This window comes from Limnohabitans sp., assembly GCF_023910625.1.
Classification (GTDB): domain Bacteria; phylum Pseudomonadota; class Gammaproteobacteria; order Burkholderiales; family Burkholderiaceae_C; genus Limnohabitans_A.
This window is the reverse complement of the sequence record NZ_JAAVVW010000003.1, coordinates 900488-1011059: the sequence shown is the minus strand read 5'-3', so window position 1 is coordinate 1011059 and position 110572 is coordinate 900488. Positions and strand designations below refer to the sequence as shown.

Below are 110572 nucleotides of genomic sequence, written 5' to 3'. Positions count from 1 at the left end.
GCACCAGAGCCTGGTGTCAGGCGCGCGCCGCAGGGCCTGAACGGAAGGAAGCGGCCAGCGCCACGGCCTCTTTCACATCGATGCAGATGCCATCGGCGCCCAGGCTGCGGGCATCGTGCTGCTGAACCGTGAAGATGGGACCCCCCAGCAAGACACCCGGTTCGGGGTTGCCCGATGAGGCTTTGAGCGCGCGGATCAGACCGGGCAGGGTTTTGAGCTGTGCTTCGGTGGCGCAAGAGATGCCGATCACGTCAAACCACTCGTTGTTGACCGCGTGCATCAGTTCTTTTTCGCTGAGCGATATCTCGATCACGACGTCCCAGCCCGCTTTGCGGAAAAAATCGGAGACGATGGTCATGCCCAGAAAGTGTTGCGAGCCCGGAGCCGAAGCCAGCATGATGCGCTGCACATCGCCCCCCAGTTGCGGGCCGTTTTGGTATTCAAAGCCCAGGCGGTGCGTGATTTCGTGCATACGCACCAAGCCGCAGGTGACTTCGGTGAAGTCGCACAGGTCTTGTTCCCACATCACCCCCAGTTGTCGGGCGGCCGGGGCAATCAGTTCCAGAAAAAGGCGGTCGGTGGTCACGCCCTGGTGCAGCAGTTCGTCGATGAATTGCGTGGTTTCGCTGTTGGTGCTTGATTTGCTCAAGGCCACAAAGGTGGCAAGCTGTTTGGGTGATATGCCGGGGCCTTCAGTGGGTGCGTTGGCCTCGGGCACAGCCACCCGATGCGCCTGGACCAGGCGCGGGATGATCTGGGTCTCAATCACCTCGGTCAGCGACCGCTTGCATTCGTCCTGATGGCCTGAGGTGTCGGCAGATCCCGAAGACATGGCCTGCGGGTTCATGCCTTGCCCAAAAGCGGACATGAGCGTCAGCCAAGCGCTTGTAAATGCCCTGAGTGGGTGAAGGGCAAGGTCCAGGGAGTGGAGGTACATCAAGAAGCTCCAGAGTAGTTTTTGACCATAACGCTTTCAAAGCCCCTGTGCAAGACACCATGCCCTGCCTTTTCTAGGGGTTATCACCTGTAGTGACCGTGCTGGCCGGGTGACCGCAGTCGCGGTCTCAAATGCTGCTGGGGCGCGTGAGCGATTGGTTCCGGTCGGCGGTGACCAAGTCAATTTGGCGAATTTGCCCTTGCCGACGGATGCTCAATGTCAGGTTGCTGCCCGCTGGCCCCAGTGCCCGCAGGCGCTGGTAAAAGTCGGGCAGGTTGTCCAGGGCCTGGCCTTGCAGGGCCAGCAGGGTGTCGCCCACCAAGATGCCGCTTTGTGCTGCCGGGCTGTTGGGTGAGACCCGCAACACGCTCAACCCGCCACCGGGCAAAGCTTGGCTGCTGATGCCCAGCCACGACGGTGCAGGCCCCAGACGTTTGCCCTGGCGCAACAAGTCCGGCAGGGTGTCCTTGATCAAATTGACCGGGACATAGAGGTTGCCCGCCAGGGGCAACTGGTCGCCAAACACGTCTTGCACCAGCAAAGAGCCAATGCCCACCAGTTGTCCACGCTGGTCAAACAGTCCGGCACCGCTCCAGTTGTTCACGGCGGGCAAGGTCATCAGCGGCGCTTCTAGCCAATACTCCCACACTGCCGCAAAAGGCCGACGAGACACCAACTCCAGGGCGGTGAGTTCGGACTCCCTTTGACCCAGCGTCCAGAGTTTGCCGGGGGTGGGCAGGGCGTCCGAGTCGCCCAGGGGCACGGCCTCCAGACGCAAGGGCACCAAAGCCCGGATCAGCCCCAAGCCGCTGGCGGTATCCACAGCCCTGACCTGTCCGGGGATGGTTCGGCCCTGGTGGTCGATCAAGTCCACGGTGGTGGCTTCCAGCAGCAGGTAGCCGATGGTCAGCACGGTGTTCGGGGCAATGACCACACCTGAACCGAGCCTTTGTTGGCCCAGAGTGCGTGCAGTGCTGGCCTGCTCGTCGCTGCGGGTCTGGACGCTCACGACCGATTGCATGATGCGCTGTACGGTGGGCGTCGGCAGGGCCTGATCGGGCTGCGCCCAAGCCAGGGGCCAAGTCAGCAATCCAGCGCACAGCGCAATCCAGAAGGTGTGTTTCATTGGCGTAAGACCCAGAGGCTGTCAGTCAGCGGTTTGATCTATTTTGAAGTAATTTTTGGATGTGCGCCTGGGGCGAAGGTCAATCTCTTCAAATGCCGCAAACACAGGTTGTTCACTTCTCACCCGGGCCTTGAAATTCGCGCCACAGCAAATACAGGCCGCTGGCCACCACCACCACGGCGCCCAGCACCACGGCCAGGTCGGGCACCTGGTCAAACACCAGCCAACCCATCAGGGTCATGTAAATGATTTGCTGGTACAAAAACGGCCCCAACACCGCCGCCGAAGCATAGCGGTGCGCACAAGCCACAAAGTAGTGGCCAATGCCGCCGCACAAACCGGCCAGCGCCATTACGAACCACTCCAGCAGTGTGGCGGGGTTTTGCCATTGCCACAGCGCCACAGGCGTCAACACCAAGGTGGCCACCACCGCCGAGGTCAGTTGCGTGGTGGCTGGGTGTTCGCTGCTGGCCAGGTAGCGCGTCATCATGTTGAAGAGCGCATAAAATGGCATTGAGCTCCGACAACAAAATGGCCGGGTGAAAGCCTTGGCTGCCGGGGCGGATGATGACCAGCACCCCTGCAAAACCTATCGCAATCGCCAGCCATCGTTTGGCGTCCAGCCGCTCGCCCAGCCACCAGGCCGACAACAGGGCGATCAAAATTGGCACGGAAAACTGAATGGCCCCGGTCTCGGCCAGCTGCAAATACTGCAAGGCCCAGAAGTTCAAGCCGGTCATGGCCGCCAGCATCAAGCCCCGTAGCAGCTGCAAGCGCGGGTGCCGCCAGCGCAGCAAATCGCCCTTGACCGAGGGCGCAAACACCGCGATGGAAAACAGCGAATGCGTCAGAAAACGCATCCAGACCACCTGCATCACGGGCAGGCTCACGACCAGACACTTGGCCGATGCGTCGAGCGTGGCAAACATCAAGGTGGTCACCGTCACCAGCGCAATGCCGATGCGCCGGTTCCGTGCGCTGTCACTGAACAGCTGGCTCATCGGTTTGGGTTGAACGTTTGGCAGGGATTGGGGCCACAAACAAAATCCCCTGACCCCTGTCCTCGGCATTGACCCGCTCAAGCGTGCCAGTCAGCCCGATGCCATTGCCCCCGCCGGTCATCCATGCGATGTGGCCTTTGAGGGGTGTTGTCATGGATAGGTCTTGGTCTCAAAGTTGAAGAGCTTGAGCAGCGGGCTTTACTTGGGCAGATCGCGTGCACCGCTTTCAGGGCGGTACATCTTGAACAGTTGCTCTGGTCCGATGCTGAAGTAATCGGCCGGGCCACCGCCGCGCAAAATGTGGCCCGCACGGGCCGTGTCATACACCCCGCCAGGCAGCAGACGCTGGTCGATATGGATGCCGACCACCTGGCCAAAGACCATCCAGGTTTGGACCATCTGACCTTCCAGATCCTGCAGTTGCAGAATTTGTGTGCAGCGGCATTCAAAGCTCACCGGGCTTTGCGCCACACGTGGCACGCCGACGATGCGTGAAGGCTCGGGCGTTAAGCCCGCCAGGTCAAACTCGCTCACCTCGGGCGGCACCGCCTCGCAGGTCTGGTTCATCACCTCGGCCAGATCTCGGGTGACCAAATTCCAGACAAACTCGCCCGTGGCTTCGATGTTGTTCAAAGAGTCCTTGCGCCCAATGCTGGAAAAACCAATCACCGGCGGGACGTAATTGAACGCATTGAAAAAACTGTAGGGCGCCAAGTTCAAAACACCGCTGGTGCTGCGGCTGGACACCCAGCCAATCGGGCGCGGACCGACAATCGAATTGAATGGGTCGTGCTTGAGACCGTGGCCCCGATGGGGTTCATAAAAATGCATCATGCTTTGACTTTAAGCGGCGGTGGGCGGCTTGGGCAGTCATGCACCGGACAGCCTTGGCAGTCTATGATGGCTTTCAATTGAGGAACCCCATGACACGACCCCTTCTCGCCGATTCGGCCATCCACCCGGCCATCCGCCAACGCATTGCCGAACACCATCAGCCTGTGATCGAACAGGTGCAAAGCGCCATTGCCCAGCACACTGTGGTGGTGGTAGGCTTGTCGGGCAACCCTTTTGTGGGCAAAGCCCGAAAAGCGTTGGCCGCAGCGGGCGTGGCGCACGAGTACATCGAGTTCGGCAGTTACTTTTCACAATGGCGTTTGCGCAATGCGCTGAAGATGTGGACCGGCTGGCCCACGTTCCCCATGGTCTTTGTGCGCGGCACTTTGGTCGGTGGGGCCGATGACCTGCGCCGCCTGATCGACAGCGGCGAACTCAACACCTTGCTCAAAGCCTGAGTGCCATGGCCGCCCAGGCAAAACCCGAGTTGTGGCGCACCGAGGGAGGCGATGCGGTGGCCGTATTGAATATTCCAGGCGCACTCCAACGCGCACGCAGCTTTGACATTGATGTGAGTTTGCTGGTGCGCGTGCCCGAAGACAACGCCGAGGCTTGGCACGAACTGACGCTGGAGATCGACGGCAAACGGCAGTGGCACAGGCGCATTGCCAGCAACTGCCCGGGGCAAACCGACGGGCTCGATTACCACTGCCGCGTGGTGCTCGAAGCCGGTCCGGCCCTGCGCATCCGCGTTGTGGCAGGCACCCGTGGTGCGGTGGTGCAGCGCCTGCTGATCGAGGCGCGCGAAGATCAATAGATTCAGCCGATCACCGCCAGCTCGCGCAGTGGGCGGTTTTGCACCAGGCGCTCAAAACCCAACTCTTTTACATCGATGATTTTGGCTTGGCCCAGCAGCATCCACTCGGCCAGCGCCAAACCAGCACCCGCTGCATGCTGCATGCCGTGGCCCGAAAAGCCGTTGATGAAATACAGGTTGCCAAGCTCAGGGTGCGGGCCAATCACGGCGTTGTGATCGAAGGTGTTCATCTCGTAATAACCCGCCCAAGCCCGCTCCACCCGCAGTGCCGCCAGCGCCGGAATGCGGTGCGCGAGTGACGCCCATTGCTCGTCGTTCCATTCCGACCAGTTTGGCTCCAGCGGCAGGTCGGCCTCGGTGTGCAATGGTTCTGCGCCAGTGATCAAAAAACGGCCCTCGGGCCGCAGCCACCAACCTGTGGGGTCGATCAGCAAAGGGCATTGCGGCAGCGGCTCGGGACACGACAGCACAAACACCGTGCGCCGCGCCGCCTCCACAGGCAAGTGCACCCCGGCCATGGCCGCCACGGCACCGGCCCAAGGCCCTGCTGCATTCACCAGCTGCCCACAGGGCAAGCTGCCGCCACTGGCCAGCCGCACTGCGGTGATTTGCGTGGCCGTGTGGTCCAGGCCCACCACCCGGTCGTGCAGGCGCTGCACGCCTTGCGCCATGGCTTTTTTCAAAAACGCTTGGTGCAGGGCAGGGCCGTCAAACCAACCCTCGCCGCTCAAGCCCAAGCTGCCCAGTGCCACATCGTCCACATTCAGCCAGGGGTAGCGCTGGCGCAGGGCCTCGGGGCCAAACAAAGCCACATCGGCACCGGCTTGCTTTTGGATCTGGTGCGCGGTTTGCAGCGCGGCCGTTTGTTCGTGCTGAGCCAAGTAAAGGTAACCGGGCTCTTGCAAACCCAGCACCACCGGGTGATCGGGCAGGCCCAAGTGCTGTTCGGCCTCGCGCAAAAACGCGATGCCGAATTGGCTCAGTCGGATGTTGACGGGGCAGGTGAATTGCTGGCGGATCGAGCTGGCCGACAGCGAGGACGAAGCTTTTTCGTAACGCGTGTCTGACTCGACCAGCGTGACTTTGAGGCCCGGCTGCAAGCGGGTCAACCAATAGGCCGTGGCTGCGCCCATCACGCCGCTGCCCACGATCACCACATCGGCGTGGCTCATGGCCTAAAGCCTTCGGCCAAAGCCGCGCGGTACACCAAGCGTGCGGCCACGGTGTCTTCGACTGCTTGGCCCAGTGATTTGAAAACGATGGTGGTGCCCGCAGGCGGCGGCGCCACGCGGCCGCACAAAATCTCACCGATTTCCGCAGCCACGGTCGCACCTGACAGCATCACATCGCCCGATTCTTTCTCTGCGGCTTCGCGTTGGTCGGCCACCACCCAGTTATTCATGGCCGCATCGTCCAACTCGCGCCAGGTGGGGCGGGGCGCGCCCACAGCGGCCACAAAGGCCCCAGGCTTGAGCCAAGCGCCTTGCAGCACCGGCTCGCTGGCATTGGTCACGGTGCACACGATGTCAGCCCCGCGCACCGCGGCTTCGGCGCTGGCGCAAGCCACGCCACCGATGTCTTGTGCGCACTGCTGCGCGTTGGCCGCATTCGGGCTCCACACCCGAATCTCGGACACCTCACGCACCGCGCGCAGCATTTGCGCGTGGCTGCGGGCCAGCACGCCGCTGCCCAGCATGGCCACCACCTGCGGGGTGCGCGGCACCAAGGCATCTGCCGCCACGGCAGACGCCGCTGCGGTGCGCATGGCGGTGACGGTGTTGCCCTCCATGACCGCCAGGGTTTGGCCAGTGGCCGGGTCCATCAGCACGATGGTGCTGAGCAAGGTGGGCAAACCTTTTTGGGCGTTGCCAGGCACCAGGGTGATGAGTTTGGTGCTGAGCGCATCGCCCAGCTGCGCGGGTTTTAAAAACAGCAGGCCATCGTTTGAGGCATCGCCCATGGGCATGACCATGCGCAGTGGCTGAACCACCTGGCCCAGCGTGAGCGCCACCAAGGCTTCACGCACGCCTTGCAGCAGTTCGGGTACGCTCAGCAACTGCTGCACGCGGGCTTCGTCAAAGTAATGAACCATTCTGGCCTCCCCACCGTTTGCCAAATTCAAAATCCCGATTCAATCACGATCTGGCGCGCCCAGCCCCTCCCCGGTCGAGAGCACATGCCGTGCAAGGCCTCTTGCTTGATCGTAGACAATCCAGCCCTGTGAGTCTGATGTGTCCAGGACCGATGGGAGTTGTTTGTGAAATTCAAAATGTCAGAGAAGTCCTTGTTCGCGGTGTTGCTGCGTTCGCCGTGGTGGATCAGTTTTGTACTGGTGGCCGTGATCGCCTTGGTGGCAGGGGCCTTGTTACCCAAAGAATATGCGGGTGTCGGCATGTTGGGGGGCTTTCCGTTTTTTGTCATTGGCTGCATGGCTTTGTGGCGACAGCGCCATTTGCCCAGCCCTGCCAAGGTCGAAAAAGCCTTGCAAGCCTTCTCCAGCATGGGCTGGCGTGATTTTGCGGCCGTGCTGGAAGGCACCTTTAGCCGTCAGGGATACACCGTGACCCCTTTGCAGGGCGCGGCTGACCTGCAGTTGGAAAAAAAGGGTGTACTCACGGTGGTCAGCGCCAAGCGCTGGAAAGCCGCCGCCATGGGCGTTGAGCCCCTGCGCGATTTGGTCGCTCAGCGCGACGCCCTTGAGGCCAGCCATTGCGTGTGCATCAGCTTGGGGCAAGTCAGTGCCAAAGCCGCTGAATTTGCTGCGCAAAATCGCATCACATTGATCGCCGGTGTCGATCTGGTGGTCCTGGCGGCCGATTGTCTGGCGGCACAGAGTTGAGGGAGGGTTCTCTTGCCGTTCGTTTGTCGGCCAGAGAGCTCGTGGCTTAAAACCTCAACTGTTCGATTGGGCTGAAGACAAAAAAGGGTTCCGTTTTCACGCAACCCTTCTTGATTTGGATTTTGGCTCCTCAACCTGGGCTCGAACCAGGGACCTACGGATTAACAGTCCGGCGCTCTACCGACTGAGCTATTGAGGAACAGCTCGTAATTATAGAGTGATTTTGGGGCTGTTTTGCGAGCGTGCCGAAGGTTTTTTTAAAGTTTGCCTTCGATCAGTTGTTGTAAGGTGCGAACAGCTTGTTCTGGTTGGCTCGATCCTGTGATGGCCCGTACCACGGCAATAGAGCCCACACCGCTTTGCATGACCGCAGGGATGCGCGCCTCGTCGATGCCGCCAATGGCCACCAGCGGGTGGTGACGCATCAGCGCGGCGTAGGCTTTCAAGCGCGACAGGCCTTGTGGTGCGGTGGCCATGCGTTTGAGGGTGGTCGGAAAGATCGCACCCAAGGCCAGATAGCTGGGGTTGGCGGCATCGGCGCGGCACATTTCGGCATAGCCGTGCGTACTCAGTCCCAGGCGCAGACCCGCCAGGCGAAGCGATTTCAGGGGCGCATCTTCGAGGTCTTCTTGGCCCAGATGCACGCCATAGGCCCCCTCTTCGATGGCGATTTGCCAGTGGTCATTGATGAACAGCAGGGTGTTTGTGTCCTGCACGGCTTGAATGGCGCTGCGCACTTCTTGTCGAACGGCGTTCTGGTCCTCGGATTTGAAGCGCAACTGAAGGGTCTTGACCCCGGTTTGGGCCATGCGAGCGATCCATTGCGCATCAGGCAGTACCGCATAAAGGCCGAGGGCGCGTGGGCAGGCGGTAAACGCCTGTTCTCTGGGGCCGGTCGGGATGCCAAAGTCTTGCGGATCGGTGGGCCAGTCGGTCGTTGAAAAATGCCCGGTACGCTGACTTTGTTGGTGCCAAGCCCGGGCCACACACAGGGCATCGTGTTCTAAAAAGCCCAGCCAGCGGCAGGCTTGCAACACCCCGGCATGTTCCGCGTCCCAGCCGGCTTGCTGGTCTTGGGATGCGAAGTTTTCGGTCCGGGGTTCTCCAGCCAGCATGCCCGCATGAAGCCGAACCAGGGTCTGTGCAATGTCGGTGCTGGTGTTCATGTCTGATGCCAGAAAGGGGTGCCCAGCACCGGTGTGCTGGGTTGGGCGTTATCTTGTGCTTGCATGGTGCCTGCCAGGAAAGCGTTTCGGCCTGCTGATACGGCGTTGGCAAAAGCCTGCGCCATGCGCGCCGGGTTTTGGGCCAGCGCCACGGCGGTGTTGAGCAGCACGCCGTCATAGCCCCATTCCATGACTTGGCAGGCGTGCGAGGGCAGCCCCAGACCAGCGTCCACAATCATCGGCACGTCCAGGCGCTCTCTGAGGGTGCGCAGGGCATGGGGGTTGATCGGGCCTTTGCCGGTGCCTATGGGGGCCGCCCAAGGCATGACGGCCTGGCAACCGACGTCGACCAGACGTTGGCACAAGACCAGGTCGTCGGTGGTGTAGGGCAAAACCTTGAAGCCTGAACGAATGAGCGCGGCTGCGGCCTCGGGCAGGTTCAGAGTGTCGGGCTGCAGGGTGTAGTCGTCGCCGATCAGCTCAAGCTTGATCCAGTTGGTTGCAAAGACTTCGCGGGCCATTTCGGCGGTGGTGATGGCTTCTTGCACGCTGTGGCAGCCGGCCGTGTTGGGCAAGACCGGCACATTGACCTGGCGCAGCAGATTCCAGAAACTTTGCGAGGCTTCGTTGCCGCCGCCGGTTTGTCGCCGAAGTGATGCCGTGAGCATCGCGGGGGCTGACTGCTCGATGGCTTCGATCAACACACTGGGCGATGGGTAACGTGAGGTGCCCAGCATCAAGCGGCTGGCAAAGCTTTCTCCATAAAGCAACAAGGGGTCGTTGACCGGGGTGGGGGTGTTCATGCGTTTCAGCCCCCCGTGATGGGGGCAATCAATTCAATCTGGTCGTCATTTTGCAGCAGGTGCAAGGGGTATCGGGGGCGAGGGACAAACTGCAGGTTGACTGCAGCCGCAAAGGGGGGACGAATGTCGACCCGCGCAATCGCATCGGCCAGGGTGGCCCCTTGGGGAAACCGGTGTGGCATCTGGTTGATGAGCACCTGGATGATGTGTTCAGGCATGTTGAAACTTCAATTTGAACCGAGTGGCCAGTTGGGTGCTTCGGTGTTGTACCCATTCGAGTACCACATCGAGCATGGCTGGAGATATCAGAAAACCATGTCGGTACAAGCCGTTGATTTGCAATGTGCGTTCATTCAAACAGCGAATGGCGGGCAGATTGTCAACCAATGTGGGGCGCGCCTGGGTGCTGGCCTCCAGAATGCGGGCCTCGGCAAAGCCGCTGTGCACGGTGTACGCCGCACTGAGCAACTCGAGGGTGGAGCGCACGCTGACGGCTGAGAGGTCTTCGGTTTCTATCTCCGTGGCACCCACCACAAAAACATGGTTTTCTTTGGGGGCGATGTAGATCGGGTAACGGGGATGGATCAGTCGGGTGGGCCGCTGCAGGGGGACCTCGGGTGCGTAAAGCCGCAGCACCTCGCCCCTGACACCCCGCAGCTGGGCCCAGTGGTCGCGTGCCCCAAGGCCTCTGCAATCAAAGACCCAGTTGGGCTGCCCGGGCTGGCCTGCTTGAAAATTTCGGGGCGAGCAGGGGCTATTCCAACGCACATCCACGCCCATTTGGCTCATGCCCTTGAGCAAGGAGGCTAGCAGTTCGCGGTTGTCCAGTTGGCCTTCTCCGGGCAAATAAAGGCCCTGGTTGAAGCGTTTTTCCATCCCGGGCTCATGCGATTGAAGGCCCTGCGCTCCGAGCCGTTGCAAGGCGGGCAATTCGGGGCATTGTTGTTGAGTGCGCAGCAACAGGTTTTCAAAGCGTTTCGCCTCAGCTGCATCTTGTCGGTGCCACACCACCAGGGTGCCGTTTTGCTGGAAAAAAACAGGGTCTGGTAGCTTGGCGATCAGCTCGGGCCAACGCTTCAAGGCGTGGTGGCCCATGTGCACGACGGGCAGTTCGGTGATGGCCGATTCGGCCAAAGGTGCCAGCATGGCAGCAGCCACCCGCGCGGCCGAGCCTTGGCCATCGGGGCCCATGGCTTCGTGGACGAGTACCCGGTGGCCCAGTTGGGCAAGGGCGTGGGCCAATAGTCGACCCATCAGTCCCGCGCCCAAAACCACACTGGAAATCGAAGGCTTCATGGCAATAGGCTGAGCTGGGTTCGGGGATAATTTCGGTCATGAACACCCATGACCGTTATGCTCGCTTGCTCACCATTGCTGGATCGGACAGCGGGGGTGGGGCAGGCATTCAGGCCGATTTGAAAACCTTCGCCGCTTTGGGCTGTTATGGCATGAGCGCGATCACTGCGCTCACTGCCCAAAACACCGTGGGCGTTCAGGGGATTCATGCGGTACCGGCTTCTTTTTTGAAGGCTCAAATCGAGTCGGTGATGGACGACATCGGGGTCGATGCCCTGAAGATCGGGATGCTGCATGAGCCGGGCATCGTCGAGGTGGTGGCTTGGGCCATTGACCGCTACCAGATCCGCCATGTGGTGCTCGACCCGGTCATGGTCGCCACGAGCGGTGATCGCTTGATTGCGCAGGAGACGGTGCAGGTGCTGGTGCGGGAGTTGTTTCCCCGCGTGACGGTGGTCACACCCAACCTCGATGAGGCCGAGCTGCTTTTGGGGCATGGCATTGCCGACGCCCAGGCCCTGGACCCAGCCGCGCAGGGACTTTTGGCCATGGGTGCCAGGGCTGTCTTGCTCAAAGGTGGCCATCTGCAGGGTCCGCAGGTGGTTGACCTTTTGGTGCAAGCCGGTGGGCCGACACGCCGCTTGGCTTCGGCAAGGATTGCCAGCCGCAATGTGCATGGCACCGGTTGCACGCTGTCTTCTGCCATCGCGGCACACCTGGCTTTGGGGCATCCCCTGGAGGAGGCGGTGGTGCTGGCCCGCTCTTATATTTTGTGCGCCATTGCACAGGGGGCACCGGTGCAGACCGGTCAGGGGCATGGGCCGCTCAATCATGGTTTTTCTCCCCAAGCTATGCACCGAATGGCCGCAACAGTTAGGGCAGGGGGCTGAGAAGCCTGTTCACCGTGATGGGGTCTGTCAGCAGTCAAGGCAGTCGTCCGGCGAAGTGGCTTCAAACCAGGCCCAGCCGCTGGTGCAGCAGCGTGGAGGTTGTCGTGTACTGCAGCAGGGTCTTTTCTTCCGGGCGCAGCAGGGCCACGGCTCCAAAAGCGGCCAGCGTGGCTTCGTGGAAGCCGCACAAAATCAGCTTCTTTTTGCCCGGATAGGTGTTGATGTCACCCACGGCAAAAATGCCGGGCTCTGAGGTGCCAAAGTTTTCGGTGTTGACGACCAGCTGCTTGCGTTCCATGGTCAGGCCCCATTGCGCCACGGGCCCCAACTTGGGCGAGAGGCCCAGACAGGTTTGCAGCACGTCCAGGCTCAGCCATTCGGTTTCGCCTCGCGGGTTGAGCAGTTCCAGCGCTTGCAAGCGGCCAGCTTCTGTGCGCAGGCCGGTGGGCTGACCGGCCACAAAGCGCATACGGCCTTCGGTGCAGGCTTGGCGCATTTGCGCGATCAAGTCTGGATCGGCGGTGAACTGATCACGGCGGTGCAGCAGCGTCACGCTGGCAGCGGCTTGCGGCCCTTGACATGCATCCAGGCAGGTTTGTAAGGCGGTGTCACCGTCGCCCGCCACCACCAGGTGTTGGTCTGTCCAGCGCTCGGGCGTGGGGTGCTGCACAAAAACTTGTGTGCCCTCAAAAGCCGCCAGGCCGTCCAGCGCCAGGCGGCGCGCCACAAAAGCGCCCACACCTGCTGCGATGAACAGGGTGGGGGTGCGAAAGGTCTGGCCAGCGCTGGTGATCACCTGCAGGCGCTGGTCGGGCAGGCGCTCGACGTCGTCGACTTGCTGGCCCAGGTGCAGGGTGGGTTGGAAGGGGGCGATTTGTTGCTGCAAGCGCTCGATCAGTTCGAGTCCGGTGCAATAGGGGATGCCCGGGATGTCGTAGATGGGCTTGGCGCCATACAACTCGGCGCATTGGCCGCCCACATGGGGCAGTGCGTCAAGCACGTGGCAGTGCACACCTTGCAGGCCCAACTGGAACACCTGAAACAGGCCCACGGGGCCTGCGCCAATGACCAGCGCGTCGGTGTCGATGGGGGTGGTCATGAGGGGTGGCTAGCGAGAAAAAAGGCCGAAACATGCGGCCATTCGCAAGGATCAGCGGATCAACTCGGCCAGCTTGCCGGTCTTGTCTTTCCAGTCATCGGCGTGGGGCATGGGGATTTTGCGCTTGGTGATGCTCCTCCATCCGGGCAACAAAGCCAGCTCGGCGTTGAGCTTCGTCATGTGCTGCTGGTCGGCGGGCAGGTCTTCCTCGGCATAGATGGCATTCACGGGGCATTCTGGGATGCACACGGCGCAGTCAATGCACTCATCGGGGTCGATGGTCAGGAAGTTGGGGCCTTCGCGAAAGCAATCCACAGGGCAAACGTCCACACAGTCGGTGTATTTGCATTGAATACAGGATTCGGAAACAACGTGGGTCATGATGGACTTGGAGTGAAAGAGTTTTGCGCAGCCAAACTACGCAGAGCCAACATTTTAAGGGGGATTCAGGGTCGAACGGGCCCAAGGCTGTCGGTGTCTATGAGGTCAACAGGGCTTTGGGCACCCGACCGGGGTGCCTTCAGTTCACCAGCACCGCACCCGAGGTCTTGTGGCTGGCGGTGTCCACCAGCACCAGCGCACCCAAAATGCGCGACTGCGCAAAGGGCAGGGTGGCCAGAGGCTCTTGCAGGACCAGGGTGACATGGCCGATGGCGTTGGGGGGCAGCTCGGTGGCCTCTTCCTCGGCCAGGGTGTTCACGTTCAGACGGTGCACCACGCGCAGCACTTTCACTTTGACCCAGCGGTGGCCGTGCAGCGCCCAATACAGGCGGCCCGCGACCAGAGGCTCATCGTCCATCCAGGCGATGGTGGTGCTCAGCTGGCGCTGGCCTTCGGGGCTGCCGTGTTCTGACAGCAGCCAGTCACCACGAGACACGTCCACTTCGCGGTCGAGCACGAGGCCTGCGCTGTGGCCAGCGGCTTTGTTTTGCGGCTGGCGGGTGGCCGACAGCACTTGGGACACCACGGCGGTCTGGCCGCTGGGGAAGACCGCGATGGTCTGGCCCGGCTCGATGCTGCCCGTGGCCACGCGGCCCCAGAACACGCGGCGACCCTGGGTGGTCACGCCGGAGTCGTGGTGCGCCGCCGCCGGGCCGCCCCAAGGCGCAGCAGCGGCCCCCTCGGGGGGCAGCGCAGTACGCGAAGCGACAAGCGTGGGAACACTTGGTTTTTCGACCCACTGCACCGGGAAGCTGAAGGCCACATCGGTCTCAGCCGGGATGACCGGCAGGTCTTCGAGGATGCTGAGCAGGCTGGGGCCGGTGTAGCCGCACCAGTCGGGCTGGTCGTTGTTGTCGGTGGTCACCACGTTCCAGCCCTTGAGCGCAGACACGGGCACCATGGCCGCGATGTTGATGCCCGCTTCTTGGGCGAATTGGTTCAGAGCCCCTGCGATGTTTTGAAAAGCCATGGCCGGGTTGGCCACAGCGTCGAGCTTGTTGATGGCGAACACGACAGACGGCACGCGCAGCAGCTTGACCAGCAGCGAGTGGCGGCGGGTTTGCGGCAGCAGCTGCAAATTGGGGTTGGCCCAGTCGAGTTTGATGGCGTCGACCAGCACCACAGCGGCGTCGGCGCTGGATGCGGCAGTGACCATGTTGCGGGTGTACTGTTCGTGGCCGGGCGTGTCGCCGATGATGAACTTGCGTGCTTCGGTGTTGAAGTAGCGGTAGGCCACGTCGATGGTGATGCCTTGCTCACGCTCGGCACTCAAGCCGTCGGTCAGCAAAGCCAAGTCGGTCTCGCCTGAGCGCTGCACCCCGGCCAGTTGGTCTTGCAGCACGGCCTTGGTGTCCACCAGCAAGCGGCCAATCAGCGTGCTCTTGCCATCGTCGACCGAGCCGCAGGTGATGAATTTCAGTGCGTTCATTAGAAGTACCCGTCTTTCTTGCGTTTTTCCATCGAAGCCTCGGACGTCTTGTCGTCCATGCGGGTCGCGCCGCGCTCGCTCACATCGGCCGCCAGCGTCTCGATCACGATCTGCTCAGGTGTAGCCGCGGTGCTTGCAACCGGGCAGGTGCAGGTGATGTCGCCCACGGTGCGAAAACGCACATCGCGCACCACCACTTCTTCGCCGTCTTTGGGCGGTGTCAGCTCGGTCACCGGCACCAGCAGGCCCCGGCGGTCCACCACTTCGCGTTTGTGCGTGTAATAGATCGACGGCAGCGCAATGCGTTCGCGGGCGATGTATTGCCACACGTCCAGCTCGGTCCAGTTGCTGATCGGGAACACGCGAAAGTGTTCGCCCGGTTGCAGCTTGTGGTTGAACAGGGTCCACAGTTCGGGGCGCTGTGCCTTGGGCTGCCACTGGCCAAAGCTGTCGCGGTGCGAAAAGATGCGCTCTTTGGCGCGGGCCTTTTCTTCGTCGCGGCGAGCGCCGCCAATCAGGGCGTCAAAGCCGAACTCTTCGATGGCTTCGAGCAAGGTTACCGACTGGTGGACGTTGCGGCTTTCTCCCGGGTGAGCCAGGCGCACGGTGCCGCGTTTCATGGAGTCTTCCACGCTGCGCACGATCAGCTCGGCACCCAGCTCCTCGGCGCGCGCGTCGCGCAAGTCGGTCACTTCCTGGAAGTTGTGGCCGGTGTCGATCATGAGCAGGGGATACGGAATGCGACCGCTACCGGAGGGGCTTGTTTTGCCTCCGAAGGCTTTTTCGGCGCACTGGAGCATGACCAGCGAATCCTTGCCACCCGAAAACAAAAGAGTGGGGCGCTCGAAAGCGGCGGCAACTTCACGCAGGATGAAGATGGTTTCTTCTTCCAGCGCATCGAGGTGTGCGTTGCTCAGGGTGTGCAACTCGGTTTGTGTCATGGCGGTCATACTTGTTTTCAGGTTCGATGTGGGAGCGACGTCCACGTCGCGATGGTGATCTCGGTGCTGTTGGGTGGCCTTCGTGACGGGGGAGTCGCTCCTACAGATTGGCGGGTTTCGATGCTTGCGTTTTGACATGCAGGCCGCATTCCTTGGCCGCCTCGTCTTCCCACCACCATCGCCCGGCGCGGAACGCTTCGCCCAGGCTGATAGCGCGGGTGCAAGGGGCGCAGCCGATGCTCGGGAAGAACTGGTCGTGCAGCGGGTTGTAGTCCACCTGGTGGGTGGCGATGTAGTGCCACACGTCGCCCCAGGTCCACCGGGCCAGCGGGTTGAACTTGTGCAAATCCTTGGTGGCGACTTCGCTCTCGTCCAGCAAAGGCACTTCGGCGCGGGCGGTCGACTGCTCTTGTCGCAGACCCGTGATCCAGGCGCGTTGGCCTTTTAAGGCACGGGCCAGCGGCTCCATCTTGCGGATGGCGCAACAGGCCTTGCGCAAGTCCATGTTCTGGTACATCGCGTCTTGGCCTTTGTCGCGCACGAACTGGATCACCGATGCCTGAACCGGTCGGAGCACGTGGATGGGCGCATGCGAATGCGCCTGGGTGCGCTCCAGCAGGGCCAGGGTTTCGGTGTGCAGCGCGCCGGTCTCCAGCACGAATACCGAGATGTCCAGCTGCAGGGTGTTGATCAGGTGCGTGATCACCACGTCTTCGGCGCCCAGGCTAGAGGCTTGGGTCACGGGCACAAATTCGGTGGCAGCGCGTTGCAGCAAAGCCTGGGTTTCTGCCAGCGTGGCGGCAAAGTCAGGGCTGGCCTTGGCGTGCAGCTCTGTGGCTTTGGCTGGGGCATTGCGGGATGAAAAAAAGCTGGAGTTCATCAGGTGTTGAGGGCAAAGGGTGGTAGCGTTCCGACCGCAGAGCCTTGGTAGAACCCTGCAAAGCGCTCGAATTGGCGTTGCGCCGCCGAAGCGTCCATGCCTTCGCGCAGCACGGCCACGTCAAAGCCGGTGCGCTGCATTTGCACCAACTGGTCGATCAGCACGTCGCCGGTGGCGCGCAACTCGCCCGCAAAGCCCAGGCGGCGGCGCAGCAAGAAGGCCTGGCTGTAAGCTCGGCCATCGGTGAATTTGGGGAACTGCAGGTCGATGCGGGTCACGCCGCTCAGGTCGAGTGTGCGCGGGTCGGCGTCGTTGGCCAGTGTGATGGCCGCAGTCGAATCAACGGTCTGGTGTTCTTGGGCAGAAATGATGTTCATGGTCGTTTTCTTTTGATCGCACCCTGTAGGCGATTTCTCGTGTTGGTGGTTTGCAGGCCATCGCCCACGCGGTGGGCTCCTACAAGGGGCTTGAGGCTGTGGTTTCCTCGGCGGACTGGCGTGCCGCATTGGCCGCCGCCTTGAACGGGTCTTGGCCGACACGGCGCAAGGTTTCGATGAAGTATTCGTGGCGGCCCAGCACCGGCTGGCGCAGTGCTTTGTAGGTGTCCAGCATCGCTTCGATCACGTCGGGCACTTCAAACGAAGAGAACGAAGGGCCGACTACTTTGCCGGGAGTGGTGGGGCCTGACAGGTCTTTGCCGTCCGAGCCGCCCAGCGTGACCTGGTACCACTCCTTGCCGTCCTTGTCGACGCCCAAGATGCCGATGTGGCCCGAGTGGTGGTGGCCGCAGGAGTTGATGCAGCCGCTGATGTGAAAGTCGATGGGGCCCAGGTCGTTCAGCTCGTCCAGGTCCTGGTAGCGCTCGGTGATGGCGGCCGCCAAGGGCAGCGAACGGGCATTGGCCAGCGCGCAATAGTCGCCGCCGGGGCAGGCGATCATGTCGGTCAGCAGGCCAATGTTCGGTTGGGCCAAGCCCAAGGCCTTGGCTTCGAGCCACAGGGCGTGCAGTTGGTCCAGGCGCACCCAGGGCAGCACCAGGTTTTGGGTGTGCGTCACGCGGGCTTCGCCTGAGGAATATTGGGCGACCAGTGCGGCAGCAGCATCGAGCTGGTCGTCCGTGGCGTCTCCGGGGGCCTGGCCCACGCGCTTGAACGACAGGCTCACAGCGCGCAGCGCGGGGTTTTGGTGCGGTTTGACGTTTTGCGCGATCCAGCGGGCAAAGGCGGGCGTTTTGGCCGCTTCGATGCTGACATCGGCTTCGGCCTTGGCGGCCCACGACGCATCGTTTGGCAGGTGCAAAGCAGGCGCGGCAAAGCAGGCGGCCACGCGGTCGAACTCGGCTTGCGGGATGGTGTGCAGGCCGCCGTCCTTGATCAAAATGTCTTGGTATTCGGCCTCGACTTCGTCAAAGTAACGCTGGCCTTCGGCTTTCACCAAAATTTTGATGCGCGCCTTGTACAGGTTGTCGCGCCGGCCCCAGCGGTTGTAGACGCGGATCACGGCTTCGAGGTAATTCATGATCTGGTTCCAGGGCAAGAACTCGCGGATCTGCGTGCCCACCACCGGGGTGCGGCCCATGCCGCCACCCACCAGCACTTTGAAGCCCACTTCGCCCGATGCGTTCTTGACCATTTGCAGGCCCACGTCGTGCCAGCCAATGGCGGCGCGGTCTTCGGCTGCGCCGGTGATCGCGATCTTGAACTTGCGGGGCAAAAAGGCGAATTCGGGGTGCAGCGTGCTCCACTGGCGAATCAGCTCGGCGTAGGGCCGGGGATCGGCCACTTCGTCCACCGCCACACCGGCCAGCGCGTCGCTGGTGGTGTTGCGGATGCAGTTGCCGCTGGTCTGGATGCCGTGCAGGTTCACGGTGGCCAAGAGGTCCATCACGTCAGCCGATTGGGACAGGGGAATCCAGTTGAACTGCACGTTTTGGCGGGTGGTGAAGTGACCGTAGTTGGTGGTCAGCTTTGGGGCTGGGCCTGCAATTTTGTCTTGCGTGGCCTGGGCCTCGGCCAACAAGGCGGCGTCGGGCGTGTCGTACTCGCGGGCGATTTGGGCCAGCACTTTGAGCTGGGGTGCCGAGATTTCGCCGTAAGGCACGGCCACGCGCAGCATGGGGGCGTAACGCTGCACGTACCAGCCGTTTTGCAGGCGCAGGGGTTTGAACTGATCGCTGGTCAATTGGCCTGCTTCAAAGCGCTCGAGTTGGTCGCGGTGCTGTGCGGCGCGGGCGCGCACGAACTGTTTGTCAAATTCGGTGTATTGGTACATGGGAATAACTCAGATCAAAACCAGTTTGGTGCCAGCCCAGGCCAGCAGGACGGAAAGCAAGGAGCGGATCACGCGATCCGGCGTGTGTTGGGTCAGGCGCGAGCCCAGCCAGATGCCGGGCAACGAGCCCGCCAGCAACTTGGCCAGCAAGGCCCAATCGACCGAACCCATGGAGGCGTGGCCCAAGCCCGCCAGCAGCGTGAGTGGCACGGCATAAGCGATGTCGGCCGCCACGATGCGCGGCAGGGGCAGCATCGGGTACAGCAAGAGCAGCACGGTGACGCCAATGGCGCCCGCGCCCACCGAGGTGAGGGTGACCAAGATGCCGATCAGCGCGCCAAACAGCACCGGCAGGCTCCAGTGGCGAGGGGTGCTGGCGCGGGCTTCGTCGGCGGCGACCAGGTGGCGGGGCAGCTGTTGGCCGCGAATGGCCTTGTAGAGCATGGCGGCGGCCGTCAGCAGCAAGGCCACACCCAAAGTGGTGGTCATCAGCGACTGCACCTCGGGGGAGGCCGGTCCCACCCAGTGCAAAAAGCCCAGGGTCACCAAGCAGGCCGGAATGCTGCCCGCACTGAGCAAGCCCACCACACGCCAGGGCACGATGCGCTGTCGGGCAAAGCTGACGGTGCCGCCTAACTTGGTGAAAGCCGCAAACAGCAAGTCGGTGCCTACGGCCATGTAGGGCTTCACGCCAAAGAAAAAGATCAAGAGCGGCGTCATCAAAGAGCCGCCACCCCCCGTCAAGCCCACGATGGTGCCCACGAAAAAACCTGCAAAGACATAAGCCAAATCAACCATGGGGGCGACTGTAGGGTGCCTTTATGCTTTAACAAACGATTTTTTAGTTGGGCATATATTATTTTGGTTTATAAGAGTGGTGTTGGATTTTGGCTCAGTGTTCCCTGCGTTGGAAGCTTCGAAAGGGGTTGAATCCGGTGAGCAATGCCGAGGCGATCAAGATGAGCAGCACGCCTGGCAGCAGGCCGGGTGTGAGGGGTTCGTCCAAAAACAAGGCCCCCCAGGACACACCGAAAAGGGGAATCAAAAAAGCCGAAGAGGTGGAGGCGCTGGCCGGGATCTCGCGCATCAGGCGCATGCTGATCCAGTAGGTAAAACCCGAGGTGACCGCACCCAGCACCAGCAAAGCCAGCAGCGCGGGCAGGCCCACCGCTTGGCTGGGGGCGGTGGCCGCGGCAGCGGGCACCAGCACCAGTGCGCTGGTCAGGTGCACCACTGCCGAGGCAGGCAGCGCGTGGTGTTCCAAGGTGGCACGCTTCATGAAGATGGCCCCAAAGCCATAACAGCCAGCGGCCACCACGCAGGCCAAGGCGGCCAGCAGCACCTTGAGGTCCGGGTTCACGGGCCCCAAGCCCAGCAACAAGGTCACACCCAGAAAGCCGAGCACACAACCGACCATTTTGCTGGGCGTGAAGCGTTCTTGGGCCAACATCACCCCAGCCAAGACGCCGAACATGGGGGCGGTGGCGTTGAGCACGGCCGAATACCCGGCCGGCAAGACCAGCCCGGCCCAGTTGAACAAAACAAAGGGCACCACCAGCGTCAAGATGCCCAGCCCGGTGAGAGAGCGCCAGTGTTCGCGGGCTGGCCAGGCTTGGCGCGTCCAACGCATGATGGCGCTGAGCACCAGTGCCGCCAGGGCGCAGCGCAGGCAAGCCATGGCCACAGGGCCAAAGGCCGGGGCGGCCACGCGGATGAGCGGAAACGAGCCGCCCCAAACGGCCGACAAAAGAACAAGTTGGTTGAATTGACGTCCGTTCATGGCCAGACCATTATCAGCCGGGGCTGTGTTGGGCTTGGGCTTGCTTGAGGGGGCGCCAAGCTTGTTGCATGTCTTTTAGGCAGCGAAATGATGGTCGGCGGTTCCAGTCACTTTTTTTGATCCATTGATCCTGGGACCCGATGATGAAACGCCTGATGCCACTGGTTTGCTGAGCGCTGCCGCCAGCACTGTTTTCGCCCAGATCCCGATCAAAATCGGTGAGATCAACAGTTATTCAGCCATGCCGCAGTTCACCCAGCTCTACAAGCAAGGCTGGCAGCTGGCCGTCGAAGAGACCAACGCCAAAGGGGGCTTGCTGGGCCGCTAGGTCGAGGTATGTCCGGCGTTGCGGGCGAACGCAGAGGCTTCCCGGCTATAATTGCCCTGCTTTGCGATTTGTAAAGCGCACGCCAGCCGCTGTTCCGGCAGTTGGCGCAAGTCATTGACACGCTGTCTTTCTCAGGAATCCAGCGAAATAACAAGGGAACTTCATGATTGCATTCTCCATCAAGGCCGAGGTCGTTAAGGCCAATGCCCGTGCTGCCAACGACACTGGGTCCCCAGAAGTCCAGGTGGCTTTGCTCACAGCCCGTATCAACGAGCTGACACCCCACTTCAAAACACACGCCAAAGACCATCACGGTCGCCGTGGTTTGCTGCGCATGGTCAGCCGTCGCCGCAAATTGCTCGACTACCTCAAGTCCCGTGATGCTGACCGTTACGTTGCACTGATCGCCAAACTTGGCCTGCGCAAGTAATCGTCACACCAGATGAAAAGCGCCTGAGTTAGTTCACTAGCTCAGGCGCTTTATTCTTTTTTTCTTCGGAATTTGCCACAAAGAACCCGCGCTGTGTCATTCCACAAGGCTTTGAACCCAAGGTTTTGTGGAATGGCATCGAGTTCAGAGCGTCATCTTCCGGGCCCACAGTGCAGCCTCATGCGCTTTTGTTTTCAGGAGTTCTGAACATGTCTATTTTCAATAAAGTCACCAAAACATTCCAGTGGGGCCAGCACACGGTCAAGATGGAAACTGGCGAAGTCGCCCGCCAAGCCGGCGGCGCTGTGCTGCTCGACATGGAAGGCACCGTCGTGCTCGCCACCGTCGTGGGTTCCAAGATCGCCAAAGCCGGTCAAGATTTCTTCCCGCTCACCGTCGATTACATCGAGAAGACTTACGCTGCAGGCAAGATCCCCGGCAGCTTCTTCAAGCGTGAAGCCAAGCCCAGCGAGCACGAGACCCTGACGAGCCGTCTGATTGACCGCCCGATCCGTCCTCTGTTCCCCGAAGGTTTCTACAACGACGTGCATGTGGTCATCCACACCGTGTCTTTGAACCCTGAAGTCGACGCTGACATCGCCGCGATGATCGCCGTGTCTGCTGCTTTGTCCATCTCGGGCATCCCATTCAACGGCCCCATCGGTGCAGCCCGCGTGGGTTACATCAACGGCGAATACGTGCTGAACCCCGGCCAGACCCAGCGCAAAGACAGCGTGATGGACCTGGTGGTGGCCGGTACCGAAGCCGCAGTGCTGATGGTTGAATCCGAAGCCCTGCAGTTGTCCGAAGAAATCATGTTGGGTGGTGTGGTGTACGGCCACGAGCAATCGGCCATTGCCATCAACGCAATCCACGAGCTGGTGCGCGAAGCCGGCAAGCCCGTATGGGACTGGCAAGCGCCTGCCCGCGACACGGCTTTCGAAACCAAACTGGCTTCATTGGCAGAAGAAAAACTGCGCGCTGCATACCAAATCCGCAACAAGCAAGCCCGTACACACGCTTGCCGCGAAGCCTACGCTTCGGTCAAAGTGGCTTTGGCCGAAGAGGGCGTGGCCTTTGACGGCGTCAAGCTGGACGGCCTGATGTTCGAAATCGAAGCGCGCATTGTGCGCAGCCAGATTTTGGCCGGTGAGCCCCGCATCGACGGCCGCGACACACGCACTGTGCGCCCCATCGAAATCCGCAACAGCGTGCTGCCCCGTACACACGGCTCGGCCCTGTTCACACGTGGCGAAACCCAGGCTTTGGTCATCACCACCTTGGGCACCGAGCGCGATGCACAGCGCATCGACGCATTGGCAGGCGAGTTCGAAGACCGCTTCATGTTTCACTACAACATGCCTCCCTTTGCCACTGGCGAAGTGGGCCGCATGGGCAGCACCAAGCGCCGCGAAATCGGTCACGGCCGTTTGGCCAAGCGTGCTTTGGCCGCTGTGTTGCCGACCAAAGAAGAGTTCCCCTACACCGTGCGTGTGGTGTCCGAGATCACCGAATCGAACGGTTCGTCGTCCATGGCTTCGGTCTGCGGCGGTTGCTTGTCGATGATGGACGCCGGTGTGCCCATGAAAGCCCACGTGGCCGGTATCGCCATGGGCTTGATCAAGGAAGACAACCGCTTTGCGGTGTTGACCGACATCTTGGGTGACGAAGACCACCTGGGCGACATGGACTTCAAAGTGGCCGGTACCACCCACGGCATCACCGCGCTGCAGATGGACATCAAGATCCAAGGCATCACCAAAGAGATCATGCAAGTCGCTTTGGCCCAAGCCAAAGAAGCCCGCATGCACATTCTGGGCAAGATGCAAGAGGCGATGAGCACGGCCAACACAGAAGTGTCGGATTTCGCGCCCAAGCTCTTCACCATGAAGATCAACCCCGAAAAAATCCGTGACGTGATCGGCAAGGGGGGCGCGACCATCCGTGCCCTGACCGAAGAAACCGGCTGCCAAATCAACATCTCCGAAGACGGCACGATCACCATCGCGGCCACCGACGGCGAAAAGGCCGACATCGCCAAGAAACGCATCGAGCAGATCACCGCCGAAGTTGAAATCGGCAAGGTCTACGAAGGCCCTGTGACCAAGATCCTGGATTTCGGCGCCCTGATCAATTTACTGCCTGGCAAAGACGGTCTGCTGCACATCAGCCAGATCGCCCACGAGCGTGTTGAGAAGGTCACCGACTACCTGAGCGAAGGCCAGATCGTCAAGGTCAAGGTCATGGAAACGGACGAAAAAGGCCGCATCAAGTTGTCGATGAAGGCTTTATTGGATCGTCCGGCTCAAGGCTGATGAGGGGTTTTGCGTTGAGCGTTGAGGGTTAGGCGAGAAGCTTCCAACCCGCAAGGCTCAACCTGCCAATCACGCCAAACGCTGCACGGACAAACCATGAACGTTATCGAAATTCAAAGCTTCGGCGCCCCTGAAGTGCTGGTGCCCGGCACCCGTCCTGAGCCTGTGGCCGGGGCAGGGGAGTTGCTCATTCGCGTTTCGGCCAGCGGCATCAATCGCCCCGATGTGCTGCAACGCACCGGCAACTACCCTGTGCCACCGGGTGCCTCTGACATTCCTGGTCTGGAGGTGGCGGGCGTGGTGGTGTCGGGTGATGCGGCGGCCATGGCCGAAGCCGGTTTTGCAGTGGGCGACCGTGTCTGCGCTTTGGTAGCGGGTGGTGGTTATGCGCAACTGTGCGTGGCCCCAGTGGTGCAGTGTTTGCCAGTTCCCAAGGGCCTGACGGATACCGAAGCTGCTTCGCTGCCCGAGACATGCTTTACCGTGTGGAGCAATGTGTTTGACCGCGGGCGTTTGCAAGCGGGTGAGACCCTGTTGATTCAGGGCGGCACCAGCGGTATCGGCGTTACAGCCATCCAGATGGCCAAGGCGGCTGGCGCTCAAGTGATCGCCACGGCAGGTTCTGATGCCAAATGCCAGGCTTGCCTGGACTTGGGCGCTGACCATGCCATCAACTATAAAACCACAGATTTTGTGGCTGAGGTCAAGCGCATCACGGGTGGCGTGGGTGTGAATGTCATCTTGGACATGGTGGCGGGCGACTATGTGGCGCGTGAAGTCGAGGCCTTGGCCGAAGACGGTCGCTTGGTCATCATCGCTGTGCAAGGCGGCGTCAAGAGCGATTTCAATGCCGGCATGGTGCTGCGCCGTCGCTTGACGATCACCGGCTCGACACTGCGTCCGCGCCCCGTAGAATTCAAGGCAGCGATTGCGCAGTCTTTGCGCCAGACGGTATGGCCCTGGATCGAGTCGGGCCGCATCAAGCCGGTCATCCACAGCGTTTTTGCTGCGGTGGAGGCGGGTGGTGGTTTGCCTTCAGGCGCGGCGCAGGCCCATGCCCTGATGGAGACGAATCAGCATGTGGGCAAATTGGTGGTGACTTGGTCATGACGATGTCAGCGAAGTTGATGGTCGGTAACTGGAAGATGCATGGCAGCTTGTCGGCCAATGCTGCTTTGGTGGCCGATGTGTTGGCCGTGATGGGACAGGTCCAATGCCGCTCGGCCTTGTGCGTGCCTTCGGTTTACTTGGGGCAGATGCAATCCTTGTTATCGTGCTCACCCATTGCCTTGGGTGCCCAAGACGTATCGTCCCATGCCTCGGGCGCTTACACAGGCGAGGTGTCTGCCGATATGCTGCGTGATTTTGCGGTGCGTTACTGCATCGTGGGGCATTCCGAGCGCCGTCAGTACCATTCCGAAACGGATATTGTGGTGGCCATCAAGGCCCAACGCGCTTTGGCTGTGGGCATCACGCCCATTGTGTGTGTGGGCGAGAGCCTGGCGGAGCGCGAAGCGGGTCAGACGGAGTTGGTCGTCAAGCGCCAGTTGGCGGCGGTAATTCAGGCCAATGGTCACTGCATCAGCGAGATCGTGGTGGCCTATGAGCCGGTTTGGGCCATTGGCACCGGCCTTACCGCTTCACCGCAGCAGGCTCAGCAGGTGCATGCAGTGTTGCGCGCCCAACTGCGAGCAGCCACGGCCCACGCCGATCGAGTGGCCATTTTGTATGGCGGTAGCATGAATGCCGCCAATGCCCAAGACCTGTTGGCCCAGCCGGATGTGGATGGAGGCTTGATTGGGGGAGCTTCCCTCAAGGCGGTTGACTTTTTATCCATGTTGAAAGCCGCTTCTCGTTGAGCTTTCAGCATCTGTTTTTGATTCTTCGGAGAAATGTGATGAGCGTGATGTTGACTTTGATTTTGGTGGTTCAGATGCTGTCGGCGTTGGCCATGATTGGCTTGATCCTGATACAGCACGGCAAGGGAGCTGACATGGGAGCTGCGTTCGGCAGCGGCGGTTCGGGCAGCTTGTTTGGTGCAACGGGCGGAGCCAATTTCATGTCCCGCACCACGGCAGTTCTGGCTGTGGTGTTTTTTGTGTGCACTTTGTCCTTGGCTTATTTCGGTAACCTCGCGCCCGCTTCATCAGGCAGTGTGCTGGAGGGCGTTTCGGTCAATACGCCTGCGTCCGCCCCGGTCGATGCGAGTCCAGCCACCCAGATTCCCGGCAACACGACAGCGCCGACTGCCGACCGAAGTGTTCCGCCGGCCATTCCCGCCAAATGATTCGAATGGGTCAGCTTGCATTGAGCTTTGTTACTGTGGGCAAATTTCCGGCTTTTAGCAGTTAAAACGGCAGGTTTTCAGAGTAAAATCAGAGCCTGTCCAGCAAGCTACATCCGCTCAAGGCGTACCTCTTGCAAGCTGGTCTAGTGCAACCAGCCGTCGTGGTGAAATTGGTAGACACGCTATCTTGAGGGGGTAGTGGCGAAAGCTGTGCGAGTTCGAGTCTCGCCGACGGCACCAGACAAACAGAACTTCCCGGGCTCAAGGCCTGGGTGTTTCATTCGGTCATTAACCGGCAGTCTCGAAATGAACCTCGAACAGTACCTTCCGATTCTCTTGTTCATTTTGGTCGGCGTTGCTGTCGGCATCATCCCCCAGGTTTTGGGCTACATCCTTGGGCCTAACCGACCTGACGCAGAAAAAAACTCCCCCTACGAATGCGGTTTCGAGGCTTTTGAAGACGCCCGCATGAAGTTCGATGTGCGCTACTATTTGGTAGCCATCTTGTTCATCTTGTTTGATCTGGAAATCGCCTTCCTGTTTCCTTGGGCCGTGGCACTCAAGGAGGTGGGCCTGTCCGGCTTTGTGGCCGTGATCATTTTTCTGGCCATTCTGGTCGTGGGCTTTGTCTACGAGTGGAAAAAAGGTGCCCTGGACTGGGAATGACCGTTTTGACGCACAACAGCAAACAGCCTGTTTGAGGAACCCAAATGATTGAAGGCGTGATGAAAGAAGGCTTCATCACCACGAGTTACGACTCGGTGGTGAACTGGGCCAAAACCGGCTCGCTCTGGCCCATGACCTTTGGTCTGGCCTGCTGCGCGGTCGAGATGATGCATTCGGCCACTGCCCGTTATGACTTGGGGCGATTCGGTGCCGAAGTGTTTCGAGCCAGCCCCCGTCAGGCCGACTTGATGATCGTGGCGGGCACCTTGTGCAACAAAATGGCCCCGGCGCTGCGCAAGGTCTATGACCAGATGTCTGAACCCCGCTGGGTGATCTCCATGGGTTCTTGCGCCAATGGCGGTGGTTATTACCACTACAGCTATTCGGTGGTGCGCGGTTGCGACCGCATCGTGCCGGTGGATGTGTATGTGCCGGGTTGCCCGCCCACGGCCGAAGCGCTGATCTACGGCATCATCCAGCTGCAGCAAAAAATCCGCCGCACGCACACCATTGCGCGCGCTTGAGGGGAATGACGATGACCGATTTCGCCATTCGCCCCGAAGACTTGCAAGACAACTTGGCTGTTGCCTTGGGTGATCGGGTGCAGAAAATCACCCTGGCCCTAGGTGAGGTGACTGTGCATGTGAGCGCGGCCCATTACCTGGGTGTGATGCAAACCCTGCGTGATGCGCCTGGCTGCCAATTTGAACAGCTTGTAGATTTGGCAGGACTTGATTACTCGGCTTACCGCGAAGTGGGCACCGATGGCCCGCGTTTTGGTGTCACGGTGCATTTGTTGTCCGTGAGCCTGAACCAGCGCGTGCGCGTCAAAGTGCTCTGCCCCGATGACGATCTGCCTTTGGTGGATTCGGTCAACGACATCTGGAACTCGGCCAACTGGTACGAGCGCGAAGCGTTCGACCTCTACGGCATCGTGTTCGAAGGCCACAACGACCTGCGCCGCATCTTGACCGACTACGGTTTCATCGGTCACCCCTTCCGCAAAGACTTCCCGCTGTCGGGTCACGTCGAAATGCGTTACGACGCCGAGCGCAAGCGCGTGATTTACGAGCCCGTGAGCATTGAGCCACGCGAAATCACGCCGCGCATTATCCGCGAAGACAACTACGGAGGCCTGAACTGACATGGCCGAAATCAAGAACTACACGCTGAACTTCGGTCCCCAGCACCCGGCCGCACACGGTGTGTTGCGCTTGGTGCTCGAGTTGGATGGCGAGGTCGTGCAACGTGCCGATCCGCACATTGGCTTGCTGCACCGCGCTACCGAAAAGTTGGCGGAGAGCAAAACCTACATCCAGTCGCTGCCCTACATGGACCGCTTGGATTACGTGTCGATGATGTGCAACGAGCATGCGTATTGCTTGGCCATCGAAAAGATGCTGGGCCTGCAAGTGCCCATGCGCGCCCAGTACATCCGCGTGATGTTCTCCGAAATTACCCGCATCTTGAACCACCTCATGTGGCTCGGTTCGCACGGCAACGATTGCGGCAGCTCCACCATCCTGATCTACACCTTCCGTGAGCGCGAAGACCTGTTCGACATTTACGAGGCCGTCTCGGGTGCCCGCATGCACGCAGCCTACTTCCGCCCCGGTGGCGTGTACCGCGACCTGCCAGACAGCATGCCGCAGTACAAGGTCAGCAAGGTCAAGAACGCCAAGGCCATCGAGCAGCTCAACAAGAACCGCAATGGCTCCTTGCTGGACTTCATCGACGACTTTACTCAGCGCTTTCCGAAGTGCGTGGATGAGTACGAAACCCTGTTGACCGACAACCGCATCTGGAAGCAGCGCACCGTGGGTGTGGGCGTGGTGACTCCAGAGCGTGCCCTCAATTTGGGCATGACCGGCCCCATGCTGCGCGGCTCCGGCTTCGCTTGGGACTTGCGCAAAAAGCAACCTTACGACGCTTATGACCAAGTCGAATTTGACGTGCCCGTGGGCAAGACCGGTGACAGCTATGACCGTTACCTGGTGCGTGTGCAGGAGATGCGCGAATCCAACCGCATCATCCAGCAGTGCGTGAAGTGGTTACGTGCCCACCCTGGCCCGGTCATCACCGACAACCACAAGATCGCGCCGCCTGCGCGTGAAGGCATGAAGACCAACATGGAAGACTTGATTCACCATTTCAAGCTCTTCACTGAAGGTTTCCATGTGCCCGAAGGCGAGGCCTACGCTGCTGTCGAGCACCCCAAAGGTGAGTTCGGCATCTACATGGTGAGCGATGGGGCCAACAAGCCTTATCGCCTCAAAATTCGTGCCCCGGGCTTTGCCCATTTGGCCACTCTCGATGAAATGGCCCGTGGCCACATGCTGGCCGATGCGGTCGCCATCATCGGGACCATGGACATCGTTTTTGGAGAGATTGACCGATGATCTCTGATTCCACCAGAGCACGCTTTGCGCGTGAAGTTGCCAAGTTCCCTGCAGACCAAAAGCAGTCGGCCGTCATGGCTTGCTTGGCTATCGTGCAGCAAGAACAAGGCTGGGTGAGCCCCGACAGTGAGCAAGTCGTGGCCGAGGTGTTGGCCATGCCTGTTATGGCGGTACACGAAGTCACCACCTTCTACAACATGTACAACCAAAAGCCGGTCGGCAAGTTCAAGCTGAACGTCTGCACCAATCTGCCTTGCCAGTTGCGCGGTGGCCAAGCGGCCCTGGAACACTTGGAGCGCAAGCTGGGCGTGCATTCGGGCCAGACCACTGCCGACGGCTTGTTCACTTTGCAGCCCAGCGAGTGCCAAGGCGCTTGCGCCGATGCGCCCGTGTTGTTGGTCAATGACCGCCACATGTGCAGCTTCATGAGCCATGAAAAATTGGACCAACTCGTCGACAGCCTGAAGAAAGCCGAGGCCGCCTGATGAACGTCGAACAAATTCTGAGCCAATTCCAAGCCACCGGCGTGGAAAGCTGCTTCCATGACCGCCACATCAACCCGCAAATTTATGCCGGTTTGAATGGCAAGAACTGGGGCATCCAAGACTACGAAGCACGCGGCGGCTATGAGGCCTTGCGTAAAATTTTGGGCAAAGACGGTGCCGAACCCCATGCCGAGACCGGCGTTGCGGGCATGACCCAAGACCAGGTGATCGCCACCGTGAAAGAGTCCGGCCTGCGCGGTCGCGGCGGTGCGGGTTTCCCCACGGGTCTGAAGTGGAGCTTCATGCCCCGCCAGTTCCCTGGGCAAAAGTATTTGGTGTGCAACTCGGACGAAGGCGAGCCGGGGACATGCAAAGACCGTGACATCATGGAGTACAACCCCCACACGGTGATTGAAGGCATGATCATCGCCGCTTATGCCATGGGCATCAGCGTGGGTTACAACTACATTCACGGCGAAATTTTCCACACCTACGAGCGCTTTGAGGCGGCCCTCGAAGAGGCCCGTGCTGCAGGCTATTTGGGTGACAACATCATGGGCAGCACGTTCAGCTTTCAGCTGCACGCCTCGCACGGGTTTGGCGCTTACATCTGCGGCGAAGAAACCGCTTTGCTTGAATCACTCGAAGGTAAAAAAGGCCAGCCTCGCTTCAAGCCACCGTTTCCCGCCAGCTTTGGCCTGTACGGCAAGCCCACCACCATCAACAACACCGAAACCTTCGCAGCGGTGCCCTGGATCATCCGCAATGGGGGTCTGGCGTATCTGGAATGTGGCAAACCCAACAACGGCGGCACCAAGATCTTTTCGGTCAGCGGTGACGTGGAGCGCCCCGGCAATTACGAAGTGCCCATGGGCACGCCCTTTGCCAAGCTGCTCGAACTGGCCGGTGGCATGCGCGGTGGTCGCCAACTCAAGGCGGTGATCCCTGGCGGATCGTCCTCGCCGGTCGTTCCTGCCGAGTTGATGATGAAGCTGACCATGGACTACGACAGCATCGCCAAAGAGGGCGGTTCGATGTTGGGTTCGGGCGCAGTGATCGTCATGGACGAAACGCGTTGCATGGTCAAGGCGCTGGCGCGTTTGTCTTACTTTTACTCGCACGAGTCTTGCGGTCAATGCACCCCTTGCCGTGAAGGCACAGGTTGGCTCTGGCGCATGGTGGACCGCATTGAACACGGCCAAGGCCGTGCCAGCGACATCGACATGCTCGACAGTGTGGCCGGCAACATCATGGGCCGCACGATTTGCGCTTTGGGCGATGCAGCGGCCATGCCGGTGCGCGGCATGCTCAAGCATTTCCGTCACGAATTTGTACACCTCATCGAGCACAAGACCTCCATGGTCGATGCCGATGCAACAGCGGTGAAGACCCATGGTTGAAATAGAACTCGACGGTCAGAAAGTGGAAGTTGCCGAAGGCAGCATGGTGATGCATGCCGCTGAAAAAGCCGGCACCTACATTCCGCATTTCTGTTATCACAAAAAATTGAGCATTGCGGCCAACTGCCGCATGTGCCTGGTTGAGGTCGAAAAAGCCCCCAAGCCCATGCCCGCATGCGCCACGCCCGTGACGCAAGGCATGATCGTGCGCACCAAGAGCGACAAGGCCATCGCGGCGCAAAAGTCGGTCATGGAGTTTTTGCTGATCAACCACCCGCTGGATTGCCCCATTTGCGACCAAGGCGGTGAGTGCCAGTTGCAAGATTTGGCTGTGGGTTACGGTGGCAGCAGCTCGCGCTACGAAGAAGAAAAGCGTGTGGTGTTTCATAAGGAAGTCGGCCCTCTGATCTCGATGGAAGAGATGAGCCGCTGCATCCACTGCACACGCTGCGTGCGTTTCGGCCAGGAAGTGGCCGGTGCCATGGAGTTGGGCATGTCACACCGGGGCGAACACGCCGAAATCGAAACCTTCCTGGGCCAGACGATTGACTCCGAGTTGTCGGGCAACATGATCGACATCTGCCCCGTGGGCGCTTTGACCAGCAAGCCGTTCCGCTACCACGCCCGCACTTGGGAGTTGTCGCGTCGCAAGTCGGTGGCTGCGCACGATTCGTCCGGTGCCAACCTGATCGTGCAGGTCAAGAACAACCAGGTCATGCGCGTCGTACCGCTGGAAAACGAAGATGTCAACGAGTGCTGGATCGCTGACCGCGAGCGTTTCTCTTACGAAGCCCTGAATGGCACTGACCGCCTGACCCATCCCATGCTCAAGCAGGGCGGCGAGTGGAAAACTGTGGACTGGCAAACCGCCCTCGAATACGTGGCCAATGGTTTGCGCAACATCCAGCGCGACCACGGTGCCAACGGCATCGGCGCATTGGTCAGCCCGCACAGCACCGTGGAAGAGTTGTATTTGGCCGGTGCTTTGATGCGCGGCCTGGGCTCTGACAACATTGATTTCCGTTTGCGCAACGCCGAATTTGCTACAGCCGAAGGTGTGCGCACTTTGGGCACATCCATTGCATCGTTGTCTACCTTGCAGCGTGTTCTGGTCGTGGGCTCCAACCTGCGCAAAGACCATCCACTGTTTGCCCTGCGTGTACGGCACGCCGTGCGCCATGGCGCTCAGCTGCACGTGATCACCGACCCCGCGGCATTCAGCCATGCCGACGCCTGGGCCATGTCTGTGGCCAACGCGGTAGTGACCGATGCGTTTACCTGGGCGCAAACCCTGGCCGATGTGGCGACCGCCATTGCAGCCGAGAAGGGCGTCACAGCCCCTTGTGCGGGCACGGCCTCTGTACAAGCCCAAGCCATCGCCAAGTCTCTGCTGGGCGGCGAGCGTAAGGCGGTGTTGCTGGGCAATGCCGCAGCACACCATGCCAACGCTTCGACCTTGCTGGCCCTGGCCAACTGGATTGCCGAGCAAACGGGCGCCAGCGTGGGTTATCTGACCGAAGCGGCCAACACCGTGGGCGCGCAATGGGTAGGCGCACAGCCCCAAACCGGCGGCAAGCATGCGGGCCAGATGCTGGCCGGCGGCCTGAAAGCCGCGATCTTGCTGAACACCGAGCCAGAGTTTGACAGCGCCGCAGGTGGCGCTGCTGCCCCAGCACTGGCGCAGGTCGAAATGGTGGTCACGCTCAGCCCGTTCAAGGCCAACATGGCATTCAGCGATGTGCTGCTGCCGATTGCCCCGTTCACCGAAACATCGGGCTCTTTTGTCAACGCCGAAGGCCGCCTGCAAAGCTTCCACGCCGTGGTCAAGCCTTTGGCCGATACCCGTCCGGCCTGGAAAGTGCTGCGCGTGCTGGCCAACTTGCTCGACATCCCGGGCGTGTCCTTCGAGACCTCTCAAGATGTGTTGTCCCGCGCCACAGCGCAGCCGCTGGCAGCATCTAACGTCACACGGGCCGCCATCAATCTGACGGGGACCACCACGCCCGCTCCGGCGGTCGCTTCCATTTACCAGTTGGACGGTACCGTGCGCCGCGCGCCTTCTTTGCAATTGACCGCAGACGCCCGTCTGGAGGTGACCCATGATTGACGCGCTGTACAACGGCGGCCTGAATTTGGTGGCTGCCAGCTGGTGGGCCACGATGGTTTGGCCTGTTTTGTGGATCTTGCTCAAGATCGTCGCCATCCTCGCGCCGCTGATGGGCGCTGTAGCTTACCTGACACTGTGGGAACGCAAACTCTTGGGCTTCATGCAAGTGCGTCATGGCCCCAACCGCGTGGGGCCGTTTGGTTTGTTGCAACCGATTGCCGACGCGCTCAAACTCCTGACCAAGGAGTTGATCAACCCCACAGCGGCCAGCCCCGGCTTGTTCCGCCTGGGCCCGATCATGGCCATCATGCCGGCCTTGGCCGCCTGGGTGGCGATTCCCTTTGGCCCCGAGCAGGCACTGACCAACATCAATGCGGGTTTGTTGCTGGTGATGGCGATCACGTCGATTGAGGTGTATGGCGTGATCATCGCGGGCTGGGCCTCCAACTCCAAATATGCCTTTTTGGGTGCGCTGCGTGCATCGGCGCAAATGGTGAGCTACGAGATCGCCATGGGCTTTTGCTTCCTGGTGGTCTTGATGGTCTCGGGCAGCATGAACTTGACAGAGATCGTTCTGGCGCAAGGCAAGGGCGCTGCCGCCGACATGGGCCTGAGCATCTTCTCTTGGAACTGGTTGCCGCTGTTGCCCATCTTCATCGTCTACTTGATCTCGGGCGTGGCCGAAACCAACCGTCACCCGTTTGACGTGGTCGAAGGCGAGGCCGAGATTGTCGCCGGTCACATGGTCGAGTATTCGGGCATGGGCTTTGCGATCTTCTTCTTGGCCGAATACGCCAGCATGTGGCTGGTGTCCATCCTGGCCGTGATCATGTTCCTGGGCGGCTGGTTGTCGCCCATCGACCACGCCTTGTTCAACATGATCCCGGGCTGGATCTGGCTGGGCCTCAAGACTTTCTTGGTGGTGTCCATGTTCATCTGGATTCGTGCCACATTCCCGCGCTTCCGTTATGACCAGATCATGCGTCTGGGCTGGAAGATCTTCATCCCTGTCACTTTGGTGTGGCTGCTGGTCGTTGGCGTGTGGTTGCACTCGCCATGGAACATCTGGCACTGATTGGTGAATGACCATGACCACAATGACTGCTTCCTCTTTCTCGATCAAGGACTTTCTCAAGAGTTTCATGCTCGTGGAGTTGCTCAAGGGCATGGCCCTGACTGGACGCTACGCTTTTGCCCGCAAGGTGACGGTGCAGTTTCCTGAAGAAAAAACGCCGCTCTCGCCGCGTTTTCGCGGCCTGCATGCCCTGCGCCGTTATGACAACGGTGAAGAGCGCTGCATTGCCTGCAAGCTTTGCGAGGCGGTTTGCCCTGCGATGGCCATCACCATCGAAGCCGGCCAGCGCGAAGACGGTTCGCGCCGCACCACACGCTACGACATCGACCTCACCAAGTGCATCTTCTGCGGCTTTTGTGAAGAAAGCTGCCCGGTGGACTCGATCGTCGAGACCCACATTTTTGAATACCACGGCGAAAAACGCGGTGACCTGTACTTCACCAAGGACATGTTGCTGGCCGTGGGCGACCGTTACGAAAAAGAGATCGCTGCTGCCCGTGCCGCCGATGCGCCTTACCGTTGAACGTCGCCCAGTCCTGAACACTTAAAAAGACAGACCTATGGACGTCAAGACCGGTTTCTTCTACCTCTTCTCGGTGGTGCTGCTGTTTGCAGCCTTCCGGGTGGTGACCGCACGCAACCCCGTGCATGCGGTGCTCTACCTCATGCTGGCTTTCTCGCAAGCTTCTGCTGTGTGGTTCCTGCTCAATGCCGAATTCCTGGCCATCTTGCTGGTGCTGGTGTACCTGGGTGCGGTGATGGTGCTCTTCTTGTTCGTGGTGATGATGCTGGACATCGGCATCGACACTGTGCGCAAAGGCTTCTGGAAGAACTTTCCTTTGGCGGCCACTTTGGGGGCCGTCGTCGCTCTGGAAATGGCCGCTGTGTTGTTGTCCGGTTTTCGCTTGTCCGAAGCACCGGTCATGGGCAACGGTGCCGTGCCGGTGGACAACGCCAAAGCATTGGGCATCTTGCTTTACACCGAATACCTGATGCCGATCCAGATCGCGGCGGCCATTTTGCTGGTGGCCATGATCGCGGCCATTGCCCTGACCCTGCGTGAGCGCAAGGACAGCAAGGCGATTGACCCGTCCATCCAAGTCAAGGTGCGTGCTTCCGACCGCATGCAAGTGGTCAAAATGGACCCGACCCAAGCAGCGCCTGCCCCCGTTGCTCAAACTGATGCAGCACCTGTGGAGGTGAAAAAATGATGACCCTGACCCTTGGACACTACTTGTCGCTCGGTGCCATGCTGTTCGCATTGGCCGTGATCGGTATCTTTCTGAACCGCAAGAACCTGATCGTTTTGCTCATGGCCATCGAGCTGATGCTGCTGGCCGTGAACATGAACTTTGTGGCGTTCTCACACTACCTGGGTGACATGCACGGCCAAGTGTTCGTCTTCTTCATCCTCACGGTGGCCGCGGCCGAATCGGCCATTGGCCTGGCCATTCTGGTGCTGCTGTTCCGCAACCAGCACAACATCAACGTGGACGAACTCAATTCGCTCAAGGGTTAACAAGAATATGAGTCAGACCCTCAACGCCAGCACATTGCTGGCCATCCCCTTGGCCCCGCTGATGGGCTCTTTGTTGGCCGGTATTTGGGGCACCCAATTCGGTGGCAACTGGATTGGTCGTCGACTGTCGCACAGCTTCACCATTTTGGGCGTGCTCTTGGCGTTCATCCTGTCGGCCATCACGCTCAACAGCGTCTTGGCTGGGGCCAGTTTCAACGAAAGCATCTACACCTGGATGGTGGTGGGTGGCCTGAAGATGGAAATCGGTTTCATGGTCGATGGCCTCACGGCCATGATGATGTGCGTCGTCACCTTCGTGTCCCTGATGGTGCACATCTACACCATTGGTTACATGGACGAAGACGAAGGCTACAACCGCTTTTTTGCCTACATCTCGCTGTTCACTTTCTCCATGCTGATGCTCGTCATGAGCAACAACTTGCTGCAGTTGTTCTTTGGCTGGGAAGCGGTGGGCCTGGTGTCTTATTTGCTGATCGGCTTTTGGTACAACAAACCGACCGCCATCTTCGCCAACATGAAGGCATTTTTGGTCAACAGGGTGGGTGACTTCGGCTTCATCATCGGCATTGGCCTGATCGCCGCTTACACCGGAACGCTCAACTACACCGAGCTGTTTGCCAAGGCGCAAGAACTCGCTGCCATCGATTTCCCTTGGTACATCTTCGGCATGGACGCCATGCTGATCACCGTGATCTGCATTTGCCTCTTTATCGGTGCCATGGGCAAGTCGGCCCAGTTCCCGCTGCACGTGTGGCTACCCGATTCGATGGAAGGCCCCACGCCCATCTCCGCCCTGATCCACGCCGCCACGATGGTGACGGCTGGCATCTTCATGGTGGCGCGCATGTCACCGCTGTTCGAGCTGTCCGATTCGGCTTTGAACTTCATGATGGTGATCGGCTCGATCACGGCCTTGTTCATGGGCTTTTTGGGCATCATCCAAAACGACATCAAGCGCGTGGTGGCCTTATTCCACCTTGTCGCAGCTCGGTTACATGACGGTGGCACTGGGTGCATCGGCTTACTCGGTGGCCGTGTTCCACCTGATGACGCACGCGTTCTTCAAAGCGCTGCTGTTCTTAGGCGCTGGCTCGGTCATCATGGGCATGCACCACAACCAGGACATCCGCTACATGGGCGGTCTGCGCAAGTACATGCCCATCACCTGGATCACCTCTTTGCTGGGTTCGCTGGCCTTGATCGGTACGCCTTTGTTCTCGGGTTTTTACTCCAAGGACAGCATCATCGAAGCCGTGCACCTGAGTAACTTGCCTGCCGCTGGCTTTGCCAATTTCGCGGTGCTGGCGGGCGTGTTTGTCACGGCCTTCTATTCGTTCCGCATGTACTTCTTGGTCTTCCACGGCCCGGAGCGCTACGACCAGAACCCGGATGCGCACCATGGCCATGATGACCACCATGGTCATGATGACCATGGCCACGACAAACCCCACGAGTCGCCTTGGGTGGTGACGGTTCCTTTGGTCTTGCTGGCGATTCCTTCAGTCGTGATTGGCTACATGACGATCGGTCCCATGCTGTATGGCGACTTCTTCAAAGACGTGATCTTCATCGATGCCGTCAAGCACCCTGCCATGCAGCAATTGGGTGAGTTGTTCCACGGCCCGGTGGCCATGGCGATTCATGGCCTGAGCATGGCGCCGTTCTGGCTGGCTTTGGCCGGTGTAGTGACTGCTTGGTACATGTACCTGATCAACCCCAAAGTGCCAGCCTTCTTGGCCCGCGCACTGCGTCCGTTGATTGTGGTGCTCGAGAACAAGTACTTCATGGACTGGATCAACGAAAACATCTTGGCCAAAGGCGCACGCGGCTTGGGTCAGGGTTTGTGGAAGGTGGGCGACCGCGCCATCATCGACGGCTTCTTTGTCAACGGATCTTGGAAACTTGTGGGACTGATCTCTGGCGTGGTCCGCTGGTTCCAGTCGGGTTTTCTGTATCACTACGCCCTGGTCATGATTTTGGGCGTGTTCGTGCTGATGACGTATTTCGTCTGGCTCGCTTAACGGTTTTGAGGACAAAATAAAAATGGGATTGTTAAGCCTTGCCATCTGGATGCCGATTGCGTTCGGTGTCGTCTTGCTGGCCTTCGGTCGCGACAGCCAAGCGGGTGCTGTGCGCTGGCTGGCGCTGGTCGGCGCGATCGCCAGTTTGCTGGTCACACTGCCTTTGATTTCGGGCTTTCAACTCGGCACATCCGAGATGCAGTTTGTCGAAAAAGCCTCGTGGATTGAGCGCTTCAATGTGCACTACCACTTGGGTGTGGATGGCATCTCGCTGTGGCTGATTCCACTGACGGCCTTCATCAACGTGGTGGTGGTTATTGCAGGCTGGGAAGTCATCACCCGCAAAGTCAACCAGTACATGGCCGCCTTCCTGATCCTCTCGGGCTTGATGATTGGCGTGTTCAGTGCGCTGGATGGCATCTTGTTCTACGTCTTCTTTGAAGCCACCTTGATCCCGATGTACCTGATCATCGGCATCTGGGGTGGCCCGAACAAGATTTACGCGGCCTTCAAGTTCTTCTTGTACACCTTGCTCGGCTCCTTGCTGATGCTGATCGCCTTGATCTATCTGTACATCACCTCCGGCGGCAGCTTCGATATCCTGACTTGGCACAAACTGCCCTTGGCGGGCGGCGTGCAGACCTTGCTGTTCTTTGCTTTCTTTGCGGCCTTTGCCGTCAAGGTGCCCATGTGGCCGGTGCACACCTGGCTGCCCGATGTACACGTTGAAGCGCCCACCGGCGGGTCTGCCGTGCTGGCGGCCATCATGCTCAAGCTGGGCGCATATGGTTTCTTGCGCTTTTCCATGCCGATCGCACCCGATGCCGCCCGCGAGTGGGGCCTGTTGATCATTGTTTTGTCGCTGGTGGCTGTGGTCTATGTGGGCCTGGTGGCCATGGTGCAACAAGACATGAAAAAGCTGGTGGCTTATTCGTCGGTGGCGCACATGGGTTTTGTCACTTTGGGCTTTTTCATCTTCAACCCGCTGGGCGTGTCTGGCGGCATTGTGCAGATGATCGCGCACGGCTTTGTGTCGGCCGCCATGTTCTTGTGCATCGGAGTCTTGTACGACCGGGTGCACTCGCGTGAGATTGCCAGCTACGGCGGCGTGGTCAACACCATGCCCAAATTTGCCGCCTTTGCCTTGCTGTTTGCCATGGCCAATGCCGGTTTGCCTGGCACCGCTGGCTTTGTGGGCGAGTGGATGGTCATTTTGGGTGCCGTCAAATCCAACTTCTGGATCGGCTTGCTGGCCGCCTCGGCCCTGATCTTTGGCGCGGCTTACACCTTGTGGATGTTCAAGCGCGTGTACCTGGGCCCTGTGACCAATGACGATGTCAAAGGTCTGGCCGACATCAACGCCCGTGAATTCCTGATGCTGAGCCTGCTGGCCGTGGCCGTGCTCTACATGGGCATTTACCCCAAACCGTTCACCGATGTGATGGATGCTTCGGTGATGGACTTGCTCAAGCACGTGGCCGTGTCCAAGCTGCCGTGAGCGGCCAGGACCTGAACGTTTCGCCTGAATAGAACAATTGAGAGAACACAGATGATGGACAACTCCAGCTGGATGACGATGTATCCGGAGATCGTGTTGCTGGTCATGGCCTGCGTGGTGACGCTGGCCGACCTCTACGTGAAAAGCCCCAAGCGCACGGCCACCTATGTGCTGACGCTGGCGTCTCTGGGCGGCGTGGCCTTGTTGCACGCCATCTACGCCGATGCCGGGCAGACGCTTTACGGCTTTGGCCGCATGGTGGTCAGCGACCCGATGGGCCACTGGCTCAAGTGCTTTGCCACCATCGCGGTGATGGTGACTTTGGTGTACTCGCGCCCCTATGCCGCTGACCGCGACATGCTGCGCGGCGGGGAGATTTTCAGCCTCAGCCTGTTTGCCTTGCTGGGCATGAGCATGATGATCTCGGGCCAGAACTTCATCGTGATCTATTTGGGCTTGGAGCTGCTGACCCTGTCGAGCTATGCGCTCGTGGCCCTGCGCCGCGACCACGCGCAAGCGAGTGAAGCGGCCATGAAGTACTTTGTGCTGGGGGCCATGGCTTCGGGCTTCTTGCTGTACGGCATGTCCATGATGTATGGCGCCACCGGCAGCCTGGATCTGTCTGCGGTGCTCAAAGCCATTGCTTCGGGTCAGGTGAACCACCAGGTGCTGGTGTTTGGCCTGGTCTTCATTGTGGCGGGTCTGGCGTTCAAGATCGGCGCCGTGCCTTTCCACATGTGGATTCCCGACGTGTATCAAGGTGCCCCAACTGCGGCGACCTTGATGATCGGTGGCGCGCCCAAGCTGGCCGCGTTTGCCATTTTGGTGCGCTTGCTGGTGGAAGGCATGCTGCCGCTGGCGTTTGACTGGCAGCAAATGCTGTCGCTGCTGGCCATTGGCTCCTTGCTCATTGGTAACTTGGCGGCCATCGCCCAGACCAACCTCAAACGCATGCTGGCCTATTCGACCATCTCGCAAATGGGTTTTGTGCTGCTGGGATTTGTGGCGGGCGTGATCAATGGCGAGACCACCTTGGCGGCCAACGCCTACAGCTCGGCCATGTTCTACATGGTCTCTTATGTGTTGACCACCTTGGCCGCGTTCGGCGTGATCATGTTGCTGGCCCGCCAAGGCTTTGAGAGCGAAGAGATCACCGACCTGGCAGGCCTGAACCAGCGCAGCCCCTTGTACGCGGGTGTCATGGCGATTGGCTTGTTCTCGATGGCGGGCATTCCGCCGATGGTGGGCTTTTATGCCAAGCTGTCGGTGCTGCAGTCGCTGGTGGCCTCCGGTCAGGCTTTCTACATGGGCTTGGCCATCTTCGCGGTCATCATGTCGCTGATCGGTGCTTTCTATTACCTGCGCGTGGTCAAGGTCATGTACTTTGACGAACCCGTCACCGCCACCACCGTCTCGGCCACCCTCGACGTGCGCCTGGTCTTGTCCACCAATGGCCTGCTGGTCTTGTTGTTGGGCATTTTCCCCGGTGCACTCATGGCTTTGTGCGCCGATTCGATTGTGCGTATGCTCACGGTCTGATGCTTTGAACACTGCACCATGAGCACGTCCACCCAAATTGGTTTGTTGATCCTGCTGGCAATGCTTGCCGCCAACGTGCCGTTTTTCAACCAGCGCATCCTGCTGATGGGCCCTCAGCGTCTGTCCAAGCCTTTGCTCTGGCGCTTGATGGAGCTGGTGGTTTTGTACTTTGTGGTGGGTGGTGTGGGCCTGGCCCTGGAAAACCATGCCGGGCAAATCGCGCCGCAGGGCTGGGAGTTTTATGCGGTGACCGGCACCATGTTCACCACGCTGGCGTTTCCGGGTTTTGTTTACCGCTACCTGTTGCACCGCAAACACTGAGCGCGGCACTGCCCTCACACTGGTTTGAATGTCTGACGACCACCTGATCGAGCACCGGGTCCTCCAAGAAGAGCTCTTGCGCGGGCGTTTCCTGCACGCTTTTCGCGACACTGTGCGCTTGCCCAATCAGAACCTGTCAACCCGCGAATACGTGGTGCACCCCGGCGCCGTCATGGTGATTCCCATGCTCGACACGCCCGACGGTCTGCGCTTGGTGATGGAGCGGCAATTTCGTTACCCTGTGGGGCAGGTCATGACCGAGTTTCCGGCTGGCAAGCTCGACCCCGGCGAAGACCCCTGGTTGTGCGCCCAACGTGAGCTGCAAGAAGAAACCGGCTACACCGCGCACCAGTGGGCACGTGCCGGGGTGTTGCACCCGGTCATCGCCTATTCAACCGAGGTGATCGAGATCTGGTTTGCCAAAGAGCTGAGCTTGGGAGAGCGCCGACTGGACACAGACGAATTCTTGGATGTGTTCACTGCCAGCCCCGCCGAGCTGATGGCCGCTTGCCAGCAAGGCCGCTTGACCGATGCCAAGACTTTGACGGGCTTGCTGTGGTTGCAAAACGTGCAATCGGGCCAGTGGCCCTTGCATTGGCAAACCGTCGCCTGAATCGACGCCATGAAAGTCCTCGACCTGCAATGCCGCTTGGGTCACAGCTTTGAAGGCTGGTTTGGCTCTCAAGACGACTACGACGCTCAGCGCGAACGGGGCCTGGTGACCTGCCCCGTGTGCAACGACAGCGAGATCACCAAAATGCTGTCGGCACCGCGCTTGAATCTGGGCCACGGCCCAGCCCCCAAAGTGGCGCTGGGCCAGGGCGCTGAGCCTGCGGGCGCGGGCAGCGCTGCGGGTGGCTCGCAATCCTCCGCTGCCGACGCCCCACCTGCTGCACCAGCCCTGCCTGACATGCTGCCCGATGCCTTGCAGCAGATGCAGTCGGCCATGATGAACATGGTGCGCCACGTCATGGCCAACACCGAAGATGTGGGAACGCAATTTGCCGAAGAAGCCCGCAAGATCCATTACGGCGAGCGCGATGTGCGTAACATCCGCGGCCAAGCCACGCGCGAAGAAACCGAGGCCCTGATTGACGAAGGCATCGAGGTCATGGCCTTGCCCTTGCCAGAAAACCTCAAGGGGCCGCTGCAATAAAGGCCGCTGCATCATTGGGCTGAGCGCCGAGCGCTGGACTGATGCCCCATCTGGGTTCGCGCCATGTATTGGCTCATTGATGATGCATAAAAGGCTATGTGACTCATTTATGAATCAAATAAAATTTGACTTTGTGCGGCGCACTTGAAACAATGCGCTTTTAGACCGCTCTAAAACGGTTCTTCACGACACCCGCCATGGCCAAGCCCATCACCCGCCCTTGTTCGCAGTACAGCCTGGATGCCCTGTCGCTGTTGGGGCAACTTGTGCGCGAAGCGCGCCTGAGCAGGGACCTCACCACCACCGATTTAGCGGCGCGCGCAGGTATCTCCCGCAGCTTGCTGCAACGCATTGAGCGTGGTGACCCGGGCTGCTCCATCGGTGCCGTGTTTGAAGTGGCCACGATCTGTGGCGTGCCTTTGTTCGAGTCGGACGCCCGTTTGCTGACCCAGCAATTGGGCAGGCAACAGGAAAAAATGGCCTTGATGCCCAAGGCCATCCGGTCTGGCAAGCAGGTGGTGAACGATGACTTCTGAGCCCACCTTCTCCACCGAGGCCTATGTCTGGGTCTGGTTGCCCGAGGCCAGCGAGCCCGTGGTGGCCGGTGTCTTGACGCGGCAAGGGGCGCGCTTTGTTTTCAATTACGGCCGCAGTTACTTGGACCGCCCAGATGCCATGGCACTGTATGCACCCGAGTTGCCTTTGCGTGCCGGACCCTTGCCCTTGCTGCCGGGCTTGACCATGCCCAGTTACATCCGTGATGCCTCACCCGATGCCTGGGGCCGCCGTGTGTTGACCAACCAGCAGTTGGGCGTCAAAGGGCCAGGGTCAGACGGATTCGAGTTGAACGAGTTGACGTATTTGCTCGCATCTGGCTCGGACAGGGTGGGGGCCATGGATTTTCAGGTCTCGCCGCTGCGCTATGTGGCGCGGCAAGCCCAAGAGGCTTCTTTGGCAGCCTTGCAAACTGCGGCAGAAAAAGTCGACCGAGGCCTGCCACTGGCTCCCGGTTTGGACCAAGCCTTGCTGCACGGCACATCCCTAGGTGGCGCTCGGCCAAAGGTGTTGATGGCTGATGGGGAGCGCAAATTCATCGCCAAATTTTCGGCCAGCAATGACCTCTACAGCGTGGTCAAGGCCGAGTTCATCGCCATGCGATTGGCCCACAAGGTGGGCTTGAACGTGGCCCCGGTACAGCTGCGCCAAGCGCTGGGGAAAGACGTGCTTTTGATCGAGCGCTTTGACCGAACTCGGCACCAGGGGCAATGGCGGCGTCGTGCCATGGTGTCTGCGCTCACGCTGTTTGAGCTGGATGAAATGATGGCTGCTTATGCCAGCTACGAAAAACTGGCCGAGATCATTCGCCACCGATTCACCCATGCCAAAGCCACTTTGCGCGAACTGTTTTCGCGCATCGTCTTCAATGTTTTGTGTGGCAACACCGACGACCACGCTCGCAACCACGCGGCCTTTTGGGATGGTCGCCAACTAACGCTAACGCCCGCCTATGACATCTGCCCCCAATCGCGCTCGGGCCAGCAAGCCTCACAAGCCATGTTGATCCAAGGTGCTGACCGCGCCAGCCAAGTGGCCAGCTGCATCGCAGCCGCGCCAGTTTTTTTGCTGGGGCGCGAAGACGCCATTGCCATCGTCAACCAACAGGTGACGGTGATCGAGCGCGAATGGGAAGCCACTTGCGATGAGGCGGGCTTGAGCGAAGTGGATCGCCAGCTGTTCTGGCGTCGCCAATTCCTCAACCCGTTTGCCTTTCAACAGGCGCCCGGCGGAGTGCGTGTTCCATGAAGCACGCCCTTCACATCGACGACGCCGAGGTCGAGCTGAGCGCCATCCGGGCGCAAGGCCCGGGTGGGCAAAACGTCAACAAGGTCTCCAGCGCCATCCAGCTGCGATTTGACGTGGCGGGCTCGTCCTTGCCGGACGACGTCAAACAGCGCTGGTTGCAGTCGGGTGACAGCCGTCTGACTTTGGAGGGCGTGTTCATCCTCAAGGCCCAGCGACACCGCACACAAGAGGCCAACCGGGTGGATGCCTGGGCACGGCTGTATGAAACGCTGGACCTGTACGCCAAGCCCCCCAAAGACCGCAAGGCGACGAAACCCACATATGGCTCGGTGCAAAGACGGCTGGAAGGCAAATCGATTCAGTCCAAAATCAAAAGCGGTCGGCGTAAAGACGCCCATGATTAAGACGGGGCTGTCTCAACGCGCCGCAGCACTTGCGCCAGTGCATCCGGTGCATCGGCCTGCACCACCCGCCGCTGCGGCATGCTGCGCAGCCAGGTGATCTGGCGCTTGGCCAGTTGGCGGGTGGCGAAGATGCTGCGCGCCAGAATCTCGGCTTCTGTCCAGCCCGCGTCCAGCCCTTCCCAGGCCTGGCGATAACCCACGCAGCGCATCGAGGGCAGGTCAGCGTGCAGGTCGCCGCGTGCCTTGAGTTGCCGCACTTCGTCCATGAAGCCGGCAGCCATCATGTGTTCAAAGCGCAAAGCGATGCGCTGGTGCAGCCAAGCGCGGTCCAGCGGCTCCAGGCTGATGACGGGGATGTGCCAGTCGGGGACGTTGGCCTTGGTGCTTTGGTGGAACGAGGTGAGGCTTTGGCCTGTGGCAGTCCAGACTTCCAAGGCGCGGCCAATGCGTTGGCTGTCGCCTGGCGCCAGGCGCGCGGCCGTCTGCGGGTCCACCTGGGCCAGTTGCGCGTGCAGGGCGGGCCAGCCCAACTGCTCGGCTTGTTGGTGAATTTGGGCGCGCACCTGTGGGTCTGCTGCAGGGATGTCGTTCAGGCCTTCCAGCAATGCCTTCAAATACAGCATGGTGCCGCCCACCAAGAGCGGGGTTTTGCCGCGTGCACGGATGTCGCGGATCAGTCGGGTGGCGTCTTTTGCGAACTCGGCCGCGCTGTAGCTGTGCAGCGGGTCCAGTGTGTCGATCAGGTGGTGTGGCACGGCGGCCAGTTCTTCGCGGCTGGGTTTGGCGGTGCCGATGTCCATGCCCCGGTAAACCAGGGCCGAGTCGACGCTGATGATTTCTGCGCCGCCTTGGGGCTGCAGGGCTTGGGTCAAGGCCAGTGCCACTGCGGTTTTACCGCTGGCGGTGGGGCCGACCAGGGCGATGGCATCTACCGGGCGTTGCTTGGAGGTGCTCAAGCCGGAGCCTCTCATTTCGGGGCCTTGTCGGGGGTGGCCATGGACAAGGGACGACCGTGGCGTTGCACCAAGGTCCAGGCGACAACACTGATGAACACGCTCCACAGCAGCAGGCCGTGTGCCAGTGCCATGACCGGATCGTCCATTTGTGTACCCAGCCAGCCCCCCATCAAGAAAGCGCCCAACATCATCAAGAAACCGTTCAGCGCCGAGGCCGTGCCCGCCCGTTGCGGAAACGGTGCAACAGCTCCGCTTTGCCCACAGGGCTGGTGCACGCCGTGGCCCAGCATGAACAGGTAAGTGGGGCCCAGCACGCAGGACGCGCCGTACCAGGCTTGGCCCTGACCGGCATGGGCCAGCGCTGCCATACTGACCCCACCTGCCAGGGTGAGGATGGCAGCAATGCCCACTGTGCGTTGCACGCTGGTGCGGCGCAACATCCAGCGGCACCAGAAGGTACCCGCAATATAGGCTAGGGACATGCTGAGCATGAATAAACCATAGGCCGTGGTGCTGTAGGCCATGCTGCGTGTGAATACAAAGGCCGAAGAAGCCAAAAAGGTGAACAGGCCAAGGTAAGAGCCCGAAGACAGTGCGCACCAGGCTCGGAACGTGGGGTGACGCAGGATGTCACGGTTGGCCAGCCACAGGTGGCGCAACTGCAGGGCGTGGGGGTTGGGTCGCACCAGGGTTTCTTCAAAGCGCCACAACAGCAGGACGAAGGTGAGGGCCCCGAACATGGCCAAACCAAGCAAGGACACACGCCAGCCTAGCCAGTCGGTCAGTACGCCGCCAATGGGCGCGCAGGTGCAGGCGATGAGGCCCAGTCCGGTGAGTGCTTTCGACATGATGTGCAGCCCTTGCGCCGGGGGGTACAAGTCGCGCACCACGGCGCGAGCAGCCATGACGCCTGCGCCCATGGCCACGCCTTGCAAGGCGCGTCCTGCAATCAGCCAGGCCATGTTGGGGGCCAGCGCACAGGCCATCGAAGCCAGCACGTAAGCGGCCATGCCCCACAGCAAGATGGGCCTTCGGCCGAATCGGTCAGACAGCGGCCCCCAAACCAGTTGCGACAGGCCAAACGCCAGCAGCAAGGCTGAGAGCGTCAATTGGGCCTGGCCCATGCTCGCCCCAAAGCTTTCGGTGATGGCGGGCAGCGCGGGCAGATACAGGTCGGTGGTGACAGGTTGCAGGCCCAGCAGCAGAGCCAGCAACAGCACGATGAGTTGGGGGTGCATCAGCGTCCCCGCAGGAACAGGGCGTCCAGATCGCGCATCGGCATCTGCCGCCAAGTGGGACGACCGTGGTTGCATTGGTCAGAGCGTTCGGTGTCTTCCATCTGGCGCAGCAAGCCGTTCATTTCATCGAGCGTCAGGCGGCGGTTGGCACGCACCGCGCCGTGGCAGGCCATGGTGGCCAAAATTTCATTTTGGGCGCGTTGCACCACGGTGCTGGCGTCGTGCTGGGCCAACTCGGCCAACACGCTGCGCGCCAGTTCCACCGCGTCGCCTTGCGCCAAGCTGGTGGGCACGGCGCGCACGGCCAGGGTTTTGGCCGACAGGGGTGAGATTTCCAGCCCCAACTGGTCCAGTACCTCGGCGCAGGCTTCGGCGGTGGCCACTTCGTTGGGGGTGGCAGCAAAGGTGGCGGGGATCAAGAGAGGCTGGCTGGTGATGCGCGAGGCTTCCGTGGTGTTGAGTTGGTTTTTGAGGCGTTCGTACACGATGCGCTCGTGCGCCGCGTGCATGTCCACCACCACCAGGCCTTGCTTGTTTTCGGCCAGGATGTAGACGCCTTGCAGTTGCGCGATGGCGCGGCCCAGCGGCCAGTCGCCATCGGGCAGGGGGGCGGGGGCGGCCAAGGGGCTTGTGGGGCGGGGCATTGCACCCGCCGGGCCGGGCGCTGTTTCTTTGGGGGCCTCCTGAAGCCAATTGGGCGCGTTGCGTTCTTGAACGCTCAGGTCTTCGTTGCGCCTTTGATCGCTCGGGTCCTCGCTGCGCTCAGGTGGGTTCCACAGCGCCTTCAGGTCGGACATGGCTTGTTCGCCATCCACACGGGGGCGCACAAAATCCGCCGGTTTGTAGCCGGGGCCCGAAAAAGTCGAAGGGCCAGGGCGCTCGAAAGCCATGCCGCCTTGCTGCCAGGCGGCCGATTCGGGCAGGGCTTTGGCGGCGGGGGCCTTCAGGTCGAAGTCGCTGGCAGGTAGGGCAGGCGCATCGCTCAGGTTATGCGAGCGCGGTGCGGCCAGCGCGTTTTCAAGCGCATGCCGCACGGCCTGGTGCACCGCGCGGCTGTCGCGAAAGCGCACCTCAATCTTGGTCGGGTGCACGTTCACGTCCACCAGGGTGGGGTCGATTTGCATGAACAGCGCGTAAGCCGGTTGTTTGTGGCCGTGCAGCACGTCTTCGTAGGCGCTGCGGGCACCGTGCATGACCACTTTGTCGCGCACAAAACGGCCGTTCACATAAGCAAACTGGTGGTCGGGGCGTGAGCGCGCGGCGTCGGGCAAACCGGCGCGGCCCATCACTTTGAGCGGCCCGGCGTGGTATTCAATGGGGATGGACTGGGCCACAAACTCTTCGCCCAGCACATCGGCCAGGCGCTGCGCCAGGCCTGCCGCGCCAGGGTGCACCCGCCACTGCTCCACCAGCTTGCCCTCGTGCCAGATGGCAAAGCCCACATCTGGGCGGGCCAGGGCGTGGCGGCGCACCGCTTCAATGCAATGCGCCAGCTCGGTGCTGTCGCTTTTCAAAAATTTGCGGCGCGCCGGGGTCGAAAAAAACAACTCCTTCACCTCCACCGTGGTGCCCACAGCGCGAGCGGCTGGGCGGATCTCGCCCGTGCGGCCGTCCAGTGCAAAGGCGGTGGGCTGGCCGTCCATGCGCGAGAGCAGCGTGAACTCGGACACCGAATTGATGGCAGCCAGGGCTTCGCCCCGAAAGCCCAGGGTCATGACCGATTCGAGGTCGTCCAGGTTACCGATCTTGCTGGTGGCGTGGCGTTTCAGGGCGGTGGCCAGCTCGTCCGGGGCGATGCCACCACCGTCGTCCTCGACCGAAATCAGCCGCGTTCCGCCACTCATCAGGCGCAGCGTGATGCTTTGTGCGCCCGCGTCCATGGCGTTGTCCACCAACTCGCGCACCACCGAGGCAGGGCGCTCCACCACCTCGCCAGCGGCGATCTGGCTGATCAGTTCATCGGGGAGTTCGCGGATGGGGCGGCGCGCGGGGGTCGGGGTCTGTTGGTGGGTCACGCACAGATTTTAGGGTGTCTGGTGACTGGGTGAGTCCGGTGATAATCGGCGCATGGACATCTTGCAGCAACTAATCGATTTCATTCTCCATGTAGACCGCTATCTGGAGGCCTTTGTCGCCCAACACGGGGCTTGGGTTTACGCCCTGTTGTTCCTCATCATTTTTGTCGAAACGGGTGTGGTCATCATGCCTTTTTTGCCTGGCGACTCCTTGCTCTTCATCGTGGGAGCCATGTGTGGTGCAGGCTTGATGAGTTTGCCTTTGGTCATGGGTTTGTTGTTGGCTGCAGCGATATTGGGTGACCAGATGAATTACACGATAGGGCGCTACTTTGGCCCCCGGGTTTTCCAATGGGAGGAGTCGCGGTTTTTCAGTCGCCGGGGTTTTGACCAAGCCCACGCGTTTTACGAGAAATATGGCGGCATCACCATCATCCTGGCGCGCTTCATGCCGTTTGTGCGCACCTTTGTGCCCTTTGTGGCGGGCGTGGCCGAGATGACGCGCAGCAAATTCACCTACTTCAATGTGGTGGGGGCGGTGATCTGGGTGGTGGGCCTGCTGTCGGTGGGTTACCTGTTTGGCAATCTGCCCATCGTGCAAGAGCACCTGAGCAAGATCATTTGGGCGCTGATCATTGTGCCGGGCCTGATCGCCGTATTCGGGGCCTGGAAGGCGCGTCAGGCGTCTTGATCTGCCCGTCTGGGGCTAGATGCCCCGGTGCCGAGCCAGTGGCGGATTGCGCGCAAAGTACTGCTGGATGCCCCGCATCAAGGCTTCGGTCAGTTGCTTTTGGTAGGCCTCGCTGCGCAGCTTTTCTTCTTCTTCGGGGTTGCTGATGAAGGCGGTCTCAACCAGCACGCTGGGCATGTCTGGGGCTTTGAGAACGGCAAAACCCGCTTGTTCCACCCGAGGCTTGTGCAGCCGGCCCACGCTGCCGATTTCGCGCAGCAAACTCCCCCCCAATTGCAAGCTGTCCTTGATTTGCGCAGCTGTGCTCATGTCCAGCAAAGCTCGCTGAAGTTGGTTGTCCTGACCATTGAGGTTCATGCCGCCGATCAAATCGGCCTTGTTTTCCTTTTGGGCCATCCAGCGGGCGGCGGCACTACTGGCTGCGCCCTGGCTAAGGGCATAGACGCTGGCACCACGCGCTTGGGGGGTGAAAAAGGCGTCGGCATGGATGCTGACAAACAGGTCGGCCTGGACACGCCGGGCTTTTTGTACCCGTAGATGCAAGGGGACAAAAAAATCGGCTTCCCGTGTCAGGTAAGCGCGCATGGGGTTGCCGTTGACGCTGCTGGCATTGATGCGGTCGCGCAGCATTTTGGCGATGTTGAGCACCACATCTTTTTCACGCGTGCCGCCAGGTCCAATGGCACCCGGATCTTCTCCGCCGTGGCCGGGGTCCAATGCGACCACGATCAGGCGATCGGTCCGCTCTGGCGGCAAAGACCTGTGGGCTCGCCCAGGGGAGTCGATGAACGTGTCGGGCGCAGGCAGCATGTCCTGTCGTCGCGTGGAAGCTGCGGGCGGCGGGGGCACAGACTTTTGCGCTCCAGCAGCGGATTGGTTGTGTCGGGCCATCAGTTCGCCCAAAGGGTCGTTGACCTGAGCTGATGGGCCCCCAAGCCCCGGAGCTGGCTGAGACGCTGTTGACGCCATGCGTTGCTGGATCAACTGTTCCAGCGGGTCAATGGCCTGTAGCGGGTAGAGGTCGAGCACCAGCCGGTGCGCGTAAGCGGCAACTGGTTGCAGGCTGAAAACCTGGGGCGTGATTGGCTGCTTGAGGTCGATCACGATGCGCACCACGTTGGCGTTGTATTGGCCCACCCGAATGCCTGCGATGTTGGGGTCGGAAGCTTGCACTTTGCCGACCAGCTCACGCATGGCCGCGTTCAATTGCATGCCTTCAATGTCCACTGCCAAGCGGGGAGGGGTGGCGACAAAGGTTTGTGTGGTTTTGAGCGGGGTGTCTGATTCCAGCGTGACCCGGCTGTAATCGGGGGCAGGCCAAATGCGCACGGCCAACATGGTGGCCCCCCGGGCCAGTTGTGTTGCCCTCAGATTCAGCGCCAAAAACCCCGCCTTGAGCAGACGGCGGCGGTCAGTTTTCATCTTGGGCACTCCCGATCCAGGCTTGTAACCAACTCAGTCCTTGCGGTGTTCCGGCGCAGATGTGCACGTGGCGGCTGTGTTCGTCCATGGCCGCAAGTGTGATGTACCAATCGGCGCAAGGCAATTGCCCGGCTACCTTGTCGGGCCATTCCATAAGCTTGAGTCCGGGGCCTGCAAAGATGTCGCGAAAACCGGCATCTTCCCACTCTTGCGGGTCGTTGAACCGGTAAAAGTCGAAATGCCAAATGGGCCAGGCGGCCTCGCCCGAGCCCACTTGGTGGGGCTCGACCACGGCATAGGTCGGGCTTTTGATGCGCCCTTGCACCCCGGCCGCACGCAACAGGTGGCGCACCAGGGTGGTCTTGCCTGTACCCAGATTGCCCCGCAATTCAATGCGGGCATCGCGCCCGCCCGTCCACTTCTGAAGCTGGCTGGCCAGTGACTGGGCAAAAGCCTGGGTGGCGGATTCGTCCGGCCACAGCCCTTCCCATGCCAGCGTCGTGTTGGGGCTTCCTACAATCGGCGGGTGACTGCTCAACGTACTCAAATCGACCTTCATGAACTGTGGTCCCAGATCCAAGTCTGGGCGCGTGAGCTTGGATTGTCCCAAATTGGCGTGAGCGGCATCGATTTGTCCTCGGCAGAGCCTGGATTATTGGCTTGGCTGGAAGCCGGTTTTCACGGCAGCATGGATTACATGGTCAAGCACGGTCTCAAACGGGCCCGACCCGCCGAGTTGGTGCCGGGCACGGTGCGTGTCATCACCGTCCGCATGGATTACTTGCCCGAGAACACCCCCTCCGACTGGCTGCGCCGGGAGTTCGCTCGCAGCCTGCACGCCGGGGAGGCCGTGGTGTCGGTCTATGCCCGTGGCCGTGATTACCACAAGGTCTTGCGCAGTCGGCTTCAAAAGCTGCAGGACCGCATCGCGGAGGCGACGGGTCCCTTCGGGCACCGCGTGTTCACCGATTCGGCACCGCTCCTTGAGGCCGAGTTGGCAAGTCGCAGCGGCCTTGGTTGGCGCGGCAAACACACCCTGGTTCTCTCACGCGAGGCCGGGTCGATGTTTTTTCTGGGTGAGTTGTTTATCGACTTTGCCCTGCCTGAGACACCTGCCACATCGGCGCATTGCGGCCAGTGCACCGCCTGCATGGACCTGTGCCCCACGCAGGCCATCGTGGGGCCTTACAAATTGGATGCACGGCGTTGCATTTCTTACCTCACGATCGAACACGCCGGCCCGATCGACGAGGCGCTGCGCCCCCAGATTGGCAACCGGATTTACGGCTGCGACGACTGCCAACTGGCGTGCCCCTGGAACAAATTTGCCCAGCCCAGCACCGTGCCCGACTGGCAAACCCGCGAGGGTTTGGCGGGCTGGGGCATCGCAACACTGCTGGGATGGGATGAGGTTGAGTTTTTGCGCCGTACTGCGGGCAGTGCCATTCGGCGCATCGGTCACGCCCGGTGGTTGCGAAACCTGGCGCTGGGGGCGGGCAATGCCCTAGCTTCGGGCCGCATCAGTGCGGCTGACCGTTTGGCCTTGCGGCAGGCCCTGCAGGCACATGCGACGCACCCTGATCCGGTGGTGCAAGAGCAAGTGGCTTGGTCTTTGGCAAGAGCATGAGGCCAAAAGCCTCAGGGAGCCGAGAGAGCAGGCGTTTTTAACCGCGCAGCACGCCCAATGCAAAAGGCAGGCTCAGCATGCCGCACAGCGTGGAGAGGGTGACCAAACCCGCGACATAGGGCCCGTTGTAGCCCATGCGCGCAGCCAACACATAACAGGTGGACGCCGTGGGCAGCGCCGAAAAAGCCAGCAAGATGGTGGACTGGACGGCATCAAGCTTGAACAGCATGCACATGCCCAGCGCCAGCAAGGGCGTGATCAGGTGTTTGATCAACAGCACCGAGCTGCCCAACAACTTGCCTTGTCGCAAAGAATCCAGCTGCATGCCGGCACCGGCGGCCATCAAGCCCAGCGCCAAAGACGCCGAGCCAATGCGGCTGACGCTGGGCTCTATCCAAGTGGGCAACCGAAAGCCCAGCAAATTGGCCACCAAGCCAGAGGCCGTGGCGATGATCAGCGGGTTGCGCACCAGCTCACGCACAAAGCCGGTGTTGGCCTGGCGCGCCATGGGCCAGACGGCCCCGATGTTGAACAAGGGCACGCAAAAACCAATCAGCACGGCAATCAGCAACAAGCCCTGGGGGCCTGCCAAGCGCTCGGCCAGCGCTATGCCAATGAAGGAGTTGAATCGGAAGGCCACTTGGGCGCTGGCGGCGTGGTCGCGCCGGTCCAAACGGGGGCCAATGAAGGGCCAATAGGGCAGGGTGTAAGACAACAAAATGCTGCATGCCGCCAAGCTCAAGCCCGCGCCGATCAGGCTGGAGGCGGCCACCACATCGAGGGGACTTTTCACAATCGAGTGAAACAGCAGGACCGGAAACAAGAAAAAATAAACCAAGCTGTCGACTTGTTGCCACACCGAACGGTTCAGGGCCGTGAAGCGGCAAATCAAATAGCCGCACAAGATCAAGGAAAAATCAGGAAAGAGAAGTTCTGCAAAGTTCACTCGGCTAGGATAACAAATCCTGCACCGGGCCAGCACTAGGCCCTGACACCCGGGTTCAGAGGTTGTTTTTTGCTGGTATTGTGGGTTTCCCTCACTTCGGCATACTCTGTTTGTCCCTATGATGGACCCCTTTTTCAGGAGTTTTTTGCATGAAGCGTCTTTCTTTTGTATCCGTGGCCGGCTTAGCCGCGACCGTCTTGGCCAGCGGCAGTGTTTGGGCTCAGGCCTATCCCAACAAAACCATCCGCTTGCAAGTGCCGTTTGCACCCGGCGGCACGACCGACATCGTGGCCCGCGTGATTGCCGAGCCTTTAGGCAAAGTTTTGGGTCAAAGCGTCATCGTTGAAAACAAAGCCGGTGGCGGTGGTGTGGTGGGTGCGACTGAAACCGCCCGCGCTGCACCCGATGGCTACAACTTGGGCATGGCCACGGTGTCGACCACGGCCGCCAACCCTGCGATCAACCCCAAGATTCCGTACAACGTCCTGACCGACTTCACCCCCATCATCAACATTGCGGCCACGCCCAACGTGATTGCGGTGCACCCCAGTTTTCCGGCCAAGGATTACGCAGGCTTTTTGGCCGAAGTCCGTAAAAACCCCGGCAAGTACTCTTACGCCTCGTCGGGCACAGGCGGCATTGGTCACCTGCAAACCGAGTTGTGGAAGAGCCTGACCGGCGCGTTCATCACCCACATCCCCTACCGCGGCGCGGGCCCAGCCCTGAACGACACCGTGGCAGGCCAAGTGCCGATCATTTTTGACAACCTGCCTTCGGCTTTGCCGTTCATCCAATCCGGCCGTTTGGTGCCCATCGTGGTCGCTGCGCCCCAGCGCCTGACACAGTTGCCCAACGTGCCCACCTTCAAAGAAGTGGGTTTGGAGCCGGTCAACCGCATGGCTTACTACGGCATCTTGGGTCCCAAGAATTTGCCCAAGGAAGTGGTCGACAAAATCAGCGCTGGCGTGAAGAGGGCCTTGCAAGATCCAGGTGTGACCAAGCGCATCAACGACACCGGCTCTTTGGTGGTGGCCAACACGCCTGAAGAGTTCACGGCCCAGATCAAGGCCGAGTTCGAGGTCTACAAAAAGGTGGTTGACCAGCAAAAACTCAAGCTCGACTGATCACAGTCCATGCTTGAGACCAGCCAGAAGGCGATCGACAGCTTTGCCGAGGCTCTCTGGTTGGAGGACGGACTGGCCGCCAACACCTTGGCGGCTTACCGCCAAGATCTTTTCCTCTATGCCAACTGGCTTGATTCAACGCACAAGTTGGCACTCGAGGATACCCAAGAACACCACCTGCAGGCTTACTTTGCCGAGCGCCATGGCCAGACCAAGGCCACTTCGGCCAACCGCAGGCTCACTGTGTTCAAGCGTTTCTTCCGTTGGGCATTGCGTGAGCGCCTGTTGGCGGTAGACCCCACCTTGCGCATGTTGGCGGCCAAGCAAGCGCTGCGTGTGCCAAAGACGCTGGGCGAGGCCCAAGTGGATGCTTTGTTGTGTGCGCCGGATGTGGGCACCCATCGGGGTTTGCGAGACCGCGCCATGCTGGAACTGATGTACGCCAGCGGCTTGCGGGTGAGCGAGTTGGTCGGCCTCAAAACGCTGCATGTGTCCTTGAATGAAGGCGTGCTGCGCATCATGGGCAAAGGCAGCAAGGAGCGCTTGGTCCCTTTTGGCGAAGAAGCCCGAGAATGGCTGCAGCGTTACATGGCGCAGGCCAGGCCCGCCATGCTGGACCAGCGGCAAACCGAAGACCTGTTCATCACCACCAGCGGCCCCAAGCCCGGCACAGGCATGTCGCGCGTCATGTTTTGGAATTTGGTCAAGCGCTACGCGATCGAGGCGGGCATCACCGCGCCGCTGTCACCGCACACCTTGCGCCACGCCTTTGCCACGCACTTGCTGAACCACGGGGCTGATTTGCGGGCAGTGCAAATGCTGTTGGGGCACGCCGATATCTCGACCACCACCATCTACACCCACGTGGCGCGTGAGCGGCTCAAGACGCTTCATGCCCAGCATCACCCCAGGGGATGATCACGCCAGTGGCGTCACCGTGACCGCTACCTCCAGCGTGTGCGCGCCGCCCCCTTGCAATACCCCGCGCAGCGGCGATACGTCGGCAAAGTCGCGACCTACGGCCAGTTGCGCATAGTCCTGGCCCGGGCTGGCCAGGCCTGTGCGGTTGTTGGTGGGGTCCAGGTCGAGCCAGCCCTGGCAGGGGTGGCCGGCCAATTCGGGCAGGTAGACCGAGGCCCAGGCGTGGGATGCGTCGCTGCCCAGCAGTCGGGCTTGGCCCGGAGGCGGTTCGGTCAGCAGGTAGCCGCTGACGTAGCGCGCCGCCAGGCCCATAGAACGCAAACAAGCCAACAAGATGTGCGCGAAGTCCTGGCACACACCGCGTCGCGCTTGCAGCGCCTGCAGGGCAGGGGTGTTGATGTCGGTGCTGGCGCTTTCGTATAGAAAGTCGCTGTACATGCGCGCGGTGAGTTCTTGCGCCGCTGGCATGAGCGGGCGACCGGGGCTGAAGCTCTTTTGGGCATAGGCCAGGAATGCTTCGTGTACAGGTGCGTGGTGCGAACCGAACACGAATCGGCTGTGCACATCGCCAGCTCTGCCCCCTCGGTAGCGGAAATGGTCGCGCACCGATTCCCAGCTTTGGCTGGCAGTGGCCGGTGGCACGCAAGTGGTTTCGATTTCGCTGTAGGCGCGCACCATCAGGCCATCGTGTGGCCGAGTCAGGGCCCAGTAGGCGCGGTGGTTGGAAAAAAGCATCGATGTTGTGTTGAACCTGCGCGTGCGGCTCGATGTGCATCACGTGGCACAGCACCGTTTGTCCAGGGGTGTTGGACGGCTGCAGGTGCGCCACATGCTGCGCGGTTTGGACCGCCGGGCTGTAGCGGTAGCAGGTATCATGGGTGATGGCCAGGCGCATAGGGGGTCGGATTTCAAGCACCCACGCTGTAACGGGCTTGCCCACTGTGACTGAAAAACAGGGCGCACAGTCGGTCGGAGATCTCACGCGCAGCAGCTTGACACTGCGCCAAGGTGGTCAGCAACGGCAGGGTGAGGGGCAGTTCAGCGCCTGCATCGGGCCAAGAGTCGGTCAAAGGCCAAAGTGATTCGGCACGCAGCTCGATCAAATGCGGTACCCCATCGGACAGGGGCAGTGTGGCACCATCGGCCAGCGGGGCCATGCGGCGAAGGCGCCCGCGCAAGGTGTGGGCCACCCAGCCCAGGGAGCGCGGGTTGTCGGGGTGGGTCACCAGCAAGTTCAGCAGCGCCTGGGGCGTTCGGCTTTGCTGGTACTGGGCATGGAAGCTGATGGTGCTGTCAAACAGGTCAAGCACGGTGTCAAACCCGGCTTGCTCTCCGATCAAGCCCAGCGTTACGGCCTCACTCAGGGCCGTGGACAAAAACTCCAGCCGCTCGATGTGGCGGCCAATGGACAGCAACCGCCAGCCATCGTCCCGGCTCATGCGGTCGGTTTGAGCGCCCGTGAGGGCGGCCAACATCTGACTGGTGTCGGTCAGCAAGCTTTGAACGGTCAGAGTGTCTGGCAAGCTGGTGTGCGTCGGGGAACTGAAAAACCGTGCCTCGGCTTGTTCCAGCAAACGCCAGTGCTCGGGCGACAGGCGCTCGCGTACCGAAGCAGCGGCCAGTCGCACGGCGCGCAAATTAAAGCCCACGCTGGTAGCCAGCTCCTGGTCCCACAGGCCTGCGATCAGTGAACGCTCAAACACGCGGTGCGCTTGCACGGCCGCAGGCGTGCCCGCACGCACCATGCCATGGCGGGAGGCCATTCGGTTGATGAAGTTCAACAGACACGTCAGGTGCTGGTTTTCGCTGCCGAGAATTTCCAGGCTCAGGCGCACCAGGCGCAGGGTGTTCTCGGTGCGCTCGGTGTAGCGGCCCATCCAGAACAGGTTTTCGGCGGCGCGGCTGGTCACCAGTTGTTGTGGTTGCGCAGGGGCGTTGCCGCCAGCGGTTCGGGGCACAGGTGCAAAAGCCTGTGTTGGCGTTGGCGTTGGCGCGGTACTTTGCACCCATACATCGGCACTGGAGCCGCCGCGTTGCATCGAGGCGATGCCCTCGCGCGTGCCCAAGCGGGCCAAGCCTCCGGGCAGGACTTGCCAGCCACCCTGCGCGTCGGTCACGGCGAACACGCGCAGCACCACAGGGCGTGACTGGATGCAGGGCGTGCCCTGGGCACCGATGTGCCAGGTGGGCTGGTGTGACAGTGGCAACCACGACTGCAGGGTGTGCGCGTCCGGATCACGCAGGATGCGGCCAGCCCATTCGTCTTGTTCGCGGCGCGACAGGGTGTGTCCCGGCACGGACTCGAAGCATTGGCGGTCGCTGTGGTAAGGGTAGGTGGGCTTGATGACGCAGGTTTTCAGGCGCGGCAGCACGTCGTGCAGTGCAGCCGCTTCGCCGCACCACCAGCTGGGAATGGCGGGCAGTTGCAACGACTGCCCCATCAGGTCACGTGCCAGCGCAGGCATGAAGCCCAGCAAGGCGTTCGACTCCAGAAAACCCGAGCCCGGCGTGTTGGCCACCAGCAGATGGCCGCTGCGCACCGCTTGCAGCAATCCGGGGACGCCCAGCGTGGATTCGGTGCGCAGCTCCAGCGGATCGAGCCAGTCGTCGTCCACTCGCTTGAGCAAGCCGTGCACGGGCTGCAGGCCTTGCAGGGTTTTGAGGTAAAGCTTTTCGTCGCGGACGGTCAAGTCGTTGCCCTGGACCAGGCTCAGGCCCAGGTAGCGGGCCAGGTAGGCGTGTTCGAAGTAAGTTTCGTTGTAGGGGCCGGGGGTCAGCAGTGCGATGTGCGCTGAGGCTCCCGCCGGGCTGCGCGCCTTGATGCCATCAATCAGGGTGCGGTAGGTCTCGGCCAGGCGCTGCACCGGAAAGGATTCGAAGGCTTGCGGAAACTGGCGTGAGACGATTTGCCGGTTTTCCAGCAAGTAGCCCAGCCCGGACGGGGCCTGGGTGCGTTGCGACAACAACCACCAACAGCCCTCTGGTCCGCGTGCCAGGTCAAACGCGGCCAGCGATAAATACCGCCCGCCGACTGGGGCAACGCCATGCATGGCTGGCAGATAACCAGGGTGGCCTTGCACCAGGGCGGCAGGCAACTGGCCGCTGAGCACCAGTTGCTGCGGCCCATAGGCGTCGGCCATGATGCTTTCGAGCAATTGCATGCGCTGTACCACGCCTGCTTCGATCTGCAGCCAGTCCTTGTGCTCCAGCATGAGCGGAAACAGGTCGAGTGACCAGGGGCGTTGCGGCTGGTCGGCGCAGGCATACACGTTATAGGTGATGCCGTTGTCGCGCACTTGCCGTTGCAAGTGGGCCATGCTGGCGTTGAGCTCAGTCGCTCGAGTGGTCGGGTCTGGGTGTAAGGGAGCCACAAAGTTTTGCCATGGCTTGCTGACCGTGTTGCTGCCAGGGGTTGACTCGCTTGCACCGGGGCTCTGGTTTGGTGTTGCCGTCAGGGTTTGCGTTTGCGTTGGGTCTGCTGGGCTGGGCTGTCCCCGCAGTTCGTCCCAGTGCCCCGCAGGGGCACGTTCTTGTTGCAGTGCCAGCCAAGTCATGGTCTGCACTTCAGGTGTGCGATCCTGTAAGGGCGAGGTGTCATGCATCCTGAGATTGTCGCTGATCAGACTCGCCGCAAGTCCAGGGTGTAGGGGAACTCGGCGCTGGCGTGCAGGCGGGTGTTGGGGCTGGGGATGGGCATTTGGCGCAGCGCGCCGGGGGTATGCCCCATGCGGAAAAAGCGCGCCAGTCGCCGGCTTTCAGCCTCGTAGGCATTGACCGGGAAAGTGTCGTAATTGCGGCCGCCGGGGTGAACGACGTGGTACTGGCAGCCGCCCATCGAGCGCTTCATCCAGGTGTCCACCAGGTCCACCGTCAGCGGCGCGTGCACGCCAATGCTCGGGTGCAGCGACGAGGGCGGGTTCCAGGCCTTGTAGCGCACGCTGGCCACGTACTCGCCCACCACGCCAGTAGGCTGCAGGGGCAGGGGGTGGCTGTTGACCGTGACGCAGTGGCGCGCCGGGTTCATGCCCGTCACATGGACTTCGATGCGCTCGAGGGACGAGTCCACATAGCGGGCGGTGCCGCCCGCACTGCTTTGTTCGCCCATCACGTGCCAAGGCTCCAGGGCGTTGCGCAGGGTGAGTACCGCACCATCCAACTCGAACTGCCCGACCAGCGGGAAGCGGAACTCAAAATGCGGCGCAAACCAGCTGGGGTCAAAGTGAAAGCCCGCATCGCCCAACTCGGTCAGCACGTCATCAAAGTCCTTGCGGATCCAGTAGGGCAACATGAAACGGTCGTGCAGCTCGGTGCCCCAGCGGGTCACAGGCGCTGAATAGGCTGCGTCCCAAAAGCGGGCGACCAGCGCGCGCAGCAGCAGTTGCTGCACGATGCTCATCCGAGCATGGGGCGGCATTTCAAAAGCCCTCAGCTCCAACAGGCCCAAGCGCCCGGTGCTGCTGTCTGGTGAATACATCTTGTCGATGCAAAACTCGCTGCGGTGCGTGTTGCCAGTCACGTCCACCAGGATGTTGCGCAGCGTGCGGTCAACCACCCAAGGGGGCATGTAAGGATCGAGGCCCCCACGTTCACCCGCTTCGTGTGGTTCTGTGCGCTCCCCGTATTTTTGGCGGTTGCGCATGATCTCGCGCAGGGCGATTTCCAACTCATAGACCTGGTCGTTGCGTGCCTCGTCCACACGCGGCGCTTGGCTGGTCGGGCCGATGAACAGGCCGCTGAACAGATAGCTCAGGCTCGGGTGGTTGTGCCAGTAAAGAATGAGGCTGGCCAGCAACTCGGGGCGGCGCAAAAAAGGGCTGTCGGCAGGCGTCGCCCCGCCCAACACCATGTGGTTGCCGCCGCCGGTGCCGGTGTGGCGGCCGTCGGTCATGAACTTTTCGGCCGACAGGCGTGTTTCAAACGCGGCTTGGTACAAAAATTCGGTGTTCGCCACCAGCTCGGTCCAGTTGTGGACGGGGTGGATGTTGACCTCGATCACCCCAGGGTCGGGTGTGACTTGCAGCAGTTTGAGGCGCGGATCGCGTGGTGGCGGGTAGCCTTCCATGACGATTTTCATGCCCAACTTGAACGCCGTGGCTTCCACGGCCCTGACCAGTGCCAGGTAGTCTTCGAGCCGCGCCAACGGCGGCATGAAAACATAGAGCACGCCGGATTGCACTCCAGACTTTTCGCCCTTGGCCAGGACTTTGGCTTCGGCCCTGGGTCCGTTGGCGCGGTTCGGGTCGCGCACTTCCACGCAAAGGGCGGTGCGCACTACTGACGGATCGGACTGGAACTTAACAGGTACGGCTTGCGCGGCGGTTGCACTGGCGGCAGGGCTTGCCGTGATGTGCCTTGGCTGCACAGCGACCTGGGGAGCTGTGGGCAAAGCCATGCGCGGCGAGAGATGTGGTGAGAAGGGGTCCTGCTCCATCAGGTGCCAGCGGTCGGTGGGCGCGGCCCAGGGCAGCGAGTCCAGCGGCAGACGCCAGCCCATGCTGGAATCACCGGGCATCAGGTACAGGCGTTCGTCGCGCAAAAACCAGCGGCCGGTTTGCCACTGCGGACCGCTCAAGTCGGGTACGGCGGTTTCCAACGGTTGAATTCGGCAGCACATAGCCCACCGCTTGGTCCAGACCTTGGCTGAAAACACGGCGCAGGCGGATGCGCTCCATCTCGTCATCCAACTTGGCATCAAACGGATCCACGTTCACCGGCAATCGCCGTTCGCGCCAGAGGTAGTACCAGGTGTCCTCGTAGCCAGGCAGCACCGTGTCGCTGGGCAAGCCCAGCTCTTGCGTGAGGCCCAGCATGAAACGCTTGGCATCGGCGCTCGTGTGATGGCTCGGAGCGCGTTCGTCGGCAAGCAGGGATGGGTCTTGCCAGCAGGGCAAGCCGTCCGCGCGCCAGTAAATGCTGAGTGCCCAGCGCGGCAATTGCTCGCCGGGGTACCACTTGCCTTGGCCAAAGTGCAAAAAGCCCCCTTGCCCGTATTGCTGGCGCAGCTTGTGCACCAGTTCGGTGGCCAGGCCCCGCTTGGTCGGGCCCAGGGCGTCGGTGTTCCACTCGGCCCCGTCGCGGTCTTGGGTGGACACAAAAGTGGGCTCGCCGCCCATGGTCAGGCGCACGTCTTGTTCAAACAGTTGTGCGTCCACCTGTTCACCCAGTTGCAGCACATCGGCCCATTGCGCGTCGCTGTAGGGCTTGGTCACGCGCGGCGATTCGTGGATGCGCGTCACGCTCATCTCGTGGTGGAACTCAACCTCGGCATTCGTCCATCAGGCCTTCAATGGGCGCAGGCGGCAGACGGCTGCGGGGTGCAGGCCAGCGGGATGTGGACCCTCGCCGGCCAGCAGGCCAGATGTTGGGTCCAGCCCGACCCAGCCTGCGCCGGGCAGATACACCTCGCACCAGGCGTGCAGGTCGGTGAAGTCGACTTCGGTACCGCTCGGACCATCGAGCGATTTCACATCGGGGGCCAGTTGGATCAGGTAGCCCGAAACAAAGCGGGCCGCGATGTTCATGTGGCGAAACAGTTGCACCAAAAGCCAGGCCGAGTCGCGGCAGGAGCCGCTTTGGAGTGTGAGTGTTTCTTCTGGCGTTTGCACGCCGGGTTCCAGACGGATGGTGTAGCGGATATCCTGGTGCAAACGCTGGTTGACTTGCACCAGAAAATCGATGGTGCGCTGGCGCGTGCGGTCCATGCTGGCCAGATATTGTTTGAACAAAGGGGTCTTGTGGTCTTTGTCAAGATAAGACCGCAACTCTTCCCGCACGGTAGCCGAGTAATTGAAGGGCACCTCCTCGGCCGAAGGCTCCAGAAAGAAGTCGAACGGGTTGAACACCGCCATCTCGGTGACCACGTCCACGGTGACCTTGAAGGTTCTGGTCTTCTTGGGAAAGACCAGCCGCGCTTGGTAATTGGCAAAAGCGTCTTGCTGCCAGTTGATGAAGTGCTCTGCCGGCTCGACCTGGAGGCTGTAACTCAGGATGCGGCTGCGGCTGTGCGGCGCTGGACGCAGGCGGATCACCTGAGGGCCGAGTTGCACCGGACGGTCATAGGTGTAGTGGGTGACGTGGTGCAGGGCAACATGTATCGACATATCTCGTTCAGCGCAACAGGGGCTACACGCATGACAAATGCAGCTTGGGCGGTTACAACAAGCAAGACACGCGCCAGCCATCGCAAGCCATGGGCGGCCATGCCGGGTTGGTACTGGCGTGTGCGTGAACTGGAAAAGGCGGATCACAGGCCGCCGCTCTCATTCATTGCCTGATCAGGGAGGCTGCCATGAACCGATGCCGCACAGCTGGGTCTGGGCTGGCCACAGTCCGTGCCCGGGAGCACCCGGCATGATGTCGATGGCTTGGTCACGTCTGTTGGGCTGGTGCCTTTTGGCGTGGTGCCTGGGGGTAGCCCTTCAGCTGCAACAGCTCGCTTTGTGGCCTGATCTGGGCTATGCGTCGGGCTTGGCGCTGAGCTGTGCCTGTGCTTGGGCGCTGCGGCGTGTAGATGGGGTGCAGCGCTGGCGCTTGCTGGCCTGGGCCTTGCTGTGGGCGTGGACCGCATTTGTCGTGACGGGCCTGCACGCCCAGTCGCGCTCGACAGCCATCGCGCCAGCGCTGGAGGGGTTGGACCTGGATGTGGTGGGGGTTGTGCAAGCCATGCCCCAGCGACAAGACCGGGGCTGGCGCTTTCGATTTCGCATCGAACAAGCCTGGCAGGTGGCTCACTCGGGGGCCTTGCAGCCGGTGGACTTGGCGAAACAGTTGCCTGCTCAGGTGTACCTGGGCTGGTACGGGCAAGAGGGCCTGTACGACAGCGGCTGGAATGCGTCGCCATTGCCTGAGCCGGTCAAACCCGGAGAACGCTGGCGTTTGCGGGTGCGCTTGAAAGCGCCTCACGGGCACATGAATCCCCGAGGCTTTGACTACGAGTTGTGGCTGTGGGAGCAGGGCATACGGGCCACCGGTTATGTCCGTCAACGCGCCAAAGACCCAGCGCCAGTGCGGCTGGGCAGCACCTGGATGCATCCGATAGAGGGCTGGCGTCAAACGGTGCGCGACCGTTTGTTGACGCATTTGGCGGGGCCGGGCAGCGATGCCGAGGCGGCCAGACGCGCCGGCGTCTTGGCCGCCCTGGTGGTCGGTGACCAGGCAGCGATTGAGCGCAGTGATTGGGATGTCTTCAGGGCCACCGGGGTGGCGCATCTGATGAGCATTTCGGGGTTGCACGTCACCATGTTTGCCTGGCTGGCCTCGGCTTGGGTGGCCTGGGCTTGGCGGCAGTCGGCACGCTGGGGGTTCTCGGGGCCTTTGCGTTGGCCAGCAGTGCATGTGGGGGCCATCTCGGGCTTGATGCTGGCTGGCTTTTATGCGGTGTTCAGCGGTTGGGGGCTGCCCGCACAACGCACTTGGTTGATGCTGCTGGTGGTGGTGACCCTGAAACTGTCGGCGCGCGATTGGCCGCGAGCCTTGGTCTGGTTGATGGCTGCAGCGGTCGTGCTGGCTTGGGACCCCTGGGCTTTGTTGCAGCCCGGGTTTTGGTTGAGCTTTGTGGCTGTGGGGGTGTTGATGGCATCAGACCGGTCAGGCCCCAGGTTGCTCCAAAATGCACCAAAATGGGGTGAGCGCACCGCGCCTTCTGGGCGTAAAGGTGCACGGGAGGGGTCTTTTTTGCCCCATTGGGGTGCATCCTCGGGACCGGATTGGGGCATTGGGCTGCTGCGTCCATTGTTTGCCTTGTTGCGTGAGCAGGCCACCGTGACGGTGGCCTTGGCCCCGCTGACTTTGTTGTTTTTCGGGCAGGTGTCCTTGGTCGGTTTGCTGGCCAATGTGCTGGCCATTCCCTGGGTGACCCTGGTGATCACGCCGCTGGCCATGTTGGGGGTGATGGTCAGCGCTTTTTGGGATTTGGCCTCAGCGGCTTTGCAACCGATGTCGACCATTTTGGGCTGGCTGTCGGATTGGCCGTGGGCCAGCGTGTCCCGGGCCATGCCGCCCTGGTGGCTGGCTGCTCTGGGCTTGGTTGGTGCCTGGGGGCTGGTGCTGCGCACGCCCTTGTCTTGGAAGCTGCTGTGTTTGCCATTGATGTGGCCCGTCTTGTTTTGGACCGCTTCGCGTCCGCTGCACGGCCAGGTGGAATTGCTCGCTGCCGATGTGGGGCAGGGCAACGCCGTGCTGGTGCGTACGGCCCGGCACAGCCTGCTGTTCGACGCGGGACCACGCTATTCAACCCAAAGCGATGCCGGGCACCGCGTGCTGGTGCCTTTGCTGGTGCAAATGGGGGAGCGGCTGGATGTGCTGATGCTCAGCCACCGCGACAGCGACCACACTGGAGGAGCCGCTGCGGTGCTGGCCATGCAAAAGACGGCGGCGCTGTGGACCTCTTTGGAGGACGAACACCCTTTGCATGCCTTGCGGCCAGCCAGGACGCGTTGCCAGGCGGGGCAGTCCTGGATTTGGGATGGGGTCAGCTTTGAGGTGCTGCATCCTTTTGCTGCCGATGACCAAAGCACAGAAACGGCTCGGCGTCAAAAACCCAGGCCCAACGAAGTCAGTTGTGTTTTGCGCATCGTCTCAGCCGAGGGTTCGGCCCTGCTGACAGGAGACATCGAGCAGGCCCAGGAATGGGCCTTGGTGCAACAAGGTCTGACTCCGGTGGATGTGCTGCTGGCCCCCCATCACGGCAGTGACACCTCTTCGAGCTTGCCGTTTTTGCAGGCCCTGCAACCCCGGCTGGCCCTGGTGCAGGCCGGTTACCGCAACCGCTTTGGTCACCCGGCACCAGCGGTGGTGGCGCGCTACCGCGAACAAGACATTTTGCTGGTGGAAAGTACCCGTTGCGGCGCGGCCACCTGGCGCAGTCAGTCACCGGGCCACGTTGAATGCGAGCGGACTTTGCGTCAGCGGTATTGGCACCATGTCATCGCACCATGATGTTCGACCGGATGGGGAGTAAGCCTGGGTGGGTATATATCTTGCTATCCTCTGTTCAGGAGTGAAGAGACATGCGCCAATTCGATGAGATGTACAGCCGTCTGCCCGCTGCAGGCGAAGCGGGGGAAGTGCGAAACCATTACCGGGCCTATGCCCGTTGGTTGCAAGCCCAGGACCCGCAGACCATGGCGGCGCGGCGTGAAGAGGCCGAGGTGATTTTTCGCCGTGTAGGCATTACCTTTGCGGTCTATGGCGACAAGGACGAGGACGCGAACACGGACGAGGGGGGCACCGAAAGACTCATTCCGTTTGACCTGATCCCCCGTGTGATCGCTGCCCAGGAGTGGGCCGGCATGGAGGCTGGGCTGGTGCAGCGCGTCACCGCCCTGAACCGCTTCATCCACGACGTTTACCACGAGCAAGACATCCTGAAGGCGGGGGTGGTGCCGCGTGAACAGATCGAAAACAACGCGCAGTTTCGTCCCGAGATGGTGGGTGTGGATGTGCCCAGCCAGATCTATTCGCACATCAGCGGCATCGACATCGTGAGGGCTCCGGACAGTGCGGGCAAGGGCGAGTACTACGTGCTCGAAGACAACCTGCGCGTGCCCAGCGGCGTGAGCTACATGCTCGAAGACCGCAAGATGATGATGCGGCTCTTTCCCGACCTGTTCAGTCAGCACCGGGTGGCTCCAGTCGCGCATTACCCTGACTTGCTGCTGGAGACCCTGCGCGCGTCCAGCCCCGCCACAACGGCTGAGCCCACAGTGGTGGTGCTCACGCCCGGCATGTACAACAGCGCGTATTTTGAGCACGCTTTTCTGGCACAGCAAATGGGCGTGGAGCTGGTCGAAGGCCAGGACTTGTTCGTGAAAGACCAGTTCGTTTACATGCGCACCACACGCGGCCCCAAGCGGGTGGACGTGATCTACCGCCGGGTGGACGACGACTTTTTGGACCCGAAGGTGTTTCGCCCCAGCTCCACATTGGGTTGCGCGGGCCTGATGGACGCCTACAAGGCGGGCCATGTGGCGATTTGCAACGCGGTGGGCACGGGGGTGGCCGACGACAAATCGGTCTACCCCTATGTGCCCGACATGATCAAGTTCTATTTGGGTGAGGAACCGATCCTGAAAAACGTGCCGACTTTTCAGTGCCGCAAACCTGAGGACTTGCATTACACCCTGGCCCACCTGAAAGACCTGGTGGTCAAAGAAGTGCATGGCGCGGGCGGTTACGGCATGCTGGTGGGGCCTGCCTCCACGAAAGAAGAAATCGAGCGCTTTCGTGCAGCGTTGCTGGCTAACCCCGAGGGCTACATCGCGCAACCCACACTCAGCCTGTCGAGTTGCCCCACCTTTGTGGACAGCGGCATCGCACCGCGCCATATTGACCTGCGGCCCTTTGTGCTGAGTGGCCGCACAGTGCAGATGGTGCCCGGTGGCCTGACCCGCGTAGCCTTGAAAGAAGGCTCCCTGGTGGTCAACAGCAGCCAAGGCGGCGGGACTAAGGACACCTGGATTTTGCAGGACTGACAAGGGAGAACACCGATGCTTTCAAGAACCGCAGACCACCTGTTCTGGATGTCTCGTTACATGGAACGTGCTGAGAACACCGCCCGCATGCTGAACGTCAGCTATGAGACCTCGCTCTTGCCCCAGTCGGCTGCAGCCGTTGAAGCCGGGTGGGAGGGCCTTTTGTCCATCAGCGAGTTGCTGCCGTCTTATTTGGCGCTTTACAAAACCATCAGCCCTCGCGATGTGATGGCCTTCATGGTGCGCGACGAGAGGAACTCATCGTCCATCTTGTCCTGCCTGCGCGCTGCTCGGGAAAACGCCCGCGCCGTGCGCGGGACGCTCACCACCGAGGTGTGGGAGACGCAAAACCAGACCTGGCTAGAGGTCAACCGATTGCTCAAAAAAGGGGACTTCGAACGCGACCCGGGCCAGTTTTTTGAATGGGTCAAGTTCCGATCACATCTGTCACGCGGGGTGACGGTGGGCACCATGCTGATGGACGAGTCGCTGTATTTCATGCGCATGGGCACGTTTTTGGAGCGGGCAGACAACACTGCTCGGCTGGTGGATGTGAAGTTCCATGCCATGCAAAGTGACTTTTTTGGCGCGCCGCATGACGGTGCTGCCGAGACCGAGAGTACGCAGGAATACGACTTCTACCATTGGAGTGCGATCTTGCGCAGCGTCAGCGGTTTTGAGGTGTACCGCAAGGTCTACCGCGATGTGATTCGCCCCGAGCGGGTGGCTGAGTTGTTGATCTTGCGGCCCGACATGCCGCGCTCGCTGCTGGCCAGTCTGAACGAGGTGGTGGCGAATCTGAAACTGGTCTCGCATGACGCTGACAACGACACGCTGCGCCATGCGGGCCGCTTGCGCTCGGAGCTGGCTTTCGGCCGCATTGACGAGATTTTGGCCACGGGCTTGCACGCTTACCTGACGCAGTTTCTCGAACGGGTCAACGTGCTGGGCGGTCGCATCAGTCGGGAGTTTTTGATGCCGCAGGCGGCTTGACTCTGTAGGAGTTGCAAAAATGGATGCTCAACATCCACGCCCGTCGTGAGCGGGCAAACGACCAAAAGCATATGGCGGCCAACTAAACCAAGCATTCAATGCGCAGAGGTTTCGTACAGGTGAATGCATAGCGCATGGGCTGCTTCCAAGTCCAGCGCCCGGCTTGTTTGGCCTGCCAAAAATAATTCATCCGGCAGCACCCAATCCCATTTTTCGGTGTTTGGCACGTCTTTGCGCGTGAACAATTGTGCTGCTGAGGGGCAGGGTTGGGCCGCAACTTGCGCAATAGCCAATGTCACCATGGCCAAGCTGGCATGTTTCACTGCGATGCAAATGCCTTCATTGCGCGCTTGCAGCCCTTGGTGATTCAGCAGTGCGGCCAGTGAGTTTTGCACCACGTCGCCCTGCCACAAAAAAAGGTAAACCGTGTCGCCTTCCGCCACACAATAATCGCGGTCCAATTGCAGATTCAGGTATTGCTTGCGAGCTTCTTGCAGCAGAGACCGCGCATTCGCATCCAGCCAAACCGGCATGTGTTGGCTAGCAAGCACCGCTCGCATTTCTTCCCTCACCTTGGTGTGCACAGGTAGGCCTTGCCCACCTGTGCGCGGCAGCTTGCCCATGCTGGACGGCTGCAAATCCACCATCCGCTTTTCATGATCAATGCGCTCAATAGACCAGCGCCGTCCAGCGAAGGTGATCACGTCACCCAGTTGGTTGGATGTGGGCAATGGCAAGGTGCCCAGATCTTTGCCACCCTGGCGTAGCCGGTATTCCTGCGAATCAGGAAACGCCGCATAAAACGTGTAGTGGTTCACCAGCCGCTCGCCCAGTTCACCGTGCAGCAACAGCCGGTTGGCGTCTTGCATCAGCAGTTTTTTGGCCGCCATGGCCCGCAGCAGGGTAATGAAATCGCCTTGCGACACCCCCCGGAATGGCCCGGTCTGGCACAAACGCTCATAAGCCACCACCGCCGTGATGCCATGGCATTCGCCCACCAGACTCAGCACCTGCTGCACCAGTGTGGAGTAATCCAGCTCACCCGAGCGGGGCGGCTCGTACCACTTGGCTAGAAAGAGCTGTATCACCGCCACCGCCTGCACCAGATCGGGTTGCAAACCCTCGGCGCAATCCATGCCAGGGCCGTGCGCTTTGGCAATGCAGTATTGCCACAACACAGCGGCTTCGCCTTCGCGCCGCCCAGCCCGCCCGATGCGCTGGCACAGGCTGGCCACCGTTTGCGGCGGGCCAATTTGCACAATGCCTTTGATGGCACCAATGTCTATGCCCATCTCCAGCGTGGTGGTGCAAATAGCGCTCACGGGCAGGTGGCCGCGCTTGAGTTCGGCTTCGGTTTCTTCCCGTTCGCTTTTGGCCAATCGCCCGTGGTGCGGGAAAAACGTGACCGGCAGCCCCGCCGCTTCGCACCGCTTGCGCAACGCGTCTGCGTAAAACTCCACCAGCCCCACCCCAGCCGGAAACACCAAGTGGTTGGCACCACGAAGCCGCTCAAACAGCTCATTGGCAATCAGCCAATGGGGGTCTTGGTCGGTTTCGGACATGGTGGCAGGCTGGCAAACCACCTTCAGTGCCAGTTGAAGGTGTCGCTTTTCGTCAGCAGAAGTCACCACCTGCACCGCATGCCCTTGCCCGGGGCGCAAAAAGTCTGCCGCCAAACTCATGTCACCCAACGTGGCCGACAAGCCAATGCGCTGCACACGCCGCGCCAGTTGGCATTCCAGCCGGTGCAACAGGCTTTGCAGCTGCCGCCCCCGCACATTGCCAATGAAGGCATGCAGTTCGTCCACCACCACCGCTTCGATTGCCCCAAACAGGCCACGCACCTCACCGCCCCGGCGAAACAGGAGCGCCTCTAGCGACTCAGGCGTGATCAGTACCACCCCGCTCGGGTTGACAAAAAACCTTTTGCGGCTGGTTGGCCCCACATCACCATGCCAGGGATAAACGGGAATGTCCATGCCCTCGCAAAACACCTGCAACCGTTCGACCTGATCGTTGATCAGCGCCTTGACGGGGGCCACATACAACACCACCCCCGCACCACCCCACAAACGTGTGAGCAATGGCAAAAAAGCAGCCTCTGTTTTGCCCGACGCCGTGGCCGCCGACACGATCACATCGGCCTGCGTGTCCAAAATCAACGGCAGGGCAGCTTGTTGATGGTCGCGCAGGCCCTTCCAACCCAGACGCCACAAAGCCCGCTGCAGGGGTGGGGCCAAACGGTTAAACATGTGCGTTAAAAAATTTCAAAAAGAAAAATTTAAAGATCGAGCAAAACCATCAATGCCCGGAAATAAATTGGCAGCATCCACATTCATGCGAGCCAAATCACGTCTTATATCTGAATGAATGATTTTTGGAATAATTATTTTAATAATTGCAGCATTCTCATAGAATGTTCCAAGTTCAAGCTGCACCCGATCAATATCAGCTCTGGTAAGTTTTGAAGTTGGCCCAGCCAGCGAGCCAAACAAACAAGTCTCAAAATCAACATTCAGACTGCACGGCATCACAAAAAGACCTTGTTGACGAATCAGCCTCTCATTAAGAAAGAATGGCTCCACATCGATTACAGCTTGCAGATTTTCTTCATCGTCAATTAAATGATTATAAACTTCTTCGGATTTTAATGTATTTTGATTTAAATTCAAATTTGCGACTTCTGAAGATTTTTTTAATATTCTTGGATTCAAGCACCAGATGGCAGCATCAGAGTCAGCCGTCTCCACAGCAAAAAAGGCAGCAATATAAAATGATCGAGTAAAGTCTAGAAGTCTTGTTGGTCCACCATAGTGCTGTATGAGCGCCAACCATTCCAAACTGTTATCCAAGTTTGGGGTATATGATGAAACAAGATGGGCACCCCTTTTAAATCTAGAAACAATATTTTTTTCGAGCTGTGAATTCGTTAAAGTGGGCGCAACTCGTTTGCGTGTTCTTTCTAAGCTGTTTGTGATAGACCACGAGCTGCATGCTTGTCCACGAAAAATCCATTCCGATAAAAGGGATTGGAAATTTTTTATTTCATCCCACGTGTCTGGATGATACTCAATGTAGGACTTGTCTAAATTTGATGAATGTATATCACTCATGGAAAATACTCATCTTGATTGATAAATAAATTTTGCTGAGCGACTTCATTCAAGCAACAAAAAATATCGAGGTATGACTTCGTAGTTGTCATGCTGTCACCACACTGCAAGCACTTGCAGCAACACGCCGCGCTGAACGATCACGCTGCCTGTCACCTCGTCCAGTGCTGGCTCACCTGCTATCTCAAATGCACGCTCATTCACGTCGTCCAGCACAGCGCTGGGCAGCAAGCCCAGCGGCAGAAGCTTTTGCCGCAAGACAGCCAAAGGGACGCTGTTTTGGGTGCACAGCCAAGCCAACACTTCGGGCAAGGTTTGTGTGGGCGCATCGGCTGGCTTTGGTGCAGCGGCGGGTGGGGCATTCAGTCGGCTAAGGGCTTCTTGCAAACTTTTTTCAAGCAGTTGCATGCGTGCGGTCAGCTCGGCCTGAGCGGCCATAGCGCAGCTTTCCGGGCTGTTCTCTTGTGCTACGGCCAATGGCTCTGTGCATTCAACGTCCGTATTCACTAGCGTGAGCACTTGTTTTTCTGCGTCTGTGCACCGAAACGTGAAGGTCAGCCGCTGCGCAGGCTTACCCTGCGACATCGTTAAGTGCAAATGCTCGCCCAGCTCAACTTTGACCAACTGCCGTCGGTCAAAAACCAAGCCCATTTTGCGGAAGGTGCCCGCTCGCAGCGTTGCACCTTTTTCGCCATCAATCATCCCCTTAACCCAGGTGGCCTGCTCAATCTCTTCGCCCGCTAATGACACAAAGCCAGCCAGCGGAATGTCAAGCTGAATTTGCCTGTCGCTGCGGTTGCTAACAGTGAACAGGAATACGGTGGCATTACCGATTTGGGTATCGCCATAAGTTGTGCCGTCAAACACCACCCCAATATCGGTTTCGGGAACTTCTACCCGGTTGAATGTGGCTGTAACAGCCAGGTGTGTGTTCACGGTGACTTTGCGATTTTCTTCCAGCCCTTCAGCAAGGTCGCCACTCCATCCGTCAAACACACATCCCTCGGCGGCTTGAGCGATCAACTCTACCTCGCTGCCCTGCCAAAACGCCTGCTTGTTGGGGAGCACCACACCACTGCCTGTGCCTGCGTATGTCACTTTCAGGTCAAACACCGGGAGTGGTCGAAACTCCACCAGAACCGTACAGCTTGAATTCATGACGACGGTGAAAACTGGATTTGAGCTAAATGCCTCCTCGTGCCACAGTACAAACTCATGCCCCTCTTCGGGTATCGCGGTCAGCGTGACGGTGCTACCGGCCTCGTACTCATTGGCAAGTTCGCTACGCTTGACCTGACCCTTGCCCAGGGTTGATACCGTGAGCGAATACACCCGCACAAACTCAGCGGTGACGGTTTTTGGACCGTCCATTTTGATGGTTACTTGGGTAGCAGTACCACCAATATCGCCAAACCATTGCTTGAATTTTGAGCCTTCGTCAGCTATTGCTTGCAATGTAACGGTTGTGTCGTGCGGGTGCCGCTCTTCTTTGGTGTTGGGTGTAATACTACCTTCGCCTGAGCCTTGGGTTTGCAAGTCAAGCGTGTGGGTAATTTGTTCAAATTCTGCGAGTACGACCATGGGCCCACTAATTACGGTGGTGAAATTTGGAGTAGAGCCACTAGCATCCCCAGACCATCGAGAGAAACGGGAACCCTTATTTGGCGTGGCGACAAATTCTATTTGTGTATTATGTGGATAAACATTATTGAATCTTGGAATTTTCCCAATTACTCCATCTGGTTTTTCGAAAACAATCATGTTTTTCACAGCGCCACTACCAAGCCCGATTGTTTGAACGTTCACAGAGTGTTTTTTTATATCTCTAACAAGCCGAAGTAGTTCGTAATTTTTAGCCGGATCTTTACTTTCTTCTCGACCATGACTATCCATGACTGTTTTACGATGCAAATGGTATTTGTTACTGCTAGTACTCCAGTAGTAACCAATTAATTTGGTTGAAAAGAATCCATTAAATGTTGGAATAATTGTTTCCAACTCGGATAGCGTTGGTATCCTCCAATCAGAGTAGCCTGCAAATTCTTTTTCAAGCAGCATGGCTTTTTCCATGGTTATTTTTTGAGGATACGTCTTGTAAGTCCACATTAGAGCTGTGAATTGATCAAGCACCGTTCCATCATCATTAACAATGAGTCCACCATACGCATCAAATTCCTTTACTACTTTAACTGATGGATCGTCTATCCAAAATCCAACATCTTCATTAGCGACTGCAAATTTATCTGCATGCAGCTTTAGCATGGATTCGTTATGCTGAATCTCATCGGCTTTTTCATTGGAAAATACAGCCACAACGTCACTGGTATATCGTGTGTTGACGTTGCATAAATTAGTTGAACTGAAGGTAGGTGAGCCACCTTGCAACTGGTCAAATTTTTCCCATCTGATAAATTTAGCCCCGTAGTCTGGAATTGCTTTTAGTTGCATGTACCGCCCACCGCCAACTGAATGCTGGGAAACCGTACCACTCCCAATCACCTTAACCTTAATTTCTGTCATCTCAGCGTCCCCGAATAATTTTTAAAGAATCAAATCCGACAGTTCATCGCCGGAATGAGGGGCATCTACTGCTTTCGCAATATCCACTTGCGTTTGCTGCAATAACGTCTGCCACGCCGCCCCAGGGTTTTGCTCCAGCACCGCCAGCAGGCCAAGGAATGCCGTGATGGTGGTTCGCGGGGTGCGAAAGGTGGCTTCGCCTATGCGTTGTTCGCAGTGCTGCATGAAGGCGGGTATAGCTTCTGGGGGCAGGTGGGTGTGCTCGGGTTGCCCGTGCTGGTACACCGCCTGCACTTTGCGCAGCAGCGCCATGAAATGTTCGCGCCCCAGCGTGCCCAAGCGCAGCACGGGGCCGGTCAAGTCCATCCAGTCGCCACGCGCAAATGGGTTGTCGGCCAGGCGCGATTGCAGCGCTGGGTAGCTGTACAGGCCCCGCCGTGGGTCCATCAGCAGTTCGGGTGTGCCACCCAGCAGCACGCCCAGCCCTTGGGCGGTGCCTTGTTCCAAGTCGTTAAGAATGCGCAGGATTTGTTCGTAGTTGTTGTTTCTGGCCTGGCTGTTGGCGAGTTTGTACAGGTTGACCAGCTCGTCAATGCACACCAGCAAGCCCTGATAGCCCGCCAGCCGGCTGAACGTGGCCATGAGCTTGAGCTGGTCGTAAACGGCGGCATCGTCAATGATTTCGCGCACGCCCAGGGCTTTGCGGGCATCGGTTTTGGCAGTGAACTCGCCGCGCAGCCAGCGTATGGCGTTGTCTTTCAGTGTGTCGTTGCCTGTTTCATACGCACGCCAATACGCGGCAATAACGGTGGCAAAGTCGTAGCCCATCACCAGTTCACTCAGCCGTGCCAGCTTTTCGTGAATGACGTCTTCGGGCTTGGCTCCGGTTTGCCGGGCTTGCGCCACGGCGGTGGTGATGAATTTTTCAACCACAGTGGCCAGTGCCCCGCCGTCGGGCTTGACACGGGTCGCCAAGTTTTTCATCAGCTCGGCATACAAGCTGCGCGCTTCGCCGCCAGTAGCGTGCAGGCGGCGGCTTGGGTTGAGGTCAGCGTGGGCCACCACGAGTTGGCGTTCCATCGCGCTGCCGCGCACCACGTTCATGAAAAAGGTTTTGCCAGCACCGTATTCACCCACCACCAGTTTGAAAACGCTGTCCCCGCTGGCCATGCGGTCAAGGCTGGTTTCCATCGCGGCCATTTCGGCGTCGCGGCCTACTTGTATGTGTTTGGCACCCAACAACGGCGTGACACCGGCGCGTAGGGATTGGATCAATGCATCGCGCTCACGCGGGCGCAGGATGGGTGTGCTCATGGGTTTTGCAAGAGGGTGGGCGACAGAGGTATGTTAGGCGTTCAAGGCATCGTCAATGCACTTGAACGGATATTTAATACAACCAATTTTTGACAAAGTATGTCATAGGTTTTACTAACAAGAAGACTCCGCACAGGGGTCTGCATGAAAGATAGCGCCGGGCTGGCTGCTCAAGATGTGGCGGGCCTTTCAACTGCTCAAACAAGTGAGGTCAGCGCGACGGCATGAGATGTGGGGCTTGCCAGGAAGCGTTCCGCGGCTGTGGAACAGGTAGGTGCGGCACCTCCGCCGCGAAAGTGCTTCAACAAGGGCAGACACTCGCCGCGAGGAAGCTGCGCCTACAAGCCCAGCGTCAACACCACAGGCGCGTGGTCGCTGGGGCGCTCGTTCTTGCGCGGGGCGCGGTCGATCACGCAGGCGCTGGCGCGGGATTTGAGTGCCTCTGAAATCAGGATGTGGTCGATGCGCAGACCCCGGTTGCGGCGGAACGCGAACTCGCGGTAATCCCACCAGCTGTAGCTTTTTTCGGGTTGCTCAAACAGCCGGAAGCTGTCGGTCAGGCCCAAATCGGTCAGGGCCTGAAGTTTTTCACGCTCTGCCACGGTGCAGTGGATGGTGCCCGCCAGCGCCACCGGGTCCCACATGTCGAGTTCGTCAAAGGTGATGTTGTAGTCGCCCAGCAGCACCAGATTTTGGTGCTGTTGCATCTGGCTGCCCACCCAGTCACGCAGGGCGTCGAGCCAGCGCATTTTGTAGACGAATTTGTCGCTGTCCGGTGCTTGGCCGTTGGGAAAATACGCGCCGATGACTCGCACCGTGCCACCCGCGCCATCGGGGTAGGTGGCAGCAATCACTCGCGACATGTCGTCTGCAAAGCCGGGGATGTTTTTGACCACGTCCGCGCCTTCGGTTTTGGAGATCAGCGCCACGCCGTTGTAGGTTTTTTGGCCAAACCATTGCGCCTGGTAACCGGCCTCGGCAAACGCAGCGGCAGGGAACTTGTCGTCGGTCAGTTTGAGCTCTTGCAGCGCCAGCACCTCAGTGGGGTTGGCGGCCAGCCAGTCCAGCACTTGCGGCAGACGCACGGACAGCGAGTTGACGTTCCAGGTGGCAAGTTTCATGGGGTGCGGGGGTGTTGGTAGGTGACAAACGCAAAACCCAAGCCGCTGGCGGAGGTGTGTCTTTCACGCTGGACCTCTTGCCAGCCTGAAGTCAGTGTGGGCGCAAAGGCATCGCCTTCAAAGTCGGCATCGATCTCAGTCACGACCGCGGTGCAGGCCAGTGGCTCGGCTTGGCGGTAAATCTCCGCCCCGCCCATGATCCAGGCATCGGGCACATCGCCACACAGGTGCATGGCGTCATCCATGGAGGCTGCACGCAATGCCCCCTCGCAACGCCAGTTGCTCTGGCGGGTGATCACGATGTTGACGCGTCCCGGCAGGGGTCGGAAACGTGCTGGCAGCGAGTCCCAAGTCTTGCGGCCCATGATGACCGGCTGGCCGAGGGTGACGCGCTTGAAGTGCGCCAGGTCTTCAGGCAGGTGCCAAGGCATTTGCCCTTCTTTGCCGATCGTGCCGTTGCGGGAGCGGGCATAAATCAGGTGCAGTTTCATTCGGTCTGGTCTCAAACAGCCACAGGTGCTTTGATGGCCGGATGGTGCTCATAGCCCAGCACCTCAAAGTCTTCGTATGCGTAATCAAAAATGGAGGAGGGCTTGCGCTTGATGTTCAGCGTGGGGTAAGCCATGGGCGTGCGACTCAGCTGCAGCTCGACCTGTTCATGGTGGTTGGCATAGATGTGGCAATCGCCACCCGTCCAGATGAAGTCGCCCACGTCCATGTCGCACTGCTGCGCGATCATGTGCGTCAGCAGGGTGTAGCTGGCGATGTTGAAGGGCACGCCCAAGAAGATGTCGGCGCTGCGCTGGTACAGCTGGCAGCTGAGTTTGGCTTTTTCGCCAGGGTTTTGCGGCGGCGCGACATAGAACTGAAAGAACGCATGGCAGGGCATCAATGCCATTTTGTCCAGCTCGGCCACGTTCCATGCGCTCACGATGATGCGGCGGACTGTCGGGGTTGTTTTGGAGCGTGTCCATGACCTGCTGGATCTGGTCGATGTGGCCGCCACCGGGGTGGGCCAGTTACGCCACTGCACACCATAGACCGGACCCAGGTCACCGTCTTCGCGCGCCCATTCGTCCCAGATCGGTGCAGCCGCGTTCTTGCAGCCATTTCACAGTTGCTGTCGCCGCGCAAAAACCACAGCAGCTCCACGATGATGGCCCGTAAAAATACCTTTTTGGTGGTGACCAGCGGAAAGCCTTCATTCAGGTCAAAACGCATTTGGTGGCCAAACACGCTGCGCGTGCCGGTGCCGGTGCGGTCACCTTTTTGCACACCGGTCGTGTAGACATGGCGCATGAAGTCTTCGTATTGGCTGCGGATGGGGCGTGGTGGGGCAAGGCTTGTCATGGGCCCCAAGTTTAAGGCACCCGCCAAGCGCCATGCTAGGCCGACCAATCGATTCTGGTCAGGCAGCAAAGGTCTGAAAACTGCGATCCACAAGCCGCAACCAAATCGCAAATCCTTTGACGATTGTTTTTAGCGGTCTCGGCGGCCTGTAAAAACGACCGCAACCCAGCGCCATCAACAGCCCATGCGCACGGCTCATGGACGGATGGCGATTTCGTTTTTCACCGAAGTCACACCCTTGACACCGCGTGCGATGGTCTCGGCCTTGTTGCGCTCGAGTGCGCTTTTGGCAAAGCCAGACAACATCACAGTGCCTTTCAGGGTTTCCACGCTGATGGACGACCCTGCCACGTCTTTGTCTTCAAAAAAACGTGATTTGATCGAGGTGGTGATCCCTGTGTCGTCGATGTAGGCACCAACCGATTCCTGCCCTCTTGTGACAGCGCAACCAGAGGCCAACACCATCATCAAAGTGGCGGCCAAGGTAGCCCAAGTGGTTTTTCTGGTCATTTTGTAGTCCTGTCTTTCAATCTGTCTATTTGGCCAAACCAAAGCTTGACCCCATGCTTGAATTTTTTGCTTTGCAGTCATTCTTTCAAGTTGGGTCAGGATAGATAAAAAAACAGCCTATGTCGGTGCGCCATGCCACAACGGGACGCATGGCAAAGCCGCGCACGCGCATGCTGGCGTACAAGCCGCCAGCGCTGTCGGGTCAAAGGCGTTTGCCCTGAATCAAACGCACCAGGATGACCACGATGGCAATGACCAGCAGGATGTGGATCAGTCCACCCATGGTGTAGGAGGACACCAGGCCCGCGAGCCACAGGACGACCAGGATAATCGCAATGGTTTCAAGCATGGCGGTGACTCACTTTTTGTTTTTGTCGATTTCGTGACCAATCACACCGCCCACGGCAGCGCCACCGACGGTGCCTGCTGTGCTGCCCCCCGTCAGAATCGAGCCCCCGATGGCACCCACGCCAGCGCCGATCGCGGTGTTTCTTTCCTGTTGCGTCATGCCGGAGCAGGCGCTCTGGCCCAAGGCCAGAAGCGCCAGTGCGGCTGTGCTCAAGAGGCGGTTTGGAGAATGTGTCTTTTGCATCGCTGAACTCCTTGTGGGTGAGATGAACACTCGAGTTGTCCTTTGGCCGCTCGGGCAAAGGTCACTCCAGTCAGTTCAGCATAGAAGCTCCAGCGGCCAAGGTCTGTGGGCCAGGACACGTCATGGCGGCTATGCCATGAGACAGCTCGTTGACACATCACGGACTGATGAGTTTTTTGAAGAGATGTCCGACCTTCAAGCGGCGGCCAGACCCGCCATCACAACCTATCTAGGACGCGCCCCGGGTTGAGCAGGTTCTGGGGGTCCAGCGCCTGCTTGACAGCGCGCATCATCGCCATGGCCGTGGCATCCTTGTACATCGGCAGCTTGCCCACTTTCAGCTCTCCCACGCCGTGCTCGGCGCTGATCGAGCCCTTGAATTTGAGCACCTGGTCAAACACCAGGGTGTTCACCTGGTCTTCGAAGTCGCGCAAAAAGGCTTGGCCGTCGGCCCCTTCGGGCGCTTGCACGTTGTAGTGCAGGTTGCCGTCACCGAGGTGACCAAAGTCCACCATGCGCACACCGGGCACCTCGCGGGCAAGCAGGGCATCTGTCTCGGTCACAAAGGCCGCAATCAGTGAGACCGGAAGGCTGATGTCGTGTTTGATGTTCAGGCCTTCTTGCACCTGGGCCAGGGTGATGCTTTCGCGGATGTGCCACAGGCCTTTGGCTTGCGTCAGGTTTTCGGCGACCACGGCATCGGTCACGCAACCGGCTTCCAGTGCTACCTCCAGCAGGGCTTCAAACTGGCTGCGCGCATGCGCTTCGTTTTCGCTGTCGGAGTTTTCCAGCAGCACGCACCAGGGTGATGTTTGCCACAGCGGCACGCGCAGATGGGTATAGTGCTTGTCGACCAGGCTGAGGGCAAATTGGCCCATGACCTCAAAGCCCGTCAGGCCCGGCCCCAGGCGCTGGTGCGCCAGACCCAGCAGTTGCACCGCCGCTTCCATGCTAGGCACAGCAGCCCAGGCGGTCAGCTGCGCGGCGGGCAGGGGGTAGAGCTTCAGGGTGGCGGCAGTGATGATGCCCAGCGTGCCTTCGCTGCCGATCATCAGGTTGCGCAGGTCGTAGCCGGTGTTGTCCTTGCGCAGGCCGGTCAGGCCATGCCAGATATCGCCTTGCGCGGTGACGACCTCCAGGCCCAAGCAGAGTTCGCGGGTGTTGCCGTAGCGAATCACTTGTGTGCCGCCCGCGTTGGTGCCCAGGTTGCCGCCGATGGTGCAGCTGCCCTCCGCCCCCAAACTCAGGGGGAACAAAAATCCGGCATTCTCAGCAACGACATGAAGGTTTTGCAGCACACAACCGGCCTCGACTGTGATCGTCAGGTTGGCCGGGTCGATGGTGCGCACCGCGTTCATGCGGGTCATGCTCAGGACGATTTGTGTGCCAGAGCCGTCGGGTACGCTGCCCACCACCAGCCCGGTGTTGCCGCCTTGAGGCACGATGGGCGTGCCCGCTGGTGCGCAGGCCTTGACCACGGCGGCCACTTCGGCCGTGTTGCCAGGGCGCACCACGGCAAGGGCTCGGCCCTTGACGCGTTTGCGCCAGTCTTGTTCCCAGGGGCTCAAGTCTGTTGTGGGGTCGTCATGGGTCAAGACGTGTACATCGCCACAAATTTGACGAAATTGATTCAGCAGTGTCTGGGTCATGGCAATCCGTCTCTGGGCACCGGCACAAAGTTGCCCGTCGCTTTGGCTGCCTTGAAACGGATGCGCACATGCATCGCGCAGGCCACAAACAAACTGGTGCACAACAGGGTTTGCAGCATGGCCAGACCCGACGAGGGCCAGGCATCGCTCCAAGCGCGTACCACGCCTTCCGTGAAATAGAGCCAGACCAACAAGCTGACCCAGCGGTAGGTGTACATGCGTTTTTTCAACAAGCCCGCAATTGGAATGCACAGCGGCAACACCTTGATGGCCCACCACGAGCCGCCTTCACGCAGCGGAGCCAGCCACAGCTCCCAGGCCAGGCCCAGGGCGATCAGCCCGACCAGGCTGCCGACCGCCAGCCAGCGGGTCCAGTCCAGGCCTTCGGGGCGGGCTTTTTCGGGGGAAGGGTTGGAAGGCAAAGAAGGGCTGGGGTCGTTGAGGTTCATGGCGATGGCATCATACCGGGCATGCCCAATGCCTTGTTCAAGTCCTCCTTACGCAACCCGATGACCCTTTGGTGGCAAGAGGTCTCTGTTTTCCCATGGCGTCAAATGACTGGCGTGCTGGCTGCGCGCTTTCGCGATGCCCGGCTGGGTGTCAGCGCAGGATCGCTGACCTTTACCACCGTGTTGGCGCTGGTGCCTTTGTTTGCCGTGGGTTTGGCGGTGTTCTCGGCTTTTCCGGTGTTTGGCAAGTTCCAGGACACGATCCAGCGCTGGCTGATTGAGAGCCTGGTGCCCGAGAGCATTGCGCGCCAGGTGCTGAGCTACCTGACCCAGTTTTCCCGCAAGGCCAGCCGCCTGGGTTCGGCGGGCCTGGTGGCGGTGCTGTTGTCGGCGGTGTTTTTGATGGTCACCATCGAGCGCACTCTGGGGCAGATCTGGCGCGTCCAGCGCCAGCGAAACCTGCCCCAGCGGGTGTTGCTGTACTGGACAGCCATCACTCTGGGGCCATTGCTTTTGGGGGGCAGCCTGGCCATCAGCTCGTATGTGGTGACGGCTTCGCGAGATGTGGTGAATGTCTTGCCCGGTTCGTGGCGTTGGTTGCTCGACAGTTTTGAATTTGTGCTGCTGACGGCTTGTGTCAGTGGTCTGTATTTTTATGTGCCCTACACCCAGGTGCGCTGGCGGCACGCCATCACGGCCGGTTTTTTGGTGGCCGTGGCACTGGAGCTGGCCAAAAAGCTGATGGCGGTGTATTTGCTGCAGGTGCCCACCTATTCGGCCATTTATGGCGCCTTTGCGGCCTTGCCGATTTTGTTGGTGTGGATTTATGTGACCTGGTTGCTGGTCTTGCTGGGCGCGGTGGTGGCGTCGAGCCTGCCCGAGTTGGGGCGTCAGCATTGGCGCAAGCCTGAAGGTGCTGGGTGGTCGTTCAGGCTCGCCTTGGAGGTGCTGGCCGAATTGAATGCCGCCAGACTCTCGGAGCGCCGTGGGCGCAGCGTCGATGAGGTGGCGGCGATTTTGCGGGTTGAAAACGAGGAGTTGCGCCAAGTGCTGACGGTGCTGCAAGGCTTGGACTGGGTGGGCCGCTTGAGCGAACAAAACGAGCAGGGTCAAGCCCGATTGGTGTTGCTGGTTGACCCTGAGATGGCCAGTGTGGCCCCGCTGGCCGATCGTTTGCTGGTGCATCGGGGGTCCGCCACCGACCCGCTGTGGCTGCAAACCGGGATGGACCAGATTCGTTTGGCGGCTTTGTTGCCAGAGAAGGCTTGAACCTTTAAAACTCACACGGCCGCGCCACATGTCGCGGTACATCACCCAGTCGCCCATGAAGCTGTAGAGCGGCCGTTTGAAGCTGGCGTGACAAACGGCTTCGGTCATGGCAGTGTCTCCTGTAGGTGGTGCTGTAGTGGTGATCGGGTGCGAAAGGGGGCGTTCAGAAACCCCCGGAACCGGGCGCGACCGCCGCGCACCGGGGTCTGGGTGAGTTGGTAGTTCGGAAAGCGTTGCAAAAACCGCCCAATGGCGATGCGCCCCTCCAAACGCGCCAGGCTCAGGCCTGCGCATTGGTGCACGCCAAAGCCAAAGGCCAGATGTTTGTTGCCGGTTCGGCGCAGGTCCAGTTGTTCGGGGTTGTCGTACACCGACGGGTCGCGGTTGGCCGCGCCGATGCACAGCGTGACCAAGGCGCCCGCAGGCAGATCGACGCCATTGACCTGTGTGGCCTGCAAGGCGCGGCGGTTGCTCAGTTGGTTGGACGATTCAAACCGCAAGAACTCGTCCACGGCGAGCCCCATGATCTGATCACGTTCTTCGTCGGTGGCCGCTTGCTTGAGGTCGGCCTTCAGTTGTTCACGCTGCTCGGGCCATTCCTGCAGGCTGATGAGCGCGTTGCCGATCAGGTTGGTGGTGGTTTCATGTCCGGCGTTGAGCAAAAACACGCAGTTTTGCAGCAGTTCGACTTCGCTCAGGGCATCGCCATTTTCCTCGCCCTGGATCAGCCTTGTCAGCACGTCGTGCTCCGGATCGCCCGGGTGTTGGCGGCGATGCGCCACCAACTCGCGCAGATAGGCCAGAAACTCGGTCACGCTGCGGTTGCCCAGCGATTCTTGCTCAGGGCTCAGGGCGGGTTCCAGCGCGCCCAAAATGGCCAGCGACCAACCGCGCAGGGGTTCACGCTCGGCGTGCGGCACACCCAGCAGGTTGCCGATGATCTCGACCGGAATGGCCGAGGCGAAGTCCTCGATCAGGTCACCGCCATGTTTTGCCTCGATTTTGTCCAGCAGGCTGTCCACCAACAGCACCAGGCCCGGCTCCATGGCTTCAATGGCGCGGCGGGTCAGCCCGCCCATGATGAGACGGCGCACCCGGGTGTGCAGCGGCGGGTCGTTGAAGACCAGGCTGTTCGTGTGGTGCTCGAACAGCGGGGCCAGACCACCGGGGGTGGCAAACGGCGGTTGGTTGAACGGAGCGTGGTTGTATTTGGGGCCGAACTCGACTTGTTTGTCGGAGCTGAAGACCTTGGCGTCGCGGTACACCGCCACCAGATCAGCATGGCGCGTCAGGAAATACGAGCCATCGGGCATGCGCTTGAAGGGCTCGGTCTCGCGCAGCGCGGCGTAGACCGGGTAGGGGTTGTCCAGAAAGTCGCACGGCAAAGCCCGCAGGTCCAGCGATTGGGCGATTTGCTGGGCCCTCTCGGCCGACAAGGGCGGGGTGATGTGGGCAGTCAGTGTGTTCATGTTTTAAAAAACGCACCCCTGTGTGCGAATGGCCGTGCAGCTCACGGTTTCAAAAAATCCTTGAGCGCCTGCAACACGCCTTCGGGCGCTTCGGTCATGAGCGAATGACCTGCGGGCAGCTTGACCACTTTGGGCTTGGCGCACAGGCCAATCAGACTTTGCGCGGCCTTGGGTGGCGTCATCTGGTCCGCGCTGCCCAACACAAACAGGGTGGGGCAGGCGACCTGGGGCATGGCAGCCTCGGCACCACGGTAGTCGTTGCAGGCCTTGAAGCCGGTGTGGAAGACATTGACCTGCGTGTTGCTGGCCAGCACGCGGCGCATCAGCGCCTTGCTGCCGCCATACAGCCAGGTGCCAGGCCCCAAAGCAGAAGGCGGTGGTGCCAGCGTGGAGTGTGAGAAGCTGTTGACCATGTCGATGGCCTTGAAGGGGGCGCTGACCGACAGGTCGAGCAAAGCGGGCGACACCGCCATGGGGTAGGCGGTGCCCACCATCACCAAGTGGCTGATGCGCCCCGGGTGCGATGCCGCGTCACGGGCAGTGGCTTCCAGCGCGATCAGCGAGCCAAAGCTGTGGCCGATCAAGGCGGCTTTGTCGATCTTCATCGCATCGAGCAAGGCGATGACGGTGTCGGCGGCTTCTTCCACGCTTTGCGGCGGTGTGCCTTCGCTTTTGCAGTGGCCCGGCAAGTCGATGGCCAGCACATTCCAGCCGTGGTGCGCCAGGTAGCGGGTCTGCAAGATCCAGACGCTGTGGTCATTGAGCACGCCGTGGATGAACACGGCGGTGGGCTGCGCGGGGTTGAAGGGCTTGCCGCCGGTGTAGGCGTACAGCGGGTGGCCTTGGACGGTGATGTTCATACTGCTTTTTCCGCGGCTTTCAGGGCTTTTTTCAGGTCATCCATCAAATCGGCCGGGTCTTCCAGGCCAATCGACAGCCTGATCGTGCCCGGGCCAATGCCGCTGGCGGCCAACGCCTCGTCGCTCATGCGGAAATGCGTGGTGCTGGCGGGGTGGATCACCAGGCTGCGGCAGTCGCCCACGTTGGCCAGGTGGCTGAACACTTTCAGGGTTTCGATGAACTTTTGGCCTTGGGCGCGAGAGCCCCGGATGTCAAAGCTGAACACCGAGCCCGCGCCGCGTGGCAAAAGCTTTTGTGCCAACGAGTGAGAGGGGTGGCTCTCCAGCATGGGGTGGCCCACACGGCTGACCAGCGGGTGCTCGGCCAAAAATTCGACCACCTTGGCTGTGTTTTCCATGTGGCGCGCCATGCGCAGGGGCAGGGTCTCGATGCCTTGCAAAATCAACCAGGCGGTGTGCGGGCTCATGCAAGCGCCAAAGTCGCGCAGGCCCTCGCGCCGGGCGCGCAGCAAGAACGCGCCCACGGTGCTTTCTTCGCTGAAAACCATGTTGTGAAAGCCTTCGTAGGCTTGGCTCAGTTCGGCGAACTTGCCCGACTTGTCCCAGTCAAAGCTGCCGCCATCGACCACCACGCCGCCCACCACCGTGCCATGGCCCGACAAAAATTTGGTGGCCGAGTGGTACACCAGATCAGCCCCGTGGTCGAAAGGTTTGATGAGCCAGGGCGAGGTGAGCGTCGAGTCGACCAGCAAGGGCACGCCCGCCTCGTGCGCGATGGCGCTGACGGCTTCGATGTCGAGCACGTCCATGCCAGGGTTGCCCACCGTCTCGCCAAAAAAGAGTTTGGTATCGGGCTGCACGGCGGCGCGCCAGGCGTCCAGGTCGCCGGGTTTCACAAAAGTGGTGCGGATACCAAACCGGCTCAGGGTGTAGTGCAGCAGATTGTGTGAGCCGCCATACAAAGCCGAAGAGGCCACGATGTGCGAGCCTGAGCCCATGAGGGTGGCGATGGCCAGGTGCAAAGCCGCTTGCCCGCTGGCGGTGGTGATGGCGCCGATGCCGCCCTCCAAAGCCGAGATGCGCTGTTCGAGCACCGCGTTGGTGGGGTTGCTGATGCGGCTGTAAACATGGCCAGGGCGCTCCAGGTTGAACAGGGCGGCTGCTTGGTCACTCGACTCGAACACAAAAGAAGTGGTCAAATGGATGGGCACGGCCCGAGCGCCGGTGGTCGGGTCAGGGGCCGCCCCCGCATGCAAAGCCAAAGTGTCAAAACCGGGATCGCTGTAGCCAGCCATGGGGTGTCTCCGAAAAAAGAAAGCATCAGCCAAGCGCAAGGCCTTTCTTGCGGCCTTGATTGTGGGCTATATTGATGCCCAATTAGAACTGCATTCGACCCCAAGGAGACTCACCATGAAAGTCAGCGACATCCTCCGCGTCAAAGGCGGCACACTGTTCACCGTTCAGTCTGACGAACCCCTGTCGCGTGCCATGAACGACATGGCTGAAAAAGACTTAGGGTCCTTGGTGGTCATGGCCAAGGGTGCGCTGGCGGGGATGCTGACATTCCGTGAGGTGATTCAGCAAATTGTTAAAAATGGTGGTCAAGTCGGCAACACCTTGGTGCGCGAGGCCATGGAAGCCCAGCCCTTGGTTTGTTCTGGCGCCACCGACATAGATGAGGTGCGCCGCATGATGCTGGAGCACCATGCCCGTTACATGCCGGTCATGGACGGCACCATGCTGATGGGCGTGATCAGCTTTTACGACGTGGCCAAAGCCGTGGTGGACAGCCAGAATTTTGAAAACACCATGCTCAAAGCTTACATCCGTGATTGGCCTGACGCTTCCTCTTCAGACGGGGGAAACGCCAAGCAGTGAAGCTTGTCCGAGCGGTGTGAGTCCGCTCTGGGATAATCCGGTGCATGAGCGGCAATACCTTCGGACAACTTTTCTCGGTCACCAACTTTGGTGAATCCCACGGCCCAGCCATTGGCTGCGTGATCGACGGCTGTCCGCCGGGCATGCCTTTGAGCGAGGCCGACATCCAACCCGACCTCGACCGTCGCCGCCCGGGCACCAGCAAATTCGTCACCCAGCGCAATGAGCCCGATGCGGTGCAAATCCTCTCGGGCGTGTACCAAGGCCTCACCACCGGCACCCCGATTTGCCTGCTGATCCACAACACCGACCAGCGCAGCAAGGACTATGGCGACATCCTGCAGACCTTCCGTCCCGGTCACGCCGATTACACCTACTGGCGCAAATACGGCCTGCGCGACCCACGGGGCGGCGGCCGCTCGTCGGCCCGCTTGACGGCCCCCATGGTGGCAGCCGGGGCGGTGGCCAAGAAGTGGCTCAAAGAACAGTTTGGCACCACGTTCGTGGGCTGCATGACCCAGATCGGCGATGTGCCGGTTGGTTTTGAGAGCTGGGACCATGTCCCGAACAACCCGTTTTTTGCCCCTGTGGCCGATGTGTCGGCCCTTGAGGACTACATGAACGCGCTGCGCAAGTCGGGCGATTCGTGTGGGGCGCGCTTGCGCGTGGTGGCGCGTGGCGTGCCCGTGGGCTTGGGCCAGCCGCTGTTTGACAAGATCGACGCCGACATCGCTTTTGCCATGATGGGCATCAATGCGGTCAAGGGCGTGGAAATCGGCGCGGGTTTTGGCTGCGTCACACAAAAAGGCAGCATGGCGGGCGACACGCTCACGCCGGGCGGCTTTGTGGGCAACAACGCGGGCGGCGTGCTGGGCGGCATCAGCACAGGGCAAGACATTGAGGTGTCGATCGCCATCAAACCGACCAGCTCGATCTTGATTGCCCGCGATTCGATCGACTCCAGTGGCCAGCCCACCGAAGTCATCACCAAAGGCCGACACGACCCCTGCGTGGGCATTCGCGCCACCCCGATTGCCGAGGCCATGCTGTCGCTGGTGGTGATGGAGCACGCCCTGCAACACCGCGCCCAGTGCGGTGATGTCGAGCACGCGCAGGCCCCGATCGCTGCGGCCAAGCCCTAAGGCATGACGCCACGCCGTCAGCTTTGGCCTTTTGCCGCGTTGTCGGCCAGTTACTTTGCACACATCGGGTTTTTTAACCCGTATTTGCCGCTGTGGCTGCAGGACATGGGCTTGAGCTTGCTGACCATCAGTGTGCTCACAGCCGTGCAGGCCACCACCCGTTTGTTTGCGCCCTATGCCTGGGGCGCCATCAGTGACCGCACGGGTGAGCGTGTCAAGTTGCTGCGCATTGGCGCAGGCGTGGCGTTTGCCACGGCTTGTTTGCTGTTTTGGGATTGGGGCCCCGTCGGGCTGGGCCTGGTGTTGCTGCTCATGTTCTCCCACACCAGTGCCATGATGCCCATGAGCGAGGCGGCCATGGCGCACCTGGTCAGCCGGGGCGGCGCTTTTGACACCAAGCGCTATGGGCGGGTGCGGCTGTGGGGCTCTATGGGTTTTCTGGTCACGGTGTTTGCGGCGGGGGCCTGGTTCGAGGCCTTTGGGATGCAGCACTTTCCGGCCTGGACGGTGCTGACCCTGGGCGCGGTGTTGCTCAGCGTGTGGTGGATGCCCGACCTGAAAGAGACCATCCACCACACCGATGAACATGCCCCTGTATGGCCCGTGCTGCGCCAAAAACCGGTGTTCTGGTTTTTCACTTCCACGTTTTTCCATGTGCTGTCGCACATTGGGGTGTACGTGTTTTTCTCGCTTTACCTCGATTCGCTGGGTTACAGCAAAACCATGATCGGTCTGTTGTGGGCCGTGTCGGTGGCGGTCGAGATCGTTTGGTTTTTCACCCAGTCGCGATGGTTGCCGCGCATGCCTTTGACGGCTTGGCTGGTGCTGTGCTCGGCCGTGATGGTGCTGCGGATGCTGATGACTGCGACTTGGGCCGATGTGTTGTGGGTTTTGCTGCTGGCGCAAACCCTGCACGCCATCACCTTTGCCACGCACCACACGGCCTGCATTGCGCTGATATCGCAGCATTTTTCCGGCCGTTTGCGCGGGCGCGGGCAGGCGCTGTACACCGTGATTGCCTACGGTTTCCCGGGCGTTTTGGGCGCTTTGTTGGGCGGCTTGATCAGCGAACGCTGGGGCTTGCAGAGTGTCTTTGTGCTCAGTGTGCTGACCAGTGTGGTGGCTACCATGGCGGCCTTTAAAGTGTGGCGCTTGCATGAACCGGTTTGAATGTCCTGATTTTTTAACGCCCGATCTGCGCCAGTTACTGGGAGGAGCCACACGGCTGCACACCACATGCGACGGCAGCCGCACGGTCTGGCACGCTTGGGGGCAGCCCTCTCAGCCCGCCGTGGTCTTGCTGCATGGCGGCAGCGGCAGCTGGACGCACTGGGTGCGCAACATCGCCCCTTTGCAAGCGGCAGGCTGGCGGGTCTTGGTGCCGGATTTGCCCGGTTTTGGCGACTCGGATTTGCCGCTTGGCTGCACCGACGTGGACGCTTTGCCCGCCCACCTGCATGCCGGATTGCAGCAGCTGCAAGTCTGTGGCGCCTGTGGCGATCGGGTGCAGCTGGTAGGCTTTTCGTTTGGCGGCATGGCGGGCGCTTTGTGGCTGGCTGCGCACCCGCAAGACGCTGAGCAACTGGTGTTGGTCGGCGCGCCGGGTATGGGCTTGGCGACGTCGCAGCGTGTGCCGCTCAAAGGCTGGAGGCATTTGCCCACGCCCGAAGCACAGAACCAAGTGCACCGCCACAACCTGATGGCGCTCATGCTCGAATGGCCCACCTCTTTGGATGACTTGGCGCTGAGCTTGCATGCTGCCAATGTGCAGCGCGACCGCATGCCGCGCAGGCGCTTGTCGTCGACCGACATCGTGGCGCGTGCCTTACCTCATTTGCAGGTGCCTGTGAGCGCCATTTTTGGCGAGCACGATGCTTTGTACCGGGAGCGCTTGTCAGAGCTCCAAGCAGCCATGCCTGGCATGGCGCAACGGTGGGGACAGTGGCACACCGTGGCAGGGGCGGGGCATTGGGTGCAGTTCGAGGCAGCGCAGGCCTTTGATCAGGCCTTGCAGAGGGTGTTGGACTCGGTGCCCGCTTGAATCAGCCGCGGGCAGCTGAGACCGCAGCGCGCAGGCCCAGCAGGTAACTGTCCACGCCAAAACCAGCGATCTGGCCTTTGGCGATGTCGGCGATCACCGAGTGGTGGCGAAATGCCTCGCGGGCGTGGATGTTGGACATGTGCACTTCGATGATGGGGCACTTGAGGATGGCCAGCGCGTCGCGGATGCCGTAGCTGTAATGCGTCCAAGCCCCAGCGTTGATGACCACGGCCTGCACGCCATCGCCGTGGGCGCGGTGGATGCGCTCGGCCATTTCACCTTCGTAATTGGTTTGGTAGCACTCGACCTGCGCGCCCAGTTCAAGGCCCAGGGCGGTCAATTCGGTGTTGATTTCGTCCAGCGTGGTCGTTCCGTATTGGGCCGGGTCACGTTTGCCGAACATGTTCAGGTTGATGCCGTGCAGGACAAGGATGTTCATGGTGGAGGCTCTATTGCTCAAAGGATCGTGGGAATTGGGGCCAAGATCTGCGATTGTCGGTGATATGCGGCAAGATCATGATTCTGCCGCACTGAGCGGCACGTATTCTCCGAAAGTTGACCATGACCCCTTTGAAGATTGATTTTGTGTCCGACATCGCCTGCCCTTGGTGCGCCGTGGGTTTGGGCGGGCTGGAGCAAGCGCTGGAGCGCTTGCAAGGCGAGGTGCAGGCCGAGCTGCATTTTCAGCCTTTCGAGCTGAACCCGCACATGCCGCCGGGTGGTCAAGACTTGGGGGAACATTTGACCGAAAAATACGGCTCCACCCCTGAGCAACAAGCTCAGATTCGCCAGACGATCACCGAACGTGGGGCCGAGGTGGGCTTCGTGTTCAACCCCAACGGGCGAGGCCGGGTTTACAACACCTTTGACGCGCACCGCTTGCTGCACTGGGCCGAAGGGCAAGGCGACGGGGCACAGCATGCCTTGAAAAAAGCCCTGCTGCAGGCTTACCAAGGCCGTGCCGAGTGTGTGGAAGACCCGCAGGTTTTGTTGGCCAGCGTGGCTGCCGCAGGCTTGGATGTGTCGGCCGCCAACGCGGTGTTGCAAAGCGATGCCCACACCGCAGAGGTGCGCGAGCGGCAACAGTTCTACACCCAGGCGGGCATCCGCTCGGTGCCCGCGGTCATCATCAACGACAAGCATTTGATCTCGGGCGGCCAGCCGGTCGAGGTGTTCGAGCAGGCGCTTCGGCGCATCGCCCTGGGCGAAGCGGGTTGATCGGGGCCTTGCAAATGAAGCCTCTGTTCAAGCTGCCAGCGGCAAACCTCGAGATGCCGAGGGTCTGCACCTCACGGCGCAGACTTTTGGGCCAATGGCCTGCGGCGGCGGCCTTGGCCCTGATGGGCATGTCGGGTGGGGTGCGGGCGCAGCCTGAGCGCAAGGCTGCCGCGGCAGAACTTTTGCGCCTGTGGCGGCAAAGCGGTGGTGCGCTGCTGATTCGCCATGCCGCGACCGAATCGGGCCTGGGCGATCCGGCGGGATTCACTTTGGGACAGTGCCGCACCCAACGCAATTTGAGCGATGCGGGCAGGCAGGCCTCGCAGGCTTTGGGGGCCTGGCTGAAAGCACAAAGTTTCAAGCCCGATTCGGTGCTGAGCAGCCAGTGGTGCCGCTGCCAAGACACGGCGCGACTGGCTTTTGGGCAGTTTGAAGACTGGCCCGCACTGAACAGCACCTTCGCCGGGCAGGGTGATTCGGCTGCGCAGCAAAAAGCCTTGTTGTCCCGTTTGCGTGGATGGCCCCAGGGCCGCACCGAGGTGTGGGTCACACACCAAGTGAACATGACCGGCCTGACAGGGGCCTACCCCAGCATGGGCGAGGGATTTTTGGTGGACCGCCAAGGCCGTTTGCTGGCCCGAGCGGAGCTCGCCCCATGAGCGGTCTGCGCAGTTTGACGGTGTACTTTGACGGCTCGTGCCCCATGTGCCGACGCGAGATGGCCGTTTACCGGCGTTTGCCCCAGGCGGCCGCCATCGATTGGGTGGATGTGAGTGCGGGGGCCGAATTGGGCGCTTCGCTCAGCTGCGCGCAGGCGATGGCCCGTTTCCATGTGCGCGACAGCCAAGGCCGCTTGTTCAGTGGCGCGGCCGCGTTCTCGCAAATGTGGCGCTTATTTCCGGGCTGGCGTTGGTTGGGTTGGCTGTCGGCCTGGCCTCCGCTGTCTTGGCTGTTCGAGGCCGCGTACCGTTTGTTTTTGCCGTTGCGACCCACTTTGCAAAAGTGGGTCAGGCGCAGCTTGGGTGAGGAGAAATCGTGATGGCCAAAGGCTTGTCGGGCGCTTTGCCTAAAGTGGTTGGCTTGGGTTTGTATGGCGCTTTGGCTGTGTTGGGTCTGCCCCATGCCCTGGCGCAAGCATCCAGCCCGGTTGGCGAGAAGGTGACTTTGGGCCCTTGGGCCATGGACCGCACCGAAGTGACCATCGGCCAGTTTGAGCGCTACGTGCGGGCCACAGGCACCGTGACCCGGGCTGAAAAAGAGGGCGGCGGTTTTGAGTATGTCGGCGGATGGGTACGCCGTCCCGGCTGGTCTTGGCGCAAGCCCGACGGCGTTTCGGCAGTTGCTGATTTGCCTGCGGTGCACCTGGATTTTGCCGAGGCGCAGGCTTACTGCCGCTGGGCAGGGGGCCGCTTGCCCACAGGCGCGGAATGGCAAAAGGCGGGGTTCACCGAGTTGCGTGACAACCCCCCAGCGCCTTGGGTGAAAGGCAAAACCTATGCCTGGAGCACGGGTGACAGCCCGCAAGGGGCGAACACCAGCGACCCAGACCCATGGCCCCGCGCAGCCCCTGCGGGCGCCACGCGCCAAGGCGTGAACGGTTTGTACGACATGGGCGCCAACGTGTGGGAGTGGACCACCGATGAGCAGGGCGGCCAGCGGCGCACCGTGGGAGGCTCGTGGTGGTATGGCGCTTATAACATGAAGGCCGATGTGCAGGCCTTCAAAGCCGCTGACGTTTATGTGGTCTACCTCGGCTTTCGCTGCGCTTATGACCTGGCCCCTGCTGCGCCCAGTGCGTCCAGGGCCAAGCCATGATGACTTCTTTGCCTGAGGGTTACCGGGCGCTGGTCGTGGGCGCCAGCGGGGCGATTGGCGGCGCCTTGCTGCAGCAACTTCGGGCTGACCCGCGTGGTGCGGCGGTGGTGGGTGTGTCTCGTCAAAGCTCGCCGGGGCTTGACCTGCTGAGCGAGCCCAGCATCCAGGCCTGCGCCCAGGCCTTGGCGGAGCAGGGGCCGTTTCATCTGGTGCTGGACGCCACGGGGGCCTTGACACTGAATGGGCGAGGCCCTGAAAAAAGACTGGACGAGCTGGACGCGGCGCATTTGCTTCACGCCTTGCACCTGAACGCTGTGGGGCCGTCTTTGCTGCTCAAGCATTTCTTGCCTTTGTTGGCCTCGGGTGAGCGTGTCATCTGGGGCAAATTGTCGGCGCGCGTGGGCAGCATCGAAGACAACTGCAAAGGCGGTTGGTACGGTTACCGGGCGGCCAAGGCAGCGCTCAACATGTTGCTGCAAACAGCGGCCATCGAAATCGCACGGCGCAGGCCGCTGTTGGTGGTGGCCGCCTTGCAGCCGGGCACGGTGCAATCGGCCTTGAGCCAGCCGTTTGTGGGCCAGGATGCCCTGCACCCAAACGAGTCAGCCCAGCGCTTGCTGGCCACGCTCGATGGCTTGCAGCCCACAGGGCGTGCGCAGTTTGTGGACCATCAGGGGCGGCACATCCCTTGGTGATGCGCCCAAGCTGAGGACTTGGATTAGCCCAGTGCCCTGGCAATCTTGTGGCGCAGCACCGTGGTTTTGGGGCATTGGCCTTTGGGCAGATCAAACCACTGGCGTACATCGTTCTCTACGCCAACGCCGTGCATGAAGTTGTAGATGGCTTTTTTCAGGCCCTGGCCCAGCAGGTCGTGGTCCACACCCAGCGGCATGGGGGTTGGGTCTACGAAACCCACATCGTTTTTGGCAAAGGTGCCCTCGGGCAGGGGCAAGAGCTTGACGCCGTAGACCTCGGGGTTGAGGCCCACGGGCGAGTGCACGGTACACACAAAACGGTGGAAAAAGCCGCTGTGGATGCAGCCGTTTTCAAACAACTGCCGCACGTACTCGAGCGCGTCCACGGTGTCCTGCACGGTTTGCGTCGGGAAGCCGTACATCAGGTAGGCGTGCACCAGCACGCCCGCGTCGGCAAAGCCTTTGGTGACCTGCGCCACCTGCTCGACCGAGACGCCTTTTTTCATCAGGGCAAGCAAGCGGTCAGACGCCACTTCGAGCCCGCCCGACATGGCGATGCAGCCGCTTTGGGCCAGCAGCTCGCACAGCTCGGGCGTGAAGGTTTTCTCAAAGCGGATGTTGCCCCACCACGAGATCTGCACGCCTCGGCGCAGCAGTTCTTCTGCCAGGGCCTTGAGCGCTTTGGGTGGTGCGGCTTCGTCTACAAAGTGAAAGCCGGTTTGGCCCGTCTCGGCCAGGATCTGCTCAATACGGTCCACCAGCGTGCTGGCCTGCGCGGTTTCGTAGCGGCTGATGTAGTCCAGGCTCACGTCGCAAAAGCTGCACTTTTTCCAGTAGCAGCCGTGCGCCACGGTGAGTTTGTTCCAACGTCCGTCGCTCCACAGCCGGTTCATCGGGTTGAGCATGTCCAGCAGCGATAAATATTTGTGCAGCGGCAAACCGTCCCAAGTGGCCGTGCCCACCTCTTCAAACGGGATGTCGGGCTCTTGCAGGTTGATGTACTGCACCTGACCTGATTCGCTCTTGATGAAGGTGCGCTGCAGGCGCTGCAGGCTGCGTTGGCCCTGCAGGTGCTCGATCAGGCTGAGCAGCGGGCGTTCGCCGCCGTCGAGCGTGACGAAGTCCACATGGTCGAACACGCGCACGTCTTTCAACTCGCGCAGCTCGGTGTTCACAAAGCCGCCACCCAGGCCAATGCGGATGGTTGGGTGCGCCCGCTTGATGCACTGGGCGATGCGAAAAGCCGCATACACCGAACCGGGGAAGGGCACCGACAGCAAAACCAAGGTGGGCTGGTGCCGCTCAATGGCCTGCAACGCCAAGCGTTCCAGCGTGGTGTCGATCAAATTCGGGGGCTGGGCCAGCGCTTGGGCCAGCGCGTCAAAGCTGGGTTGGCTGGCGGCCAGGCGCTCGGCGTAGCGCACAAATTCAAAACCTTCGTCCACCGCATCGCGCAGCACATCGGCCAGGTCGTTCAGGTACAGCGTGGCCAAGTGGCGGGCGCGGTCGGTTTGACCTAGAGCACCAAATGCCCAGCCAATCGGGTCGCCGGTGCCGTCGTCTTCGTAAGCGTCGAGCGCTGCAAAGCGCGGGCCTTCGGGCAAAAAGCCACGGCCTGCGATGCGGTGGCTGAGCGTGCTGTCGCGGCCCTGCAAAAAGGCGATCACCGGGTCGATGCTGATGGCGTAATCGTTGAAGTGGTCCAGAAAAAAGTTCACCGGGCCTGAGCGCTCTTCGACCGGCAAAGCCAAGGCTGTATCGCGCAAATCGGTCAGCCCCTTCTTGTTCAGCAAAGCCAGCACGGTGGCCAGGGCCAGGTCTTCTTGCACCGCATCGAAACCCCTCGAACGCAAGAAACCCGTCAGGTAAGCCGTGGACGGGTAGGGCGTGTTGAGCTGCGTCATCGGCGGGATGAGGCTCAGGACTTTGAACGGGGCTGGGCTGGGCATGGGCAGAAAAGTGAAAAACTGAGAGGATTATCGGCGGGGGACAACGCGCCATTGCGGAAAAAGGGACATCTCTCATTCGGGTTGAAATCGGCAGAGCAGGGGAAGAATCAAATGATGATGGCAATCCAGTCTTGACGTAACTACAAAATGCAACAACAATGAGCCCGTATGGAATTCGAATGGGACGCGGCCAAGGCTGCATTGAACCTTCAAAAGCACCGAGTTGCTTTTGAAGACGCTGCGCGGGTTTTGCTGGACGGTGGGCGTCTTGAAAGTTACGACGGGCGCGAGGACCATGGTGAAGAACGTTGGGCCACGATCGGGCAAGTCTATGCGTCTGTCCTCTACGTGGTTTATACCGTCAGGCATGAGGACACCAGTCGCATCATTCCCGCTAGAAAGGCACTTTCTCATGAGCAAAAACAATACCGTGAAGCTAACGCTTGACCCCAAGCAACCACCGCCATTGACCGCAGCGCAAAAGTCGCGTTTGTCGGCTTTGGCCGCGTTGCCTGACGATCAGATCGATACCAGCGATGCGCCGTTCAGGCCGGATGCGGTTTGGATGAAGGCGGCCGAGCAGTTGCCGCACACCAAAAAGCAAATCACCTTGCGCATTGATGCCGAGGTGTTGGATTTTTTCAAAGACAGCGGCAAGCGCTATCAGTCGCGCATGAACGCTGTTCTGCGCTCTTACGTTGAGGCGCACAAAGCGCACGCAAAATAAGCAAGACCCAGCCAGCTTTGACAATCGCGGCAGTGCTGCGTCACACACACCCATGATGAAAACCTTCCTCCAAGCCGTTATGCCTTTCAAGCACCCCATTCCGGTTTTCTCTTGAACCTCTTAGACCTCATTGTCCAGCCCGTCGATCAAGACCGGCTCACCCCCGCACAACAACGCTTCAACGACTTGCTGGCCCAGATCGAACGGCTATCGGGGCAGATTCAGCGCCTGGAAGCTTGGTCTGACAAGCACCGTTATGCGCACATTCAGGCCCTGCGCGAGTCGGTGCAGCTGTCGCAGGCGCACCGCAAAAGTTTGCTGCTCTTTGTGCATGAGCGCCTGCAAACTGCAGACTTCACCGATCGGCAGCAGCGAATGGCTCGGGGGCCGGTGCGGGGTTTGATGGCGCATTTGGCAGCCACCAATGACCCACAGGTTCAGGCCTTGGTTGACCTGTATGTGAGCGAAGAAGACGAGCAAGAAGCCGCCGAGGAGCAGGCCGAGGCCGCGCAACGTTTGCGCGAGCGCATCGAAGAAGCGCTGGGCCAGCCGATTGAAAAACCCAGCCAGTACCAGACACCCGAAGAGATGATGGCTGCAGGCATGCGCCAGTGGCAACGCCAACAGCAAGCCGACGAAGAGCGCAAGACCGCCAAGCGCGCGGCCCGCAAAGCTCAAAAACAAGCTCAAAAGAAAAGCGCTGCCGCAGACAAGGGCGAAGTGCCCGCTGCCCAGACGCGCGAGCTGGACGCCAAAAGCGCCATTCGCACCATCTTTCGGCAACTGGCCAGCGCCTTGCACCCCGACCGTGAGCCGGATGAACAAGAGCGCCTGCGCAAGACCGGCTTGATGAGCGAGGTCAACGCCGCCTATGAAAAAAACGATCTGACCACCTTGCTGCGTCTGCAAATGCAAGTGACGCAGGTCAACCCGCAAAACAAGGGGGGCACGGCACGCATGGCCGACGACAAGCTGATCGCCATGTCCTTGTTGCTCACGGAGCAGGTGGCCGCGCTGGAAGACGATTTGGATCAGTTGGAAAACCGCCTGAGTCGCGAACTCTGTGTGCCGGTTCGCGCGGATGCCGATGAAGCCACCTTGAGTCAGTCACTGCAGCGCATTCAGGCCGACCAGCGCCACAGTGCCGACAGCCTGGCGGCCGACTTGCGCCGGATTCAAAACGAGGCCGAACTCAAGCGCTGGCTCAAAGAGCAGTGGCAGCTGGCTAAAGCCACTTCTGCATGAAGCTGGCCTGACCCGCTGCGGGATCGAGCGCGTAGGGCTCAAAGCCAAAGCCCAGATAACTTTTTAAGGCCCGCGTGTTGCCCGTCAGCACCTCCAGTGTCAGCTTGCAGCAAGCGCGGTCCTTGGCGTGTTGCTCGGCAGCCGACAACAAAGCCTGACCAACACCTGCACCCCGGTGACCCGGCAGCACGGCGATGTCGTGGATGTTCATCAGGGGCTGCGCCTTGAAGGTGGAGTAGCCTTCGATGCAGTTGACCAAGCCCACCGGCGCATCGTTCAACCAAGCGATGAAGCTGGCCGCATCGGTGCGTGCGGCCAGGTCATCGCACAAGCGCGCTTTCACATCCTGGGCTAGGGCTTCGCCCCCGCCCATGGGGTCTTGGGCATAGGCGTCCAGCAGCATCACCAGGGCAGAGCGGTGGACAGGGTTTTGATAATCAACGGGCAGGATATGAAGCGTCATGGTCAGGTGGTGGCAGGGGTCATCAAGGAGCGCACATTGTCCTGCATACCGGCCATCACATGGCCAGCCAGTTGGTGCGCCGTGATGGCGCTCAGCGTCCAGCCCAGGTGGCCGTGGCCGGTGTTGTAGAACACATTGGCCTTTTTGCCAGCGCCCACACGCGGCAGCATGTTGGGCATCATGGGGCGCAGGCCCGCCCAAGGCACCACCTTGCGGGTGTCGATGTCAGGGAAGCACTGGTTGACCCACTGAATCAGGGGCTGGATGCGGTCAGCGCGGATGTCCAGGTTGATGCCGTTGAATTCGGCCGTGCCCGCCACGCGGAAGCGGTCAAGCCCTAAGCGGCTGGTGACCAGTTTGGTTTCGTCGTCGAGCAGGCTGACTTGCGGCGCTGCCGCTTGGCTGGCACCGTCGGGCAGGTTCACGGTGATCGAGTAGCCCTTGACGGGGTAGATGTTCAGGCGGTCACCCAACTGCGCGGCCAGGCGGCGGCCGTGCACGCCGGCACACATCACGATGCCGTCAAAGGTCAGCGAGTCGGTATCACCCGCATGCTTGACCTGCACAAAAGCGCTTTGGCCGTTGGCGGCCACGCTCAGGACTTCGTGTTCGTTGAGGATCTTGACGCCCAGGCGCTCGCAAGCCTTGGCCAAGCCATAGGTGAACTTGTGGATATCGCCCGTCGAGTCGCTTTCGGTGAAATAACCACCGTAGTAATTGCCGTGCAGGGTGGGCTCAATGGCCTTGATTTCTTCGGGCGTCACCGCACGACGGGGCAAGCCACCCTGGGCCAGCAATTTGGAGACTTGTCCGGCATGTTCAAAGCCCTTTTTGTCACGGTAAAAATGCAGAATGCCCTCGCGCTTGTGGTCGAACTCGATGCCCTCTGCTTGGGCCCACGCAAAGTGGTGCTCGCGTGATTCGATGGCCAGTTGCGCTGTAGCGATGGTGTTGTCCCTGTACTTGGGCATGGCGGCCATGAACTCGGCCATCCAGCTGAGTTTGTGCCAGGTGGGGGTGGGGTTCATGAGCAGCGGGGCGTCATTTTTGAACATCCACTTCAGACCCTTGATGATCGTGGATGGGTGGGTCCAGACTTCGGCGTTGGATGCCGAGAGTTGACCACCATTGGCATAGGACGTTTCCATGCCGGGGTAGCGGTTTTTCTCGATCAGGGTGACTTCAAAACCCTGTTGAACCAGGGCATACGCGGAGGTGACGCCAGTGATGCCGCCGCCGATGACAACCATGTGCTTTTTCATGAAGCTTCTCTCGTTTCAACGTCTCAAACAGTGGGACACGCTGCGCACCGGATGTGCGCGGCATGACCCCCTCTGTTTGAAACCTGAGAGATTCACCTCGGGTGAGGCTTGCTCCTGCGGTGGACCCGGGTGACGAACCCGGGGCGCTCTTCAGAGTTTTTGACACGGATGTGCCTGCCTGCATCGGTCCTTTGGCCTGAGAGTTTCCGGGGTGGTTGCTCCTTCGGCGCTGTCTGCGGTGGCGGACAGTCTCTCCCGATGCGGGTATTTGATTTTGAAGTGTGGGTCTTCCTTTGTGGTTGGATCAGGCGTAGTCGCTCAGCGGAATGCAGCTGCAAAACAAGTTGCGGTCGCCGTAGACGTTGTCGACACGGCCCACTTGCGGCCAGTACTTCACGCTGCCGGGCACGCGTTGGGCTTGCGCTGCACCGACTTCGCGGCTGTAGGGCCGGTTCCATTCGCCGCCCAGCAGGCTGTCTGCGGTGTGCGGTGCGTGTTTCAGCGGGTTGTTGTCTTGCGGCCAGCTGCCGTTTTCCACCAGACGGAATTTCTTCGCGGATGGCGATCATCGCGTCGATGAAGCGGTCCAGCTCTTGCAGGGTTTCGCTCTCAGGTGGGCTCCGACCATCAAGGTGTTGACCACCGGAAAGCTCGAGGGTGGGCGCGTGGAAAGCCAGTAGTCCATCAGTCGCTTTGGCCACGTCTTCGGCCATCACGCCGCTGCTGTCCTTCAGAGCCTACGTAAATCCAGAATGCACTTCGTGGGCCGACTCGGACCGTTCTCACTGGCGTACAGCGTGGGGTAGTGGTCGGCCAAGCGCTTTGCTGATGTAGTTGGCCGCCAAAATCGCCGCTTCGGTCGCGTGCTTGCAGGCCATCGGCGCCCATCATGCGGCAGTACATCCAGCTGATGGGCAAGACTGCCGCGTTGCCCAAAGGCGCGGCACTGACAGCGCCCACGCCATTCACCGGCAAGCCGCCTGTGGCGTGGCCTGGCAAGTAGGGCACCAAGTCTTCCACCACGCACACCGGGGCCGACGCCGGGGCCGCCACCGCCGTGCGGGATGCAGAAGGTCTTGTGCAGGTTCAGGTGGCTCACGTCGCCGCCAAACTCGCCGGGCGCAGCCACGCCCACCAGGGCGTTCATGTTGGCACCGTCCACATAGACGCGCCCGCCGTGCTGGTGCACCAGCTCGCAGAGCTGCTTGACCTGCGTCTCGAACACCCCGTGTGTGCTGGGGTAGGTGATCATCACAGGCGGCCAGGTTGGCGCTGTGCTGCTCACACTTGGCTTGCAGGTCGGCCATGTCCACGTTGCCATTTTCATCGCACTTGGTCACCACCACGGTCATGCCCACCATTTGGGCACTGGCGGGGTTGGTGCCGTGGGCGCTGGACGGGATCAGGCAGATGTTGCGGTGGCCTTGGCCTTGGGCGCGGTGGTAGGCCTGAATGACCAAGAGACCTGCGTATTCGCCTTGCGAGCCAGCGTTGGGTTGCAGGCTGATGCCTTTGTAGCCCGTCGCCTGGCACAGCCAGTCGCGCAGCTGCTGATCCAGCAGTTGGTAGCCCGCCAGTTGGTCGGCCGGGGCAAAGGGGTGGACGCCCGCAAACTCGGGCCAGGTGATGGGGATCATCTCGCTGGTGGCGTTGAGCTTCATGGTGCAGCTGCCCAGCGGGATCATGCTGCGGTCCAGCGCCAGGTCTTTGTCGGACAGCTGGCGGATGTAGCGCAGCATGCCGGTCTCAGAGTGGTAGCGGTTGAACACCGGGTGCGTGAGGAAGGCGCTGGTGCGGTGCAGGGATTCGGGGATCAGCGGGGCGATGCCTTTTTCAAAAGGCGCCCAGTTCGGCAGGGGCTGACCCTCTTGGGCGAACACTTGCCAGAGCAGGTTCACGTCGCCACGGGTGGTGGTTTCGTCGAGCGAGAGGCACAGGTACTCGTCCCACATCACCCGGATATTCACGCCATGTTGCACCGCACGCTGGGCCAATGCGCGTGCGCGCTCGGCGCCCACGTGGAAGCACAGCGTGTCAAACGCATGCTCCTGGAAAGGGGTGTAGCCCATGTCCTGAAGTCCGGCTGCCAGCGCTGCGGTGAGGCTTGCCACCCTTTGGGCAATGCGCTTCAAGCCTTGCGGGCCGTGATAAACGGCGTACATGCTGGCCACCACCGCGGGCAGCACCTGCGCGGTGCAAATGTTGGAGGTGGCTTTTTCGCGGCGGATGTGTTGCTCGCGGGTTTGCAGTGCCAGGCGGTAAGCCGGGTTGCCGTGTGCATCCACACTCACACCCACCAAGCGGCCTGGCAAAGATCGCTTGTACTCGTCACGGCAGGCCATGAAGGCCGCGTGCGGGCCGCCAGCACCCATGGGCATGCCAAAGCGCTGGGTGGTCCCGACCACGATGTCGGCCCCGTTGACGCCGCCACCGTCCCATTCGCCCGGCGGTTTGAGCAAGGTCAGCGCGAGCAAATCAGCGGCCACGATGTAGGCGGCGTTCTTGGCGTGTGCTTTGACGGTGTCCCCGGTGTCCTGGCCCAGTCGGCCGGTGGTCGAGGGGTATTGCTCCAACACGGCGAAATAGTCGTCACCGTCCAGCAACTCGTGCCATTGCGCTTCGCTCTCAGCCAACACCACCTCGATGCCCAGAGGCTCTGCGCGCGTGCGGATCACCTCGATGGTTTGCGGGTGGGCATCGCCCGCGACGATGAAGCGGTTGCCCTTGGCCTTGACCGAGCGCTTGGCCAGCGTCATGGCTTCGGCCGCCGCTGTGGCTTCGTCCAGCATGGAGGCGTTGGCAATGTCCATGGCCGTGAGGTCGGTCACCATGGTCTGGAAGTTCACCAGCGCTTCCATGCGGCCTTGGCTGATCTCGGCTTGGTAAGGCGTGTAGGCGGTGTACCAAGCGGGGTTCTCCAGGATGTTGCGCAGGATCACGCCCGGGGTGTGCGTGCCGTAATAGCCTTGTCCGATGTGGCTTTTGAGCAAGCGGTTCTTTTGCGCCAAGGCCTTGAGTTCTGCCAAAGCCGCCGCTTCGGTGATGGGCGCAGGCAAGACCATGTCCTGGGCGCGCGCGATGCTGCGCGGCACGATGGATTCGATCAAGGACCGGCGTGATGCCTCACCGATCACGCCCAGCATGTGCTGTTCGTCGGCACCGCTGATGCCAATGTGGCGGGCGATGAATTCGGACGGGTTTTCGAGCTCGGTCAAGGGCTTGAGGGTGGACATCAGCATGCGTGGCTCCTGTTAATCGTTCAAGCTGCAGAAAACGCTTTGTAAGCGGTCTCGTCCAGCAGGGCATCGGTTTGCGCTGGGTTGGACAGCTTGACCTTGAAGAACCAGCCTTTGCCCAAAGGATCGGTGTTGGCCAGCGACGGGTCGCCGCGCAGTTCTTCGTTGACTTCGGTGATCTCGCCGTCTACGGGCATGTAGACGTCGGCAGCGGCCTTGACCGACTCGACCACGCCAGCGACTTCTTTGGCAGCAAAGGTCTTGCCCACTTCGGGCAGGTCGACAAACACCACATCGCCCAGCGCATCCTGCGCATGGTGGGTGATGCCCACGACAGCGGTGTCGCCGTCAATTTGCAACCATTCGTGGTCTTCGGTGTACATGATCATGAGGGGGCTCCTTGTGAATTTAATTGGGGTCATTTAATTGGGGTCAGATCCCAATTGTTTGCCTTGAATGCGTGTGTGGATTTAATTGGGATCTGACCCCGATTAACCGATTAACTTCAACCGCGGACATAGCGGTTGGGCACGAAGGGCAGGGGGCTGACTTGCATGGGCACGGCTTTGCCGCGCACCATGGCGTTCAGACGTGTGCCCGACGCCGCGTATTCTGCCTGCACATAGGCCAGCGCCACGGGCTGGTCGGCGGTGGGGGCCAGCAGGCCGCTGGTGACTTCGCCCACCTTCTGGCCGGCTTCGTTGTGCAGCTCGACATGCTCGCGCACCGGCACCCGTTCCAGGCCCACCAAGCCCACGCGCAAACGCTGGGCTGGCGCTGTGCCATCCAGTTGTGCAAGCACCTTGTCGGCACCCGGAAAGCCGCCTGCGCGGGCACCGCCGGTGCGCCGCACCTTTTGCATGGCCCAGTTCAGGCCCGCTTCAACCGGGGTGGTGGTGGTGTCGATGTCGTTGCCGTACAGGCACAGCCCGGCTTCCAGGCGCAGCGAGTTGCGGGCTCCCAGGCCAATTGGCTTGACTTCGGGCTGGGCCAGCAGGGCGCGGGCAAAGGCCTCGGCCGCGTGGGCGGGCAGGGAAATCTCAAAACCGTCTTCGCCGGTGTAGCCGCTGCGCGTTATATACAGGTCAGCGCCTTCCAAGGTGGCAGCCATGCCGGTCATGAACACAAGTTGCTCAACCCCGGGCAAGAGGCGCTGCAAAGCGGTGACGGCTTGCGGGCCTTGCAGGGCGAGCAAGGCGCGGTCAAATTGCGGCTCGATGGTGCATCGGCTGCCGATGCGTTGCTGGATGTGCGCCAGATCGCCGTGTTTACAAGCGCCGTTGACGATCACAAAAATGTCACCGCCGTTGGCCACATCGCGGTTCACGAACATCAGGTCGTCGATGATGCCGCCCTCGACATTGAGCAGCAGGCCGTAGCGTTGTTTGTTGACGCCAAGACCCATCACGTCCACGGGCATCAGGCTCTCGAAAGCAGCAGCGGCGTCAGGGCCTGTCAGGCGCAACTGGCCCATGTGCGAGACATCGAACAAGCCTGCGGCGCTGCGGGTGTGGTGGTGCTCAGCGACCAAGCCTGCCGGGTATTGCACCGGCATGCTGTAACCGGCAAAAGGCACCATGCGTGCGCCCAGCTCGATGTGTAGGGCGTTCAAAGGGGTGGTGAGCAAGTCGGAAGCAGCGGTCACAAAAACTCCAAGGGCAATGAAAAGCCACAGCACACGCTGTGGCGCTTGCCCTCGCTGTCCGCTTTACCTGAGAGATTCGCCGGGAACGCACAGCCCAAAAGCCGGTCGTTCTGCGGGTTGCTCCTTCGGTGGATGCCGTGGATCGATGTCCCGGCACCTCTCTCCAGTGAGGTAACGCCTTTGGAAAAAGCGTTTTGTCAGTCCTTTTGCCTGAGCGTTCAGCAATGTTTGCACCGCTTGCGCCTTCGGCGGCCTGACTTGTTTCACGAGGAAAGCAAGTCAGGCGCTCTCCTGACAGGGATGAATTCTAACTTTATTTGCTGAAAACCAGATCCCGCAAGGTCAAGGAAATGGCAGGCACGTAACTGATCAGCATCAGACAGCCCAAGATGACCCCGATGAAGGGGATCAGGTCTTTGATGATCCGGTCGAGCGAGATTTTGGCTACCGTACAGGCGGCAAAGAGGTTCACGCCAAACGGCGGGGTGATCATGCCCAAGGCCAGGTTAACGATCATCACCATGCCGAATTGAATCGGGTCGATGCCAAAGTGCATCGCCACCGGCACCAGGATCGGGGCCAGCACGATGATGGCCGCGCTGGTCTCGATGAACATGCCGATGATGAACAAGGCTGCATTGACGCCCAGCAAGAAATACATGGGTGACTGCAACACCTCTTGCAGCCAAGCACCGATGGCCGCAGGCACACCGGCTCGGGTAATCATGAACGCAAACAAGCCGGCGTTAGCTATGATGAACATGATCACCGCGCTCGAAATCACCGATTTGCGCAGGATGATGTAAATGTCCTTGAAGCCGATTTCCCGATAGATCAGTGTGCCGACGATGAAGGAGTACAGCACCGCCACGGCCGACGCTTCAGTGGGTGTGAAGATGCCACCATAGATGCCACCTAAAACAATCACCGGCATGAGCAGCGCCCAGCTCGCTTGCCAAGTGGCTTTGCCAAAGCTCAAGCGACCATCGCCGTCGTTTTTGCCCCAACCCATGTATTTGGAGTACAGCCAGACAAACACCATCAAGGCGCCGCCAATGAGCAGTCCAGGCCCGACACCGGCGACAAACAACTCACCAATCGACACTTCGGCGCTCACGCCAAACAAGATCATGGGAATGGATGGGGGGATGATCACGCCCAGCTCGGCCGAGGTGGCTTGCAAAGCGGTGGCCCAAGGCCGGGGGTAGCCGTGCTTGATCAGGGCGGGGATCAAGATGGCACCGACCGCGAAAGTGGTGGCGACCGAGGAGCCTGAGACGGCTGCAAAAATCATGCAGGTCAGCACACAGGTCATGGGCAAGCCCCCCTGAACGCCACCCACGATGCTCTTGGCAAACTCCACCAATCGGCGGGAAATGCCGCCGGTCTCCATCAGGTTGCCTGCCAGAATGAAAAACGGAATAGCCGCCAGAGGAAATTTGTTGATGGAGTTGAACATTTCCTTGACGGAAATGAGCATGTTGGCCTCGGCGATCTGGATGCCCACAATCGCCGACAAACCAATCGAAACGGCCACCGATACCGTCAGTGCAAAGCACAGCAGCATCGTGAAAAGCATGGCTAGACTCATTGCGTGCTCTCCAATTCCATGCGCTGGGGATCCAGCCAAAAACCGATGATGCCGATCATGCTGAACACTGCGCCCACTGGCAACGCCAAGTAGGCCCAAAACATCGAGACGCCCTCAAGGCCAATCATGGACTGGACGCTGCCCCGATTGGCATAGTCCCAGCCCCACCACAAAATGATGCCGCAAAGCACCAGGGCAGTGATGGCCACCACGGCATCCAAAACCCGTCGCATGCGGTGGCCGCTCAAGCGGTACAACAAGTCCACGCTGACCATGGCCCCTTGGCGAAAAGCGGTGGGAATGCCGAGAAACACCATCCAGATCAGGCTGAAGCGGATCAGTACTTCGGTCCATTCAGCGGGGGACTCCAGGATGAACCGGGTCACGATCTGGTGGATTCCAAAAGCCGATGCCAGCGCCATCATGGCGCAGGCGATTGCCATCGAGGTCGCGGTGGTCCAATGTTCAAAACGCAAAAATAAATGTTTCATCGGCCCATCACTTCACTCAATTGAAAAACGCCCGCCAGCCAGTGCCGGTCGGGCGTTGCAAGAAAAACCAATTACTTGAAATTACGGATGCGGTCCAGGTTGGCTTTGCCGAACTGTTTTTCAAACTCGGCCATGGCTGGGCCCATGGTGGCGAGGAACTTGGACTTGTCCACGTTCTCGATGATGGTCATGCCTTTTTTGCGCAATTCGGCCACACCGTTGGCATCGTCCTTGTCCACGCGGGCACGGTTGGCTTTGACGGCTTCTTTGGCGGAGTCCAAGAAGATTTGCTTGTCGGCTGCGCTCAGCTTGTCAAAGCTGGCCTTATTCATCAAGATCACCACGGGTGAATAAACGTGGCCGGTCAGTGTCAGGTGCTTTTGCACCTGGTCAAAGTTGGCCGCCATGATCACGGACAGCGGATTTTCCTGGCCGTCCACAGTGCCTTGTTGCAAAGCGGTGAAGACTTCGGTGAAGGCCATGGGCGTGGTCACAATGCCCAGACTCTTGTAGGCGGCGACGTGCACCGGGTTTTCCATGGTGCGCATCTTTAGACCTTTGAGGTCATTGGGTTCATTCACGGGGCGCTTGCTGTTGGTCATGTGGCGCACGCCGTTTTCACCCCAGGCCAGTGCCTTGAAGCCTTTGGAATCAAATTTGCCCAGCAACTCCTGTCCAATTGGGCCGTCCAGCACGGCACGAGCGTGCGCTTTGTCGCGGAACAAGAAGGGCACGTCCAGGATGCGTGTCTCAGGGACAAAGTTGGGGACCGGACCTGTGGAGGTGGTGGCCAACTCCTGGGTGCCCAGTTGAACCGATTCAATCGACTCGCGCTCAGCGCCCAGTGCGCCGGAATAGAAGTTCTGGATCTTGATGCGGCCGTTGGTGCGACGCTCCACTTCTTTGGCCAGGGTGTCGATGGCTTCACCTTGGTGGGAGTTTTGGGCCACGGAAATGCTGTTGCGCATCGTGATTTGCGCAGAAGCCGTGACCATCACACCCACGGCCAAGCTCAGGCCCAACATCAGTTTGCTCAGTTTCATTCAAAAGCTCCTCAAGGATCGGTGGATAAAAGTATCAACTTGTCATACAAATCAAATTATGGTGCCCATTGATCCCAGATGATCTAGGGTTTTCGCGGGGGGGCTGATGCATTGGCGACCCTGCCGTACGCGAACAAAAAAAGAGACCCCGCAGGGTCTCTTGAAATGAATGCACAGGAATTACATGCCCGTGTAGTTCGGCCCGCCGCCGCCCTCGGGCGTGACCCAGACGATGTTTTGTGTCGGGTCCTTGATGTCGCAGGTCTTGCAGTGCACGCAGTTTTGCGCGTTGATCTGCAGACGGTCGCTGTTGTCTTCGTTTTTCACGTATTCGTAAACACCAGCAGGGCAGTAGCGCGACTCAGGGCCTGCGTATTTGGCCAGGTTGATGCCTACGGGCACCGACGCGTCTTTCAGCGTCAAGTGCGCAGGCTGGTTTTCTTCGTGGTTGGTGTTGCTGATGAACACGCTGGAGAGGCGGTCAAAGGTCAGCTTGCCGTCGGGCTTGGGGTAATCTATTTTGGGGCAATCGGCCGCAGGCTTCAGATACGTGTGGTCGGCTTTGTCGCGGTGCAGCGTCCACGGAATGTGGCCACGCAAGACTAACTGCTCAAAACCGTTCATCAAAGTCGCCACGGTCAGGCCTTTCTTGAACCAGGTCTTGAAGTTGCGCGACTTGTTGAGTTCGGTGTAGAGCCAGCTGGCCTCGAAAGCCTCCGGGTAGGCGGCCAATTCGTCGTGCTGGCGACCTGCCTGAAGCGCGTCGTAGGCCGCTTCGGCAGCCAACATGCCGGTTTTGATGGCGGCGTGGCTGCCCTTGATGCGGCTCACATTCAGGTATCCGGCATCGCAACCCACCAACGCGCCGCCGGGGAACACCGTCTTGGGCAGGCTCATCAGGCCGCCTGCGGTGATGGCGCGAGCGCCATAGCCAATGCGCTTGGCGTTGACTTCGCCTTGGTCGTTGGTGAAATACCACTTGATGTTGTTGTGGGTTTTCCAGCGCTGGAACTCTTCAAACGGGCTGAGCCAGGGGTTGGCGTAATCCAGTCCCACCACATAACCGATGGCGATCTTGTTGTCTTCCATGTGGTACATGAACGCGCCGCCGTAGGTGTCGTTGTTCATGGGCCAGCCGGCGGTGTGCATCACAAAGCCGGGGGTGTGGCGCGAAGGGTCGATCTCCCACACTTCCTTGATGCCGATGCCGTAGGTCTGCGGGTCGCGGCCTGCGTCGAGTTTGTATTGGGCGATCAGCTGCTTGCCCAGGTGGCCGCGCGCGCCTTCGGCGAACACGGTGTACTTGGCGTGCAGTTCCATGCCCAGCTGGAAGTTCTCGGTCGGCTCGCCGTCTTTACCGATGCCCATATTGCCGGTGGCAACGCCCTTGACCGAAGGTAAACCCCCGTTCGCGCTACCGTCTTCGTTGTAGAGCACTTCGGCTGCCGTGAAGCCGGGGAATATTTCCACGCCCAGGTTTTCGGCCTGCTGGCCCAACCAGCGGGTGAAATTGGAGAGGCTGATGATGTAGTTGCCGTGGTTTTGTGCGCACTCGGGCAAGAAGATGCCGGGTGTGCGGGTGGCACCGGTCTCAGACAGAAAGCTCCAGGCGTCGTCGGTCACGGGCTGGTTGAGTGGAGCGCCCAACTCTTTCCAGTTGGGAAACAGTTCGGTCAGGGCCTTGGGGTCCATGATGGCGCCGCTCAGGATGTGAGCGCCGGGCTCGCCGCCTTTTTCCAGCACCACCACCGAGACGTCCGTGCCTTTTTCAGCGGCCAGTTGCTTGAGACGGATGGCTGTGGACAGGCCTGCGGGGCCGCCACCGACCACGACCACGTCGTATTCCATGGATTCGCGGGGGCCGTAGGTGCTCAGGATTTCTTCGGGGCTCATGAAAGTCTCTGTTCTAAGTTGGGGATGGGGCTGCCACGCACCGGGGTGTCGGGCTTGTGACTCATTTTATGCGGCAGAGCACGGGTTCCCCCGCACAATGGTGTCATGGGTGGGTTACTGCTGAAAAGATGGCTTTTAGAGAGGAATATGTCATGGCTTATGAAATTGATTTGTCGGGTCGCGTGGCCTTGGTCACTGGGGCTTCGGGGGGCTTGGGTGCGCAATTTGCCAAAACCCTGGCTGCGGCTGGCGCGGGCGTGGTACTGGCCAGCCGCCGCATTGAAAAACTCAAGGACCTGAGGGCCGAAATCGAGGCCGCCGGGGGCGATGCCCATGTGGTCGAGATGGATGTGACCGACCGCCACAGCATTGCAGCGGCTGTGGCGCATGCCGAAACTGAGATGGGCAGCATCGATATTTTGGTGAACAACTCGGGCGTGAGCACCACCCAGCGCATTCAGGACGTGACCGAAGAAGACTACGACTTCATCATGAACACCAATGTGCGCGGTGCATTTTTTGTGGCGCAAGAGGTGGGCAAACGCATGCTGGCCCGCGCCAAGGGGGCTGCGCCGGGCAGTTTCACAGGCGGGCGCGTCATCAACATCGCCTCGATGGCGGGCCTGAAAGTCTTGCCACAAATTGGCGTGTACTGCATGAGCAAGGCCGCTGTGATCCAGATGACCAAGGCCTTTGCGGTGGAGTGGGGCAAGTTCGGCATCAACGTGAACGCGATTTGCCCCGGCTACATCGACACCGAGATCAACCACCACCACTGGCAAACCGAGCAGGGCCAAAAGCTCATCAGCATGCTGCCGCGCAAGCGTGTCGGCCAGCCGCAAGACCTGGACGCTTTGCTGATGCTCCTGGCCAGCGACCAGAGCCATTTCATCAACGGCGCAGTGGTGTCGGCTGACGACGGCTTTGCTGTCTGAGGGCCAAGCCATGAAGCTGGAACTCCCTGAGCGGAAAAAATTTGTCAATGAGTTGGTCATTCCTATCCGCTGGGGTGACATGGACGCCATGGGCCACGTCAACAACACGGTGTATTTCCGGTACTTGGAAAGCACCCGCATTGACTGGTTCGACAAGATCGGCTTCATGCCCAACCCGCAAGGCGAAGGACCGGTGATCGTCAATGCGTTTTGCAACTTCTATCAACAGTTTGAATACCCGGGCAGCATCCTGGCCAAGATGTTTGTGAGCGATCCGGGGCGAACCACGTTTGAGAGTTGGTGCACGCTGGAGCGCACCGATCAGCCTGGCGTGGTGTTTGCCGCCGGGGGTGCGACCACCATTTGGGTGAATTTTCCCAATCAAAAAGCGGTGGCCCTCCCCGACTGGGTCAGGGCCTTGGTCAGCGACTGAGCGCTGTTGCTGTTGTGTGGGAGCGCACCCCCGGGCGCGAATGCCTCAAGGTGTTATTGCAGCCGCGCCGCCCACAGCACGCCATTGGTCAGCATGGCTTTGCAGCCAGTCTTGTGACAAGGTGGCACTGCCCACTTGCATGGGGTGAAAGTCTTGGCGGGTGTAGGCCCAGATGGGCTTGGCCACGCGCCAAACCATGCCGTGGCGGCCGAACAAAAACTTGCTGGCCGACCACCAGGTGGAGGGCTTGAACAGTGTCTTGTCGTGCCAGAGGTTGTTGACGGTTTGGCGGAAGACGTCGGTGCTGAACTGCACCGTCACGAACCAAAACCAGCGCATGCGCCAGGTGTGGTTGCCGCCCAGGCGCTGGTACAGGTCAAAGGCAACGCATTTGTGTTCGGACTCTTCCGCCGCATGCCAACGCCACAAGGTTTTGAGAGGGTCTTCTGCGCCAGCAAACCAGTCACCCGCTTGGTCCATCCGGTCCAACGTCTGGTCGCCAAAAATCGAGGTGTAGTGCTCGAAAGCGGCGGTGATGGCCAGCTCGTGCAGATAACCCTTGTCGCTTTTGCTGAAGAATTCGTCGCGGCCTTTTTTCAGGCGTTGCTCGGCGCGGGGCCCCCAGTGGTTGACCAAGCCTTGTTTTTCCAGGTGCGCGTTGTACAGCGCATGCAGGTGGCGGTGGGTCGCCTCCTGGCCCACAAAGCCCTTGGCAATTTCCTTGAGCTCGGCGTTTTCAGGCGTGTCGGGTAGCTGCTTGGCCCCGGCCTTGACGGCATCAATAAAGGACTGCTCGCCCACCGGAAAGCTCATGGACAAGGCGTTGGCATAGGCCGTTAAAAACGCATCGCCGCCATTCCAGTGACGCGAAAAACCCTGGCTCAGGTCCACGCTCAATCGGCGCACGGTCAACTCGGTCGGGGCGG

General features: G+C 60.4%; 105 protein-coding genes, 2 tRNA genes, 7 pseudogenes and 4 riboswitches (2 of these 118 cut by a window edge). Of the genes and pseudogenes, 54 read left to right on the top strand and 60 right to left on the bottom strand.

Going from position 1 to position 110572, the window contains the following annotated elements; translation table 11 throughout:
- On the top strand, positions 1–40 hold the end of the coding sequence (locus HEQ17_RS15995; protein WP_366938058.1) for a DUF4113 domain-containing protein. The gene continues 524 nt to the left of window position 1, outside the view; the window shows 40 of its 564 coding nt (coding positions 525–564); its start codon lies beyond the left edge, outside the window; it ends in the stop codon at positions 38–40.
- Here the strand turns inward: HEQ17_RS15995 and HEQ17_RS07960 are convergent.
- From HEQ17_RS07960 to HEQ17_RS07940, 5 genes and pseudogenes are all read right to left on the bottom strand, one after another.
- On the bottom strand, positions 17–868 hold the full coding sequence (locus tag HEQ17_RS07960; RefSeq protein WP_296292239.1) for a B12-binding domain-containing protein: 852 nt from the start codon (positions 866–868) through the stop codon (positions 17–19). The two genes, HEQ17_RS15995 and HEQ17_RS07960, sit on opposite strands and share 24 nt — an antisense overlap.
- Before the next feature lie 196 nt (positions 869–1064).
- The gene (locus HEQ17_RS07955; protein WP_296292238.1) at positions 1065–2063 is read right to left on the bottom strand and encodes a S1C family serine protease; all 999 of its coding nucleotides are present in this window, start codon (positions 2061–2063) and stop codon (positions 1065–1067) included.
- Positions 2064–2175: 112 nt separating this feature from the next.
- Positions 2176–2577 (bottom strand): EamA family transporter, encoded by a 402-nt coding sequence (locus tag HEQ17_RS07950; protein WP_296292237.1) that lies wholly within the window; start codon positions 2575–2577, stop codon positions 2176–2178.
- A 109-nt stretch (positions 2578–2686) separates the two neighbouring features.
- Positions 2687–2992: pseudogene (locus HEQ17_RS15990) on the bottom strand (EamA family transporter); the annotation flags it as partial.
- A 270-nt stretch (positions 2993–3262) separates the two neighbouring features.
- Positions 3263–3898, bottom strand: coding sequence for a flavin reductase family protein (locus tag HEQ17_RS07940; protein WP_296292235.1), 636 nt, complete (start codon positions 3896–3898; stop codon positions 3263–3265).
- An 89-nt stretch (positions 3899–3987) separates the two neighbouring features.
- On the opposite strand from HEQ17_RS07940, the gene HEQ17_RS07935 reads away from it, so the two are divergent.
- Together HEQ17_RS07935 and HEQ17_RS07930 are read left to right on the top strand one after the other, a co-directional pair.
- Positions 3988–4356 (top strand): glutaredoxin domain-containing protein, encoded by a 369-nt coding sequence (locus HEQ17_RS07935; RefSeq protein WP_296292234.1) that lies wholly within the window; start codon positions 3988–3990, stop codon positions 4354–4356.
- Between the two features lie 5 nt (positions 4357–4361).
- Positions 4362–4715 (top strand): hypothetical protein, encoded by a 354-nt coding sequence (locus tag HEQ17_RS07930; RefSeq protein ID WP_296292233.1) that lies wholly within the window; start codon positions 4362–4364, stop codon positions 4713–4715.
- A gap of 2 nt (positions 4716–4717) precedes the next feature.
- On the opposite strand, the gene HEQ17_RS07925 is transcribed toward HEQ17_RS07930, so the two are convergent.
- Entirely contained in the window at positions 4718–5887 is a 1170-nt protein-coding gene (locus HEQ17_RS07925; RefSeq protein WP_296292232.1) for an FAD-binding oxidoreductase, read from the bottom strand.
- A complete protein-coding gene (locus tag HEQ17_RS07920; protein WP_296292231.1) occupies positions 5884–6807 on the bottom strand; it encodes an ornithine cyclodeaminase family protein in 924 nt (307 codons plus the stop codon). The genes HEQ17_RS07925 and HEQ17_RS07920 overlap by 4 nt, the downstream gene beginning before the upstream one ends.
- A 177-nt stretch (positions 6808–6984) precedes the next feature.
- On the opposite strand from HEQ17_RS07920, the gene HEQ17_RS07915 reads away from it, so the two are divergent.
- Entirely contained in the window at positions 6985–7554 is a 570-nt protein-coding gene (locus tag HEQ17_RS07915; RefSeq protein WP_296292230.1) for a restriction endonuclease, read from the top strand.
- A 123-nt stretch (positions 7555–7677) separates the two neighbouring features.
- Here the strand turns inward: HEQ17_RS07915 and HEQ17_RS07910 are convergent.
- The 5 genes from HEQ17_RS07910 to HEQ17_RS07890 all read right to left on the bottom strand — a co-directional run bounded on the left by HEQ17_RS07910 (position 7678) and on the right by HEQ17_RS07890 (position 10819).
- Positions 7678–7753, bottom strand: a tRNA-Asn gene (locus tag HEQ17_RS07910).
- A 58-nt stretch (positions 7754–7811) separates the two neighbouring features.
- Complete coding sequence (gene thiE, locus HEQ17_RS07905) at positions 7812–8720, bottom strand: thiamine phosphate synthase (protein WP_296292229.1); 909 nt, start codon at positions 8718–8720, stop codon at positions 7812–7814.
- A complete protein-coding gene (locus HEQ17_RS07900) occupies positions 8717–9523 on the bottom strand; it encodes a thiazole synthase (RefSeq protein WP_296292228.1) in 807 nt (268 codons plus the stop codon). The genes thiE and HEQ17_RS07900 overlap by 4 nt, the downstream gene beginning before the upstream one ends.
- Positions 9524–9528: 5 nt before the next feature.
- Complete coding sequence (gene thiS / locus HEQ17_RS07895; protein ID WP_296292227.1) at positions 9529–9741, bottom strand: sulfur carrier protein ThiS; 213 nt, start codon at positions 9739–9741, stop codon at positions 9529–9531.
- Positions 9734–10819 carry an FAD-dependent oxidoreductase gene (locus HEQ17_RS07890; protein ID WP_296292226.1) on the bottom strand — a complete coding sequence of 362 codons (1086 nt, stop codon included), beginning with the start codon at positions 10817–10819 and terminating at the stop codon, positions 9734–9736. The genes thiS and HEQ17_RS07890 overlap by 8 nt, the downstream gene beginning before the upstream one ends.
- A 38-nt stretch (positions 10820–10857) precedes the next feature.
- On the opposite strand from HEQ17_RS07890, the gene thiD reads away from it, so the two are divergent.
- Positions 10858–11709 carry a bifunctional hydroxymethylpyrimidine kinase/phosphomethylpyrimidine kinase gene (gene thiD, locus HEQ17_RS07885; RefSeq protein ID WP_296292225.1) on the top strand — a complete coding sequence of 284 codons (852 nt, stop codon included), beginning with the start codon at positions 10858–10860 and terminating at the stop codon, positions 11707–11709.
- A gap of 61 nt (positions 11710–11770) precedes the next feature.
- On the opposite strand, the gene HEQ17_RS07880 is transcribed toward thiD, so the two are convergent.
- From HEQ17_RS07880 to HEQ17_RS07840, 9 genes are all read right to left on the bottom strand, one after another.
- Entirely contained in the window at positions 11771–12808 is a 1038-nt protein-coding gene (locus HEQ17_RS07880; protein ID WP_296292224.1) for an NAD(P)/FAD-dependent oxidoreductase, read from the bottom strand.
- A 51-nt stretch (positions 12809–12859) separates the two neighbouring features.
- The gene (gene fdxA / locus HEQ17_RS07875; RefSeq protein WP_296292223.1) at positions 12860–13189 is read right to left on the bottom strand and encodes a ferredoxin FdxA; all 330 of its coding nucleotides are present in this window, start codon (positions 13187–13189) and stop codon (positions 12860–12862) included.
- Between the two features lie 139 nt (positions 13190–13328).
- Positions 13329–14678, bottom strand: coding sequence for a GTP-binding protein (locus HEQ17_RS07870; RefSeq protein WP_296292222.1), 1350 nt, complete (start codon positions 14676–14678; stop codon positions 13329–13331).
- Complete coding sequence (gene cysD, locus HEQ17_RS07865) at positions 14678–15628, bottom strand: sulfate adenylyltransferase subunit CysD (RefSeq protein WP_296292221.1); 951 nt, start codon at positions 15626–15628, stop codon at positions 14678–14680. Before cysD ends, HEQ17_RS07870 begins: the two co-directional genes overlap by 1 nt.
- A 91-nt stretch (positions 15629–15719) precedes the next feature.
- Positions 15720–16499, bottom strand: coding sequence for a phosphoadenylyl-sulfate reductase (locus HEQ17_RS07860; protein WP_296292220.1), 780 nt, complete (start codon positions 16497–16499; stop codon positions 15720–15722).
- Positions 16499–16876, bottom strand: a complete 378-nt coding sequence (locus HEQ17_RS07855; protein WP_296292219.1) for a DUF934 domain-containing protein — start codon at positions 16874–16876, stop codon at positions 16499–16501. The genes HEQ17_RS07860 and HEQ17_RS07855 overlap by 1 nt, the downstream gene beginning before the upstream one ends.
- A gap of 79 nt (positions 16877–16955) precedes the next feature.
- On the bottom strand, positions 16956–18770 hold the full coding sequence (locus tag HEQ17_RS07850; protein WP_296292218.1) for a nitrite/sulfite reductase: 1815 nt from the start codon (positions 18768–18770) through the stop codon (positions 16956–16958).
- 9 nt (positions 18771–18779) lie between these two features.
- Positions 18780–19568: a sulfite exporter TauE/SafE family protein gene (locus tag HEQ17_RS07845; RefSeq protein ID WP_296292217.1), complete on the bottom strand. Its 789-nt coding sequence runs from the start codon at positions 19566–19568 to the stop codon at positions 18780–18782.
- A gap of 94 nt (positions 19569–19662) precedes the next feature.
- Positions 19663–20550 (bottom strand): DMT family transporter, encoded by an 888-nt coding sequence (locus tag HEQ17_RS07840; protein ID WP_296292216.1) that lies wholly within the window; start codon positions 20548–20550, stop codon positions 19663–19665.
- Positions 20551–20716: 166 nt separating this feature from the next.
- On the opposite strand from HEQ17_RS07840, the pseudogene HEQ17_RS07835 reads away from it, so the two are divergent.
- The 27 genes and pseudogenes from HEQ17_RS07835 to arfB all read left to right on the top strand — a co-directional run.
- Positions 20717–20875: pseudogene (locus tag HEQ17_RS07835) on the top strand (ABC transporter substrate-binding protein); the annotation flags it as partial.
- Between the two features lie 166 nt (positions 20876–21041).
- Positions 21042–21308 (top strand): 30S ribosomal protein S15, encoded by a 267-nt coding sequence (gene rpsO / locus HEQ17_RS07830; protein ID WP_296292215.1) that lies wholly within the window; start codon positions 21042–21044, stop codon positions 21306–21308.
- Between the two features lie 209 nt (positions 21309–21517).
- Positions 21518–23623, top strand: coding sequence for a polyribonucleotide nucleotidyltransferase (pnp, locus tag HEQ17_RS07825; protein ID WP_296292214.1), 2106 nt, complete (start codon positions 21518–21520; stop codon positions 23621–23623).
- Between the two features lie 96 nt (positions 23624–23719).
- Positions 23720–24733 (top strand): NAD(P)H-quinone oxidoreductase, encoded by a 1014-nt coding sequence (locus HEQ17_RS07820; RefSeq protein WP_296292213.1) that lies wholly within the window; start codon positions 23720–23722, stop codon positions 24731–24733.
- Positions 24730–25482, top strand: a complete 753-nt coding sequence (gene tpiA, locus HEQ17_RS07815; RefSeq protein ID WP_296292212.1) for a triose-phosphate isomerase — start codon at positions 24730–24732, stop codon at positions 25480–25482. The genes HEQ17_RS07820 and tpiA overlap by 4 nt, the downstream gene beginning before the upstream one ends.
- A gap of 38 nt (positions 25483–25520) precedes the next feature.
- Entirely contained in the window at positions 25521–25910 is a 390-nt protein-coding gene (gene secG / locus HEQ17_RS07810; RefSeq protein WP_296292211.1) for a preprotein translocase subunit SecG, read from the top strand.
- Between the two features lie 155 nt (positions 25911–26065).
- A tRNA-Leu gene (locus HEQ17_RS07805) sits at positions 26066–26150 on the top strand.
- Between the two features lie 66 nt (positions 26151–26216).
- Positions 26217–26576: an NADH-quinone oxidoreductase subunit A gene (locus tag HEQ17_RS07800; RefSeq protein WP_296292210.1), complete on the top strand. Its 360-nt coding sequence runs from the start codon at positions 26217–26219 to the stop codon at positions 26574–26576.
- A 44-nt stretch (positions 26577–26620) separates the two neighbouring features.
- The gene (locus HEQ17_RS07795) at positions 26621–27100 is read left to right on the top strand and encodes an NADH-quinone oxidoreductase subunit B family protein (RefSeq protein WP_296292209.1); all 480 of its coding nucleotides are present in this window, start codon (positions 26621–26623) and stop codon (positions 27098–27100) included.
- Between the two features lie 11 nt (positions 27101–27111).
- Positions 27112–27720, top strand: a complete 609-nt coding sequence (locus HEQ17_RS07790) for an NADH-quinone oxidoreductase subunit C (protein ID WP_296292208.1) — start codon at positions 27112–27114, stop codon at positions 27718–27720.
- A 1-nt stretch (position 27721) separates the two neighbouring features.
- Positions 27722–28975 carry an NADH-quinone oxidoreductase subunit D gene (locus tag HEQ17_RS07785; protein WP_296292207.1) on the top strand — a complete coding sequence of 418 codons (1254 nt, stop codon included), beginning with the start codon at positions 27722–27724 and terminating at the stop codon, positions 28973–28975.
- A complete protein-coding gene (gene nuoE / locus HEQ17_RS07780) occupies positions 28972–29460 on the top strand; it encodes an NADH-quinone oxidoreductase subunit NuoE (RefSeq protein WP_296292206.1) in 489 nt (162 codons plus the stop codon). Before HEQ17_RS07785 ends, nuoE begins: the two co-directional genes overlap by 4 nt.
- The gene (gene nuoF, locus HEQ17_RS07775) at positions 29460–30860 is read left to right on the top strand and encodes an NADH-quinone oxidoreductase subunit NuoF (protein WP_296292205.1); all 1401 of its coding nucleotides are present in this window, start codon (positions 29460–29462) and stop codon (positions 30858–30860) included. Before nuoE ends, nuoF begins: the two co-directional genes overlap by 1 nt.
- Complete coding sequence (gene nuoG, locus HEQ17_RS07770; protein WP_296292204.1) at positions 30853–32967, top strand: NADH-quinone oxidoreductase subunit NuoG; 2115 nt, start codon at positions 30853–30855, stop codon at positions 32965–32967. Before nuoF ends, nuoG begins: the two co-directional genes overlap by 8 nt.
- Entirely contained in the window at positions 32960–34042 is a 1083-nt protein-coding gene (nuoH, locus tag HEQ17_RS07765; RefSeq protein WP_296292203.1) for an NADH-quinone oxidoreductase subunit NuoH, read from the top strand. The genes nuoG and nuoH overlap by 8 nt, the downstream gene beginning before the upstream one ends.
- A 13-nt stretch (positions 34043–34055) precedes the next feature.
- Positions 34056–34565 (top strand): NADH-quinone oxidoreductase subunit NuoI, encoded by a 510-nt coding sequence (gene nuoI / locus HEQ17_RS07760; protein WP_108351987.1) that lies wholly within the window; start codon positions 34056–34058, stop codon positions 34563–34565.
- Between the two features lie 37 nt (positions 34566–34602).
- Positions 34603–35253, top strand: coding sequence for an NADH-quinone oxidoreductase subunit J (locus HEQ17_RS07755; RefSeq protein WP_296292202.1), 651 nt, complete (start codon positions 34603–34605; stop codon positions 35251–35253).
- The gene (gene nuoK / locus HEQ17_RS07750; RefSeq protein WP_053176930.1) at positions 35253–35561 is read left to right on the top strand and encodes an NADH-quinone oxidoreductase subunit NuoK; all 309 of its coding nucleotides are present in this window, start codon (positions 35253–35255) and stop codon (positions 35559–35561) included. The genes HEQ17_RS07755 and nuoK overlap by 1 nt, the downstream gene beginning before the upstream one ends.
- 7 nt (positions 35562–35568) lie before the next feature.
- A pseudogene (gene nuoL, locus HEQ17_RS07745) lies at positions 35569–37603 on the top strand (NADH-quinone oxidoreductase subunit L).
- Positions 37604–37625: 22 nt separating this feature from the next.
- A complete protein-coding gene (locus HEQ17_RS07740) occupies positions 37626–39101 on the top strand; it encodes an NADH-quinone oxidoreductase subunit M (protein ID WP_296292201.1) in 1476 nt (491 codons plus the stop codon).
- A gap of 51 nt (positions 39102–39152) precedes the next feature.
- Entirely contained in the window at positions 39153–40640 is a 1488-nt protein-coding gene (nuoN, locus tag HEQ17_RS07735; protein WP_296292200.1) for an NADH-quinone oxidoreductase subunit NuoN, read from the top strand.
- 18 nt (positions 40641–40658) lie between these two features.
- The gene (locus HEQ17_RS07730) at positions 40659–40961 is read left to right on the top strand and encodes a DUF2818 family protein (RefSeq protein WP_296292199.1); all 303 of its coding nucleotides are present in this window, start codon (positions 40659–40661) and stop codon (positions 40959–40961) included.
- Between the two features lie 28 nt (positions 40962–40989).
- Positions 40990–41574, top strand: a complete 585-nt coding sequence (locus HEQ17_RS07725; protein ID WP_296292198.1) for an NUDIX hydrolase — start codon at positions 40990–40992, stop codon at positions 41572–41574.
- A 9-nt stretch (positions 41575–41583) separates the two neighbouring features.
- Positions 41584–42117 (top strand): DUF1178 family protein, encoded by a 534-nt coding sequence (locus HEQ17_RS07720; protein WP_296292197.1) that lies wholly within the window; start codon positions 41584–41586, stop codon positions 42115–42117.
- Between the two features lie 197 nt (positions 42118–42314).
- A complete protein-coding gene (locus HEQ17_RS07715; RefSeq protein ID WP_296292196.1) occupies positions 42315–42653 on the top strand; it encodes a helix-turn-helix transcriptional regulator in 339 nt (112 codons plus the stop codon).
- Complete coding sequence (locus tag HEQ17_RS07710) at positions 42643–43920, top strand: type II toxin-antitoxin system HipA family toxin (protein ID WP_296292195.1); 1278 nt, start codon at positions 42643–42645, stop codon at positions 43918–43920. Before HEQ17_RS07715 ends, HEQ17_RS07710 begins: the two co-directional genes overlap by 11 nt.
- The gene (gene arfB / locus HEQ17_RS07705) at positions 43917–44324 is read left to right on the top strand and encodes an alternative ribosome rescue aminoacyl-tRNA hydrolase ArfB (protein ID WP_296292194.1); all 408 of its coding nucleotides are present in this window, start codon (positions 43917–43919) and stop codon (positions 44322–44324) included. The genes HEQ17_RS07710 and arfB overlap by 4 nt, the downstream gene beginning before the upstream one ends.
- On the opposite strand, the gene miaA is transcribed toward arfB, so the two are convergent.
- From miaA to mutL, 3 genes are read right to left on the bottom strand one after another with little or no spacing between them, the layout of a single operon-like run.
- The gene (gene miaA / locus HEQ17_RS07700) at positions 44321–45280 is read right to left on the bottom strand and encodes a tRNA (adenosine(37)-N6)-dimethylallyltransferase MiaA (RefSeq protein ID WP_296292193.1); all 960 of its coding nucleotides are present in this window, start codon (positions 45278–45280) and stop codon (positions 44321–44323) included. The genes arfB and miaA overlap by 4 nt on opposite strands.
- 11 nt (positions 45281–45291) lie before the next feature.
- The gene (locus HEQ17_RS07695; RefSeq protein WP_296292192.1) at positions 45292–46518 is read right to left on the bottom strand and encodes a multidrug effflux MFS transporter; all 1227 of its coding nucleotides are present in this window, start codon (positions 46516–46518) and stop codon (positions 45292–45294) included.
- Positions 46518–48533, bottom strand: a complete 2016-nt coding sequence (gene mutL, locus HEQ17_RS07690; protein WP_296292191.1) for a DNA mismatch repair endonuclease MutL — start codon at positions 48531–48533, stop codon at positions 46518–46520. Before mutL ends, HEQ17_RS07695 begins: the two co-directional genes overlap by 1 nt.
- Positions 48534–48585: 52 nt before the next feature.
- Between mutL and HEQ17_RS07685 the strand changes: the two genes are divergently transcribed.
- The gene (locus tag HEQ17_RS07685) at positions 48586–49224 is read left to right on the top strand and encodes a DedA family protein (protein ID WP_296292190.1); all 639 of its coding nucleotides are present in this window, start codon (positions 48586–48588) and stop codon (positions 49222–49224) included.
- A 15-nt stretch (positions 49225–49239) separates the two neighbouring features.
- Here HEQ17_RS07685 and HEQ17_RS07680 read toward each other — a convergent pair whose 3' ends face one another.
- Positions 49240–50646: an N-acetylmuramoyl-L-alanine amidase gene (locus HEQ17_RS07680; RefSeq protein ID WP_296292189.1), complete on the bottom strand. Its 1407-nt coding sequence runs from the start codon at positions 50644–50646 to the stop codon at positions 49240–49242.
- Positions 50636–51205, bottom strand: a complete 570-nt coding sequence (gene tsaE / locus HEQ17_RS07675; protein WP_296292188.1) for a tRNA (adenosine(37)-N6)-threonylcarbamoyltransferase complex ATPase subunit type 1 TsaE — start codon at positions 51203–51205, stop codon at positions 50636–50638. The genes HEQ17_RS07680 and tsaE overlap by 11 nt, the downstream gene beginning before the upstream one ends.
- A gap of 3 nt (positions 51206–51208) precedes the next feature.
- On the opposite strand from tsaE, the gene queG reads away from it, so the two are divergent.
- Positions 51209–52273 carry a tRNA epoxyqueuosine(34) reductase QueG gene (gene queG, locus HEQ17_RS07670; RefSeq protein ID WP_296293701.1) on the top strand — a complete coding sequence of 355 codons (1065 nt, stop codon included), beginning with the start codon at positions 51209–51211 and terminating at the stop codon, positions 52271–52273.
- Positions 52274–52310: 37 nt separating this feature from the next.
- On the opposite strand, the gene HEQ17_RS07665 is transcribed toward queG, so the two are convergent.
- Positions 52311–53219: an AEC family transporter gene (locus HEQ17_RS07665; protein ID WP_296292187.1), complete on the bottom strand. Its 909-nt coding sequence runs from the start codon at positions 53217–53219 to the stop codon at positions 52311–52313.
- 149 nt (positions 53220–53368) lie between these two features.
- Here HEQ17_RS07665 and HEQ17_RS07660 point away from each other — a divergent pair, with 149 nt between their 5' ends.
- Positions 53369–54343: a tripartite tricarboxylate transporter substrate binding protein BugE gene (locus tag HEQ17_RS07660; protein WP_296292186.1), complete on the top strand. Its 975-nt coding sequence runs from the start codon at positions 53369–53371 to the stop codon at positions 54341–54343.
- A 9-nt stretch (positions 54344–54352) separates the two neighbouring features.
- Positions 54353–55261: a site-specific tyrosine recombinase XerD gene (gene xerD / locus HEQ17_RS07655; protein ID WP_296292185.1), complete on the top strand. Its 909-nt coding sequence runs from the start codon at positions 54353–54355 to the stop codon at positions 55259–55261.
- Here the strand turns inward: xerD and HEQ17_RS07650 are convergent, their stop codons facing one another.
- From HEQ17_RS07650 to HEQ17_RS07635, 4 genes and pseudogenes are all read right to left on the bottom strand, one after another.
- Positions 55262–55999, bottom strand: coding sequence for a transglutaminase family protein (locus HEQ17_RS07650; protein ID WP_296292184.1), 738 nt, complete (start codon positions 55997–55999; stop codon positions 55262–55264).
- Between the two features lie 52 nt (positions 56000–56051).
- A pseudogene (locus HEQ17_RS07645) lies at positions 56052–56159 on the bottom strand (transglutaminase N-terminal domain-containing protein); the annotation flags it as partial.
- Positions 56160–56172: 13 nt separating this feature from the next.
- Complete coding sequence (locus tag HEQ17_RS07640) at positions 56173–58818, bottom strand: circularly permuted type 2 ATP-grasp protein (RefSeq protein WP_296292183.1); 2646 nt, start codon at positions 58816–58818, stop codon at positions 56173–56175.
- Positions 58819–58883: 65 nt separating this feature from the next.
- A pseudogene (locus tag HEQ17_RS07635) lies at positions 58884–62364 on the bottom strand (transglutaminase family protein).
- A 250-nt stretch (positions 62365–62614) separates the two neighbouring features.
- On the opposite strand from HEQ17_RS07635, the gene HEQ17_RS07630 reads away from it, so the two are divergent.
- The 3 genes from HEQ17_RS07630 to HEQ17_RS07620 all read left to right on the top strand — a co-directional run bounded on the left by HEQ17_RS07630 (position 62615) and on the right by HEQ17_RS07620 (position 67728).
- Positions 62615–65200 carry a DNA internalization-related competence protein ComEC/Rec2 gene (locus HEQ17_RS07630; protein WP_296292182.1) on the top strand — a complete coding sequence of 862 codons (2586 nt, stop codon included), beginning with the start codon at positions 62615–62617 and terminating at the stop codon, positions 65198–65200.
- A gap of 71 nt (positions 65201–65271) precedes the next feature.
- Positions 65272–66735 carry a circularly permuted type 2 ATP-grasp protein gene (locus HEQ17_RS07625; RefSeq protein ID WP_296292181.1) on the top strand — a complete coding sequence of 488 codons (1464 nt, stop codon included), beginning with the start codon at positions 65272–65274 and terminating at the stop codon, positions 66733–66735.
- A gap of 15 nt (positions 66736–66750) precedes the next feature.
- The gene (locus tag HEQ17_RS07620) at positions 66751–67728 is read left to right on the top strand and encodes an alpha-E domain-containing protein (protein WP_296292180.1); all 978 of its coding nucleotides are present in this window, start codon (positions 66751–66753) and stop codon (positions 67726–67728) included.
- Between the two features lie 95 nt (positions 67729–67823).
- Here the strand turns inward: HEQ17_RS07620 and HEQ17_RS07615 are convergent, their stop codons facing one another.
- The 13 genes from HEQ17_RS07615 to HEQ17_RS07555 all read right to left on the bottom strand — a co-directional run bounded on the left by HEQ17_RS07615 (position 67824) and on the right by HEQ17_RS07555 (position 80346).
- Positions 67824–69980 carry a DEAD/DEAH box helicase gene (locus HEQ17_RS07615; protein WP_296292179.1) on the bottom strand — a complete coding sequence of 719 codons (2157 nt, stop codon included), beginning with the start codon at positions 69978–69980 and terminating at the stop codon, positions 67824–67826.
- A gap of 15 nt (positions 69981–69995) precedes the next feature.
- Positions 69996–70841: an FRG domain-containing protein gene (locus HEQ17_RS07610; RefSeq protein ID WP_296292178.1), complete on the bottom strand. Its 846-nt coding sequence runs from the start codon at positions 70839–70841 to the stop codon at positions 69996–69998.
- Between the two features lie 96 nt (positions 70842–70937).
- Complete coding sequence (locus HEQ17_RS07605) at positions 70938–73361, bottom strand: DUF1566 domain-containing protein (RefSeq protein ID WP_296292177.1); 2424 nt, start codon at positions 73359–73361, stop codon at positions 70938–70940.
- Positions 73362–73382: 21 nt separating this feature from the next.
- A complete protein-coding gene (locus tag HEQ17_RS07600; protein ID WP_296292176.1) occupies positions 73383–74675 on the bottom strand; it encodes an ATP-binding protein in 1293 nt (430 codons plus the stop codon).
- Positions 74676–75013: 338 nt separating this feature from the next.
- Positions 75014–75796, bottom strand: a complete 783-nt coding sequence (gene xth, locus HEQ17_RS07595) for an exodeoxyribonuclease III (RefSeq protein WP_296292175.1) — start codon at positions 75794–75796, stop codon at positions 75014–75016.
- A complete protein-coding gene (locus tag HEQ17_RS07590; RefSeq protein ID WP_296292174.1) occupies positions 75793–76287 on the bottom strand; it encodes a dihydrofolate reductase in 495 nt (164 codons plus the stop codon). The genes xth and HEQ17_RS07590 overlap by 4 nt, the downstream gene beginning before the upstream one ends.
- An 11-nt stretch (positions 76288–76298) precedes the next feature.
- On the bottom strand, positions 76299–76829 hold the full coding sequence (gene thyA, locus HEQ17_RS07585; protein WP_296292173.1) for a thymidylate synthase: 531 nt from the start codon (positions 76827–76829) through the stop codon (positions 76299–76301).
- Positions 76724–77146, bottom strand: coding sequence for a thymidylate synthase (locus tag HEQ17_RS07580; protein WP_296292172.1), 423 nt, complete (start codon positions 77144–77146; stop codon positions 76724–76726). The genes thyA and HEQ17_RS07580 overlap by 106 nt, the downstream gene beginning before the upstream one ends.
- A gap of 195 nt (positions 77147–77341) precedes the next feature.
- A complete protein-coding gene (locus tag HEQ17_RS07575; RefSeq protein ID WP_296292171.1) occupies positions 77342–77656 on the bottom strand; it encodes a BON domain-containing protein in 315 nt (104 codons plus the stop codon).
- A 202-nt stretch (positions 77657–77858) separates the two neighbouring features.
- Positions 77859–78005 (bottom strand): lmo0937 family membrane protein, encoded by a 147-nt coding sequence (locus tag HEQ17_RS07570; RefSeq protein WP_296292170.1) that lies wholly within the window; start codon positions 78003–78005, stop codon positions 77859–77861.
- Positions 78006–78014: 9 nt separating this feature from the next.
- The gene (locus tag HEQ17_RS07565; protein WP_296292169.1) at positions 78015–78248 is read right to left on the bottom strand and encodes a glycine zipper 2TM domain-containing protein; all 234 of its coding nucleotides are present in this window, start codon (positions 78246–78248) and stop codon (positions 78015–78017) included.
- A gap of 218 nt (positions 78249–78466) precedes the next feature.
- The gene (locus tag HEQ17_RS07560; RefSeq protein WP_296292168.1) at positions 78467–79897 is read right to left on the bottom strand and encodes an FAD-binding oxidoreductase; all 1431 of its coding nucleotides are present in this window, start codon (positions 79895–79897) and stop codon (positions 78467–78469) included.
- Entirely contained in the window at positions 79894–80346 is a 453-nt protein-coding gene (locus HEQ17_RS07555; RefSeq protein WP_296292167.1) for a DUF2069 domain-containing protein, read from the bottom strand. The genes HEQ17_RS07560 and HEQ17_RS07555 overlap by 4 nt, the downstream gene beginning before the upstream one ends.
- A 21-nt stretch (positions 80347–80367) precedes the next feature.
- On the opposite strand from HEQ17_RS07555, the gene HEQ17_RS07550 reads away from it, so the two are divergent.
- Positions 80368–81615, top strand: a complete 1248-nt coding sequence (locus tag HEQ17_RS07550) for a YihY family inner membrane protein (RefSeq protein WP_296292166.1) — start codon at positions 80368–80370, stop codon at positions 81613–81615.
- A 6-nt stretch (positions 81616–81621) separates the two neighbouring features.
- Here the strand turns inward: HEQ17_RS07550 and HEQ17_RS07545 are convergent.
- From HEQ17_RS07545 to HEQ17_RS07530, 4 genes and pseudogenes are all read right to left on the bottom strand, one after another.
- Positions 81622–81702: pseudogene (locus HEQ17_RS07545) on the bottom strand (Mpo1-like protein); the annotation flags it as partial.
- 17 nt (positions 81703–81719) lie between these two features.
- The gene (locus tag HEQ17_RS07540) at positions 81720–83084 is read right to left on the bottom strand and encodes a cytochrome P450 (RefSeq protein WP_296292165.1); all 1365 of its coding nucleotides are present in this window, start codon (positions 83082–83084) and stop codon (positions 81720–81722) included.
- Between the two features lie 41 nt (positions 83085–83125).
- The gene (locus HEQ17_RS07535; RefSeq protein WP_296292164.1) at positions 83126–83944 is read right to left on the bottom strand and encodes an alpha/beta hydrolase; all 819 of its coding nucleotides are present in this window, start codon (positions 83942–83944) and stop codon (positions 83126–83128) included.
- Entirely contained in the window at positions 83941–85239 is a 1299-nt protein-coding gene (locus HEQ17_RS07530) for an O-acetylhomoserine aminocarboxypropyltransferase (RefSeq protein ID WP_296292163.1), read from the bottom strand. Before HEQ17_RS07530 ends, HEQ17_RS07535 begins: the two co-directional genes overlap by 4 nt.
- A 115-nt stretch (positions 85240–85354) precedes the next feature.
- Here HEQ17_RS07530 and HEQ17_RS07525 point away from each other — a divergent pair, with 115 nt between their 5' ends.
- From HEQ17_RS07525 to HEQ17_RS07510, 4 genes are read left to right on the top strand one after another with little or no spacing between them, the layout of a single operon-like run.
- Complete coding sequence (locus tag HEQ17_RS07525) at positions 85355–85822, top strand: CBS domain-containing protein (protein ID WP_296292162.1); 468 nt, start codon at positions 85355–85357, stop codon at positions 85820–85822.
- Positions 85823–85866: 44 nt separating this feature from the next.
- Positions 85867–86964 carry a chorismate synthase gene (gene aroC, locus HEQ17_RS07520; RefSeq protein ID WP_296292161.1) on the top strand — a complete coding sequence of 366 codons (1098 nt, stop codon included), beginning with the start codon at positions 85867–85869 and terminating at the stop codon, positions 86962–86964.
- A 3-nt stretch (positions 86965–86967) separates the two neighbouring features.
- Positions 86968–88134, top strand: coding sequence for an MFS transporter (locus HEQ17_RS07515; RefSeq protein ID WP_296292160.1), 1167 nt, complete (start codon positions 86968–86970; stop codon positions 88132–88134).
- Positions 88121–89005, top strand: coding sequence for an alpha/beta hydrolase (locus HEQ17_RS07510; RefSeq protein WP_296292159.1), 885 nt, complete (start codon positions 88121–88123; stop codon positions 89003–89005). Before HEQ17_RS07515 ends, HEQ17_RS07510 begins: the two co-directional genes overlap by 14 nt.
- Before the next feature lies 1 nt (position 89006).
- Here HEQ17_RS07510 and aroQ read toward each other — a convergent pair whose 3' ends face one another.
- A complete protein-coding gene (aroQ, locus tag HEQ17_RS07505; RefSeq protein ID WP_296292158.1) occupies positions 89007–89444 on the bottom strand; it encodes a type II 3-dehydroquinate dehydratase in 438 nt (145 codons plus the stop codon).
- Positions 89445–89566: 122 nt separating this feature from the next.
- Here aroQ and HEQ17_RS07500 point away from each other — a divergent pair, with 122 nt between their 5' ends.
- From HEQ17_RS07500 to HEQ17_RS07480, 5 genes are all read left to right on the top strand, one after another.
- A complete protein-coding gene (locus tag HEQ17_RS07500; protein WP_296292157.1) occupies positions 89567–90223 on the top strand; it encodes a DsbA family oxidoreductase in 657 nt (218 codons plus the stop codon).
- 86 nt (positions 90224–90309) lie between these two features.
- Positions 90310–90882 (top strand): histidine phosphatase family protein, encoded by a 573-nt coding sequence (locus HEQ17_RS07495; RefSeq protein ID WP_296292156.1) that lies wholly within the window; start codon positions 90310–90312, stop codon positions 90880–90882.
- On the top strand, positions 90879–91262 hold the full coding sequence (locus HEQ17_RS07490; protein WP_296292155.1) for a thiol-disulfide oxidoreductase DCC family protein: 384 nt from the start codon (positions 90879–90881) through the stop codon (positions 91260–91262). Before HEQ17_RS07495 ends, HEQ17_RS07490 begins: the two co-directional genes overlap by 4 nt.
- Entirely contained in the window at positions 91262–92038 is a 777-nt protein-coding gene (locus HEQ17_RS07485) for a formylglycine-generating enzyme family protein (RefSeq protein ID WP_296292154.1), read from the top strand. The genes HEQ17_RS07490 and HEQ17_RS07485 overlap by 1 nt, the downstream gene beginning before the upstream one ends.
- On the top strand, positions 92038–92733 hold the full coding sequence (locus HEQ17_RS07480; protein ID WP_296293700.1) for an SDR family NAD(P)-dependent oxidoreductase: 696 nt from the start codon (positions 92038–92040) through the stop codon (positions 92731–92733). The genes HEQ17_RS07485 and HEQ17_RS07480 overlap by 1 nt, the downstream gene beginning before the upstream one ends.
- A 23-nt stretch (positions 92734–92756) precedes the next feature.
- On the opposite strand, the gene HEQ17_RS07475 is transcribed toward HEQ17_RS07480, so the two are convergent.
- Positions 92757–94682 carry a radical SAM protein gene (locus tag HEQ17_RS07475; RefSeq protein ID WP_296292153.1) on the bottom strand — a complete coding sequence of 642 codons (1926 nt, stop codon included), beginning with the start codon at positions 94680–94682 and terminating at the stop codon, positions 92757–92759.
- 168 nt (positions 94683–94850) lie between these two features.
- On the opposite strand from HEQ17_RS07475, the gene HEQ17_RS07470 reads away from it, so the two are divergent.
- From HEQ17_RS07470 to HEQ17_RS07460, 3 genes are all read left to right on the top strand, one after another.
- A complete protein-coding gene (locus HEQ17_RS07470) occupies positions 94851–95129 on the top strand; it encodes a BrnT family toxin (RefSeq protein ID WP_296292152.1) in 279 nt (92 codons plus the stop codon).
- Positions 95095–95409: a BrnA antitoxin family protein gene (locus HEQ17_RS07465; protein WP_296292151.1), complete on the top strand. Its 315-nt coding sequence runs from the start codon at positions 95095–95097 to the stop codon at positions 95407–95409. The genes HEQ17_RS07470 and HEQ17_RS07465 overlap by 35 nt, the downstream gene beginning before the upstream one ends.
- Positions 95410–95520: 111 nt before the next feature.
- On the top strand, positions 95521–96654 hold the full coding sequence (locus HEQ17_RS07460) for a hypothetical protein (protein WP_296292150.1): 1134 nt from the start codon (positions 95521–95523) through the stop codon (positions 96652–96654).
- Here the strand turns inward: HEQ17_RS07460 and HEQ17_RS07455 are convergent.
- The 9 genes and pseudogenes from HEQ17_RS07455 to HEQ17_RS07415 form a co-directional block, all read right to left on the bottom strand.
- On the bottom strand, positions 96635–97117 hold the full coding sequence (locus tag HEQ17_RS07455) for a GNAT family N-acetyltransferase (RefSeq protein ID WP_296292149.1): 483 nt from the start codon (positions 97115–97117) through the stop codon (positions 96635–96637). The genes HEQ17_RS07460 and HEQ17_RS07455 overlap by 20 nt on opposite strands.
- 2 nt (positions 97118–97119) lie before the next feature.
- Positions 97120–98379, bottom strand: a complete 1260-nt coding sequence (locus tag HEQ17_RS07450; RefSeq protein WP_296292148.1) for a D-amino acid dehydrogenase — start codon at positions 98377–98379, stop codon at positions 97120–97122.
- A gap of 62 nt (positions 98380–98441) precedes the next feature.
- Positions 98442–98543: riboswitch (glycine riboswitch) on the bottom strand.
- Between the two features lie 10 nt (positions 98544–98553).
- Positions 98554–98647, bottom strand: a riboswitch (glycine riboswitch).
- Positions 98648–98683: 36 nt separating this feature from the next.
- A pseudogene (gcvP, locus tag HEQ17_RS07445) lies at positions 98684–101618 on the bottom strand (aminomethyl-transferring glycine dehydrogenase).
- Positions 101619–101638: 20 nt separating this feature from the next.
- Positions 101639–102004, bottom strand: a complete 366-nt coding sequence (gene gcvH / locus HEQ17_RS07440; protein WP_296292147.1) for a glycine cleavage system protein GcvH — start codon at positions 102002–102004, stop codon at positions 101639–101641.
- Positions 102005–102120: 116 nt separating this feature from the next.
- Positions 102121–103260, bottom strand: coding sequence for a glycine cleavage system aminomethyltransferase GcvT (gene gcvT, locus HEQ17_RS07435; protein ID WP_296292146.1), 1140 nt, complete (start codon positions 103258–103260; stop codon positions 102121–102123).
- 44 nt (positions 103261–103304) lie between these two features.
- A riboswitch (glycine riboswitch) is annotated at positions 103305–103437 on the bottom strand.
- Between the two features lie 11 nt (positions 103438–103448).
- A riboswitch (glycine riboswitch) is annotated at positions 103449–103564 on the bottom strand.
- A gap of 9 nt (positions 103565–103573) precedes the next feature.
- Positions 103574–104851: a TRAP transporter large permease gene (locus tag HEQ17_RS07430; RefSeq protein ID WP_296292145.1), complete on the bottom strand. Its 1278-nt coding sequence runs from the start codon at positions 104849–104851 to the stop codon at positions 103574–103576.
- Positions 104848–105342, bottom strand: a complete 495-nt coding sequence (locus tag HEQ17_RS07425) for a TRAP transporter small permease (RefSeq protein ID WP_296292144.1) — start codon at positions 105340–105342, stop codon at positions 104848–104850. Before HEQ17_RS07425 ends, HEQ17_RS07430 begins: the two co-directional genes overlap by 4 nt.
- A 71-nt stretch (positions 105343–105413) precedes the next feature.
- Positions 105414–106385, bottom strand: coding sequence for a TRAP transporter substrate-binding protein (locus HEQ17_RS07420; protein WP_296292143.1), 972 nt, complete (start codon positions 106383–106385; stop codon positions 105414–105416).
- 180 nt (positions 106386–106565) lie between these two features.
- The gene (locus HEQ17_RS07415) at positions 106566–108278 is read right to left on the bottom strand and encodes an electron transfer flavoprotein-ubiquinone oxidoreductase (RefSeq protein WP_296292142.1); all 1713 of its coding nucleotides are present in this window, start codon (positions 108276–108278) and stop codon (positions 106566–106568) included.
- A 152-nt stretch (positions 108279–108430) separates the two neighbouring features.
- On the opposite strand from HEQ17_RS07415, the gene HEQ17_RS07410 reads away from it, so the two are divergent.
- The gene (locus tag HEQ17_RS07410) at positions 108431–109213 is read left to right on the top strand and encodes an SDR family oxidoreductase (RefSeq protein ID WP_296292141.1); all 783 of its coding nucleotides are present in this window, start codon (positions 108431–108433) and stop codon (positions 109211–109213) included.
- A gap of 10 nt (positions 109214–109223) precedes the next feature.
- Entirely contained in the window at positions 109224–109646 is a 423-nt protein-coding gene (locus HEQ17_RS07405; protein WP_296292140.1) for a thioesterase family protein, read from the top strand.
- A gap of 45 nt (positions 109647–109691) precedes the next feature.
- On the opposite strand, the gene HEQ17_RS07400 is transcribed toward HEQ17_RS07405, so the two are convergent.
- A protein-coding gene (locus HEQ17_RS07400) for a metal-dependent hydrolase (protein ID WP_296292139.1) crosses the window boundary here: on the bottom strand, positions 109692–110572 show its 3' portion. It continues 16 nt past the right edge of the window; 881 of the gene's 897 nt are visible here — the last part of the coding sequence; its start codon lies off the right edge, out of view; its stop codon occupies positions 109692–109694.

What these genes read in the sequence shown, in the direction of transcription:
- HEQ17_RS07465 (WP_296292151.1), top strand. Translation starts at nt 95,095, where the DNA reads ATGAGCAAAAACAATACCGTGAAGCTAACGCTTGACCCCAAGCAACCA.
- HEQ17_RS07900 (WP_296292228.1), bottom strand. Translation starts at nt 9,523, where the DNA reads ATGAACACCCCCACCCCGGTCAACGACCCCTTGTTGCTTTATGGAGAA.
- HEQ17_RS07880 (WP_296292224.1), bottom strand. Translation starts at nt 12,808, where the DNA reads ATGACCACCCCCATCGACACCGACGCGCTGGTCATTGGCGCAGGCCCC.
- thiE (WP_296292229.1), bottom strand. Translation starts at nt 8,720, where the DNA reads ATGAACACCAGCACCGACATTGCACAGACCCTGGTTCGGCTTCATGCG.
- HEQ17_RS07710 (WP_296292195.1), top strand. Translation starts at nt 42,643, where the DNA reads ATGACTTCTGAGCCCACCTTCTCCACCGAGGCCTATGTCTGGGTCTGG.
- tpiA (WP_296292212.1), top strand. Translation starts at nt 24,730, where the DNA reads ATGACGATGTCAGCGAAGTTGATGGTCGGTAACTGGAAGATGCATGGC.
- HEQ17_RS07940 (WP_296292235.1), bottom strand. Translation starts at nt 3,898, where the DNA reads ATGATGCATTTTTATGAACCCCATCGGGGCCACGGTCTCAAGCACGAC.
- HEQ17_RS07600 (WP_296292176.1), bottom strand. Translation starts at nt 74,675, where the DNA reads ATGAGCACACCCATCCTGCGCCCGCGTGAGCGCGATGCATTGATCCAA.
- HEQ17_RS07820 (WP_296292213.1), top strand. Translation starts at nt 23,720, where the DNA reads ATGAACGTTATCGAAATTCAAAGCTTCGGCGCCCCTGAAGTGCTGGTG.
- HEQ17_RS07455 (WP_296292149.1), bottom strand. Translation starts at nt 97,117, where the DNA reads ATGACGCTTCATATCCTGCCCGTTGATTATCAAAACCCTGTCCACCGC.
- HEQ17_RS07575 (WP_296292171.1), bottom strand. Translation starts at nt 77,656, where the DNA reads ATGACCAGAAAAACCACTTGGGCTACCTTGGCCGCCACTTTGATGATG.
- HEQ17_RS07620 (WP_296292180.1), top strand. Translation starts at nt 66,751, where the DNA reads ATGCTTTCAAGAACCGCAGACCACCTGTTCTGGATGTCTCGTTACATG.
- nuoE (WP_296292206.1), top strand. Translation starts at nt 28,972, where the DNA reads ATGATCTCTGATTCCACCAGAGCACGCTTTGCGCGTGAAGTTGCCAAG.
- HEQ17_RS07610 (WP_296292178.1), bottom strand. Translation starts at nt 70,841, where the DNA reads ATGAGTGATATACATTCATCAAATTTAGACAAGTCCTACATTGAGTAT.
- aroC (WP_296292161.1), top strand. Translation starts at nt 85,867, where the DNA reads ATGAGCGGCAATACCTTCGGACAACTTTTCTCGGTCACCAACTTTGGT.
- HEQ17_RS07860 (WP_296292220.1), bottom strand. Translation starts at nt 16,499, where the DNA reads ATGAACTCCAGCTTTTTTTCATCCCGCAATGCCCCAGCCAAAGCCACA.
- HEQ17_RS07960 (WP_296292239.1), bottom strand. Translation starts at nt 868, where the DNA reads ATGTCCGCTTTTGGGCAAGGCATGAACCCGCAGGCCATGTCTTCGGGA.
- HEQ17_RS07845 (WP_296292217.1), bottom strand. Translation starts at nt 19,568, where the DNA reads ATGGTTGATTTGGCTTATGTCTTTGCAGGTTTTTTCGTGGGCACCATC.
- HEQ17_RS07490 (WP_296292155.1), top strand. Translation starts at nt 90,879, where the DNA reads ATGAGCGGTCTGCGCAGTTTGACGGTGTACTTTGACGGCTCGTGCCCC.
- HEQ17_RS07525 (WP_296292162.1), top strand. Translation starts at nt 85,355, where the DNA reads ATGAAAGTCAGCGACATCCTCCGCGTCAAAGGCGGCACACTGTTCACC.
- nuoF (WP_296292205.1), top strand. Translation starts at nt 29,460, where the DNA reads ATGAACGTCGAACAAATTCTGAGCCAATTCCAAGCCACCGGCGTGGAA.
- HEQ17_RS07560 (WP_296292168.1), bottom strand. Translation starts at nt 79,897, where the DNA reads ATGACCCAGACACTGCTGAATCAATTTCGTCAAATTTGTGGCGATGTA.
- nuoI (WP_108351987.1), top strand. Translation starts at nt 34,056, where the DNA reads ATGACCACAATGACTGCTTCCTCTTTCTCGATCAAGGACTTTCTCAAG.
- xerD (WP_296292185.1), top strand. Translation starts at nt 54,353, where the DNA reads ATGCTTGAGACCAGCCAGAAGGCGATCGACAGCTTTGCCGAGGCTCTC.
- thiD (WP_296292225.1), top strand. Translation starts at nt 10,858, where the DNA reads ATGAACACCCATGACCGTTATGCTCGCTTGCTCACCATTGCTGGATCG.
- nuoG (WP_296292204.1), top strand. Translation starts at nt 30,853, where the DNA reads ATGGTTGAAATAGAACTCGACGGTCAGAAAGTGGAAGTTGCCGAAGGC.
- arfB (WP_296292194.1), top strand. Translation starts at nt 43,917, where the DNA reads ATGAAGCACGCCCTTCACATCGACGACGCCGAGGTCGAGCTGAGCGCC.
- nuoN (WP_296292200.1), top strand. Translation starts at nt 39,153, where the DNA reads ATGATGGACAACTCCAGCTGGATGACGATGTATCCGGAGATCGTGTTG.
- HEQ17_RS07790 (WP_296292208.1), top strand. Translation starts at nt 27,112, where the DNA reads ATGACCGATTTCGCCATTCGCCCCGAAGACTTGCAAGACAACTTGGCT.
- HEQ17_RS07485 (WP_296292154.1), top strand. Translation starts at nt 91,262, where the DNA reads ATGGCCAAAGGCTTGTCGGGCGCTTTGCCTAAAGTGGTTGGCTTGGGT.
- fdxA (WP_296292223.1), bottom strand. Translation starts at nt 13,189, where the DNA reads ATGACCCACGTTGTTTCCGAATCCTGTATTCAATGCAAATACACCGAC.
- HEQ17_RS07740 (WP_296292201.1), top strand. Translation starts at nt 37,626, where the DNA reads ATGGGATTGTTAAGCCTTGCCATCTGGATGCCGATTGCGTTCGGTGTC.
- HEQ17_RS07695 (WP_296292192.1), bottom strand. Translation starts at nt 46,518, where the DNA reads ATGCACCCCCAACTCATCGTGCTGTTGCTGGCTCTGCTGCTGGGCCTG.
- cysD (WP_296292221.1), bottom strand. Translation starts at nt 15,628, where the DNA reads ATGACCGCCATGACACAAACCGAGTTGCACACCCTGAGCAACGCACAC.
- HEQ17_RS07650 (WP_296292184.1), bottom strand. Translation starts at nt 55,999, where the DNA reads ATGCTTTTTTCCAACCACCGCGCCTACTGGGCCCTGACTCGGCCACAC.
- HEQ17_RS07590 (WP_296292174.1), bottom strand. Translation starts at nt 76,287, where the DNA reads ATGAAACTGCACCTGATTTATGCCCGCTCCCGCAACGGCACGATCGGC.
- HEQ17_RS07510 (WP_296292159.1), top strand. Translation starts at nt 88,121, where the DNA reads ATGAACCGGTTTGAATGTCCTGATTTTTTAACGCCCGATCTGCGCCAG.
- HEQ17_RS07920 (WP_296292231.1), bottom strand. Translation starts at nt 6,807, where the DNA reads ATGGTTCATTACTTTGACGAAGCCCGCGTGCAGCAGTTGCTGAGCGTA.
- HEQ17_RS07450 (WP_296292148.1), bottom strand. Translation starts at nt 98,379, where the DNA reads ATGAAAAAGCACATGGTTGTCATCGGCGGCGGCATCACTGGCGTCACC.
- HEQ17_RS07915 (WP_296292230.1), top strand. Translation starts at nt 6,985, where the DNA reads ATGTCAGAGAAGTCCTTGTTCGCGGTGTTGCTGCGTTCGCCGTGGTGG.
- nuoK (WP_053176930.1), top strand. Translation starts at nt 35,253, where the DNA reads ATGACCCTGACCCTTGGACACTACTTGTCGCTCGGTGCCATGCTGTTC.
- HEQ17_RS07550 (WP_296292166.1), top strand. Translation starts at nt 80,368, where the DNA reads ATGCCCAATGCCTTGTTCAAGTCCTCCTTACGCAACCCGATGACCCTT.
- HEQ17_RS07625 (WP_296292181.1), top strand. Translation starts at nt 65,272, where the DNA reads ATGCGCCAATTCGATGAGATGTACAGCCGTCTGCCCGCTGCAGGCGAA.
- HEQ17_RS07715 (WP_296292196.1), top strand. Translation starts at nt 42,315, where the DNA reads ATGGCCAAGCCCATCACCCGCCCTTGTTCGCAGTACAGCCTGGATGCC.
- HEQ17_RS07930 (WP_296292233.1), top strand. Translation starts at nt 4,362, where the DNA reads ATGGCCGCCCAGGCAAAACCCGAGTTGTGGCGCACCGAGGGAGGCGAT.
- HEQ17_RS07855 (WP_296292219.1), bottom strand. Translation starts at nt 16,876, where the DNA reads ATGAACATCATTTCTGCCCAAGAACACCAGACCGTTGATTCGACTGCG.
- HEQ17_RS07480 (WP_296293700.1), top strand. Translation starts at nt 92,038, where the DNA reads ATGACTTCTTTGCCTGAGGGTTACCGGGCGCTGGTCGTGGGCGCCAGC.
- HEQ17_RS07580 (WP_296292172.1), bottom strand. Translation starts at nt 77,146, where the DNA reads ATGACAAGCCTTGCCCCACCACGCCCCATCCGCAGCCAATACGAAGAC.
- HEQ17_RS07850 (WP_296292218.1), bottom strand. Translation starts at nt 18,770, where the DNA reads ATGTACCAATACACCGAATTTGACAAACAGTTCGTGCGCGCCCGCGCC.
- HEQ17_RS07725 (WP_296292198.1), top strand. Translation starts at nt 40,990, where the DNA reads ATGTCTGACGACCACCTGATCGAGCACCGGGTCCTCCAAGAAGAGCTC.
- HEQ17_RS07420 (WP_296292143.1), bottom strand. Translation starts at nt 106,385, where the DNA reads ATGAAACTGAGCAAACTGATGTTGGGCCTGAGCTTGGCCGTGGGTGTG.
- HEQ17_RS07565 (WP_296292169.1), bottom strand. Translation starts at nt 78,248, where the DNA reads ATGCAAAAGACACATTCTCCAAACCGCCTCTTGAGCACAGCCGCACTG.
- rpsO (WP_296292215.1), top strand. Translation starts at nt 21,042, where the DNA reads ATGATTGCATTCTCCATCAAGGCCGAGGTCGTTAAGGCCAATGCCCGT.
- HEQ17_RS07720 (WP_296292197.1), top strand. Translation starts at nt 41,584, where the DNA reads ATGAAAGTCCTCGACCTGCAATGCCGCTTGGGTCACAGCTTTGAAGGC.
- HEQ17_RS07605 (WP_296292177.1), bottom strand. Translation starts at nt 73,361, where the DNA reads ATGACAGAAATTAAGGTTAAGGTGATTGGGAGTGGTACGGTTTCCCAG.
- aroQ (WP_296292158.1), bottom strand. Translation starts at nt 89,444, where the DNA reads ATGAACATCCTTGTCCTGCACGGCATCAACCTGAACATGTTCGGCAAA.
- HEQ17_RS07950 (WP_296292237.1), bottom strand. Translation starts at nt 2,577, where the DNA reads ATGCCATTTTATGCGCTCTTCAACATGATGACGCGCTACCTGGCCAGC.
- HEQ17_RS07415 (WP_296292142.1), bottom strand. Translation starts at nt 108,278, where the DNA reads ATGAGCCCCGAAGAAATCCTGAGCACCTACGGCCCCCGCGAATCCATG.
- HEQ17_RS07935 (WP_296292234.1), top strand. Translation starts at nt 3,988, where the DNA reads ATGACACGACCCCTTCTCGCCGATTCGGCCATCCACCCGGCCATCCGC.
- HEQ17_RS07660 (WP_296292186.1), top strand. Translation starts at nt 53,369, where the DNA reads ATGAAGCGTCTTTCTTTTGTATCCGTGGCCGGCTTAGCCGCGACCGTC.
- HEQ17_RS07475 (WP_296292153.1), bottom strand. Translation starts at nt 94,682, where the DNA reads ATGCCCAGCCCAGCCCCGTTCAAAGTCCTGAGCCTCATCCCGCCGATG.
- HEQ17_RS07410 (WP_296292141.1), top strand. Translation starts at nt 108,431, where the DNA reads ATGGCTTATGAAATTGATTTGTCGGGTCGCGTGGCCTTGGTCACTGGG.
- HEQ17_RS07405 (WP_296292140.1), top strand. Translation starts at nt 109,224, where the DNA reads ATGAAGCTGGAACTCCCTGAGCGGAAAAAATTTGTCAATGAGTTGGTC.
- HEQ17_RS07785 (WP_296292207.1), top strand. Translation starts at nt 27,722, where the DNA reads ATGGCCGAAATCAAGAACTACACGCTGAACTTCGGTCCCCAGCACCCG.
- HEQ17_RS07500 (WP_296292157.1), top strand. Translation starts at nt 89,567, where the DNA reads ATGACCCCTTTGAAGATTGATTTTGTGTCCGACATCGCCTGCCCTTGG.
- HEQ17_RS07795 (WP_296292209.1), top strand. Translation starts at nt 26,621, where the DNA reads ATGATTGAAGGCGTGATGAAAGAAGGCTTCATCACCACGAGTTACGAC.
- HEQ17_RS07615 (WP_296292179.1), bottom strand. Translation starts at nt 69,980, where the DNA reads ATGTTTAACCGTTTGGCCCCACCCCTGCAGCGGGCTTTGTGGCGTCTG.
- HEQ17_RS07925 (WP_296292232.1), bottom strand. Translation starts at nt 5,887, where the DNA reads ATGAGCCACGCCGATGTGGTGATCGTGGGCAGCGGCGTGATGGGCGCA.
- HEQ17_RS07630 (WP_296292182.1), top strand. Translation starts at nt 62,615, where the DNA reads ATGATGTCGATGGCTTGGTCACGTCTGTTGGGCTGGTGCCTTTTGGCG.
- HEQ17_RS07530 (WP_296292163.1), bottom strand. Translation starts at nt 85,239, where the DNA reads ATGGCTGGCTACAGCGATCCCGGTTTTGACACTTTGGCTTTGCATGCG.
- nuoH (WP_296292203.1), top strand. Translation starts at nt 32,960, where the DNA reads ATGATTGACGCGCTGTACAACGGCGGCCTGAATTTGGTGGCTGCCAGC.
- HEQ17_RS07755 (WP_296292202.1), top strand. Translation starts at nt 34,603, where the DNA reads ATGGACGTCAAGACCGGTTTCTTCTACCTCTTCTCGGTGGTGCTGCTG.
- HEQ17_RS07955 (WP_296292238.1), bottom strand. Translation starts at nt 2,063, where the DNA reads ATGAAACACACCTTCTGGATTGCGCTGTGCGCTGGATTGCTGACTTGG.
- gcvH (WP_296292147.1), bottom strand. Translation starts at nt 102,004, where the DNA reads ATGATCATGTACACCGAAGACCACGAATGGTTGCAAATTGACGGCGAC.
- HEQ17_RS07680 (WP_296292189.1), bottom strand. Translation starts at nt 50,646, where the DNA reads ATGAAAACTGACCGCCGCCGTCTGCTCAAGGCGGGGTTTTTGGCGCTG.
- HEQ17_RS07890 (WP_296292226.1), bottom strand. Translation starts at nt 10,819, where the DNA reads ATGAAGCCTTCGATTTCCAGTGTGGTTTTGGGCGCGGGACTGATGGGT.
- HEQ17_RS07470 (WP_296292152.1), top strand. Translation starts at nt 94,851, where the DNA reads ATGGAATTCGAATGGGACGCGGCCAAGGCTGCATTGAACCTTCAAAAG.
- HEQ17_RS07430 (WP_296292145.1), bottom strand. Translation starts at nt 104,851, where the DNA reads ATGAGTCTAGCCATGCTTTTCACGATGCTGCTGTGCTTTGCACTGACG.
- pnp (WP_296292214.1), top strand. Translation starts at nt 21,518, where the DNA reads ATGTCTATTTTCAATAAAGTCACCAAAACATTCCAGTGGGGCCAGCAC.
- HEQ17_RS07840 (WP_296292216.1), bottom strand. Translation starts at nt 20,550, where the DNA reads ATGAACGGACGTCAATTCAACCAACTTGTTCTTTTGTCGGCCGTTTGG.
- HEQ17_RS07685 (WP_296292190.1), top strand. Translation starts at nt 48,586, where the DNA reads ATGGACATCTTGCAGCAACTAATCGATTTCATTCTCCATGTAGACCGC.
- secG (WP_296292211.1), top strand. Translation starts at nt 25,521, where the DNA reads ATGAGCGTGATGTTGACTTTGATTTTGGTGGTTCAGATGCTGTCGGCG.
- HEQ17_RS07555 (WP_296292167.1), bottom strand. Translation starts at nt 80,346, where the DNA reads ATGAACCTCAACGACCCCAGCCCTTCTTTGCCTTCCAACCCTTCCCCC.
- HEQ17_RS07640 (WP_296292183.1), bottom strand. Translation starts at nt 58,818, where the DNA reads ATGACTTGGCTGGCACTGCAACAAGAACGTGCCCCTGCGGGGCACTGG.
- tsaE (WP_296292188.1), bottom strand. Translation starts at nt 51,205, where the DNA reads ATGAAGGTCGATTTGAGTACGTTGAGCAGTCACCCGCCGATTGTAGGA.
- HEQ17_RS07535 (WP_296292164.1), bottom strand. Translation starts at nt 83,944, where the DNA reads ATGAACATCACCGTCCAAGGCCACCCGCTGTACGCCTACACCGGCGGC.
- HEQ17_RS07870 (WP_296292222.1), bottom strand. Translation starts at nt 14,678, where the DNA reads ATGAACGCACTGAAATTCATCACCTGCGGCTCGGTCGACGATGGCAAG.
- thiS (WP_296292227.1), bottom strand. Translation starts at nt 9,741, where the DNA reads ATGCCTGAACACATCATCCAGGTGCTCATCAACCAGATGCCACACCGG.
- HEQ17_RS07425 (WP_296292144.1), bottom strand. Translation starts at nt 105,342, where the DNA reads ATGAAACATTTATTTTTGCGTTTTGAACATTGGACCACCGCGACCTCG.
- HEQ17_RS07800 (WP_296292210.1), top strand. Translation starts at nt 26,217, where the DNA reads ATGAACCTCGAACAGTACCTTCCGATTCTCTTGTTCATTTTGGTCGGC.
- xth (WP_296292175.1), bottom strand. Translation starts at nt 75,796, where the DNA reads ATGAAACTTGCCACCTGGAACGTCAACTCGCTGTCCGTGCGTCTGCCG.
- HEQ17_RS07540 (WP_296292165.1), bottom strand. Translation starts at nt 83,084, where the DNA reads ATGAACACACTGACTGCCCACATCACCCCGCCCTTGTCGGCCGAGAGG.
- HEQ17_RS07730 (WP_296292199.1), top strand. Translation starts at nt 40,659, where the DNA reads ATGAGCACGTCCACCCAAATTGGTTTGTTGATCCTGCTGGCAATGCTT.
- HEQ17_RS07515 (WP_296292160.1), top strand. Translation starts at nt 86,968, where the DNA reads ATGACGCCACGCCGTCAGCTTTGGCCTTTTGCCGCGTTGTCGGCCAGT.
- HEQ17_RS07570 (WP_296292170.1), bottom strand. Translation starts at nt 78,005, where the DNA reads ATGCTTGAAACCATTGCGATTATCCTGGTCGTCCTGTGGCTCGCGGGC.